The sequence below is a fragment of the Streptomyces sp. NPDC033180 genome (assembly GCF_055577645.1).
Genome location: NZ_JBVIPU010000001.1, coordinates 537,541 through 648,819, shown reverse-complemented (window position 1 = coordinate 648,819; position 111,279 = coordinate 537,541). Strand labels below are relative to the sequence as shown.

Below are 111,279 nucleotides of genomic sequence, written 5' to 3'. Positions count from 1 at the left end.
AGACCTCGGTGAACGCGCCGGACTCCAGGGCCCTGAGGTAGACGCGGTACGGGGCCTGGCCCGTCATGATGTCGGTGGGGTCGGGGAAGACGTCGTGGATCAGGAGCAGGCCGCCCTCCGCGATGTGCGGGGCCCAGCCCTCGTAGTCGCCCGTCGCGTGCTCGTCCGTGTGGCCGCCGTCGATGAAGACGAGACCGAGCGCACCGCCCCACGCCTTCGCCACCTGCGGGGAGCGCCCGACGATCGCGATCACGTGCTCTTCCAGGCCCGCGTGGTGGAGCGTGCGGCGGAAGGTGGGGAGGGTGTCCATCCGCCCGACCTCCGGGTCGACCGTCGCGGGATCGTGATACTCCCAGCCCGGCTGCTGCTCCTCGCTGCCGCGATGGTGGTCCACGGTGATGGCCGTGACGCCCGCCTGCCGGGCGGCGTCCGCGAGCAGGATCGTGGAGCGGCCGCAGTACGTCCCGACCTCCAGGAGCGGAAGCCCGAGCGCCGCGGCTTCCGTCGCCGCCGCGTACAGGGCGAGGCCCTCACCGGTGGGCATGAAGCCCTTGGCCGCTTCGAACGCGGCGAGAATCTCCGGCTTGGGCTGAGGGACGGCCATGGGGGGTCCTCCTGGGCTTCTGGGCTTCTGGGCTTTTGGGCTTCTGGGCTTCGGCAAAAGGGGTGGGCCCGCGTCGTGGGCCGACCTATGCTGCCGCATGGCCCGGCTGATCATGGAAGCGGGGCCGTACACAGCAATGGAGGGAACGGTCATGGAACTCGTACCGGCGGATCCGACGGTGCTGCATCCCTTTCCGGACCAGCCCCGTGTCGTGCTTCTGAAGCCGCTGGTGAAGTCTCCGTTGATCGAGGTGGGGGAGTACTCCTACTACGACGATCCGGACGACGCGACCGCCTTCGAAACGCGCAACGTCCTTTACCACTACGGGCCCGAGAAGCTCCGTATCGGAAAGTTCTGCGCGTTCGGGACGGGGGTGCGGTTCATCATGAACGGCGCGAACCACCGGATGGACGGGCCATCGACCTTCCCGTTCCCGATCATGGGGGGCTCGTGGAGCGAGCACTTCGACCTGATCAGTGGACTGCCGGGGCGGGGGGACACCGTGGTCGGCAACGATGTCTGGTTCGGGTACGGGGTGATGGTGATGCCCGGGGTGCGGATCGGGCACGGGGCCGTCATCGCTTCGGGGTCGGTTGTCGTCGATGACGTTCCCGACTACGGGGTTGTCGGGGGAAATCCCGCGAAGCTGATTCGTACGCGGTACAGCGAGGACGAGGTTGCGCGGCTCTTGGCTCTGGCGTGGTGGGACTGGCCTGCGGAGCATCTGACGGAGCATGTGCGGGTCGTTATGTCCGGGTCGATCGACGAGCTGGAGAGCGTCGCTCCGCGGGGGTAGATCACCGGCTCCGCCGAGTTCGTCCTCAAACGCCGGACGGGCTGGATATTCCAGCCCGTCCGGCGTTCAAGGACATCAGAGCCCCGCAGGGCCCGCCCTACGCCGGCACCTCACTCCCGCCCGGCAGCAGCAGGTCCATCTCCACCGCTCGGTCCGCCCCGCGGTACGCCGCCGCCGAAGCCAGCGGCGCATGCCCCGCCGCCGTCGCCGCCAGGACGTACGAGCCGTCGCCCGGCACCGCGAGGGCGTAGCGGCCGCCCTCGTCCGTGAGGGCCGAGCCGGCCTGCCGCCCCCGCCGGTCGATCAGCGTCACCTTCGCCCGCGCGACCGGCGCCCCGGAGGGACTCAGCACCCGGCCGTGGAAACCGGCAAGCGCCTCCTGCGCGGCCCGCAGGTTCGCGTCCTCCTCGCTGCTGGCCCGCAGTTGGGTCTTGACCGACCGGCGGGCCGACGGGAGGAAGAGGGCGAAGACCAGGCCGAGGGCGACCGCACCGGTGGCGATGAGGAACGAGGTCCGGAAGCCGGTCATGGTCGGTACGGCCACACCACCCACGTGGTCGGCGGTGTTGGCGAGGACCATGCCGATGACGGCGCTCGACACCGACGTACCGATCGATCGCATCAGGGTGTTCAAGCCGTTCGCCGCGCCCGTCTCCGACGGGTCCACCGCGCCGATGATCAGCGCCGGGAGCGAGGAGTAGGCGAGGCCGATGCCCGCGCCGACGACCACCGCGATGATGATCGTCTGCCAGGCGGCGCTCATCAGGCCGAGGCCCGCGCCGTAACCGATGGCGATGATCAGCATGCCGAGGATGAGGGTCACCTTCGGGCCGTACTTCGCCGAGAGGCGGGCGTAGATGGGGGCCGTGAACATCATCGTCAGGCCCAGCGGCGCCACGCACAGACCCGCGACGACCATGGACTGGCCGAGGCCGTAGCCGGTGGCGGTCGGCAGCTGGAGCAGCTGGGGAAGCACGAGCGAGATGGCGTAGAACGCCACGCCGACCATGATCGAGGCCAGGTTGGTGAACAGGACCGCGGGGCGGGCCGTGGTGCGCAGGTCCACCAGCGGCGCCTTGAGGCGCAGCTCCATCACGCCCCAGAGGACCAGGACGACCGCCGCCGCGCCGAACAGGCCGAGCGTCATGCCCGAGGTCCAGCCCCAGTCGCTGCCCTTGGTGATGGGGAGCAGGAAGAGGACCAGGCCCGCGGAGAGACCGAGTGCGCCGATCACGTCGAAGGTGCCCTGCGCCTTCACCTTGCTCTCGGGCACGAAGACGAGGGTCAGCAGCATCGATATGACGCCGAGGCCCGCGGCGCCGAAGAACAGTGCGTGCCAGTCGGCGTGCTGCGCGGTCAGTGCCGCGAGCGGCAGCGCGAGGCCGCCGCCGACGCCGATGGACGAGCTCATCAGGGCCATCGCGGAGCCGAGCTTCTCGCGGGGCAGCTCGTCACGCATCAGGCCGATGCCGAGCGGGATGGCGCCCATCGCGAAGCCCTGGAGGGCGCGGCCGACGATCATCACGACGAGGTCGTCGGTGAAACCGCAGATCAGCGAGCCCACGACCATCACGGCCAGGCTCGTCAGAAGCATGCGGCGCTTGCCGTAGAGGTCGCCGAGGCGGCCCATGATCGGGGTCGACACGGCGCCGGCGAGGAGGGTCGCCGTCATGACCCAGGTGGCGTTCGACGGCGAGGTGCTCAGCAGCGTCGGCAGGTCCTTGATGACCGGCACCAGGAGCGTCTGCATCACCGCGACGACGATGCCGGCGAAGGCGAGTACGGGGACGACTCCGCGGGTGCCGCGTTGGTGGGTCGTCGACTGCGTCATTACGTGGGGCCTCCGGGGGCGGCGGGTGGAGCTCTGGGGCAGGGGTACGTGCAGTGCGAACCTGTTTCCCCGGGCGACTATTCCGACGGATGTCGTACGAGGGGAATTCTTGACCTGTTGTTAACCGGGCGCTTACGGGAGCCCCGCGCCCGGCACGGGAGCGGCCCCGGATCTGACCTCCCGTCAGGCTTCCATCGAATTGGAACGTGTTCTAGTGTGTCGCCGTCCCGGAAGCTGCTACCGGCGAGGACGCGCATGGGCATCGGAATCACGCAGGAACAGCGGGAGTTGGCGGCGGCGGTGCGCGGCTGGAGTGCCCGTGCCGTACCGCCCGAGGAGATACGCAAGCTGCTCGACGCCCCGCCGGGCGCGGGAGCCAGGCCCGCCCACTGGGACGGGCTCGCCGAGCAGGGGCTGCTCGCGGTGCATCTGCCCGAGGAGTGCGGCGGCGGGGGCGGTGACCTCGTGGACCTGGCCGCCGCCCTGGAGGAGGCCGGGCGGGCCGCGCTCCCGGGGCCCTACCTGGCGAGCTCCCTGGCATCGGTCGTCCTGCACCGGGCGGGCGCCCGCGACCTCGCCGCCGAGCTGGCGTCCGGCGCACGCATCGGCGCCGTCGCTCTGGGCGCGGGCACGCTCACCGCGGTGTCCGTGACGGACGGCTACGTCCTCGACGGCACCGCGCCGCCCGTCCTCTCCGGGGCGGACGCCGACCTGCTGATCCTGGCCGCCGAGTCCGCGCGCGGGACCGAGTGGCTGGCCGTCGACGCGGCCGAGCTGACCGTACGTACGCAGGAGAGCGCCGATCCGACGCGGCCCACCGCCGAGGTGACGGCAGACGGTGTGGAGGTCCCGGCCGGGCGGGTGCTCGACGTCGACGCGGCGCTCGTACGGGATCTCGCGTGCGCCCTGTACGCGGCGGACGCGTGCGGGGTGGCGGCCCGGGCGCTGGAGACCGCCACCGACCACGCGAAGGTGCGGGAGCAGTTCGGGCGGCCGATCGGGCAGTTCCAGGCGGTCAAGCACCTCTGCGCGGACATGCTGGTGCGCCTCGAACAGGCGCGGGCGCTCACCTGGGACGCGGCACGGGCGACCGACGAGCCCCCGGGGACGCGGGGACTCGTGGCCGCGCTCGCCGCCGGGACCGCGCTCGACGCCGCGTACTCCTGCGCCAAGGACGCCATCCAGATCCTCGGCGGTATCGGCTTCACCTGGGAGCATGACGCGCATCTGTATCTGCGCAGGTCGCTGGTTGCCCGGCAGTTGCTCGGCGCCGGCGACGCACACCGGCTGCGGGCGGTGCGGCTCGCGCAGGGGGGCGCGCGCCGCGAGCTGCGGATGGAGCTGCCCCGGGAGGCGGAGGCGTACCGGGAGCGGGCACGCGAGGCCGTCGCGGCGGCCCGGGGGCTCGACCCGGCCGCCGCACGCAAGGCACTCGCACCCACCGGCTACGCCGCGCCGCACCTGCCCGAGCCGTACGGCCTGGGCGCGGGGCCCGTCCAACAGCTCGTAGTCCAGGAGGAGTTGGCGGCGGCCGGGGTGCGCGTCAGCGATCTCGGGATCGCCACCTGGGTGGTGCCCTCGCTCATCGCGTACGGGACGAGCGAGCAGCAGGAGCGGTTCCTGGCGCCGACGCTCAGGGGTGAGGTGCTGTGGTGCCAGCTGTTCAGCGAGCCAGGGGCGGGGTCGGATCTGGCCGCGCTACGGACGCGGGCGGAGCGGGTCGACGGCGGCTGGCTGATCAACGGGCAGAAAGTGTGGACGAGCGCGGCACAGTGGGCCGACCTCGGGATTCTGCTCGCCCGCACGGACCCCGACGCCCCCAAGCACAAGGGGCTGACGTACTTCCTCATCGACATGAAGCGCGCCTCGGGTATCGACATCCGCCCGTTGAAGGAGATCACCGGGGACTCCCTCTTCAACGAGGTCTACTTCGACGACGTCCTGCTGCCCGCCGACGCGGTCGTCGGCGAGGTGAACGACGGCTGGCGGGTCGCGCGCCACACCCTCGGCAACGAACGCGTCCACATGGCCGACCAGTTGACCTTCGACACCGGTCTGGAGGCGCTCATCGAGCGTGCCGGAGAGCTCGACGGCGCCTGCCGCGCGCGGATCGGCGCGCTCGCCGCCGAGGCCCACGCGCTCGCCTGCGTAGGCCTGCGCACGACGATGCGGCAGGTGGCCGGGGCGGAACCGGGGGCCGGGGCCTCCGTCCGCAAGCTCGTGCAGACGGTGCATCAGCAGAAGGTCGCCGAGCTCGCCCTCGAACTGCTCGGTCCCGATGGCGCGTTGTGTGAGGGCGCGGGGGAGCGGGCGCTGCACGGATTCCTGATGTCGCGCTGCCTGACCATCGCGGGCGGGACCACGCAGGTGCAGCTGAACGTCGTCGCGGAGCGGCTCCTCGGGCTGCCGAGGGACCCCGAGCCCCGCCCCACCACTCAGCCATCGTGAAGGAGCCGGACAGTGAAGGCGTACATAGTCGGCGTCGGCATGACGAAGTTCGAGAAGCCCGAGACGCGGGACTGGCAGTACTGGGACATGGCGAAGGAGGCGGGCACCAAGGCGCTCGACGACGCCGGCATCTCGTACGAGCAGGTGGAGCAGGTCCCGGTCGGTTACTGCTTCCAGGCCTCCACGGCGGGCCAGCGGGCCGTGTACGAACTGGGCCTGACCGGCGTCCCCGTCTACAACGTGAACAACAACTGCGCGACGGCGTCGACCGCGCTGATGATGGCGCGGCAGTTCGTCGAGGGCGGCATCAACGACTGCGTGCTCGCGCTCGGCTTCGAGAAGATGGCGCGCGGCGCGCTGGGGGGTGGGTCCGACGGAGGGGACTTCAAGACGTCCCCGGTCGCCCGGCACTACGGCATCATGGCGGCGCGGCACGGCTTCGAGATGACCCCGCCCACCGCCCAGATATTCGGCGACGCGGCACGCGAGCACATGGAGCGGTACGGCACGACCGAGGCGCAGCTGGCCGCGGTGGGCGCGAAGAACCACCGGCACTCGGTGAACAACCCGTACGCCCAGTTCCAGGACGAGTACACCGTCGACGAGATCCTCGCCGCCAAGACCATCCACCGCCCCCTCACCAAGCTGCAGTGCTCGCCCACGTCGGACGGGTCGGCCGCCGCGGTGGTGGTGTCGGAGAGGTTCGTGGAACGCCACGGCCTTCAGGAGCGTGCCGTGGAGATCGCCGCGCAGGCCATGACCACGGACACGGGGGAGTCCTTCGACTCGGGCTCGTGTGTCGACGTCGTGGGGCAGCCGATGTCGAGGGCGGCGGCGCGGCAGGTGTACGAGAGGTCGGGACTCGGCATCGAGGACGTCGACGTCGTCGAGCTGCACGACTGCTTCTCCATCAACGAGCTCCTCACCTACGAGGCGCTCGGCATGTGCCCGGCGGGGGAGTCCGGGAAGCTCGTCGAGAGCGGGGCGACGACGTACGGCGGGCGGTGGGTGGTGAACCCCTCGGGCGGCCTGATCTCCAAGGGGCACCCGCTCGGCGCCACGGGCATCGCCCAAGTGGCGGAGCTCACCTGGCAGTTGAGGGGCGAGGCGGAGGCCAGGCAGGTGGCGGGGGCCCGGGTGGGGCTCGCGCACAACATCGGCCTCGGGGGAGCGGCGGTGGTGACGCTGCTGCGCAAGGGCTGAACGGCGGGAAACGGAGAGGACCTCGGGTCCTAGGACCCGAGTCGGAGGTCCTCTGCGTCGAAACCCCGATGCATACCCAGCCAGAAGCCTGGCACCCTTTCTGTCATGGTCCAAACGTCCTCCGACACTTACATAGCCGCGCCGCCGCGGAAGTCCGCACCCGTGTGGGCGGTGCTGCTCGCCGCCTGCGCCGGGCAGTTCCTGGTCGTCCTCGACGTGTCGGTGGTGAACACCGCCCTGCCGTCGATGCGGTCCGACCTGGGCATGAGCGCCGTAGGACTGCAATGGGTGGTCAACGCGTACTCGATCGCCTTCGCGGGCTTCATGCTGCTCGGCGGGCGGGCCGGTGACCTCTTCGGCCGCAAGCGGATGTTCCTGGTGGGGCTCGGGCTCTTCACCGTGGCCTCGCTCGCGGGCGGGCTCGCGCAGGCCGAGTGGCAGCTGCTCGTGGCGCGCGCGGTGCAGGGGCTCGGCGCGGCGGTCCTCGCCCCTTCGACCCTGACGATCCTGACCTCGGCGGTGCCCGAGGGCCCCGCCCGGATACGGGCGATCGGGACCTGGGCGGCGGTGGGCGCCGGCGGCGGCGCCGCGGGCGGCCTCGTCGGCGGCGTCCTCACCGACCTGCTCTCCTGGCGCTGGGTGCTCCTGATCAACGTGCCGATCGGTGCGCTCGTCCTCGTCGCGGGGGTTGCCTGGCTCACCGAGAGCAGGGCCGGCCAGGCACGCCGCCTCGACGTGCCGGGCGCGGTGCTCGTGACCGCGGGGCTCGCCACGCTCGCGTACGGGATCGTGCAGACGGAGGAGAAGGGCTGGACGGCGGCGGCGACCCTGGTGCCGCTGGCCGCGGGGCTCCTGCTGCTCGGCCTCTTCCTCCTCGTCGAGGCGCGTACGAGGGTCCCGCTGATGCCGCTGAAGCTGTTCCGTGTGCGGTCGGTGTCGGCGGCGAACGCGGCGATGTTCGTGTGCGGCGGCGGCATGTTCGCCATGTGGTTCTTCATGACGCTGTACGCGCAGAACGTCCTTGGCTACTCGGCGCTGAAGGCGGGCCTCGCCCTGATCCCCTCTTCGCTGACGATCGTCATCGGCTCGAAGCTCGCGCCGCGGCTGATGCGGGTGCTCGGCGCGAAGAACGTGTCCGTGCTCGGGATCCTGGTGGCGGCGACGGGGTTCGGCTGGCAGTCCCTGATGACCGCGGACGGCGGCTACGTCACCTCGATCATGCTGCCCGGCATCGTGATGATGTTCGGCGCGGGTCTTGCCACGACCCCGCTGGCGTCCCTCGGCACCTCGGGGGCGGACCCGAGGGACGCGGGGCTTGTCTCCGGGCTCATCAACACCTCGCGCACGATGGGCGGGGCGCTGGGGCTCGCGGTGCTCTCGACGGTTTCGGCCTCGCGGATGGGGGGGTCCACGACTCCGGAGGCGCTGACCGCGGGGTACGCGATGGCGTTCCGGACCAGTGGGTGCATCCTGCTGGTGGGGGTGCTCGTGCTGCTGGTGTGGATGCCGCGGGAGGGGAAGGCCGGCCCGTCCGGCGTCTGAGGACGAACCCGGCGGAGCCGGTGATCGGCGGTGCCCAGGGGCAGGTCAGAGCCACCCCCGCTGCCGCGCCTCCCGCACCGCCTCCATCCGGTTCCGCGTCCCTGTCTTTCCGATCGCCGCCGAGAGGTAGTTCCGCACCGTCGACTCCGACAGATGCAGCTTCTCGGCGATGTCGGAGACCGTCGCCCCGTCCACCGAAGCCTTCAGTACGTCCGCCTCCCGGCCGGTCAGCGGACTGGGCCCCGCGCTCAGGGCTGCCGCCGCGAGCGCGGGGTCGATCACCGTCTCGCCCCGCAGCGCCTGCCTGATCGCCTCCGCCAGATCCTCCACCGGGCCGTCCTTGACCAGGAAGCCCACCGCGCCCGCCTCCATCGCCCGGCGCAGATAGCCGGGCCTGCCGAAGGTCGTGAGGATGAGGACCCGGCATTCGGGGCACTCGTCGCGCAGGTCCGCCGCCGCGTCGAGCCCGCTGCGGCCCGGCAGTTCGATGTCGAGGAGCGCCACGTCGGGGCGGGCGTTCAGCGCCGCGCCCACGATCTCGTCCCCCGCGCCGACCTGCGCGACGACCTCGATGTCCCGCTCCATGCCGAGCAGCAGCGCGAGCGCGCTCCGCATCATGCCCTGATCCTCGGCGAGCAGGACTCTGATCATGGGGTGCGCTCCTCCGCGACGGGGCCGGAACCGGAAGCGGGACCGGGTCCGGGGCTTGGCTCGGTGACCGGCAGCTCCGCTGTGACCCAGAATCCGCCGCGCGGAGCGGGTCCCGACTCCAGGGAGCCGCCCGCCGCCGCCAGGCGCTCGGCCAGGCCCTTCAGCCCGCTGCCGGGCTTTCCCGAGCCTACGCCGCGGCCGTCGTCGGTGATCAGCAGCCGAGTCCGTTCGGCGGTGCCCGCCACCTCGATCTCGCAGCGGGTCGCCCTTGAGTGGCGTACGACATTCGTGGCGGACTCCCGGACGACCCAACCGAGCAGTGCCGCTGTCTGCGGGGCGAGCGGCGGCCCCGACTGGCGTACGACCGCCTCGATGCCCGCCGCGTCCAGGAGGTCGCGGGCCCGGTCGAGCTCCGTGGCCAGGCTGCCCTCGCGGTAGCCGGTGACCGCCTCGCGGATCTCGGTCAGGGCCTGGCGGCCGACGGACTCGATGTCGGAGACCTGGCCGAGCGCGGCCTCCAGGTCGCGGGGGGCGAGACGGCGCGTAGCCTCCGCCTTCACGACGATCACCGAGAGCGTGTGGCCGAGCAGATCGTGCAGGTCCCGGGAGAAGCGCAGCCGTTCCTTCTCGACCGCGCCGCGGGCCAACTCCTCGCGCGTGGCGCGCAGTTCCTTCACCGTCTCGGAGAGGGCGAGAATCGCCGCCGTCACCATGACGGAGATGAACGTGCCGTACGCGATGCCCGCCGCGTCCCAGCCGTCCTTCAGCCCGCCGACCACCGCCGCGCAGATGCTCAGGGCGAACGCCGCGGGGACCAGCAGCCTGCCCCGCAGGACCGCGCCGGTCGCGAGCCCGAGGAGCGGGAAGAACATCAGCCAGCTGCCGCCGTAGCCGATGGCGAGGGCGAAGGTGACCGCGGTCAGCGCAAGGAGAAGGTTCTTGGTGACGCGCGCCTCCCGTGCCTCCTTGTGGAAGGCCCGGAACACCACGCTGATGTAGAGGGAGTTGAAGACCAGCAGGCCGAGGCCGCCGAGCCAGGGATTGCCCGTCTTGCCCTGGAGGAGGTTGGAGAAGGAGCCCATGCCCATCAGGAGCCAGGGCAGCATCGCGAAGCCGTTGGGCGGGCCCAGGTCCTCGGGCCTGCTGCGGCCGGACTTCTCCTGCTCCCGCATCTCGGAGAGCTGCGCCCTGCTGCTGCGTTTCCAGGCCGCGAGACGTGTGTGCATGACGACGAGATTACGGATCTGGGGCGGGACGGCGGCAGAGGCATCTGTAGGGACTCGGCCGGTACAAATGTCCCAGGCCTCACCGGTGGCGCATCCAGCGAATCTGACGTGACGTCAGGAGCCTTCACAACTGCCGGACGCTCGGCTATACATGGGATCGCCGGACTGGAACGCGTTCTAGAACGGGCTCCTTCCGGCCCTGTTGCGACCTCGGTGCGACCGACGGTGCGGACGGCCGCACCGAGGTCTTCAGACCGGCCAAGGAGCTGCCACCACATGCCCATCGATGCCGCGAAAGCACTGGCCGCGGAGCCCAGGTCGGCCGAGATCGCCTGGGATCACAAGGACATCCAGCTCTACCACCTGGGCCTCGGCGCGGGCGTCCCCGCCACCGACCCGGACGAACTGCGCTACACCCTGGAGTCCAAGCTGCACGTCCTGCCCAGCTTCGCGACCGTCGCGGGCGCCGGCATGGGCGTCGTCGGCGGGCTCTCGTCCCCCGGCATCGAGGTGAACCTGGCGGCGGTCCTGCACGGCGGCCAGAGCATCACGCTGCACCGCCCGATCCCGGTCAAGGGCGAGGCCGTCACCACCTCCGAGGTGGCCGCCGTGTACGACAAGACCAAGGCCGCGATCCTCGTCCTGCGCACCGAAGTGGCCGATGCCGAGGGCCCGTTGTGGACGAGCGACGCCCAGATCTTCGTACGCGGCGAAGGCGGGTTCGGCGGCGAACGCGGCCCCTCCACCCGCCTCCCGGCCCCCGAGGGCGAGCCGTACACGACCGTCGAACGTCCCGTCCGCGAGGAGCAGGCGCTGCTCTACCGCCTCTCCGGGGACTGGAACCCGCTGCACGCCGACCCCGAGTTCGCCAAGCTCGCCGGCTTCGACCGCCCGATCCTGCACGGCCTGTGCACCTACGGGATGACGCTCAAGGCGGTCGTCGACACGGTGCTCGGCGGCGACGTGTCGCGGGTGCGGAGCTACAGCACGCGCTTCACCGGGACCGTCTTCCCCGGCGAGACCCTGCGGATCCGGATGTGGCGCTCCGAGGGCCGGGTCCAGGTGGCGGTGACGGCGGTCGAGCGGGATGACGCGCCGGTTCTCGCCGACACGATCGTCGAGCACGCCTGAACCGCCGTACACGCCTGAATCTTCGTATGAGGGGAGCCGCACCATGCGCGCAGCCGTACTGCACGAGATAGGCCAGGACAAACTCGAGGTCCTCGACGACGTCGAGGCGGTGGGCTTCGGCCCGGGCAAGGTGAAGATCCGGGTCCGGGCCACCGGCCTGTGCCACTCCGACGTCTCCGCGATGAACGGCGTACTGCCCCAGCCGGCGCCGTTCATCCCCGGCCACGAGGGTGCGGGCGAGATCGTCGACGTCGGCGACGGGGTGAGCGGGATCAGCCAGGGAGACAGGGTCCTGGTGTGCTGGCTGCCCGCCTGCGGCCAGTGTCCGGCCTGCAAGCGCGGCCAGAGTCAGCTGTGCCTCGCCGGTTTCATGAACGCGGGCACCCCCAACTTCAAGCGCCCCGGCGGCGATGTCTTCGGCTTCGCGGGCACGGGGACCTTCACCGAGGAGGTCGTGGTCGACGCGGGCTGCGCCGTGCCGATCCCGGACGACGTGCCCTTCGACATCGCGGCCCTGATCGGCTGCGGGGTGACGACGGGGCTCGGCGCGGCCATCAACACCGCTGATGTGGCCGCCGGTTCGTCGGTCGCCGTCATCGGCTGCGGCGGCGTCGGCATCTCCGCGATCCAGGGCGCCCGGCTCAAGGGCGCGGCGCAGATCATCGCCGTCGACCCGGTGGCATCGCGGCGCGAGGCCGCGCTGAGGTTCGGCGCGACGGCGGCGGTCTCCCCGGACGAACTCGCCGACGCCAAGCAGCGGGTGACCGCGGGCGAGGGCTTCGACTACGTCTTCGAGGTCGTGGGCAAGTCCGCCACGGCCCGCACCGCGTACGAGACGACGCGGCGCGGCGGCACACTCGTCGTCGTCGGCGCGGGCGCCATGGACGACAACCTCCAGCTGAACATGTTCGAGCTGTTCTTCGACGAGAAGAAGATCCTGCCGTCCATGTACGGGGGTGGCGACGTCCTGCAGTCCTACGAGCGTGCCATCGCGCTGTGGCGCGCGGGCCGGATCGACCTGGAGAGCATGATCACCCACCGGGTGCCGCTCGCCGAGATCAACGAAGCGCTTGACCAGATGCGTACGGGCGTCGCGCTGCGTACGTGCATCGAGATCTGAGAGGACGTCGATCCCTGATGGCACAGCCATTGCCGCAGCCACGGCCACTCGACGGGTTGGCCGCGATCGTGACAGGAGCGGGCCGGGGCCTCGGCCGGGCGGAAGCCCTCGAACTCGCCCGGCTCGGCGCGAGCGTCGTCGTCAACGACTTCGGAAAGACGGGCCGTGACGGCTCGGGCGAGGCGTCGGCGACGCCCGCCGAGGAGGTCGCGGCTCAGATCCGGGCGGCGGGCGGGCAGGCGGTCGCGCACCTGGGCGATGTCGCGGACCACGAACAGGCGCGCGGGCTCGTCCAGTTGGCGATCGACACGTACGGCAAGCTCGACATCCTGGTGAACAACGCGGGGATCCTGCGGGACCGGATGATCTTCTCGATGAGCGAGAGCGAGTGGGACTCGGTCATCCACGTCCACCTCAAGGGCCACTTCAACACGACGCACTTCGCGTCCGTGCACTGGCGTGAGCGGTCCAAGGCGGCGGGCGAGCCGGTGTACGGCCGGATCGTCAACACGTCGTCGGAGGCGTTCCTCGCGGGATCGGCGGGCCAGCCGAACTACGCGGCGGCCAAGGGCGGCATCGTCGGCCTGACGACGTCGAGCGCGCTGGCGCTCGGCAAGTACGGCGTGACGTCGAACGTCATCTGCCCCCGGGCGCGGACCCGGATGACGGAGGACGTCTTCGCGGGGTTCCAGGAGCCGGGCGCGGGCGAGCTCGACGCGCTCGCTCCCGAGCATGTGGCGCCGCTGGTCGGCTATCTCGCGTCCCCTGCGGCTTCCGGGGTCAACGGACAACTGCTCGTGGTGCACGGCGGCATGGTCGCGGTGGTCGAACGCCCCAAGGTGGCGGCGAAGTTCGACACGGCGAAGGACGTGTTCACGTACGAGGAGCTGGACGAGGCCCTGTCGCCCTACTACGCGGGCAGGCCCTCCGGGGAGACGTTCGCGGCGTCGGAGGTGCTGGGGCTGAAGCGGGGGTAGTTTTCCCCAACCCGCCCCTTCCCGGCTGAGGCATTCGCGGCTCCGCCGCAGGCCGCTGCGCGGGGGCGTCCTCAAACGCCGGACGGCTGAGAGTTCAGCCCGTCCGGCGTTTGAGGACGAACTCGGCGAAGCCGGTGATGACGGTACGCAAGGCCCCCGCGCCGAGCGGGTTTTCGGGAAGGGGTGGGGTTGGGGACAGGTCAGTGCTTGTCGCCTTGGCGGCGGTGCCGGCCCTGCGGCACCCCCGCTTCGTCACGCTCGGCCACTGGCCCCCGGTGCCTACCGCCCCCGGAAATACCCGCCGCCTCCCGCGGCTCGGGATTCCGCTCGGTCTCCGTGCTCATCTCGGTTCTCATCAACACTCTCACCCCGTAAAGCCGTAACTCTGAAAAGAAGATCGTTCGGTGCAGCCGGGCGAGTCTAACCAACGCCCCCACGCCCGGTGAGAGGCGCCTGCTGCAACGGAACGGGCCGCGCTGCGACCGGCGCGGGCGCCGCCGCCGGAGCGGGCGGTTCCACCTCCGCGACCCCGCACGGAACCGCCCCCGTCACGTACGGCAGACGCAGCGTCCCCTCCCGTGTCCACCACCCCGATCCCGCCAACCATCCGTCCGGAGCGGCCAGTTGATGCAGCCGGCGCTCGGCGGGACGCCATACGCCGAGCCAGCTCCCCGCCGCCCCGTCGATCCGCAACGCCACCGCGCAGCCCTCCGGCATCAGCGTCTGACCGGGCTGTATGGCGAAGGGCGTCACCGCGAGGTCGGGCAGGCGCAGGCACTCGGGGAAGCGCACCGGGCGCGTACCGCCGAGGACCCCCCAGCCGAGCCTGTCGTGGCCCGGTGCGTCCGAGCGGATCAGAAGCAGCCCGCTGTCCGGGTCCGCGAGCAGCAGCCGGTCGTCGCTCTCGTCGGCGATCTGGAGGAAGGGCGACACCTCGCCTCCCCGCTCCAGGTCCACCGCCACCGCTTTGACCCGGCCGTCCAACTCCCGGTCCAGGGCCAGCATCCGGCCCTGCCCGTCCAGCCAGACCCCGCCCGAGCAGTGCCCGGGGATCTCCGCGACGTGCTCGGGCCCGAAGGCTCCGCCCGCCACCAGCCACAGGGCGGTCGACCCCGCGCCCACCGCGAGCGCGTACGCGTGGCTGCCGATCGGCGACGGCGGCAGCAGCGTAAGACGGGACTCGCCGCACTCCACGGCGCCGAGCGGCACTTCTCCGGTCTCCGGGCCCGTCGGGTACAGGAGCGCGAACGCGTGCCGACCATCGACGACGCGGTGGATCAGGACACGTCCGTCGGCCATAGGGAGCACCTCGGTGCCGGGCCCCTCGGGCCGGCTGCCGGGCAGCGGCACCGCGTACGGCTCGGGGGAGTCGAGGGTCCAGCGCTCGGGGAACCAGGAACCGCCGTCGAGGGCGAGCCGGGCGGCGTACGCGCCGTCGGCGGTTGTCACTGGGGGTGTCGCGGGCGCCGGGGGAGACGTCGGCGCGGTCATGGGCTCGGGCTCAAGCGTGGGCGCTGTCATGGGGGAACCTCCGGGCCCCGAAGCTAGTTTTCGCACGCACTGCCGTGGCACCTGTGGCCGCCCGTTTCACACAGAAGGGTGGCGATGTGCTGATTCGCCTGAGGAAGCGGGGGTGGTTGTGCTGGGTGAGCAGCGCGCGCTTGGGGCGAGGCGCCCGAGTCCGGGTCTCGGTGATCGGGAGGGCGCGGTACCGGGGCTGGGCGTGACGGCGGCGAACCCGGTTACGGACGGCCTCGGGGACCGCTCCGCGGGGACGACTCCGGCCGCTCGGTAGCGGCTCGGTAGCGGTCCGTGACGCACGACCTGCGGGGCACGCGGGGAAGGTAGCCTTTCTCCGTGCCCCGTCTGTCTGAAGTCATCGCCGCCCTCGACGTCCTGTGGCCCGCCGAACTGGCCGAGAGCTGGGATGCGGTCGGCACGGTCTGCGGCGACCCCGACGCGGAGGTCTCCCGGGTCCTGTTCGCCGTCGACCCCGTCCAGGAGATCGTCGACGAAGCGGTGAAGCTGGGCGCCCAGCTCCTGGTCACGCACCACCCGCTCTATCTGCGCGGTACGACGACGGTCTCGGCCGGCACCTTCAAGGGCCGCGTCGTCCACGACCTCATCAAGAACGACGTGGCGCTGCACGTCGCGCACACGAACGCGGACCGCGCCGACCCGGGTGTCTCCGACGCCCTCGCCGGCGCGCTCGACCTCAGGATCGTCCGTCCCCTCGTGCCGGACCCGGCCGACGCGCACGGCCGCCGGGGCCTCGGCCGGATCTGCGAACTCGAACACCCCCTGACGCTCCGCGAACTCGCCGCCCGTGCGGCCGAGCGGCTGCCCGCCACCGCGCAGGGCATCCGCGTCGCGGGCGACCCCGAGCAGATCGTCCGCGCCCTCGCGGTCAGCGGCGGCTCCGGCGACAGCCTCTTCGACGACGTACGCGCGTCGGGCGTGGACGCCTTCCTCACCGCGGACCTGCGCCACCACCCGGTGTCCGAGGCCCGCGCACAGACTCCGCTGGCGCTTCTCGACGCCGCGCACTGGGCCACCGAGTGGCCGTGGTGCGAGCTGGCCGCGGCGCAGCTCGATCAGATCTCCGACCGTCACGGATGGGGACTTCGCGTCCACGTCTCCAAGACGGTCACCGACCCCTGGACCGCCCACGCGGCCTCGAATACCGACACAACAGGAGCCCCCAATTAACGCCGCGCCCGCCGACCAGATCCGACTCCTCGACGTCCAGGCACTCGACGTACGCCTCCAGCAGCTGGCGCACCGGAAGAAGTCCCTGCCCGAGCACGCCGAGATCGAGTCGCTGAACAAGGACATCGCGCAGCTGCGCGATCTGCACGTCGCCTCGACGACCGAGGAGAGCGACTGCGCCCGCGAGCAGACCAAGGCGGAGCAGGACGTCGACCAGGTGCGCCAGCGCGCCAACCGCGACCAGCAGCGCCTGGACTCGGGCGCCGTGACGTCCCCCAAGGACCTGGAGAACCTCCAGCGCGAGATCGCTTCCCTCGCCAAGCGCCAGGGTGATCTGGAGGACGTCGTCCTCGAGGTCATGGAGCGCCGTGAGTCCGCCCAGGAGCGCGTCTCCGAGCTGGCGGAACGTGTCTCCTCGGTCCAGGCGAAGATCGACGACGCGACGGCCCGGCGTGACACCGCCTTCGAGGAGATCGACGGCGAGGCCGCCACGGTCACCAAGGAGCGCGAGGTCGTGGCGGGTTCGGTCCCTGCCGACCTGCTCAAGCTCTACGACAAGCTGCGCGACCAGCAGGGCGGCGTCGGCGCGGCCAAGCTCTACCAGCGCCGCTGCGAGGGCTGCCGCCTGGAGCTGAACATCACCGAGGTGAACGAGGTGAAGGCGGCGTCCCCGGAGACGGTCCTGCGGTGCGAGAACTGCCGCCGCATCCTGGTCCGCACGTCCGAGTCCGGCCTCTAGGGTCCAGGGAGCCTTGCCCGTGCGGGAGTTCATCGTCGAGGCGGACGGCGGGTCGCGGGGCAACCCGGGGCCCGCGGGCTACGGCTCGGTCGTCATCGACGCGGCGACGGGGGAGACCCTGCGGGAGGCCGCTCAGTACATCGGCGTCGCGACGAACAACGTCGCCGAGTACAAGGGGCTCGTGGCCGGCCTGAAGGCGGCCCACGAACTCGACCCGGCCGCATCGGTCCACGTCCGCATGGACTCCAAGCTCGTCGTCGAGCAGATGTCGGGCCGCTGGAAGATCAAGCACCCGGGCATGAAGCCGCTGGCCGCCGAGGCGGCTCGGGTCTTCCCGCCTGCCCAGGTCACGTACGAGTGGATCCCGCGCGAGAAGAACAAGCACGCGGACCGGCTCGCCAACGAGGCGATGGACGCGGGCAAGCGGGGCGAGCGGTGGTCGGCGGCGGACTCGACGGCGGAGCTGGACGCGCGTGCGGCGCGGTCGGCTCTTGAGCCTGTGGGCCCTGCGGGTGACGCGGCGGCCGGGGCGGCGAAGGCGCGGGCCGCGCTCGCGGATGTGCGCGCCGCGGGGAACGCGGCCCAGCCCCAGGCCCAGGCAGTGCAGGTGCCGCCCGTCGGCTGGGCGGCGCCCGCTGACCTGGGCACGCCCGCGACCTTCGTACTGCTGCGGCACGGCGAGACCGCGCTGACGCCCCAGAAGCGGTTCTCCGGCAGCGGCGGGTCCGATCCGTCCCTCTCCGACGTGGGGCGGGAGCAGGCCGAGCGTGCGGCGGCGGCGTTCGCCGCGCGTGGCACGATCCAGGCGATCGTCTCCTCGCCGCTGAAACGCTGCCAGGAGACCGCGCAGGCCGTCGCCGCCCGCCTCGGCCTCGACGTGCGCACCGACGAGGGGCTGCGCGAGACGGACTTCGGGGCCTGGGAGGGCCTCACCTTCGGCGAGGTGCGCTCGCGGCAGCCCGAGGAGCTGAACGCCTGGCTCGCGTCGCCGGACGCGGCGCCCCCCGGCGGGGAGTCCTTCGCCGCGGTGGCCCAGCGGGTCTCGGCGGCACGGGACCGCCTGGCCGCGGAGTACGCGGGCCGCACGGTCCTCCTGGTCACGCACGTCACGCCGATCAAGACGCTGGTCCGCCTCGCCCTCGGCGCCCCACCGGAGTCCCTGTTCCGCATGGAACTCTCGGCGGCGTCGGTGTCGGCGGTGGCGTACTACGGGGACGGCAACGCGTCGGTACGCCTACTGAACGACACATCGCACCTGCGGTAGGGCTTCGGCGCGGAGTTCCCTGCGGGTGGGTGGGGGCTGGCCGCGCAGTTCCCCGCCCCTGGGGGCATGCCGTCGTGTTCCCTCTGCGGGTGAGTGGGGGCTGAGCGCGCAGTTCCCCGCGCCCCTTCGGGCGCGGTGCGACGGGGCCCCGCCAGGGGCGCCAGGAACGGCGCGCGCAACCAGGAGATACCCGCAGGTGTCAGCGCAGGGACGCGATCGGCCACGAAGCACCCGCAGGGATCCTCAGGGGCGCGGGGAACTGCGCGATCGGCCCCCACCGGCCCGCGGGCGTGTACGCGCACAAGGTCCCCCGGGCGGTTCAGCGAAGGGACGCCGCCTCGCGGGCCAAGGCCTCGATCCGGGGCCAGTCCTTCGCCGAGACCGCGTCGGCGGGAAGCATCCAACTGCCGCCCACGCAGCCGACGTTCTTCAGCGCGAGGTACGACGGCGCGGAGGCGAGGCCGATGCCGCCCGTCGGGCAGAAGCGGGCCTGCGGCAGCGGCCCGCCGAGCGACGTGAGGTAAGCCGTACCGCCGGCGGCCTCCGCCGGGAAGAACTTCATCTCGTGCACCCCGCGTTCCAGGAGCGCAACCACCTCGGACGTCGTCGAGACTCCCGGCAGGAACGGCACCCCGGACGCCTTCATCGCGGCCAGCAGTGTGTCGGTCCACCCCGGGCTGACCAGGAAGCGGGCCCCGGCGTCGACGGACTCCGCGACGCCCTGGGGCGAGATGACGGTGCCCGCGCCGACCACCGCGTCCGGTACCTCCGCCGCGATGGCCCGGATCGCGTCGAGCGCGGCGGGCGTCCGCAGCGTCACCTCGATCGCGGGCAGCCCGCCCGCGACCAGCGCGCGCGCCAGCGGCACGGCGTCGGCGAGGTCCTCCACGACGACTACGGGAACGACGGGGGCGAGATCGAGCACGGAGGCGGAGGCCGCGGCGGAGGGGGAAGTCATGGGAGTATCCTGCCCCGGCCGACGCAGCATGCGCAAAGGGTGTTGCACATGCTGCAATCCGTGCGTGGGGTGGCGATAACTGCGGAGTGCGAGATACGAGATACGAGATAACTGTGGGGGTGCGCGATCAGCGCGATCAGTGGATCTCCCGCACCACGACATCCAGCGCCCACGCCTTGCCCGCCTTCGAGGGAGCCTGTGCCTCGACCACGTGCCCGAGGTCCCGCAGCGCCTCGACGAGTTCGGCGGGGTTCTTCGGCCGGGCACCGGTCTCGAGCAGAGACCGCACGATCCGGCCCTTGGTCGCCTTGTTGAAGTGCGACACGACGGAACGCTTCTCGACTCCGTCGACCATCTGCGCGTGCAGCACGCGCACCGTCGCCGTCCGGTCCGCGACCTCGCCCTTCGGCTTCCACGCGGCCGTGTACGCCGACGAGCGCAGGTCGAGCACAAGCCCGTCGCCCGCGGCTTCGGGCATCGCGGAGGCCATCGGCGTACGCCAGTAGGCGCCGAGTGCGCCGAGGCCCGGCAGCTTCACGCCCATCGAGCAGCGGTAGGAGGGGATGCGGTCGGTGATGCCGACGGCGCCCCACAGTCCGGAGAACACCAGGAGCGAGCGGGCCGCGCGGCGCTTGGCCGCGGCGTCCAGCGTGGCGAGGTCCAGCGCGTCGTACAGAACGCCCGTGTAGATCTCGCCCGCGGGGCGCGCGCCCGCCGTGCGGAGCTCGGTGTTCTTCGCTACCTCGCCGCGCAGGCCCTCGCTCAGACCGAGTACGTCACGGGCCTTCTCCTCGTCCGCCACGCAGAGGTCGACCAGCTCGTCGAGCACGGCCTGCCGCGCGTCCGCGAGCGCCGGCAGGGAGAGCGACTCCGGCTTCAGAGGGGTGCCACGACCGGAGGGCGCCTTGCCTTCGGAGGGCGGCAGCAGGACGAGCATGGGTCTCCTTCGGAGGGTTACGGGAGGGGATGCGGCCCCGCGCCAGGGTAATCGCCTCCGGGGGCTGCGGGGCGCCTGCGGCGGGCGAGGCGGGCGAGGTGGGCGCGGTGCCACCTGCGCACCCGGCGGCGATGCTCACCTCCGCCGCTCCTGGGCGGGTCTCCCACCCGCCCACCCGATTACCCCGCGGCGAGAGCCCCGCCCCTCCACCATGCCGCCCCCTCCACCATGCCGCCCCCGCTCTCCCCGCCTACGCTCGTCCCATGCCCCGTCGCCATCTCCGCGTGACCGGCGCAGCCGAGGCTCCGTTGCGGGGCGTGCTGCGTGAGCTGCGTATGAAGTTGGAGGTTCCCGCGGGCTTCCCCGGGGACGTGCTCGCCGATGCGGAGCGGGCCGTCGCCGCTCCACGGCTGCCCGCGTACGACGCCACTGACATCCCCCTCTTCACCATCGATCCGCCCACCTCCGTCGACCTCGACCAGGCGATGCACCTGTCCCGGCGTGACGGCGGCGGATTCCGGGTGCGGTACGCCATCGCCGACGTCGCCGCGTACGTCACGCCGGGCGGGCCACTCGACACGGAAGCTCATCGGCGTGTCACCACCCTCTACTTCCCCGACGAGAAGGTGCCCCTGCACCCCACCTCGCTGAGCGAGGGCGCGGCCAGTCTGCTGCCGGGCCAGGACTGCCCGGCGGTGCTCTGGACGATCGACCTCGACGAGGACGGCGGCACTGTCTCCACCGACGTGCGCCGTGCCCTCGTACGCAGCCGCGCGAAGCTCGACTACGACGGCGTGCAGCGGGCCATCGACGGCGGCACCGCCGAGGAGGCCCTCGCGCTGCTCGGCGACATCGGGCGGCTGCGCGAGCGCCTTGAGGTCGAGCGGGGAGGCATCTCCCTCAACGTGCCCGAGCAGGAGATCGTCGAGCGGGGCGGTGCGTACGAACTCGCCTATCGCGCGCCGCTTCCCGCCGACGGATGGAACGCCCAGATCTCCCTCCTCACCGGCATGGCCGCCGCCGAGCTCATGATCCAGTCGGGGGCGGGGATCCTGCGGACGCTCCCCACCGCCCCGGACGGCGCCGTCGGGCGGCTCCGGCGCACCGCGAAAGCCCTGCGGGTCGACTGGCCGCACCACGTTCCGTACGCCGAGCTCGTCCGTTCCCTCGACCCGCGCCTTCCCCACCACGCCGCGTTCCTGCAGGAGTGCACGACGCTCCTGCGGGGCGCGGGCTACACCGCGTTCAGCGGCGGCGAGGTCCCCGACCTCACCACGCACGCGGCCGTCGCCGCCCCCTACGCCCACTGCACCGCCCCGCTCCGCCGCCTCGTGGACCGCTACGCCTCCGAGCTCTGCCTCGCGGCGGTCGCCGGGGACGAACCGCCGCAGTGGGTGCTCGCCGCGCTGCCCGAGCTGCCCAAGGAGATGGCGGACGGGACGCGGCGCGGCAACACCGTGGAGCGCGAGTGCGTGGACCTCGTCGAAGCCGCGCTGCTCAAGGACCGGGTCGGCGAGCTGTTCGACGGGGTGGTGGTGGATGTCCAGGAGCGCGAACCTGCCGTCGGCACCGTCCAGTTGACCGACCCCGCGATCGTCGCCCGGATCGAGGGCGGCACGGGCGGTCTTCCGCTGGGGGAGCGGCTGCGGGTGCGGCTCACGCGGGCCGACCCCGGTGCGGCGAAGGTGCAGTTCACGCCTGCGTGAGGGGCGGCGTGAGGGGTTGCGTGAGGGGCTGTGTCCGCGCGTGCGCTTCCGGGAGGGCCTTCCGGACGGCGTCGAGCAGCTTCTTCGGCTCGTCCGCGTGCAGCCGCACCGTGGTCACCGGCCGGCGCCCGCCGAGGAAGGCCACCGCCGTGACGGGCTCCGTCAGCTCCAGGGTGAGGGAGGTCTGCGCGGCCACGGGGATGTTGAGCACCCCGTCCTCGGCCTCATGCGTGAAGCGTGACCCGGCACGCACGGCGGCGATCCGGTCCAGCGGTATCCGCAGGTCGCAGTGGGCGCCGTGGCGCACGCGGAGCGCGTCGCCGGACAGCACGTGCGGGCGACTCACGGAGGCGGCGTGCACGCCCAGCATCATGACCACGGTGTAGACGTCCACGACGAGCACCACCGCATGGACCACGGGCCAGCTCCGCAGCAGCACGGCGAGACCCACGGTCTCCACCACGCACACGAAGACGAGGCCGTACAGCAGAGCCGCCTGGTCGCGGGCGTGCCCGAACGCCAGATCCCCCTCTCGCACGCCGTGCCGCCGCCGGACCATCCACAGCGCGAGACTGCCGAGCACCCGCAGCTCGTGCCCGACGATCCGGCGCACCGGCACCGGCACGACCTCCCTGACCGCCGCGCGCCCGCCCCGCCGATAGACGACAGCGAGCGCCACGCCCTCGACGACGAGCAGCGTCAGAGCGACGGCCTCCACACCGATCAGTACATTCAGGGGGAGCGAGGCCCCCGCCAACAGGCAGACGACAAGGGCGAGTTCGACGGGCACCACCACCCAGGCGAGCCCCCGCGCCAGCCGCCTCAACGCGCACCCCGCTCCATGAGCAGCCGCATCGCGCGGCGCACGGCCTCCGCCTGGGCGGGGGAGAATTCGGAGAAGAAGGCTTCGAGGAACCGGTCGTTGTTTCTGCCGCTGCCGCTGCCGCTGCCGCTGCCGCTGCCGCTGCTGCCCCCAGCGGCCACAGCCCGCACGCCCTCGGTGCCCAGCTCCTCCAGGAGGGAGTCGGGCAGCGCTCCGGCGAGCGCCCCGGCGGCCTCGTCCACGGCGGCGTCCGTACGCGGATCGGCGAGGTCGGCGTCCGCGAGCGCGTCGAGCAGTGCGTACACCTCGTGCGCGCGCTCCACCGCCCCCGGGGTGGCCAGCGCGGGGCGCATCGCGGCCAGGAGCTTGCCCCGGTCCTCCGGGGGTGCTGTCGTGTCGATCAGGGCGAGCAGCTCCCGGTCCTTCGCGGCCATCGCGGACTCCGGCCCCTCGCGGTCGGCGGTGGAGCGCGCCAACTCGGCGAAGAATTCGCCCAGTTCGGGTGAGACGGGCCCTTCGGCGGACAGCGCCCCGCGCTCCGCGTCGTCCAGCAGGACCCGCAGCCGCGCCCGCCGCTCGCGGATCGCGTCCTCCTGACGCGCGAGGTCCGCGTCGAGCTCGGCGAGCACCTCGGCGAGCTCGCGCCCCGCGTCGTCCGCGAGCACGTCCCGCACCTCGGCGAGGCCGAGTCCCAGCTCGGTGAGCCGCCGGATCCGCGCGAGCACGACGGCGTGCCGCAGCCCGTACTCCCGATAGCCGTTGGCCCGCCGCTCGGGCTCGGGCAGCAGCCCGAGGTGGTGATAGTGCCTGATCGCCCGCGTGGTGACGCCGACGATGCCGGCGAGCTCGCCGATCCGCATCCCGTTCATGAGGCTGTTCGCATCCCGTTCATGGGGCCAGTAGAAACGTTGACGCTGCGGCAAGGTCAAGCGGGCGCTGGGCCTTCCGGGGGCCACCGAACGCCCCCTGCCGCGCCACGCTCTCCCGCCCGGCCCGGAGGACCGCGCCGCCGCCCCCCTCATGCGGGCCTGCGACAACGACGCCGACCTGGCGACGGCGTGGAAGAGGGGAGCGCGGGCGCTGGCCCCCGCACACGCCGGGTAGCATGGTCGCTACGGCAGACGAGCCGGGCGGACGGCCGCGTGAAGCTCCCCTCACCAGGGGCTCTTCCCGAGGAACGTCCGGGCTCCACAGGGCAAGGTGGTGGCTAACGGCCACCCGGGGTGACCCGCGGGACAGTGCCACAGAAAACAGACCGCCGGAGGCTTCGGCTTCCGGTAAGGGTGAAACGGTGGTGTAAGAGACCACCAGCGCCTGAGGTGACTCAGGCGGCTAGGTAAACCCCACCTGGAGCAAGGTCAAGAGGGGCCCTGGAGACAGGACCCTGCGCGGATGATCGAGGGCTGCCCGCCCGAGTCCGCGGGTAGACCGCACGAGGCCCGCAGCAATGCGGGCCCTAGATGGATGGCCGTCTCCCCGGCCGCCGCGAGGCGACCGGGCGACAGAACCCGGCGTACAGCCCGACTCGTCTGCCGCTTTTCCATTGAGGGCTCCCTCCGGCCGTGAATTTTGCGGTTAAACGTCACCAGACGTGCGTATTTTGCGACCCATGTGCGTGGTGTCCGTTACATCCCCTATGGGGTTCTTTGATGTGAGATCCGTAACTTCGTAGATGTCACCGCGACCGAGCGGACGACACACATCCTGGAACCGACCCGAGAGGGCCCCCTTCATGCGTACCGCCCGCACCCTGCGCACCACCGCCATCGCCGTCGTCGCCACCGCAGGCATCAGCCTCGGTGCCGCGTCCGGAGCCATTGCCGCCACCGGCCCCCAGGCGCCGGCCGGCGTGAGCGTCAGTGCCGGGTCCGTCGCGCACTGCAAGGCAAACAAGGCGAAGAAGGCCAACAAGTCGAAGAAGGCCAAGACGGTCAAGCTGCGCGACGGCTCCACCGCCAAGGTCTACAAGCTCGGCAAGAACAAGGCCAAGGCCGTCATCTCCGGGCCCAAGGGCGCCACCCTCGTCGCCAACGGCAAGAACGCCCACGCCAACCACAACGGTCTGCACATCAAGCTCACCCCGGGCGGCTCGCTCACCTCCTGGATGGACAAGGCCAAGCCGAAGCCGAACCCGAAGCCGAACCCGAACCCGAACAAGCGCGTTCTGGTCGCCTCGCCCAAGCTCGCCGACGGCTCCACCGCGAAGATCTACAAGCTGTCCACCAACCACTACCAGGCCGACTTCTTCGGCTCCGGCGCCAAGCTCGGCTCCCTCGACGCGAACGGGCGCGCTGCCTACGGCCAGAACAACGGCCTGCACGTCGCGCTCCAGCCCGACGGCCAGCTCAAGTCCTGGCTCGAGAAGGGCGGACAGGACGCACAGGACCCGCAGCCCGCCCCGGACGACGACGTGCAGCCCGACCCGCAGCCCACCCCGGACCCCGATGACGTGCAGCCGGACCCGCAGCCCAAGCCCGACTCGGACACCTCCGCCGACACGGTGAAGCCCGACGAGCAGAAGCCCAAGCCGGACACCGGCACCGACCAGGTCAAGCCCGGCGGCGACACTGTCCCGGCGCCTGTCCCGGCTCCCGTCCCGGCTCCCGTCCCGGCGGCCTGACCCAGGGTCGGGCTCTCCACGAGGAAAAGATCATGCCCACCCGCGTCCGCCCGCGAGCCGTCGCGATCGTGGTCGCAGCGCTTGCCGCCGTCGCTCTGCCGACGGCGGCAGCGTTCGCCGACACGACCGAACTCCCGCAGCGTCCCCCCGACGCCCCGCACATCACGCCGCGCGAGTCGATCCAGCCCGCAGCGCACATCGTCGGCGAGATCGCCCTGAAGGGTGCCGAGCGTTCATCGGGTCAGCCGCTCGGCATGCTGCCCGAGCAACCCGCGCCCGGGTCTCAGAACACCGAGAGGCCCGTCAGGGTCGTGAAGCGGTCCAGCGCCGCCACTCCCGAGACCGAGTTGCCCCGCTCGTCGAGCCCCGGGCTCCAGACGCAGAGTGTGCAGTGGCCCGGGACGACGGCGATGATGCCGCCGCCGACGCCGCTCTTGCCGGGCAGCCCCACGCGGTAGGCGAAGTCGCCCGCCGCGTCGTACGTCCCGCAGGTCAGCATGATCGCGTTGACCTGCTTGGCCTGGCTGCGGCTGAGCAGGCGGGTGCCGTCCGCGCGGATGCCGTAGCGGGCGAGGAAGCCGGTGGCCAGGGCGAGGTCGGCGCAGGACGCCTCGACGGAGCACTGGCGGAAGTACTGGTCAAGCAGGACAGGGACCGGGTTGTCGATGTTCCCGTACGACGCCATGAAATGGCCGAGCGCGGCGTTGCGGTTGCCGTGCGTGGACTCGGAGGCGGCGATGTTCTCGTTGATGGTAAGCCGGTCGTTTCCGCTCTCCGCGCGCAGCAGGTCGAGGAGGGCGCCCGCCGCGTCCCCGGTCTGGGTCTGGAGCCGGTCGGTGACGACGAGTGCGCCCGCGTTGATGAAGGGATTGCGCGGGATGCCGTTCTCGTACTCCAGCTGCACGAGCGAGTTGAAGGGGTTGCCGGAAGGCTCGCGGCCCACGTGCTCCCACAGGGCGTCGCCCTCGCGTGCCAGGTCGAGCGCGAGGGTGAACACCTTGGTGATGGACTGTGCGGAGAACGGCTGCCGCCAGTCACCCACCCCGTACACCGTGCCGTCCGGCTCCGCGACGGCCATGCCGAACCGGCGCGGGTCGCACGCGGCGAGCGCCGGAATGTAGTCGGCGGGCCTGCCGCGCCCCGGCGTCTCCCGGATCTCGGCCGCGATGCGGTCGAGGACCGGCTGAAAGGTCTGGGGCGAGGTCGGCGAGGTCATGATCGCCATTTTTGCACCCGGTTGTCCGGGGTGGCGGTCAGCGGCTGAAATTGGCCGTAGCATGTCAACAATCATGGGAGTGGCCCTTGTTGTCTCCAGGGGCCCGTGCCTCAATGCGGTACGGGACGCTGACTGGTCGTCAGTTTTCCCGAATCCCCCCGCATCCCCCCCACTTGAAGGCAGGCACCCCATGAGGCATGGCATTCGTGCAACAGGCAGGCAGCAGCGCAGATTCGGTGCCGGGTCGGCGCTGGGTGTCGGACTGGTCGCCGTGGGCGCCATGGTGATGGCACCCGCCGCCACCGCGGTCACCCCGGACACCGCGACCATCTCGTTCGACTGCGGGTCGTACGGCTCGGGTACGGCGACGCTCAAGGCCACCCAGGACGGCACCGCCGCGACGATCAGCGTCTCCACGTCGGCGATCACCGCACCCATCGACATCGCCGCCAACTCCGTCGACTCGACGCTCACGCTCACCAAGAACGGATCGGACACCGCGACCTTCACCGGCAGCTCCAACCCGGCCATTCCCGCCGGCGGCGAGGTGTCCACCGGACCGCTCGACGGGACCGTCGCCATCGGCGACAGCCTGGAGGGCAAGTCGCTGCAGGTCGTGGTCCTCGGGATCAGCGTCACCTGCAACGCCACATCGGCGCAGGCACCCGGCCCGTTCGTCTTCTGACGGTCGGTTACTGGCGCCCGTCGGCCTCCCCGGTCGACGGGCGCCAGTACTGGTCCCTGCCCTCGTCCCGTACGACGTACCCCAGACCCTGCATCGTCTCGGCGAGGTCCCGGGCGTCCTGGGTCGCCTTGCTCTTCAGTGCGACCTTCCGCGCCGCGAGGACCGCGTGCGCCTCGGCGGGCAGACCGGGAGCTCCGGGAATCCAGCGGTGGAACAGGGCCGCGTGCGGGTCGGCATCACGCCACGGGTAGCCGTGCGAGCCAAAGGCCTTGGCCAGGGCCGGTGCCGACGCCTTGTGGATGCCGCGCGTGAACTCGCGGGACGACTCGTCAAGGACCACCAGTTCCTTGCCGTCCAGGAACACCGCCGAGACGCGGGCGCGTTCGATGCTCTGCTCCCGTTCGTGGTGATCGGCCACCAACTCCTGGTCGGTCAGCGTCAGCTTGAGGGTCTCGTCGAATTCCGTGCCGGCGATGAGAAGCCCGGCGACCAGGCCCAGGCCCGCCGCGATCGCCGTCTGCCACGGCCTGTCCAGCGAGCCGACGAACGTGATGCCGTCCCGCCAGGGCAGCACCGGCAGGTCGCTCAGCCACCGGGCCAGGGGCGGCAGGCCGATGCCGAGCAGGAGACCGAGGATCGGCATGCCGATGAGTACGGTCAGCAGGTCACCGCGCGGGTAACCGAGTACCGTCGTCCGGCCCTTGCTGAGCGGGACGGGGCCGAGGCTCTTTTCGCTGGTCATGTCCTCGACGCTAGGCGAGCGGGTACGCGCGCGGGAGCGGCCGAAAGTCGATGGGCGGCAGACTTCGGTCGGTATCGCGCACGCGCGGGCAGCCGTCGGGCCGGCTAAATGCGTTGCCGTCGCCCTCGCCGCCTCCTACCGTTCCGATCATGCTGCCTCCCGTGGACACCGACGAGCAATGGGACGTCGTCGTCCCCGATGAGGCCGTCATGCGGCCCGCAGTTGAGGATCTCTGCGACAGGCTCGGGCTCGCCGGGGCGCCGCTCCACCGGTTCCCGGAGGGGTCGCAGCCCGTCTACGCCGTCGGGGACGACCTCGTGCTCAAGCTCTTTCCCGGCGCCGCGGCCGAGGACGCCCTGGCCGAGGCGCGGGTGTTGAGCCATCTTCAGGGGCGGCTGCCGGTCCCCACACCACGGGTGCACGCGTCCGGAGCGTACGAGAACGGCTGGCGGTACGTCCTGATGTCCCGGCTGCCCGGCGAAGACCTCGCCGCGGTCTGGCCGCGTCTCTCGCGCGCCGACCGGGAGCGCCTGGTCACCGAGGCCGGTGAGACGCTCGCCGCGCTGCACGCCCTGGACCCCGGGCCGCTCACCGACGTGCTCGGGCCCGGTGACTGGGGGGCCTTCCTCGGCAGGCAGCGCTCCGGGGCCGTCGCGCGGCAGCGGAAACGCGGGCTGCCGGAGAGCTGGCTGGAGCAGATCCCGGCCTTCCTTGACGCGGTACCGCTGCGTGCGGATGCGCCGCCCGTCCTCCTGCACACCGAGTTCATGCGTCAGCATCTGCTGGTCGGCGCCGTCGACGGGGCGGGGCGGCCCCGGCTCACCGGGCTCTTCGACTTCGAGCCCGCCATGATCGGGGGCAGGGCGTACGACTTCGTGGGCGTCGGCCTCTTCGTCACGCGCGCGGAGCCGGGCCTCCTCGGCCGCTTCATGCGCGCCTACGGCCACACGTTCGAGCCGCGTGAACTCCTCGCCCACACCCTGCTGCACGTCTACAGCAACCTGCCCTGGTATCTACGGGAACTGCCCGCCCCGCCGGAGCCGACGCTGGACGCGCTGGCCCAGGCGTGGTTCGACACCACGAGCGGCCGCCCTCAGCCCACCGGCATCAAGGTCAGGTAGGCCAGACCGAGCACCTGGCGGTAGCCCCGCAGCCAGGTGTCGCGTTGGCGGTCCGCCTTGGCGCGGGTCTCGGCGGCCAGCGGGTGACCGGGGTGCGCGGCCAGCCATTCCTCCACGTCCGTGCGGTAGCCGGACTCGAACTCCTCCCACTCCTCCGCGCCCGCCGTCTCCACCCACAGGGGGCGGAAGCCGGCGGCGATCGCCGCGTCCACGAGGTCGCCCAGGTAGAGGTGTTCGCCGGCGTGGGCGCCCGGCCACATCCCGGCGAGCTCGTCGGGGGTGGGCGTGCGCTGCCAGAAGCCCTCGCCGAGCACGACGCGGCCGCCGGGGCTGACGAGGCGGCGCAGCTCCCGCAGGGCGGCTTCGGTGTGGCCGGGCGGTTCGGCGGAGCTGAGCGCGTGACTCGCGCCCAGGCACAGGACGAGGTCGGCGGGGCCGCGGGCGGTGTCCGTCGCCGACTCCTCGACGAACAGGACGCGCTCGGCCAGACCGCGCTCCTTGGCGGTGGCCCGACCCCTGGCCAGGTCATCGGCCGACAGATCGACGCCCACGCCGGTGGCGTCCGGGGCGGCGTCGAGGACGCGCAGCAGCAACTCGCCCCAGCCGCAGCCGAGATCGAGGACGGAGCCGACGCCGGGCGCGACGCGCTCGACGAGCCGCGCGGCCCTCGCTTCCGACAGCGGGCCGTGGAAGGTGAGCCGGGTGAGCCGGGGCGGCAGGCTCTGGATGGTGGTCTCGGTCATGAGCGAGGACGCTATCCGGTCAACTCTCCTCCCCACCAGCGACTTTCACCGCGATACGCCGCGCGACCCCGTCCGGCGGTGTGTCCGTCGTGTCGACCACCTCGCCCGCGCGCCGCGGCCATGGCAGCGCCTGCTGGCAGGGGACGACGTGGTCGAGACGCCAGGGGACGAGCGCCGGAACGTCGGACTCGATGCGCCGGATCAACGTCTCGGCGTCGGTGTGCGGCACGAAATGGTGTACGGGCACGCCGAGTTGGCCGGCCCTCACACAGCTCCGTCCAGTACTCCTCCACGAGCACCGTCTGCGGGATGACCAACGTCCCACCCTTGTACGCGAGCAGCTGGCGTGCCGTCTCGATGACGAGGGCGCAGCTCCTCGGACGTGGTGGTCTTGCCCACGCCGAAGCTTCCGTTGATCCACACGATCTTGGGGGTCAGGCAACCACGTACGCAGTGCAGCGGCCGTCAGTCCTGAAGCGCGGCCGTCAGGACTCGTCAGGCCCCGACCCGTTCTCCTGCTCCCGTACGTTCTTCGCCCGTGAGCCCACCGAGACGAGCACCCCGAGCGCGGTGCCCGCCAGGGCCGCGGGCACCATCCAGTTGCGGTTGAAGGAGTGGCCGAGCGCGTCGTCGACGGAGTAGGCGCCGGGGCCCGTGACGGCGAGGGTGGCCGCGACCATGCCGAGGAACGCCGGGTACTCGTAGCCGCCGCCCTGGCTGAAGAAGCCGTTGGGGGCGTGCACCGCCGTCGCCCCGGCCATGGCGCCGGCCGCCGCGGAACCGGCGGCTGGGGTCGCGAGGCCGAGGGCGAGCAGCGTGCCGCCGCCGGCCTCGGCGAGCCCGGCGATGACGGCGTTCGCCTTGCCGGGCGCGAAGCCGATGGACTCCATGAAGGCGCCGGTGCCTTCGATGCCGTGGCCGCCGAACCAGCCGAAGAGCTTCTGGGTGCCGTGGGCGACGAGGACGCCGCCGGTGGTGACGCGGAGCAGCAGAAGGCCCAGGTCGCGTCGGTCGAAGCAGGAACGGGTCATGGCGCTGTCTCCTGGGGTGAGAGCGGTGGGGGAGGGGGGCTCGTCCTCCCTCGTCCCCCACCGTCCGTCAGCGCCCGGCCGCACACCCTGCTCAACCGGCCGTACGAGTGACCCCGTCCGGTGGCGAGGCGGGGCGGCCGATGTGACCGTGGGGGCATGAGCATTCAGGTAAACCGGCTGTCCGACCCGACGGTCCGGGCCTTCGTCACCGCCGTGAACGCCCACGACCAGTCCGCCTTCCAGGCCGCCGTCACGCCCGACGTGACCATGTCCGACGACGGTTCCGACCGGGACGTCGCCGAGTGGACGGAGCGCGAGATCTTCTCCTCGAACGGCCACATGGACGTGGAGAACGAGTCGGACGGCGGGCGCGTGCTGATCGTCGCGTACCGCAACGACACGTGGGGGGAGATGCGGACGAAGTGGCGGTTCACCGTCGACGGCGCGAAGGTCTCCCGGTTCGAGACGGGGCAGGCCTGAGCGGGACCTGCCCGTGCCGGTTGCCTAGCCCCCGATCCGCACGGCGGCCCCGCTCACCCGGACCCTCGCGTCCCCTTCGCGCAGGCTGACCGTGAGCACCCCGGGGCGTCCCATGTCCGCGCCCTGGTGAAGAGTGAGTTCCGACTCCGCAGGGACAAGGGACAGTTCCCGTGCGTACGCACCGAACGCGGCCGCCGCCGCGCCCGTGGCGGGGTCCTCCACCACGCCGCCCACCGGGAACGGGTCGCGCGCGTGGAAGGTCAAGGCCGACTCCCTCCACACCAGTTGGACCGTGGTCAGATCCAGGCGGCGCATCAGAGCAGCGAGACGTTCGAAGTCGTACGACAGGTCGGCGAGGCGTTCGCGGGTCGCGGCGGCCAGAATCAGATGGCGGGCGCCCGCGTAGGCGATGCGGGGCGGCAGGGCCGGGTCGAGGTCGTCCGCGGGCCAGTCGAGCGCAGCAAGGGCCTCGGCCAGATCGGCCGCCGCGACCTCATCGACGTGCGGTTCCACGCTGGTGAGCGTGGCTCGCAGGGTGCCGTCCACGTCGGTCACGGTCACCGGCACCGTGCCCGCCTGCGTGGAGAAGACGAAGTCGCCCGCGCCGTCGCCCCGTTCGGCCAGTGCGACCGCCGCCGCCACCGTCGCGTGTCCGCAGAAGGAGACCTCGGCCCGCGGGCTGAAGTAGCGCACGTCGAAGGAGCGGGCCGCGTCGCCGGAGCCGGAGCCGGACCCGAGGGCCGCCGGAGTCGCCGGGGTCAGGAACGCCGATTCGCTGTAGCCCACCTCCGCCGCGATCTCCAGCATCGCCGCGTCGTCGAGGCCGGCGGCGTCGAGCACGATCCCGGCGGGGTTGCCGCCCGCCGGGTCGGTCGCGAACGCGGTGTAGCGCAGTACGTCTGCGGGGGTGTTGGCTGATCTCGTCGTCATGTCGCAGGGCAACCGTTCCGCGGCCCCGGTCATTCCCGCGGCCCCCCGGCGCGGGTTCCCACCGGCCGCCACGGAGCGGCTGCCCTGCCTTCCCCTCCCCTTCACAGTGGCATGTGAGCCGTCAGTGGCAGCTCTTGTAACCGGGGTTGCTGTTCGTCCAGGAGCAGGAGTCCTTGAGCGAACCGCTCGGCTTGATGAGGCGGGCCTTGTCGCTGGTGTTGTTCCAGACGTACGAGCCGCGGCCCCAGTAGCGGACGCCGGACGCGTTGGTGCCCTTGCCCGTGCGGACCTTGACCGTCTTGCCGGCGCCGATCTTGTAACTGCCGAAGGTGTACGTGTAGCCGGTGTTGTCCTTCAGCTTGTAGCCCTTGAGCTGGACCGCCGAGCCGGAGTTGTTGTGGATGTTCACCCACTCCGCGTTCAGCGAGGAGTTGGAACGGGTGTCCCGGCCCGGGCTGTCGAACTGGATGTACCCGAGGTGCAGTCCGCCCTGGTGGCCCGCCGCGTTCGCGGGGGAAGCGGCGAGCAGAGGGGCCGCGAGTGCGGCCGCGGCGAGGACGGCCGGGGCCGCGGAACGTATGCGCAAGGTGTGCTCCGAGTGTGCTCTGAATGTGGAGTTCTCGTGGAGGGCACGCTGAGCATACGGGGTGCGATGCGGGTAATTAACGTGGAATTTTCTATTCCGATTGTGAAGATGTGGGCCGACCGTGAGTGCGCGGTCACGGTCGGCCACCAGGGGTCCTAGCGGCTAACCCCGCCCGACGAAGGGCATGTTCGTCGCGAGCACCGTCGCGAACTGCACGTTCGCCTCCAGCGGCAGTTCCGCCATGTGGCGCACCGTCCGCGCCACGTCCGACACGTCCATCACCGGCTCGGATGCCAACTCCCCGTTGGCCTGGAGGATGCCGGCCTGTATCCGCTCGGTCATGTCCGTCGCCGCGTTGCCGATGTCGATCTGGCCGCAGGCGATCCGATAGGGGCGGCCGTCCAGGGAGAGGGACTTCGTCAGGCCGGTCAGCGCGTGCTTCGTCGCCGTGTACGCGATGGAGTGCGGGCGCGGGACGTGCGCGGAGATGGAGCCGTTGTTGATGATCCGGCCGCCCTGCGGGTCCTGCTCCTTCATCTGCCGGAAGGCCGCCTGCGCGCACAGGAACGCGCCGTTGAGGTTCGTGTCGACGACGTGCCGCCACGCGTCGTACTCCAGTTCGTGGACGGGCACGCCGCCGGGGCCGAACGTGCCCGCGTTGTTGAAGAGGAGGTCGAGACGGCCGAAGCGGTCGCGCACGGCGGCGAAGAGAGCGGCCACGTCCTCGGGCCGCGAGACGTCGGTGCGCACGCACAGGGCGTCGGTCTCGGCAGGGGCGCTGGCCTCGGTGGATCCCTCGGCGTGCGGGACGGGCCGCACCGCGGCGCCCTCCGACACCCCCGCGGCGATCGCCGCCGTCTCCTCCAGGGTCTCCTTCCGGCGCCCCGCGAGCGCCACGGACCATCCGGCCCGCAGCAGTTCCACTGCCACGGACCTGCCGATCCCGGAGCCCGCTCCGGTCACCACGGCGGTCCTTGCTTGTCCGGTTGGGTGCCCAATTGGCTCAGCGTTCATGGCCCCGCAGCGTACGGGAGGTGTGTCCATAGGGTCATCATCCGCCCGCCATTTGGGTGTTGTGTACGCGACAGTCGCGCGTCTTCCCCCGCCACTTGCATGCCCGGGACACCAATCGTCAGGGGAGGGCCATATGACACCCAAAGGCCAGCAGGACACAGCCGAGCTTCGAGCCGCCGCGCGCCACCTGGGCCGCCGGCGTTTCCTGACCGTCACCGGCGCCGCGGCCGCGCTCGCGTTCGCCACCAATCTGCCGACCGCGGGCGCGGCGGGCGTCGCCGAGATGGACGCGCGCAAGATCGCCGACGATCCGTTCACGCTCGGCGTCGCGTCCGGCGACCCGCAGCCCGACTCGGTCCTGCTCTGGACCCGCCTCGCCCCGGCGCCGTACGAACCGGGCAACGGTCTGCCGAACCAGCGCGTCATCGTCGAGTGGGAGCTGGCCCACGACGCCCGTTTCCAGCGAGTCGCCAGAAGCGGGATCGAGATCGCCCATCCTGAGTACAACCACACGTTGCACGTCGAGGTGGGCTTCCTGGACGCGGGGCGGACCTACTACTTCCGGTTCAAGACCGGGAAGTGGATCAGCGAGACGGGCCGGACCCGCACCGCGCCCGCGGCCGGCAGCACGGTGAGCTCCCTGAAGCTCGCCGCGGTGTCCTGCCAGGCGTACCACGACGGCTACTTCACCGCGCACAAGCACCTGGCGAAGGACGACGTCGATGTCGTCTTCCACGTCGGCGACTATCTCTACGAGTACGCGGTCAACTCGGTCGGCGGCGCCCGCAACTACACCGACCGCACCCTGCCCGCCATCTTCAACCGCGAGACGCAGACGCTGGAGGACTACCGCCTGCGGTACGCCCTCTACAAGACCGACCCCGATCTGCGGGCCTCGCACGCGGCGCACCCCTTCGTCGTCACCTGGGACGACCACGAGACCGAGAACAACTACGCGGACGACCTCGACGAGAACGGCAACCCGCCCGCCGAGTTCCTGGTGCGCCGCGCCGCCGCCTACCGCGCGTACTGGGAGAACCTGCCGCTGCGCAGCCCCCAGCAGCCCATCGGCCCCGACCTGCAGCTCTACCGCCGCGTGCAGTGGGGCCTGCTCGCGCAGTTCGACATCCTGGACACGCGGCAGTACCGCTCCAACCAGGCCTACGGCGACGGCGCCGACATCCCCGGGCCGGAGTCCAAGGACCCCAAGCGCACCATCACCGGAGCCACCCAGGAGCGCTGGCTCATCGACGGCTGGCGCAACTCGAAGGCGGTGTGGAACGTCGTGCCGCAGCAGGTCAACTTCTCGCAGCGGAAGTTGGACCTCAACGCGGTGGCGAAGCTCAGCATGGACGCCTGGGACGGCTATCCGGCCTCCCGCGACCGCGTCCTCGCGGGCGCGGCGTCGGCCGGGATCGAGAACCTGATGGTGCTCACGGGCGACGTGCACGTCGGGTACGCCTACGACATCAAGGCCGACTTCGACGACCAGGCGTCCAAGACGGTCGGCACCGAGATCGTCGCCACGTCGGTCGCCAGTGGCAAGGACGGCGCCGACAAGCCCGCGACCTGGGAGACGTACACCAAGGCCAACCCGCACATGAAGTTCTACAACGGGCGGCGCGGCTACGTCACCGTGGACCTCGGCCAGAAGTCCGCGCGCGCCGACTTCAAGACGGTGTCGGCGGTGACCACGCCGGGGGCGCCGATCATGACGGCGGCGTCGTTCGTGACGGAGGCGGGGAACCCGGGGCTGAAGCCCGCGTAACCCGGCAGTTCAACGGGCCGTACGGCTTGCGGGGTGCGCGCTCACTCGCCCGGGTAGCGCACCCCGATCCGTTCCCGCACCGCGTCCAGGGTCCGCATCACCGCGAGGGTGCCGTCCAGCGGGACGAGGGGGGACTCGGTGTCGCCCGCGCGCAGGCGGTGCATGACCTCGGCCGCCTCGTGCCTGAGGCTGTCGCGGGGGCCGTACTCGGGGGAGGCGGCGAACTCCTCGGGGTCGCGGCCGTCGCGGTGCAGCACGAAGCGGTCCGGGAAGAAGAAGCCGTTCGGGATGTCGATGCGGCCCTGCGAACCGGTGACGGAGGCGGTGACGGGGGTGCCCGCGTTGATGGAGCAGTGCAACACAGCGTGAGCACCGCTCTCGTACGAGAGCAGCATTCCCGTCTGGAGATCAACGCCCTCGTCCGAGAGCGTTGCTCTCGCACTCACCCCCGAAGGCTCCCCGAGCAGCAGCTGCGCGAACGACACCGGGTACACCCCGAGATCGAGCAGCGAGCCGCCGCCCTGCGCCGGGTCACGCAGGCGGTGCGCCGGAGGGAAGGGTCCGGCGAGGCCGAAGTCGGCCTGCACGGTCCGCACCTCACCGATCGCCCCCTCGTCGACCAGCGCCTTCATCCGCCGGATCAGCGGATGGCAGTACATCCACATGGCCTCCATCAGGAAGAGGCCGCGTCGCCGGGCGAGCGTCACCAGCTCCCGCGCCTCGCGCGCGTTCAGCGCGAACGCCTTCTCGCACAGCACCGCGCGGCCGGACTCCAGGCAGAGCCCCGCCGCCGCCCGGTGCGAGGCGTGCGGCGTCGCCACGTACACGACGTCGACGTCCGTGTCCTCGGCGAGCGCGCCCCACTGCCCGTACGCGCGCGGTATCCCGAACCGCTCGGCGAACGCCTTCGCCGACGCGTCGGTCCGCGAGGCCACCGCGACCACCTCCGCGTCCGGCATGTCGAGGAGGTTCGCCGTGAACGACGCGGCGATCCCACCCGTCGCGAGGATGCCCCAGCGCACGGGCTCACGGTTGTCTTCCACCACTGGGGCCCCTGTTCGTACGGCCGGAGTACCGCGGAGTCCCGCGGAAATGGTCTCAACCAGCACAGCTGAGCTGAGAGCATAGGTAATCGCACGCCTAATCGGGAGGGAATCCGCATGCCGGAGCACGGCAGCCGCACCACGAGTGGGTCCGAAAGCCCCCTCATACGGCAGTCCCCGCCGGTGGCGAAGGGCACACCCCCGGCGGCCCCGACGGCCGCCTCCCTCACCGCACGGCGCCGTACCGGCCTCCTCGTCACCCTCGTGCTCGGCGGCCTCACCGCGGTGCCACCGCTCTCCATGGACATGTACCTGCCGGCGCTCCCGGAGGTCACCCGCTCGCTGCACACGTCCGCCGCGACCGCGCAGCTGACCCTCACCGCCTGCCTCACCGGCATGGCGCTCGGGCAGCTCGTCGTCGGGCCGATGAGCGACAAGTGGGGGCGGCGCAGGCCGCTGCTCATCGGGCTCCTCGTCTACATCCTCGCCACCGCGATCTGCGCGTTCGCGCCCACCGTCGAACTGCTCATCGGGTTCCGCCTGTTGCAGGGCCTCGCGGGCGCCGCGGGCATCGTCATCGCCCGCGCCGTCGTGCGTGATCTCTACGACGGCGTGGAGATGGCCCGCTTCTTCTCCACCCTCATGCTGATCTCCGGCGTCGCCCCGGTCATCGCGCCCGTCATCGGCGGCCAGGTCCTGCGCTTCACCGACTGGCGCGGCATCTTCGCCGTGCTCACGGTGGTCGGCATCGCCCTGACGGCGGTGGTCTGGCGGCGCCTGCCCGAGACGCTCGCCTCCGAGAACCGGCACAGCGGCGGCACCGTCGAGGCGCTGCGCACCATGAAGTCGCTCCTCGCCGACCGCGTCTTCACCGGCTACATGATCGCGGGCGGCTTCGCGTTCGCCGCGCTGTTCGCGTACGTCTCCGCATCGCCGTTCGTCATCCAGGAGATCTACGGGGCGTCCCCGCAGACCTTCAGCCTGCTCTTCGGCGTGAACTCCGTCGGCCTGATCGCCGTCGGCCAGATCAACGGCAAGATCCTCGTCGGCCGGGTCAGCCTCGACAAGGTGCTCACCTTCGGTCTGAGCGTCATCGTCCTCGCCGCCACCGCGCTGCTCCTCATGACGTCGGGCGTCTTCGGAGACGTCGGCCTCTTCCCCGTCGCGGCCGGGCTCTTCGTCCTGATGTCGGCGATGGGCCTCGGGATGCCCAACACCAACGCCCTCGCCCTGATGCGCACCCCGCACGCCGCGGGCTCCGCGTCGGCGCTGCTCGGCACGTCCTCGTTCCTCATCGGCGCGATCGCGTCCCCGCTGGTGGGCATCGCGGGCGAGGCCACGGCCGTGCCGATGGCCGTGGTGCAGCTCGTCTGCGGTCTCGCGGCCATCGGCTGCTTCTTGGGACTGTGCCGCCCCTGGCAGCACTCGCACTCGCACGCGTTCTCGGCGAGACCGACTCGGGAGGGGAACGACCACTGACCGCGCCACGCCTGCTGCGCGCCGGGACGCCGGACCGTGCGGGGCTCGACACGGAGGAGATGGCCCGCCTCGTACGCGAGGTGCGGGCGCTGACGCGCGGCGAGCGGCCCTGGTGCGCGGGCGCCGTCGTGCTCGCCGGGCGCGGGCCGGTGATCGCCGTCGAGGAGGCGGTGGGCCGCGCGGTGCGCTATGCCGCCTACGACCCGGAGAGGGACGCGGGCGTCGAACTGCCGCCCGCGCAGCAGGTGTTGACCCGCACCGGCACCCCCTTCGATCTGGCGTCGCTCACCAAGCTGTTCACGACGGTCGCCGCGATGCAGCAGCTGGAGCGCGGCACGCTCGGCATCGACGCGCTGGTCTCCGCGTACGTCCCCGAGTTCATCGCGGCCGCCGAGCACGGCATCACGGTGCGGCAACTGCTCACGCACACCTCTGGTCTGCGGCCCGAGCTCCCGCTGTACGACTGCCCGGACGACGCCGCGCGCCTGGCCGCGCTGCGTGCGGAGGCCCCGTCGGGTCCGCCGGGGGACCACCTCTACTCCGACCTGAACATGCTGCTCCTCCAGCACGTCCTGGAGCGCCTCACGCGCCGCCCGCTCGACGTCCTCATCCGTGAGGGCATCACCCGGCCGCTCGGCATGGCGGCCACCGGCTTCGGGCCGCGTCCCGACGCCGCCGCCACGGAGGACCAGCGCAGGCCCTGGGCCAAGGCCGGCCGCGGGATGCTGCGGGGCGAGGTGCACGACGAGAACGCCTGGGCGCTGGGCGGCGTCGCGGGCCACGCCGGGCTCTTCTCCACCGCACGCGACCTCGCGGTGTTCTGCCGCGCGCTGCTCTGCGGTGGCTCGTACGGCACTGCGCGCATCCTCGGCCCGGACTTCGTGGAGTTGATGCTGACGCCGCCGGGGCTCGGCTTCGGGCTCGACCAGGCGTGGTTCATGGGGGAGCTCGCGGGGCGCGGTGCGGCGGGGCACACGGGGTTCACGGGGACGTCGCTGGTCATCGACCCGGCCACGGACACGTATCTGATCCTTCTGGCGAACACGGTCCACCCGCGCCGGGCGCGCGCCGACAGCGGGCCCCGGGCGCGGGCGGCGACCCGGCTGGCCCGCGCGGCCCGCTAGCGCGGGGCTCGGCGGGGCGGTCACCTGCGGCCCCGGTGGGGGCTTGTCGCGCAGTTCCCCGCGCCCCTTACGGGGCCCGGTCGCGCCCCCCCCGCGGCGGAGCCGCATGTGTCTCAGTCCCGTGCCCCTTACGGGGCCCGGTCGCGCCCCCCGCGGCGGAGCCGCATGTGGCACAGCCCCGCGCCCCTGACCGGGCCCTTCCCGCCGCCCCCTAGAATCACCGGGTGAACGCCCCGATTTCCCCCGCCTCTCCGGCCGAAGCCCTGCGTACCGCCCTCGCGGGGCTGCTCGACGGGCTTCCGGCCAAGCAGGCCACGCAAGCTGTCGAGCGGCTGATCGCCAGCTACCGGGGGCACACTCCCACCGACGCCCCGATTCTGCGGGACCGCGCCGATGTCGCCGCGTACGCCGCCTACCGCATGCCCGCGACCTTCGAGGCGGTGTGTTCCGCGCTCGGGGCGCTCGCGGACGCGGCGCCCGCGGGCTGGGCGCCCGGCAGTCATGTGGACGTCGGCGGCGGTACCGGCGCCGCGACCTGGGCGGTGAGCGCGACCTGGGAGGCCGAGCGGCCCGTCACGGTTCTCGACTGGGCCGAGCCCGCCCTCGCCCTGGGGCGTGAACTGGCCGCCGCGAACCCGTGGTTGAAGGCGGTGCAGTGGCAGCGCTCTCGTATCGGATCGACGCTCAGCATCGAGAGCACTGATCTCGTCACCGTGTCGTATGTCCTCAAGGAGCTGACGGAGGACGACCGGCGGTCTCTCGTCGACGCGGCGGCGGCAGCGGCGCAGCAGGCCGTCGTCATCATCGAGCCCGGCACCCCCGACGGCTACACCCGCGTCATCGAGGCCCGCGACCGCCTGATCGCCGCCGGCTTCCGCGTCGCCGCACCCTGCCCGCACAGCTCCGCCTGCCCGATCGTGCCCGGCGAGGACTGGTGCCACTTCTCCGCCCGCGTCAGCCGCTCCTCCCTGCACCGGCAGGTCAAGGGCGGCTCACTGGCGTACGAGGACGAGAAGTTCAGCTACGTGGCCGCCGTCCGCTTCGACGCCGAACCGGCGGCACAGCGTGTCGTGCGCAAGCCGCAGATCCGCAAGGGCCAGGTGCTGCTCGACCTGTGCGCGGCGGACGAGACGCTGCACCGCGAGACGGTGACCAAGCGCCATGGCCCGCTGTACCGCGCGGCCCGCGACGCGGAGTGGGGCGACGCCTGGCCGCCCCACGGTGGCGACGCGCTAGACGCGTAGCTCCTGCGTGCAGCACTTCACGCTGCCGCCGCCCTTGAGCAGCTCGCTCAGATCCATCGCGACGGGTTCGTAGCCGCGCTCCCGCAGCGGTGCGAAGAGGCCGACCGCGCCCTGCGGGAGCAGCACGTGCAGGCCGTCCGAGACCGCGTTGAGCCCGAGCGCCACCGCGTCCGGCTCCTCGGCGATCAGCGCGTCGGGGAAGAGACGCCGCAGGACCGCCCGGCTGCCCGGTGAGAACGCGGGCGGGTAGTACATGATGTCGTCCGCCGCGTCGTCGAGCACCGCGAGCGCCGTGTCCAGGTGGTAGTAGCGGGGATCGACGAGATCGAGCCCGATGACCGGGCGGCCGAAGAACTCCTGTGCCTCCCCGTGCGACAGCGGGCTGGCGCGGAAGCCGCGCCCGGCCAGGACGTACGAGGACGTGACGGCGAAGTCGCCCTCGCCCTCGTTGATGTGGGTGGGTTCGTGGAGGTCCGTGAAGCCGTGTTCCCGGAACCACTCCAGGTGGGCGACCGCCTCGTCGCCGCGCTCGGGATGGGCGAACCGCGCGCCGAGCACGCGGCCTTCGATGACGGTCGCGCCGTTCGCGGCGAAGACCATGTCCGGCAGGCCGGGACGCGGGGTGAGCTCCTCGACGGTGTGGCCGAGCGAGCGGTAGCGGTCGCGCAGGTCCTCCCACTGGGCGATGGCCAGCGGGACGTCGACCGGTTTCGAGGGGTCCATCCAGGGGTTGATGGAGTACGTGACCTTGAAGTGTGCGGGTGAGCACATCAGATAGCGCCGGGGTGTGGCGCGACGAGGAAAACGACTCAACGAGGGCTCCTCACGTACCGCGGTGGTCAGTTACTGCCCATAGTGGGGCAGTTGCTGCCCATGGTGCGGTCTGAGGAGCCCTCGCGCAGTGATCTGAACGGGTGGTTCAGCGAGTGGTCCACCCGGGTCGGTGGGTGGTCGGGACGCCGGCCACGTCCCGTTCTCCTCACTGGCTGCGCGCCGAGCGGCCTTCCTGGAGCTTGCGCAGCAGCTCACGCTTCTGCGCCTGCGGGCTGAGCCCGCCGCCGATCTGGCCACCGCGGCCCCCGCCGCGCAGCGCCTTGCGGGAGAGGTTGGTGCGCGTACCGCCCACACCCAGCATGTTTCCTGCTCCGCCTCGCGACATGTGCGTACCTCCGGTTTGATGACGTTCGGCGAGCTCTGACGAGCTGCCGACGAGACGTCGCGTCTCGCTTCTTCGTCCACTTTGAGCGAGACGGAGCGTCTTGTCAAGCATTTACGAGACGGGACGTCTCGGCTTGTTCGCTGCTACATTCGACGGCATGGCCACGAAATCCGCCCCTGACTCCAAGCGCCGCAGCGAACGCTCGCGCCGCGCGATCTATGACGCCGCCCTCGAACTGGTCTCCGAGGTCGGGTACGGCAAGCTCACGATCGAGGCGATCGCCTCCCGCGCGGGCGTGGGCAAGCAGACGATCTACCGCTGGTGGCCGTCGAAGGGTGCCGTCCTGCTCGACGCTTTCCTGGACCTCGGTGAGCAGGCCCACCAGGAGGCGAGCGACCATGCGGGCCAGGACCTGACCCCGACCGAGATCCCGGACTCCGGAGACCTGGAGGCGGACCTCAAACTCGTCATGCGGGCCACCATCGACGAGTTCAGGAACCCCAAGTACGACGCCCCTTGGCGGGCGCTGGCCGCCGAGGGCATGCTCAACTCGGAGCTCGGCGCCGAGTACGTGGAGAAGCTCCTGGAGCCCGGACTCCAGATGTATGTGAAGCGCATCGAGATCGCCCAGGAAGCCGGTCAGGTCGCGGCCGACGTGGACCCCCGTATCGCCCTGGAACTGTGGACGGGCCCGCTCGCCCAGCGCTGGATGCAGCGAACGGGACCGCTCACGCACGAGTACGCCGACAAGCTCGTCGAGTACGCCCTCTACGGCATCGCCCCGCGCTGACCGCACCCGCGGGACGCGTTATGCCCTCTCACGGGGAGTTGACCGGCCACCGCCGGCGCAGGTCCGCGGCGCGCACGCCCTTCGCGCCCTTCACCGGTGTCCGCGCGAGGAGACCCGGCGTATCCGTGATCACGCCGTTGCAGCCGAGCCGCAGCGCGCGGTCGCGCTGACGCGGTGTGGTCACCGTGTGCGCCCACACCCGGGGGACCCCGGAGTGGACCGCGCGCAGGAGATCCACGTCCCGCGCCTTGTGGTCCACGTCCAGGACGTCCACGACCCCGGCCCACCGCTCGGGCCGGTCCGAGCGCATCTGCGCCTTGGAGCGCCACAGCTGCGCGAGCAGGCCCAGCCGGTGGGCGCGCGCGGCCACGCCGGGGTCGTTGGAGTTCACGAACACCGAGCGCGTCAGGCCGCGGGCGCGGATCAGCGAGCCGAGCGTCCGCAGACTGCGCGGGTCCTTCGCCTCCAGCATCAGCACGATCCGCCCGCCGAAGCGGTCCAGGACCTCGGCGACCGTGGGCGGCCGCTCGGAGCGCCAGCTGCCGGGCAGACCGGGGCCGGGTCGCAGCCGCACCTTGCGCCACTCGCGCAACGTCAGCGAGCGCACCGGGCCCTTCGACGTCGTCGTACGGTCCAGGGTCTCGTCGTGCATGGCCACGAGGGTGCCGTCCCGCAGTATCCGCGTATCGACGTCGATGACCTGGGACGTGCCGCGTTTGTACGCTGCCACCAGGCCGGACATGCTGTTCTCCGGCACCTCCAGGGCGCCCCCGCGGTGCGCGGTGTACGTGATGCGGGGGAGGGCCTCCACCGTCAGGGGGCCGCCGCGGCCCCATTCGAGCGGGGTGAGCGGCCCGGTGGGCGCCGCGAGAGCCAGTGTGGTGAGGCTCATGAAGCCCGAGAGCCCCGTGAGCACAGTCCTGGTGACCATGGCGAACACGGTAGGGGGGTAAATCGCCAGTTAGTACGCAATGACGCGCGATGTCACCCTGCGCCTTGCATCACCCCAGCTACCCCGGATGTGGGCTCTGGCCCCCCGAGGAGCAGGATGGTGCGACCATGGGAGATGCTTCTCGGCACACATGCGAGGTGAGGGGATAGATGGGCGCGGAGTTCGGCCGCCGGTCCGGCGGGCAGAGCAGGATTTCCCAGTGGCTTCGCCGACGTCCCCGACCGGAGGACACGGCAGGTGAAGAGGCAGGCCGCGAGGCCCTCCTCGTCGCCGCGGCGGCGGCGGGTCTGCCGCTCTCACCGGCCGCGCACCCCTCCGCGTACCGATGTTCCTGCGACCGCATCGGCTGTCCCACCCCCGCCAGGCACCCCATCTCCTTCGCCTGGCAGACGCAGTCCACCACCGACCGCGGGCAGATCGAGCGCTGGGCGAGGCACCAGCCGCAGGCCAACTTCATCACCGCGACCGGCATGGTCCACGACGTCCTCGACGTGCCGCTTGCCGCCGGCCGCGAGGCCCTCGCCAGGCTGCTCGCCGACGGCATCGACGTGGGCCCTGTCGCCGAGTCCGAGGGCACCATGGACGAGGGGCGGATGCTCTTCTTCACGCTCACCCGCGGCACCCCCGAGGACGAGGACGAGTGGTGGCCCTGCGAGCTGGACTGCCACCCCGAGACGACGAACGAACACCCCGGTCTGCGCTGGCACTGCCGCGGTTCCTACGTCCTCGTACCGCCCGCGCGGCTGCCCGGTGACCTGACGGTCCACTGGATCCGCGGCCCCGAGCACGCGCTCCCGGACCCGCTGACGCTGCTCGAGACGCTCACCGACGAATGCGCCCGCGTCGCGGGCGAGCCACAGCACGACGTCGCCGCCTGGCCGATGAGAGGCTGACGCCCGCGCGCGAAGGCCGTTGCCGACCGGCCCGACCGGTTACTCGCCCTGCGCGCCCGTCAGGCCCTGGATGCGGCTCAGGAACGTCACCTTGCCCGACCCCGCGGGGTCGACGACGACCTGGTTGGAGACGCGCTCCAGCATCACCGACTGCCTGACCTCGCCCTTCAGGAGAGGCTTCACCTCGGGTTCCACCGTGAGGTTCACGCCCTTCGCGGCGGTCTGCTTCTCGTAGTGGTGCGTCGAGAAGAAGACCATCGCCCCGCCGTCCCGGGTGCGCAGACCCACCGGCGCGAACGTCCCCTCGTTCTGCGGCTCGTCGATGTACTGGACGGCGATGCCGCGGCGCTTGGTGTTCTTGTCGCGGAACGCCTTCCATGTCGACGTGTGGTCGCCCGGCGCGAACGTGTCGCCGCCCGACCTCAGATACGTCGTGTACTCCTCGCCGAGGTTCTTCGGCGCCACCGCGAGGGCCTTGGAGTTCACCTCGACCGGCTCCGCGAAGCCGTCCTTGTCCTTCTTCAGCTCGGGCATCTTCGAGGGCGTCACCAGGTTCAGGTAGGACGCCTCCCACAGCTGGTCCTTGCTGCCCTTGGTGAAGACGAGCAGCCAGCGCAGGTCACCCCTGCGGTTGGACTTCGTGTCGGCCACGAACCACCGGGGCCAGCCGGCCTTCTTGGGGATCGAGAACTTCGCGTCCGTCAGCTCCAGCGGCACCTGGTTGGGGTTGCCGCCCGGATTCCGCGCGCCCTTCGACTTCAGGCCCGCCTGGTTGATGGCGCTCAGCGGGCCCGTGACCCGGGCCGCGTCCAGGGCCGGGTCGTAGGCCTTCTCGGCCTTGTTGTACGCGGTGAGGAAGTCCTTGAGCGCGCGGTCGGCCTCAGCCTTCGTCGCCGACGGGACGACTTCCCGCTCCCCGTGCACCGTCACGCAGCCGCTCGCCGTCACCGTCAGTACGGTCACCGTCGACGCCACCATCGCGTACCGGACCGGCCGTCGCGACCGGACCTGCCGCATCGGAGTGCGCTGCCTTGGAAGCCTGCTCATGCGTTGCGTTCACCTTCCCCTTCCCGGGCCCGAACCCTACCGGGGCGAAGAAGAGCGCGAGCGTCGGGATCAGGTACAGCAGCCACACCGTGACCTGGACAACCGTCGGGTCGGGCTGGAAGTTGAGGACACCCTTCAAAAGCGTGCCGTACCAGCTGTCCGGAGGGATCGTCGCGCTGATGTCGAACGCCTTGTTCCGCAGCCCGCCGAGGAACTCCGCCTCCTGCAGGTCATGGACGCCGTACGCGAGCACGCCCGCCGCCACGACCACCAGCATGGCGCCGGTCCAGGTGAAGAACTTCGCCAGGTTGATGCGGACCGTGCCCTTGTAGAACAGCCAGCCGAGAGCGATCGCGGTCAGCAGCCCCAGGAGAACACCGATCAGCGGACCGGGCGTCCCGTCGTTCGATGCCCGCACCGATGCCCACACGAACAGCGCGGTCTCCAGGCCCTCCCGGCCCACGGCCAGGAACGCGGTCGCGACCAGCGCGCCCGTGCCCATCTGCAGCGCCGCGTCCAGCCTGCCGTGCAGCTCCGCCTTGAGGTGGCGGGCCGTGCGCCGCATCCAGAAGACCATCCACGTCACCAGGGAGACGGCCACGATCGACAGCGAACCGCCCAGCGCCTCCTGCGCCTTGAACGTCAGCTCCTGCGAACCGAAGGTGAGCGCGCAGCCGAAGCCGAGCGCGAGAGCGCACGCGACCCCGATGCCGATCCAGATGGGCCTGAGGGCGTCGCGCCGCTCCGTCTTCACCAGGTAGGCGATGAGGATGCAGACGACCAGGCTGGCTTCGAGGCCCTCGCGCAGGCCGATCAGGTAGTTGCCGAACATGTCTGTCAGATCCCCTCAGCTGAACAGCGCCCGGCCCCACCAGTCGTCCTTGTCGCGGACGCCCGGCGGGATCGCGAAGACCGCGGAACCCACGTGCTGGATGTACTCGTTGAGAACGTCGGCGCGCGCCAGGCTGCGCTGCACCGGGATGAAGCCCGTGCGGACGTCGCGCTGGTAGGCGAGGAAGAAGAGCCCCGCGTCCAGCCGGCCCAGACCGTCGGTGCCGTCCGTGAAGGAGTAGCCGCGGCGCAGGATCGTCGCACCGCCGTTGCTGTCAGGGTGCGCGAGGCGGACGTGGGAGTCGGGCTTCATCGCCTTCAGGAACGGCTCGTCGTGCTCCTTGGCCTTGCCGACCGGCGCACCCTCGCCCTTGTCGCGCCCGAAGATGTCCTCCTGCTCACCGAGCGGAGTCCGGTCCCAGGTCTCGACGTTCATACGGATGCGACGCGCGACGAGATACGAGCCACCGGCCATCCAGCCGGGCCCGTCCTTCTCGCCGACCCACACATGCTTGGCGAGCGCGGACCTGTCCTCGCCCGAGACATTGCGGGTCCCATCCTTGAACCCGAAGAGGTTACGAGGCGTCTGCGCGCCCGGTGTCGTGGAGGACGTCTTGCCGAAGCCGAGCTGCGACCAGCGCACCGCGACCTTGCCGAAGCCGATGCGGGCGAGGTTGCGGATGGCGTGCACGGCGACCTGAGGGTCGTCCGCGCAGGCCTGCACGCAGAGGTCGCCGCCGCCGCGGGACGCGTCGAGGTTGTCGCCGGGAAACTTGGGCAGATCGACGAGGGCTGCGGGCCGGTCACCCTTGAGCCCGAACTTCTCGAAGAGGCCGGGCCCGAAGCCGATCGTGAGGGTGAGCCGGGACGGCTTGAGGCCGAGCGCCTCGCCGGTGTCGTCCGGTGGCGACTCCGCGAGCCCCCCGACGGCACCCTCACCGACCTCGTGCCCCGCGGTCATCCGCGCGGCAGCCCTCGTCCAGTCCTTCAGGAGCCGCACGAACTGCTCGCGGTCATCCGTCTTCACGTCGAACGCGGCGAAGTGCAGCCGGTCCTGGACGGGGGTCGCGATGCCCGCCTGGTGCTTGCCGATGAAGGCGACCGCGCCACCCGCCGACGCGGCGGGTACGGTCTCGTCCCCGGACCGGGCCACCGCCACCGCGCCCCCGGTGACGGCGGCGCCGAGCGCGAGCCCTGCACCACCCCAGCCGAGGAGCGAACGCCGGGACGGGGAGGCGGAGTCACCGACATTCTCGTCGTCGGACTCGGTCTCGGACTCGGTCTCGGTCTCGGTCTCGTGCGTGATCTCAGCCATCGTGCGGCCCCCTGCTGCTACTTGCTGTTCACGACGGCGGCGGCCAGCTTGGACAGCGGCTCCGCGAGCGCGTTGACGCCGTCCGACAGCTCCTTGGTGTCCGCCTTGTCGAGTTTGTCGTACGACGTGAACGTGTACGAGTCCTTGCCGCCGCCCTTGCGGTACTTGCCGAGCAGTTTGTCCAGCGCCGCGAACTGCTTGTCGAGCTCCTTGGTGAGCTCCGGGTCGTTCTCCGAGGCGACGGCCTTGAGCAGGCCGTACGCCTCCTCCGCGCCCTCGACGTTCGCCTTGAAGTCGACGAGGTCGGTGTGCGAGTAGCGCTCCTCCTCGCCGGTGACCTTGCCGGTGGCGACCTCGTCGAGGAGCTCCTTGGCGCCGTTGGCCATGGAGGTCGGGGTGATCTCGGCCTTGCCGACGCGGTTCTGCCAGTCCTTGAGGTCCTTGTCCAGCAGGGTGGCGAGCTCCTTGTCACGCTCACCGAGCTTCTTGTCCTGCCACAGGGAGCGCTCCAGGCGGTGCCAGCCCGTCCAGTCCTTCTCCAGGTCCTGGCCCTCTTCCAGGCCGTCCTCGCGCAGGTCGACCTTCGGGTCGATGTCGCCGAAGGACTCGGCGACGGGCTCGGTGCGCTCCCAGCCGATGCGGGAGTCGGAGTACGCCTTCTTGGCGGCCTCGATGTCGCCCTCGCGGACGGCGTCGGTGAAGAGCTTCACCTTGGGCAGCGTCGCGTCGGCCTGCTCCTGCGCGTAGGCGCGGTAGTCGGCGACGGCCTTGTCCAGGCGCGGGTCGCGCTTGACGGCCTTGCCTCCGCTGACGGTGACCTTCTGGCGGATGCCGTCGCCCTTCATGCCGGGCTTGCAGGCGATCTGGTACGAACCGGACTTCACCTCGGCGGTGAGCTTCTGCTTCGTGCCGGGGCCGATGTTCTCGCGCTCGCTGACGATGCGGTCGTCGGGGAAGAGGAGGTAAACCTCGGTGACCTTGGAGCCCTTGTTCTCGATGGCGAGCTCGACATGCCCCGAGCTGAGCTTCGTCTTCGAGACCTCGCACTTGTCGTCGGTGGCGGTCACCTCGACGGTGTTGCCGCCGCCCTTGGCGTCGCTCTTCTCGGTGCAGCCCGTGACGGCGGTGAGTGCTGCCACTGCGGCTACGGCGGTGGCGACGGGGAGTCGGGCGGGGCGCATAGGGGCTCCAAGGCGGGGCACGGACTTACTCCGGCGTGCTGGTGAGGGGAACCTAACTTAACTGTGCCTTACCTGTCCGGAGGGCAAAGCGCAGGTCAAGGGTTTGGCGTCGGGGCTTCGGTTGCGGTTACCACCGGCTTCGCCGGGTTCGTCCTCAAACGCCGGACGGGCTGTATCCAGCCCGTCCGGCGTTCGAGGACATGTCGGGCCCGCAGGGTCCGCCCTGACCTCGCACCGGGGCCACCAGCGGAGCCCCCGTCCGCGGGTGCGGGAAGACCTCGACCGGTTGCCGGTAGACCTCGGTGAGCAGGTCGCCGGTGAAGACCCCGGCCGGAGGCCCCTGTGCGGCGATGCCCCCGCCCCGCAACACCGCCACCCGATCCGCATACGCCGCCGCAAGACCCAGGTCATGCAGAACCACCACCACCGCGTCTCCCGCGGCGGCCCGCTCCCGGCAGACCCGCAGGACCAGCTCCTGGTGGCGGAGGTCGAGCGCCGCGGTCGGCTCGTCAAGGAGCAACAAGGGCGCCCGCTGGGCAAGGACCCGCGCCAGCGCGACCCGCGCCCGCTCACCCCCGCTCAGCGCCGAGAAGGAACGGGCGGCGAACTCGCCCACCTCCGTCGAGGCCATCGCCTCCCGCACGATGCGGTCGTCCTCGTCCTCCAGCACCGTCCCCGCCCACGGCACACGCCCCATCCGTACGACATCCTCGACCGCGAAGGGGAAGGAGAGAGCGGCGGACTGCGGCAACACCGCGCGCCGCAGGGCCAGTTCACGGGCCGCCCACTCCGCGACGGGCCGGCCGCAGACGCGTACGACCCCTCCGTCCACCGGAACATCCGCGGCCAGCGCGGCCAACAGGGTGGACTTCCCTGCCCCGTTGGGCCCGACAAGGGCAAGCACCTCACCCGCCCGCGCGGTGAGGGACACCCCGGACAGGACCTCGCGGCCGCCGAGCCGCACCACCAGCTCCGACGCCTCCGCGAGCACGTCGCCGGGAGAGGCGGGGCCCGGCAGTACGCGCCCACCCCCGGCAGAGAACAGCCGCTTGGCAATCCGCCCGATCATGCCCAACCCCCTTGCCTACGACGGGTCCTGCGCAGCAGCCAGAAGAAGAACGGGCTCCCGAAGAGCGCCGTGAGCACCCCCAGCGGCAACTCCGCGGGAGCCGCCACCGTCCGCGCCGCGAGATCCGCGCCGACCAGGACGACCGCCCCGCCCAGCGCGCTGCCCGGCACGAGGAAGCGGTGCCCAGGGCCTGCCGCCATCCGCAGCAGATGCGGGACGAGGAGGCCGACGAAGGTGATGATCCCGGCGACGGCCACGGCGGCGGCGGTCAGCAGCGCCACCACCAGGACAAGCACGAGCCGCAGCCGCTCGACGTCCACCCCGAGATGCCGAGCGGGCCGCTCGCCGAGCGCGAGCAGGTCCAACTTCCGTGCGTACAGCGGCGCCACGACCAGACCGGCCACCGCACACGGCAGCACGGCGAGCACCTTCGGCCACGTCGCCCCCGCGAGCGAGCCGAGCTGCCAGAACGTGATCTGGGTGATCTGCGCGTTGTCCGCGAAGAAGATGCAGAGCCCGATCAGCGCCCCCGCGAACGCGTTCACGGCGATCCCGGTGAGGATGAGCGTGACGACCTCCGTACGCCCGCCGTTGCGGGAAAGGGCGTACACGAGGAGGACGGTGGCGAGACCGGCGACGAACGCGCAGACCGTCACGGTCCAGTTGCCGAAGAAGCTGAGGCCGAGCGCGATCGACGCCACCGCTCCGACGGCCGCGCCCGCGGAGATCCCGATGACGCCGGGCTCGGCGAGCGGATTGCCGAACACGCCCTGCATGAGCGCTCCCGCGCAGCCGAGGGACCCGCCGACGAGCAGCGCGAGCGCCACGCGCGGCAGCCGCACGTTCCACAGGACGCTCTCGCCGACCCGGTCGAGCGCGCTCCCGCCGAACCCGATCCGGTGCTGTACGGAACTGAGGACGTCCCCGAGCGGGATGTCGTACGCGCCGATGCCCGCGGAGAGGAGGCAGAGGAGGACGAGGGCGACGGTGAGCCCGATGGTCAGGGTGGCGGCCGTGCCCCGTCGGCGACTCCCGGGGGCCGGGGACTCGGGGGCGGTTGGTGCCGCGTCCGCCGCTTTGGTCAGGACGGTCACTTCCGAGCGCCCCCGTACAACTGCCCCACCAGGGACTTCAGGACCTGGTCCGTACGCGGCCCGTAGTTCAAGAGCACTCCGTCGTCGATCGAGACGATGCGGCGGTCGAGCCCGGCCGGGGTCTCGGCGACCCCCGGGATCTTGAGAAGACCGTCCACGCCGTCGACCGATTCGAGCCCCTTCGACATGACCAGAATCGCGTCCGGCGCCGCCTTGGCCAGCGCCTCGCTGGTGATCGCGGTGAAGTCCTTCTCCAGGCCCGACGCCTTGCCCGCGTCGACCGCGCCGGCCGCCTCCAGGAGCGAACTCGCGCCGGACTCGCGACCGCCGAGCAGATAGACGGACGCGGAGCCGCGCAGGTAGAGGAAGGCGACACGGGGCTTCTCGGTGCGGGCGGACGCGGGGATGGCCTTCCGCACCTTCGCGATGCGCTCCTGCGTACGGGACTTGAGCTCCTCGCCCGACTTCCCGACCCCCAGCGCCTTGGCCACCGCCTCGATCCGGGGGCTCACGTCGTCGAGGCCCTTCGCCGGGTCGAACACGACCAGCGGGATGCCCGCGTCACGTATCTGGCCGATGGCCTCCGCCGGCCCCGTCGTGGTGTCCGCGAGGACGACCGTCGGCTTCAGGGAGAGGACACTCTCCGCCGAGACATCGTGCGCACGGGTCACCACCGGCAGCTTCTTGGCCTGCTCGAAGGTGGCGGTGATGTCGCGGGCCACGACGTTCTTGCCGAGCCCGAGCGTGAAGACGATCTCGTTCAGGCTGCCGGTGAGCGGCACGATCCGGCTCGTGTCCTCGACGGTGACCTTCTTGCCGTCGGCCGATGTGACGGTGGCCGGGAGCGCGGGGTCGGGGCGTGACTTCAGCGGTTCGACCCGGTCGGGCGCCGATGCGGCGGCCTTCGCCTTGGGGGACACCCCGCCGCCCTCGTCCGACGATGATCCACAGCCCGTGAGGGCCAGGGCGAGAACGGCGGTCCACGCGCCGGCGATACGGAGTGAGCGCGGCATACGCACCGAAGTCCACCGTCCTGTCGTGCTGTTGAGGGCCCCGCCGAGGCTCCGCAGTGCGACGCCCGGGTCCGGGTGGCCGGGATGGGGGTTCCAGCCGGAGTGATCGTAGTTTAGGTTAGCCTTACCTCATTAGCCACACCCGGAGGGGTCCCATGTCGTCGTCAAGACAGGCGCGAGCCATCGCCCGCGCCGGAGCCGTGGCCGTGCTCACCGCACTCGTCGGAGCACTGCTTCCCGCGGCCGCCGCGCACGCCGAAGGCCGCACGGTCCAGGGCGGACGGCTCGACTGGGGCATCAAATCCTCCTTCCAGAGCTACGTCACCGGGCCCATCGCCCAAGGGAGTTCGACCCTCCAGGGTGGCGCCGCCACGGTCGGCGGCAGCCAGTTCCGCTTCCACTCGGCCAAGGGCTCGTACGACCCGGACAGCGGGGCCTTCAGCGCCGGGTTCTCGGGCGGGGTGCACTTCCTCGGGCACAAGAAGGGCGGCTCGTACGAGCTCGACCTCACCATCAGCCGCCCCACCGTCAAGATCTCCGGCGGCTCCGGCACGCTCTACGCCGACATGGTCAGCAAGGAGAAGGGCACGGGCAAGGTCACGACCAACGCCCAGGTGCCGCTCGCGACCCTCGGCATGTCCGGCATCAACATGAAGGGCGGATCAGGGCCGATCGCCCTCAACAACCTCCCCGCGACGCTCACTTCGCAGGGGGCGAAGGCCTTCGCCGGGTACTACACGGCGGGCACCGAGCTCGACCGGGTGAGCCTGTCCACGGACCTCGCGGCGAAGTCCGGCTCCGGCAAGTCGTCCAAGTCGTCGAAGTCGTCCAAGTCGTCGAAGAAGCCGGAGCCGAAGGCCTCGAAGTCCTCCGGCGAGAAAGCGAAGGCGGGCCGGATCGAGGACGCCGCCGTCGACTGGGGTGTGCGCCGCACCTTCCGGGAGTACGTCACCGGGTCCATCGCCAAGGGTGACTGGAAACTGTCCGCCGGTGCCCAGGACGGCGGCGCGCTCTTCCGCTTCCCGCAGGGTGAGGGGGCGTACGACAAGAAGGAGCAGACCCTCGACGCGGACTTCGCGGGTGCGGTCCGTTTCACCGGCGAACACGGCCTCGATCTCACGCTGAGCAAGGTCGCCGTCGAGGTCGAGGACGGCAAGGGCACGCTCTTCGCATCCGTCCGGAGCAAGGGCGATAAGGGCGACAAGGGCGACAGGGGCGTCACGCTGAAGAAGGCCCCGCTGATCACCTTCGCGGCCGATGAGCTGAAGCCGAAGGACGGGCTCGTCTCCCTCACCGAAGTGCCGTCGAAGCTCACCGCCGACGGCGCCAAGGCGTTCGGCGGCATGTACAAGGCGGGCTCCGAGATGGACCCGCTCTCGCTCGCCGTCGCCCTCGACGCCGACGCGAAGCTGCCCGCGCTGCCGGACCTCGGCTCCTCCGCGAGCCCGACACCGCAGGCGAAGAAGGCCGCGGAGCCGAAGACCGAGAACGCCGCCGACGCCTCCGACACCTCGCCCGCCCTGCCGATCGGCATCGGCGCGGGCGTGGCGGTGCTGCTCGCCGCGGCGGTCACGTTCGGAGTCGTACGCAAACGGCGCGGCGCCGACCGGGCCTGACGTCGCCGCACGCCCTGCCCTGCCTAGTCCCGCACCCGCACGCCCCCCCGGCACCTGCACCTGCACGCGCCCCTGCACCCGCACCCCACCTCACTTCGCCTCACTCCAAGGAGACCACTGACCATGGCAGCCATTCGCCGCCCGATAGCCCTCGCAGCAGCCGCCGCCACCGCTGTGGCGCTCGGCGCCACCGTCCTGGCGGCCGCCCCCGTGTCCGCGGCCGAAGTGCCGCTGAAGGACTACCGGCTGACGTGGGGCGTCAAGGAGAGCTACCGCAGCTACGTGACCGGCATGGCGGCGGGGAGGATCACCGTTGCCGGTGGCGCCGAACAGGCAGCCGGGAACGGCCCGTTGAGCTTCGTCGACGGGGCGGGGACCTACGATTCCGAGCAGCACACCGTCGACCTGGCCTTCAAGGGCAGCGTGAACTTCACCTCCGAGCTGCACGGCTTCGACGTCAAGCTCTCGGACGTCCGCTTCGACAGCGCGAAGGCGAAGATCACGGCCGACGTCACCAGAGAAGGCGGTACGCCCAAGGACGACGTGCCGCTCGCCGACGTCACCGTCACGCGCACCATGACCGACATGAAGACCAAGCTGACGAAGGAGGCGGACGAGGCGCTCGGCGGCGGTGGCCGGTACACGGGCGCGGACGGCGACCCGCTGACCGTCGCACAGAAGACGCCTCCGACAGGCACCCCGACCCCGACGCCCACGCCGACGTCCACGGGCAAGCCGACCTCGACGCCGAAGCCGACGGCCACCCCCACACCGTCCGGCTCGACGCCAGCCTCGCCCACCCCCACCCCCACCCCCACTCCCACGTCGTCCACGTCGAAGCCCGCGCCTTCTCAGGAGGCGGGGAAGGTCCACGACGGTTCGCTCGCCTGGGGCGTGAAGGAGAGCTTCCGCCGCTACATCGAGTCCGGCGGCGGCGCCACGCTCTCCGGCGGCGCCGAGAAGAACGACAACGGCTACGACTTCCCGTACGCCAAGGGTGACGTCGACAGCGACGCCAAGAAGCTGGACGCGTCCTTCGGCGGCGCCGTGCGCTTCCAGTACAAGGCGCACGGCATCGACATGAAGTTCAGTGACGTCAAGGTGGCGGCGGACGGCGCCAAGGGCACGCTGACGGTGGACGTCACCACGCCCAAGGGCACCAACAACGACGTGAAGTTCGCGACGCTCGACCTCTCCAGGGCTTCGTACGTGGCGAAGGACGACGTCGTCGTGCTCGACAAGGTGCCCGCGGCGTTCACCGCGGCGGGCGCGAAGCAGTTCGAGAGCGAGGACGCGCCGTCCGGCTACAAGGAGGGTGACGCGATCGACCCCGTGACGGTGGCGCTCTCGGTCGCCGATGGGGCGGAACTGCCGGGCGGCAGCGGCGGCTCGACGGGCGGGTCGGCCGACTCCGGTTCCACCGGAGGGGGTTCGTCCGACCTCGGTGGCGGCACGGTCGGCGGCGGTACGGGGGGCTCGCTGGCGTCCACCGGTGCGTCGGTGCCGACGGGGGCGCTGCTCGGGGCCGCGGGAGCGATTGCCGCCGCGGGCGCCGGCGCGGTCTACGTGGCTCGCCGCCGGGCTTCCTGAAATTTCGGGGAGGCTTGAATCCCGGGATGTTTGAATGCCGGGATGACGCAACTGCCTGACGGTCTCGATGTACTCCGGGTGTTCTGCGGGCCCGATGGTCGGCACGGCAATGAGCTGGGTGTCGTGCGTGACGGGGCCCGCGTTCCTGGGCGCGGTGAACGGCAGGAGGTCGCGGCGAAGCTCGGCTTCAGCGAGACGGTGTTCGTCGATGACCCCGAGCGCGGGGTCATCGACATCTACACCCCCACCCTGCGGCTGCCCTTCGCCGGGCACCCCTGCGTAGGTACGTCCTGGCTCCTCGACGTCCCTGAACTGGTCACACCCGCGGGGGTCGTGGAGGCCCGCCAGGACGGGGAGTTCAGCTGGATCGCGGCGCGGGCGGAGTGGGCGCCGGGTCGAACGCTGCGCGCGTACGCGACCCCGGCCGAGGTCGACGCCCTCGCGGTGCCTCCGCCGGGGGAGTGGATCTACGCGTGGGCGTGGGAGGACGAGGCGGCGGGGAGGGTGCGGGCGCGGGCCTTCCCCGGGCGGGACGACGGCATCCGGGAGGACGAGGCCACGGGGGCGGCGGCGCTGCTCCTGACGGGGCGTCTTGGCCGGGCGCTCAACATCACGCAGGGGCGGGGCTCACAGATCCTTACGGCGCCGGCGCCGGGGGGATTGATCGAGGTGGGGGGACGGGTGCGGCTGGGTGGGGACTGAGGACTATCCCTGCGGGGCCTTCCCCAATCCCACCCCTTCCCGAAACTGGGGCTCCGCCCCAGACCCCGCTCCTCAAGCGCCGGCGGGGCTGAAAGATTCAGCCCCGCCGGCGCTTGAGGAGGCCCCGCGCAGCGGGTTTCGGGAAGGGGTGGGATTGGGGGAAAGCCCCGCAGGGACCGCCCCTGCCCCGCCCTCACGCCGACAGCGGGAACTCATCCCCCAGCTCACGGAAAACCCCCGTGTTCAAAGCGAAAGCGCGCTTGCACTCGTCCACGATCCGCTGCCGCTCGAGCTCGTCCGGGACCACTTCCCCCAACCCGTCCAGCAGCTCCCGATAGCCCCGCTTGAACGCGGCCGGGTTGGCGATGTCCTCGAAGACGTAGAAACGGACGCCGTCGCCCTTCCGGGCGAAGCCCCACGTCTGCTCCGCCTTGCCGCGGATGATCTGGCCGCCGGAGAGATCGCCGAGGTAGCGGGTGTAGTGGTGGGCGACGTAACCGCCGGGCCACTCCCGGGCGCACTCCGCGACCCGCGCCGCGTACGCCGCCGTGGCCGGCAGAGGGGCGGCCGAGGACTTCCAGCCCGCGCCCCGCAGGTGGGTGAGGTCCCGCTCCAGCTCCGCCACGCGCAGCAGCTCGGGCTGTATGAACGGCCCCGCGACCGGATCGTCCTTCAGTGCGGCCGCGCCGTCCTCCAGGGCGCGGTACACGAACCACAGCTGTTCCGTGTAGCGCGCGTACGCGTCCACTCCGAGCCTGCCGCCGAGCAGGTCGCTCATGAAGGTCGAGGTCTCCGCCTCCGTGTGCTGCTCGTGCGACGCGGTGCGGATGACCGTGGAGAACGGATCCATGAGGGACCTCCGAAGCGGGAGAGAGCCGAAGCCGAAGAAAGGCGGGAACCAGTCGACCGCTACCGATCATCCAAGTTAGGGTTACCTAAGTCAACTGGTTCCCGACGTCCTGTCGGTAAAAAGCTACCCGCTCAGAGCTCAGGGAAGCGTAAGGATCTCCGCCCCGCTGTCCGTCACCACGAGCGTGTGCTCGAACTGCGCGGTCCGCTTGCGGTCCTTCGTCACCACGGTCCAGCCGTCCTCCCACATGTCGTACTCATGCGTGCCGAGGGTCAGCATCGGCTCGATGGTGAACGTCATGCCGGGCTGGATCATCGTCGTCGCGTGCGGGCTGTCGTAGTGCGGGACGATCAGGCCGGAGTGGAAGGACGTGTTGATGCCGTGGCCGGTGAAGTCGCGGACGACGCCGTAGCCGAAGCGCTTGGCGTACGACTCGATGACGCGGCCGATGATGTTGATCTGGCGGCCGGGCTTGACCGCCTTGATGGCCCGGGCGAGGGACTCGCGGGTCCGCTCCACGAGGAGCGTGGACTCCTCGTCGACGTCACCGACCAGGTACGTGGCGTTGTTGTCGCCGTGCACCCCGCCGATGTACGCGGTCACGTCGAGGTTGATGATGTCGCCGTCGTTCAGGACGGTGGAGTCCGGGATGCCGTGGCAGATGACCTCGTTGACGGAGGTGCACAGGGACTTCTTGAAGCCGCGGTAGCCGAGCGTGGAGGGGTAGGCGCCGTGGTCGCACATGTACTCGTGGGCGACGCGGTCCAGCTCATCGGTGGTCACCCCGGGCGCGATGTGCTTGGCCGCCTCGGCCATCGCGCGGGCGGCGATGCGACCCGCGGTGCGCATCAGCTCGATGGTCTCGGGGGTCTGCACCTCGGGCCCCGTGTACGGGGTGGGTGCGGGTTTCCCCACGTACTCCGGGCGCCTGATGTTTCCCGGAACGGGGCGGATGGGAGAGAGCTCCCCTGGTACGAGCAGTGACTGGCCAGACATGCAAGCGAGTCTAACCAGCGGTGGTGGGGCAGCATGGCGGGAGAGAGAGGAGCAGACCATGCCACTGTTCAAGAAGAGGACCGTCGGTAAACCGGGTGAGTGGTTCTACTGCCTGGAGCACAAGAAGGTCGAGGAGGGCCCCGACTGTCCGGGCAAGGACCGCTTCGGGCCGTACGCCTCCCGCGAGGAGGCCCAGCGGGCGATGGAGACCGCCGCCGAGCGGAACCTGGAGTGGGAGACCGACCCGAAGTGGCATGACAAGGAGGCCCGGGGCGAGGGGGACAACGCCTGACCCCGCCGCCGGGACGGCCCGTCACCCCGCTGCGGACACCTCCCGGCGCCGGACCGCGTCCTCGTCCGTGCTCGCGTCGTAGGTGAGCAGCTTCGGCAGCACCGCCGTCAGGGCGGCGACCGAGGCCACGCAGGCGAGGCCGCCCGACCAGATGGCGCTGCGGGTGCCCGTCCAGCCTGCGGCCGCCCCCGCGCGGACCTGGCCGAGCTGCGGGCCGACGCTGTAGGAGAGCACTTCGATGCCGGCGAGCCTGCCCCGCAGCTCGTCCGGGATCGTCTGGTTCCAGATGGTGGAGCGGCCGAGCCCGCTGACCATGTCGCCCGCGCCCGCGAGCGCCAGGCACACAAGGACCAGCCAGACGTTGCCGAACCACCCGGCCGCCGTGATCGCGAGACCCCACCCCGCCGCCCCGAACACGACGAGCAGCCCGTGCCGCCGCACCCGTGACGTCCACCCGCTGGTCAGGCTGAGCAGCAGCGAGCCGACCGCCCCGGCCGCGTACATCAGGCCGAGTGACCACTCCGCGTCGAGATCCTCCGCGAGGAACGGGAAGATCGTGTTCGGGAAGGCGAAGAACATCGCCGCCATGTCGATCGCGTACGTGCCGAGCAGCACAGGCCGCGACCACGCGAAGCGTGCGCCCTCCGCGAGGCCCCGCAGGGACGGCTTCTGCGCGTCGTGCGCGGGCGGCGCGGGCGCGAGGCGGACGCACAGGGCCACGGAGGCGGCGAAGGAGACCACCGTCACCGCGTACGCGGGTGCGTGCCCGGCGTAGGCGACGACCAGGCCCGCGAGCGCGGGGGCCGCGATCGCGCCGACGTTCCAGCGCAGCGAGTTGAGCGCGGCGGCCGCGGTGAGCTGGTCGTGCGGCACGATGCGGGCCATCAGGGAGTCGAGCGCCGGGCGTTGCAGCCCCGCGAGCGCGGAGACGCCCGCCGCCACCACGTACAGCGGCCACAGCAGCGGCTCCGGAAGCAGCGCGTTCACCAGGAGCACCGCCGCGAGCAGGCCGAGCCCGGCCTCCGTCAGGAGAATCACCCGGCGCCGGTCGACCGCGTCGGCCAGCGCACCCCCGTACAGCCCGAAGACGATCAGCGGCACCAGCTCGACCGCGCCCATCGCGCCGACGGCGAGCGGCGAGTCGGTCAGGTCCTTGATCTGCAACGGCAGCGCGACCAGGGCCATGAAGCTGCCGAAGGTCGTGACGAGCCCCTGGACCCACAGCAGCCGGAAGTCGCGCGTGGAGCGCCAGGGGGAGAGGTCGGGCAATATCGAGGAGATGGACACGAAAAGCCATGGTCAGTGCTGCCCATGAGCCGAGGCAACCGAATTCCCCGGGGCAATCGGTGGGTGGGCGGGAAGGACCCGCCGCGCAGCGGCGGTTCAGTCCCCCGCACAAGGCGCCCCAGCCAGAAACCTCACCACCGCGCCGGTGGCGGTGACGTGAGCTGGTCGGCCAGGCGGGAAAGGCGGTCGCGCAGGCGGCGTCGGCCCCGCGCCGCGGGGAGCGAGTTCTCGCCTGCCGCCGCGCTCACCAGGTGCTGGACCATGTCCAGGTCGAGGTCGGGCGACTCCGGCACGGGCAGGGCCTCGTGAGCCATGGCCCGCAGATCACCGTGCCCCGAGCCCAGGGACAGCACCGTCGCACCCGCGGCCCGCGCGTCGTGCACCCGCTCAAGGAGATCCGCGCCCGGCGGGGCCGTGGGCGTGTCCGGAGCCACCACAAGGAGCGTCTCCCCGCGCCGCGCCGCCTCGATCCGGCCGAGCCCGGTCGACAGATGCGCGGGATCACCCTCCCGCACCCGATGGCGTACCAGCGTCGGCGTCAGTTCCGGCGTCCCGGACCACGCCGCCTCGTCCACGAGATGCGCCGCCAGATGCCACGGCTCGTACTCCTGCGTGCCCACCAGGAGGAGGCCTCCGCCGTGCGGCACGACGGAGGAACGCAGTGTCCCCGCGAAGCGGCGCGTCGCGCCCACCCACTCGGTTCCCGCGAGCACCTCGCGCAGCAGCGCGACCCGTACGGCGTCCATGGGGTCGCATCCTGCCTCAACGAACGAGTTGTCAGGCGGAGTTCACCGGGAATTCGTCCGGGGTGGGGACTGACCGGAGATGGCTGATGAGACAACTGTTCCCTTCCGCGCCGGACGCGAGGGCTACGCGAGCTTCCGCATCCCCGCCGTCGTACGCACCAACTCCGGCTCCCTGCTGGCCTTCTGCGAGGGGAGGGTCGGCTCGCAGGAGGACTTCGGCAACATCGACGTCGTGCTGAAGCGCTCCACCGACGGCGGTCGCACCTGGGGCCCGCTCCAGGTCGTCGTCCAGAACGGCGCCGACCTCGCGGGCAACCCCGCCCCCGTCGTCCTCACCACCGGCCGGATCCTCCTCGTCCACGTCCGCAACGCCGCCGCCGCGACCGAGGACGCCATCCGCCGCGGCAAGGTGTCCGCCGCGAACGGGCGGCGGATCTGGGTGCGGCACAGCGACGACGACGGGCTGACCTGGTCCACCGCAAGGGAGATCACCTCGCAGGTGAAGAAGGCGAGTTGGCGGTGGTACGCCACCACCCCCGGGCACGCCGTGCAGACCAGCACCGGCCGGGTCGTCGTGCCCGCCAATCACTCCCTGCCGCCCACCGGAACGGACAACGGCACCGAGGGCGAGTACAACGGCGGCCACTGCCTGCTCAGCGACGACCTCGGCCAGACCTGGCGCATCGGTTACGTCGACGACAACACCGACGGCTACGTGAACGTGAACGAGACCACCGCCGCCGAACTCCCCGACGGGCGCCTCTACTTCAACACCCGCAACGACTCCCCGTCCCCCGGCACCCGCGCCGACGCCCACTCCCTCGACGGCGGCCAGAGCCTCGTCAAGCCCTTCCGGCCGCAGGCGGGGCTCGTCGGCCCGGTCGTCGAATGCAGCGTGCTGCAGCTGCGTACGCCCGACGTGCTCCTGTTCTCCGGGCCCGCCGACCCCGGCTTCCGTGCCCTGATGACCGTGCGTCGCAGCCGTGACGGAGGCACCACGTGGCAGGACGCGTACACCGTGGACGGGCTGCCCGCCGCGTACTCCGATCTCGTCCGCGTCGACGACGAGACCGTCGGACTCCTCTACGAGACGGGAGACTTCAGCGCGTACGAGACCATCACGTTCCGGCGGCTACCGGTGGACGCGCTGGCCTGACGGGGGTGCTGACCTGACGGAGGCGGCGGCCGGGCGGTGAGTAAGGTCGGCCGCATGACCTCTAACGACAGTGTGCAGAAGGCTCCGGCCAAGGACCCCTGGGAGCTGCCCGACGTCTCCGGGCTCGTCGTCGGCGTGCTCGGCGGCACCGGCGACCAGGGCCGCGGCCTCGCCTACCGCCTGGCCCGCGCGGGCCAGAAGGTGATCATCGGCTCCCGTGCCGCCGAGCGTGCGCAGGCCGCCGCCGACGAGCTCGGCCTCGGCGTCGAGGGCGCCGAGAACGCGGAGTGCGCGCGGCGCAGCGACATCGTGATCGTCGCCGTGCCGTGGGACGGGCACGGCAAGACGCTCGAGGCGCTGCGCGAGGAGCTGAGCGGCAAGCTCGTCATCGACTGCGTGAACCCGCTCGGCTTCGACAAGAAGGGCGCCTACGCCCTGAAGCCCGAGGAGGGCAGCGCCGCCGAGCAGGCCGCCGCCCTCCTTCCGGACTCCCGGGTCACGGCCGCCTTCCACCACCTGTCGGCGGTCCTGCTCCAGGACGCGGCCGTCGAGGAGATCGACACCGACGTGATGGTCCTCGGCGAGGTCCGCGCCGACACGGACCTCGTCCAGGCGCTCGCCGCGCGGATTCCCGGCATGCGGGGCGTCTTCGCGGGGCGGCTGCGCAATGCCCACCAGGTCGAGTCGCTCGTGGCCAACCTGATCTCCGTGAACCGGCGCTACAAGGCGCACGCGGGACTGCGCGTGACCGACGTCTAGGGCGTGGCGGGCATGGGGGACACTGGTTCCGGACGCCGTTTCGCCGCGCCGTCCCGCACCCCACGGACCGACCCCCGACAGGAGCCGACCCCCATGCCCCGCCTCGCTCTCTACGCCCTCACGGTCTGCGCCCTCGCCGTCGTGGCGGCCGTGGTCTCCTTCGTCCAGGGCTACTGGATCGGCGTCATCTGGGTGCTGCTCGCCGGGCTCTCGTCGAACATGGCGTGGTACTACCTGCGCCGCGCGAAGGCCGAGCGGGACGCCGCGCCCACGGCTACGGGCTGAGCGTGCAGTACTGGCTCGGGTCGCCGTCCCAGAAGCGGTAGAAGTCCTGGCCGCAGTACGTCTCCAGGTCGTGGACGCCGAGGCCGCGCAAAATCGCGTCGATCGCGTCGAAGAAGGCGCCGTTGACCTCGGGGATCCACAGGATGCCGAAGACGGCGATCAGACCGAACGGCGCGAACGGCTCCACCTGGCGGCGGATCTTGTGCGAGAGCCAGGGCTCGACGACGCCGTACCCGTCCAGGCCCGGGATGGGCAGCGAGTTCAGGATCGCGGCCGTCACCTGGAGCAGGGCGAGGAAGGCGAGCGCGAAGCGGAACGTGTCCGGGACGCCGGAGAGCGCGTCGAGCCAGAAGGGCGCGGTGCAGACGACCGCGAAGGCCACGTTCGTGAGCGGCCCCGCGGCCGAGATCAGACTGTGCTTCCACTTGCCCTTGATACGGCCGCGCTCGATGAAGACGGCGCCGCCGGGCAGACCGATGCCGCCCATGATCACGAAGAGCACCGGAAGCACGATGCTCAGGAGCGCGTGCGTGTACTTCAGCGGATTGAGGGTCAGATAGCCCTTCGCGCCGATGGAGATGTCGCCGCTGTGCAGGGCGGTGCGGGCGTGCGCGTACTCGTGCAGACAGAGCGAGACGATCCAGGCCGCCGTCACGAAGAGGAAGACCGCGAGCCCGGCATTGTCCGCGAAGCCCGTCCACGCGGCCCAGCCGGAGACCGCGGTGACGGCGGCGATCCCGAGGAAGACGGGGCTGATCCGCCGGTCGCTGCGTCGGGTGGGAGCGGTGGTCATGGGGCGGGGCTCCTGGAGGTGGCGGACCGGTGTCGTACGGGACCGTACCCCGGCGTACCGCGAAAACGTCTCGCACTGGGTGGGGAGTTCCGGGGAGGGTGGGACCCAGTAAGTCCAGCCTGTCCGGCGTTTGAGGACAAATCCCGCGAAGGCAGTGTCAAGCAGTGCGTAAAGCCCAGCGCAGCGTCCTGCGCCGCTCCTCACCTCCACCAGAGACAATGGACCCCGTGCGCTACCGCATTCTCGGCACCACCCAGGCCTTCCGCGCCGACGGCACCCCCATCGCCGTCGGCGGCACACGGCTGCGCGCTCTTCTGACGATCCTCGCCCTGCGCGCCCCCCGGCCCGTGCCGGCGCCCGTGCTCGTCGACGAGGTGTGGCACGGCGATCCGCCCGCCGACGCGACCGGCGCGCTGCAGGCCCTGGTGGGCCGCCTGCGCCGGGCCGTCGGCGCCGGGGCGATCACCTCCACCGACGGCGGCTACCAGCTGTGTGCCGCGCCGGACGACATCGACCTGTACCGCTTCGACCGCCTCGCGACCGAGGGGACGAACGCCCTCGCCGACGGCGACGCGGCCAAGGCGACAGCGATCCTGGACGACGCGCTGGCCCTCTGGCAGGGCCCCGCGCTCGCCGACCTGCCGGACCGCACGGCGGAGGCGGCCCGGTGGGAGTCCCGCCGCATCGAGGCCCGTCGCGCCGGCCTTGCCGCGGCGCTCGCCCTCGGCCGTGCCGAGCAGGTGCTGCCCGAGCTCGCGGCCCTGTGCGACAGCCACCCCCTCGACGAGCCGCTCCAGGCGCTGCGGCTGCGGGCGCTGCGCGACGCGGGCCGCCCGGCGCAGGCGCTCGACGAGTACGAGGGGGTACGCCGTCTCATCGCGGACCGTATCGGCGCCGACCCGGGGCCCGAACTGCGCGCGCTCCACGAGGAGTTGCTGCACGCCGACGCACCGCACCCGCCGCCGGCCGGGTCCCGCGCGCCGCGGAGACCGCAGGGAAACCTGCGGGCCAGGCTCACCTCCTTCGTCGGCCGCGAGGGCGACATCGAGGCCATCCGGGGCGACCTGGCGCGGGCCCGCCTCGTCACGCTGCTCGGGCCCGGCGGCGCCGGCAAGACGCGGCTCTCGCAGGAGGCCGCAGAGGCCTACGCGGGCGGGGTGCCCGACGGCGTATGGCTGGCCGAGCTCGCACCGGTCGAGGACCCGGACGCGGTGCCGGAGGCGGTCCTCACCGCGCTCGGCGCCCGCGAGACGGTGCTGCGCGGAGCGGGCGCCGAAGAGCTGCGGGCGGTGTCCGAGCGGCACGGCGACGACCCCGTCGTCCGCCTCACCGAGCACTGCGCGCCACGTCGCATGCTCCTGATCCTCGACAACTGCGAGCACGTCATCGACGCCGCGGCCCGCCTCGCGGACCGGCTGCTCGCGCACTGCCCCGGCCTCACGGTCCTCGCCACCAGTCGTGAACCCCTCGGCGTACCGGGGGAGTTGCTGCGCCCCGTGGAGCCGCTGCCGGAGCCGATCGCGCTGCGCCTGCTCGCGGACCGCGGCGCGGCGGCGCGGCCGGACTTCCGCATCGAGGACGACCGGTCGGCGGCAGCGGAGATCTGCCGGCGCCTCGACGGCCTGCCCCTGGCCATCGAGCTGGCCGCGGCCCGGCTGCGCATGCTCACGCCCCGGCAGATCGCCGACCGCCTGGACGACCGCTTCCGCCTCCTGACGAACGGCGCCCGCACGGTCCTGCCCCGCCAGCAGACCCTGCGCGCCGTCGTCGACTGGTCCTGGGACCTTCTGGACACCTGTGAACGCACCGTCCTGCGCCGCCTGGCCGTCTTCGCGGGCGGCTGCGACCTGGCCGCCGCCGAAGCGGTGTGCGGGGCGCCCGCCGAGTCGCCCGACGTCGCCGACGTGCTCGGCTCCCTCGTCGACAAGTCCCTTGTCGTCGCCGCCCCTTCGCCGCAGGGCGTCATGCGCTACCGACTCCTCGAAACCGTCGGTGAGTACGCGGGCGAGCGGCTCGACGAGGCCGGCGACCGCGCCGCCGCCGAACGGGCCCACCTGGTGTACTTCCGTGAGCTGGCCCGGCTGACCGAACCGCGGCTGCGGGGCGGCGGCCAGCGCGAGGCCGTCGAACGGCTCGAAGTCGAGTACGAGAACCTGCGCACCGCCCTGCGGCACGCCGTCGCCGCCGAGCAGGAGCACGAGGCGCTCTGCCTGGTCCTCTCGCTCTCCTGGTTCTGGACGATCCGCGACCTGCGCATCGAGATCCGCAACTGGTCCCGCGACGTCGTCGCCCTCGGCCCCGACCCCTTCGTGCGTCCTGTCACCCCGGTGGAGCCCCTCTACGAACGCTGCACGGACCATCCACCGCCCATGCGCCCGGAGGTGCTCGAAGAGGCGCGGCGCGGTGTCCACCTCATCCAGCTCTCCTGCATGGACATGAACCTGGAGGCCTGGCAGACACCCGAGGCCGCCGAGAAACTCGCGGGCATCAGGGAGGCGTACCGGCCGGGTCTGCCGCAGACCTGCTGGTCCCCGGGGAGCCTGTGGTTCTTCGCGGTGCTGCTCCAGGGGGACATCGACCGTCTGCACGACATCATCGACGCGACCATCGCCACCTGCCGCGAGCGGGGGTACGACTGGGAGCTCGCCGCGTCCTTGCAGCAGCGCGCCAACATCCTCGCCAACCGCGCCGACCGGGCGGGCGACGCCCGCCGCGACGCCGACGAGTCCCTGGAGATCTTCACCCGGCTCGGCGACGTGTGGGGCATGGCCGAGGCGCTCTCCTCGCGCGGCGAGGCCCATGAGCGGCGCGGCCGGTTCACCCTGGCCGCCGACGACTTCGGCGCCGCCATCGAGCACGCGGAGCGGCTCGGCGCCCCCGCGCAGGTGAGCGTGCTCACGGCGCGGCTCGGCGCGGTGCTCGCGGAGGCGGGCGAACTGGCTCGGGGCGAGGAGCTGCTCCGGTCGGTCATGGAGCGCGACGGCATGGCCGCCGCGAACTCCAGCGAGTCCCTGCCCGCCGCCCGCTTCTTCCTCGTCGACCTGCTCGCCCGCACCGGCCGCACCACCGAGGCACGCGAACAACTCCGGCTGCTCCAGCAGGAGTTCAAGGCCGTCGACTTCGTCATCTTCGAGGGCTTCATGCTGGGCGCGGAGGCCTGGATCAGCGCCGTGGAGGGCCGTCACGCCGAGGCTCTGGCCACGTCGCGCGCCGCGCTCGACAAGTCCCTCGACCCGCTGAGCAAGATGATGGCCCCGCAGATGACCTCCGTGCACCTCACCACCGCCGCCCGCGCCCTGGCCGCCCTCGACGGCGGCCGGTACGCCCACGACGCGGCGCGGCTGATCGCGGTCGGCGACCGTGAGCTGCCGCCCGGTCACTTCGCGCCCGCCGCCGAGCGCGAAATCCACACGGCCGCCGTCGAGTTGGCGCGCGGGGCACTGGGTGACACGGCGTACGAGGCCGCGTACGCGGAAGGCGGCAGCCTCTCCGTGGGGGAAGCCGCCGCCCTGTGCGACATGTACATCGGCTAGCGGATCCGCGCTCAGCTCTCCGTGCGGGGTCAGCTGCTCCTCGTACGCATCAGCTCTTCGTGCGGAACTTGTGGATCGCGATCGGCGCCATCACCACCGTGAGCACCACCGACCAGCCGACCGTCACCCAGATGTCGTGGGCGACCGGGCCGCCCACCATCAGGCCGCGCGCGGAGTCCGCGAGCGAGGACAGCGGGTTGTAGTCGGTGAAGGCCTGCAGCCAGCCCGGCATCGACTGCGTCGGCGCGAAGATCGACGAACCGAACTGCAACGGCATCAGGACCAGGAAGCCCATCGCCTGCACGGACTGGGCGCTCTTCAGCGATACGCCGAGGACCAGGAAGATCCACATGATGGCCGAGCCGAAGAGAGCGGACAGGCCCACGGCGGCGAACAGACCGCCCCAGTTGGTGATGTCGAAGCCCACCAGGACACCGACGATCATCATGACCGCCGTCGCGACGAGCATCCGCATCAGCTCCACCACGATCTTGGCGAAGAGCACCGAGCCCTGGCCGATCGGCAGGGTGCGGAAACGGTCCATGATGCCGTTCTGGAAGTCCTGGTTGAAGCCGGTGCCGACGGCCATGGCGATGTTCATGCTCATCATCGCCATCATGCCCGGCACCACGTACTGCACGTAGGCGTCCTGGCCGCCGCCGAGCGCCTGCCCGATGGAGCCGCCGAAGACGTACACGAACAGGAGCGTGAAGATGATCGGCATCAGGATCGCGTCGAGCATCGACTCCGGGTCCTGGCGGATCCAGAGCAGATTGCGGCGGACCAGGGCGCTGGTGTGGCGCACGTGGTCGCGAAGACCGATGCGGGCGTCCGCCTCGCCCTGGTGGAGGGGCGGCGTGAGAGTGGTGCTGCTCATACGGCAACCTCCTCGAGTTCGGGGCGGGCGTCCTGCGGGGCGCTGGCCTTCTGGCCGGTGATGGAGAGGAACACCTCGTCCAGACTGGGCAGTTCGGTGGCTATCGAGCCGATCGTGATGCCGCGCGCGGTGACCGCGCCGACCACGGCGGTGAGCTGCTCGTCGCTGAGGATCGGGACAAGGACCGTGCCGGACTCGGCGTCCACGGTGGAGGTGGCGAGCCCGGTCAGGCCCATGTCGTCGAGCGCCCCGGCCAGCGGGCTCAGTTCCAGCGGGTCGGCCGGGCGGATGCGGAGCGTACGGCCGCCGACCTTCGCCTTCAGCTCGTCGATGCCGCCGTTGGCGATGACCTTGCCGCGGTCGATGACGGTCAGCTCGGAGGCGAGCTGCTCGGCCTCCTCCATGTACTGCGTGGTGAGCAGCACGGTGACGCCGTCGGTGACCATGCGCTTGACCTCGGCCCACACCTCGTTGCGGGTGCGGGGGTCGAGGCCGGTGGTCGGCTCGTCCAGGTACAGGACGGAGGGGCTGCCGATCATCGACGCCGCGAGGTCGAGGCGGCGGCGCATGCCGCCGGAGTAGGTCTTGGCGGGCCGGTTGGCGGCCTCGGTGAGGGAGAACCTCTCCAGGAGCGCGTCGGCCCTTGACCTGGCTTCCTTGCGGGAGAGGTCGAGGAGCCGCCCGATCATGTAGAGGTTCTCGCGTCCGGAGAGCTTCTCGTCCACGGAGGCGTACTGGCCGGTGAGGCCTATGACCCGGCGGAGCTGGCGGGGCTGCTTCACGACGTCGTATCCGGCCACGAAGGCCGAGCCCGAGTCCGGGACGACGAGGGTGGAGAGGCAGCGTACGAGGGTGGTCTTGCCGGCGCCGTTCGGGCCGAGCACGCCGAGGACGGTGCCCTCGCGTACGTCGAGGTCCACGCCGTCCAGTGCTTTGGTCTCGCCGTAGTGCTTGACCAGTCCCCTCACGGTGACGGCGCTTCCGGCGCCGCCGGGGGTGTTGTTGATTCGCGTCATGCCGGAAGAATGTCACCCCCCACCGACAAACCACCGACAGAGCGCCTACAGCTGGCCGGGGGGCCTGCTGCGGACCATCTGTTGCCCCGGGTTGGGCCGCTTCGGGTGGTCTGCCCGCTGCCCCCACCCTGCGGGCCGGCTCTTCCCCACCCACTCACCCGATCACCCCGGGGTGATCGGGTGAGTGGGAGGGAAACATCGCCGCGAAGCGGCGGAAGAAAGGACCCGCACCCGACCGAAGAGCGAAGCGAACACCCCCCCGGCGAGGAAAAGCAACCCCCACCCCCACCCCCACCCCGCCCCCCGGCGAGAAAAAAGCGGACAGCCCGTCGACGGGGGAAATCGACGGGCTGCCGGTGGTGCCGCTATGGCTCAGGGGGGGGGGCGGGCGCGGCTGCGGCGCCCGGGAGGGGGGCTAGTGGACCGCGTGTTCCGGGGCGGGGAACGCGCCGCCCACCACATCCTCCGCGAACGCCTTGGCCGCGCCACTCATCACGCCCCGCAGATCCGCGTACTGCTTCACGAAGCGCGGCATCTTCCCGCCGGTCAGGCCCAGCATGTCCGTCCAGACCAGGACCTGCGCGTCGCACGCCGCACCTGCGCCGATCCCGACCGTCGGGATGTGCAGGGAGCGGGTGACCTCGGCCGCCAGCTCCTCGGGGACCAGTTCGAGGACGACCGCGAACGCGCCCGCGTCCTGCGCGGCCTTGGCGTCGCTCAGAAGCCGGTGCGCCGCCTCGTCGCCGCGGCCCTGGACGCGGTAGCCCATCGTGTTCACGGACTGCGGCGTCAGGCCGAGGTGCGACATGACGGGGATCCCGGAGGAGACGATGAGCTCGGTCTGGGGGAGCGAGCGCTCGCCGCCCTCCAGCTTCACCGCGCCGACCCCGGCCTCCTTCACCAGGCGCGTCGCCGAGCGAAGGGCCTGGACCGGGCCTTCCTGGTACGACCCGAAGGGCAGGTCGCCGACGATCAGGGCGCGCGACGTGCCCCGTACGACGGCCCCGGACAGCATGGTCATCTCGTCGAGGGTGACGGGCACGGTCGTCTCGTACCCGAGGTGGCAGTTGCCCGCCGAGTCGCCGACCAGCATCACGGGGATGCCGGCCTCGTCGAAGACGGACGCGGTCATCGCGTCGTACGCGGTGAGCATGGGCCACTTCTCGCCCCGCTCCTTGGCGGCGGCGATGTCCCGCACGGTGATGCGGCGGGTGCTCTTGCCTCCGTACAGCGCCTTGCTGCTGTCGGTGGACCGGCTCACGGCGGATGCGGCGGATGCGGCGGGTGCGGTGGGCCCCGCGGGCTGGTTCTGGGCAGCCGAAAGTTGCGTCATCGCAACGGCTCCTTCTCTTATCTCGAGGCGCCCTGACGGCGTCCCCGGATCCCCTCCATGGTGGCATCGCGTGCCGCCCGTCGGCTAGTGGACCCTTCGGTAAAGTCTTTACAATACGAGACGGTCTCGTATCGGAACTGGCCTAGGCTGGATGCCATGACTACTCCCGCCGTCACCACGCCACGCATACCGGAAGCCGTCCACCGGCGCCGGTGGGCGATCCTCGGCGTCCTGATGCTGAGCCTGCTGATCGTGGTGCTCGACAACTCGATCCTGAACGTCGCCATCAAGACGATCTCGACCCCGGCGCCCACGGGCCTGGGGGCCACCCAGGGCGACCTGGAGTGGGCCATCAACTCCTACACCCTGGTCTTCGCGGGGCTGCTCTTCACGGCGGGCCTGCTCGGCGACCGGCTCGGCCGCAAGAAGGTGCTGATCGCGGGCCTCGCCGTCTTCGGCATCGGCTCCGCGCTCGCCGCCGAGTCCGGATCGCCCGTCCAACTCATCCTGTTCCGCGCGGTGATGGGCCTCGGCGCCGCCTTCGTGATGCCCGCCACCCTCGCCGTCCTGATGAACGTCTTCGAGCGCGACGAGCAGCCCAAGGCCATCGGCATCTGGGCGGGCGGCGTCGGCCTCGCCATCGCCATCGGGCCCATCACCGGCGGCGTACTCCTCGACCACTTCTGGTGGGGCTCGGTCTTCCTGGTGAACGTGCCGATCGTGATCGTCGCGATCGGCCTGATGATCTGGCTCGTGCCCGAGTCGCGCGACCCGAAGCCGGGCCGGATCGACCTGGTGGGCGTGGGCCTGTCCGTTGTCGGCCTCGTCCTGCTCGTCTACGGCATCATCAAGGGCGGCCAGCTCGCCGACTTCACCGACCCCGCCGTCCTCGGCACCGTCGTCGCGGGCATCGCCGTACTCGTCGGATTCGTGCTGTACGAGAAGCGCAGCGACCACCCCTCCATCGACATCTCGTATTTCAAGAACCGCGTCTTCTCGGCGGCGATCAGCTCCCTCGCGCTCGTCTTCTTCGCGCTGATGGGCGTGACGTTCTTCGCGGTCTTCTACACGCAGAGTGTGCGTGGCTACTCACCGCTGCAGACCGGCCTGTTGATGCTGCCGCTCGCCGCGGCGCAGCTCATCTTCGCGCCGCGCGCCCGCCTCGTCGTGGACCGCTTCGGCGTCCGCGCCGTGTGCACGGGCGGGCTGCTGCTCCTTGCGGCGATGCTCGCGGCCTTCACGACCCTGGAGGCCGATACGCCGATCTGGATCCTGGAGGTCATCTTCTTCCTGATGGGCACCGGCATGGCGCACATCATGACGCCCGCCAGCGTCGTCATCATGCAGGCGCTGCCCCGCGAGAAGGCCGGCTCCGCCTCCGCCCTGAGCAACACCTTCCGGCAGGTCGGCGGCGCCCTGGGCATCGCGGTGCTCGGCTCCGTACTCTCCGCGGCCTACCGCAGCGGCGTCGAGGACAAGCTCACCGTGCTGCCCGCCGACGCACGGCATGCCGCGGGCGAGTCCATCGAGGCCACCCTCGGCGTCGCGGCCAAGCTCGGCCCGCGCGGCGAGCCGCTGGTGACCGCGGCCCACGACTCCTTCCTGCACGCCATGCACATCACGGCGCTCTGCGGAGCGGGTGTCGCCCTGATCGGCGTCGTGGTCGTCGCCCTGTTCCTGCCGGGCCGCACACCCCAGGAGCCGGAGGCCGAGCAGTCAAAGGCCGACCCGGTGGGCGCGGGGCGCTGAGCGGGACAGGGGAGAATCGGCGCGGCAGAGCGCCGGACGACGAGAGACGGAGTTGACGTGGGCCACAGCGCCAAAGGCGTCCGGGGACGCCCCCGCAGTGAGGCCGTGGAGCGGTCGATCGTCGAGGGTGTCCTGAAGATGATCGAGGACGGCGTGCCGCTCGCCGACATCTCCATCGAACGGATCGCCCGCACGGCGGGCGTCGGCAAGGCCACCATCTACCGCCGCTGGAGCGGCAAGGAGGAGCTCTTCGTCGAGATCCTGCGGACCATGGACGACCCCCCGCCCGAGCTGGCGGGGGACTCCATGCGCGGCGATCTCGTCACCCTCCTCGACCACCTGCGCAGGCGCGGCGTGAACCTGCGGTCCTCCGCCCTCCTGCACAACGTGTTCGCGCAGATGAAGAGCCTGCCGAAGCTGTGGGACGCGTACCACGCGACGGTCATCGAACCCCAGCGCCGCGTCATGCTCGGGGTGCTGAGCCGCGGCGTGGAGAACGGCGAACTGCGCGCCGACGTGGACATCGTCCTCGCCAACGACCTCTTCGTCGGCCCCATGCTCGTACGCACCGTTCTCCGCTCCGACGCCCCGCTCGACGAGGACCTCGCCGAGCGGATGGTGGACACCGTGCTCGCGGGGCTGCGGCCCACGGGGTGAATGTGCGCGTTTCGTCACAGCGGCCCGTTGTGCGGGGAGATGCGGAACCCGCCGCGCCGCCCCGCTCGTCCTCGTCCCGTACGGCCGTCACGGACGGCGGGGAGGACACCCGATCATCGCCTAGGGTTTCAGGGGCGAGGACGGTTGCACGGCACCAGTGAGGCGACGAGCGTATGGCGCAGGCGTATGTGACGGAGACAGGCAGTGGCGGTTCGGAACCCGACCGCCAGGGGTCTCGGTTCCGGCGCCTGGCCGACGGCTGGCGGGGCGACCGGGGCATCTGGCGGCGCGGGCTCGTCACGGCCGGGGTCGCGGTGCTGCTCGCCCTGGTGATGCTCTTCCACGCGCAGATCCCGAACGGCGTCGGCAACCTCGGCAGCCTCATCGAGACGTTCCTGCCCTGGCTCGGCGTACTGATCCCGGTGCTGCTTGTCGTCGGCTTCGTCCGCAAGTCCGCCACCGCGCTGATCGCGGTGCTGCTGCCCTCGGTCATCTGGGTCAGCTCCTTCGGCGGCCTGATCAGCGACAAGTCCGGCGCCGGCGGCGATCTGACGGTCGCCACCCACAACGTGAACGCGGAGAACGCCGACCCGTCGGGCACCGCCCGTGACGTCGCCGCTTCCGGCGCCGACGTCGTGGCCCTCGAGGAGCTCACGGCCGACGCCGTCCCGACGTACGAGAAGGCCCTGGCCGGCACGTACAAGTACCACTCGGTGCAGGGCACGGTCGGCCTGTGGAGCAAGTACCCCCTGACCGGCACCGAGCCCGTCGACATCAAGCTGGGCTGGACGCGCGCGATGCGCACGACGGTCAACAGCCCCAAGGGCGAGGTCGCCGTCTACGTCGCCCACCTGCCGTCGGTGCGGGTCAAGCTGGACGCGGGTTTCACCGCCAACCAGCGTGACGACAGCGCTGATGCGCTGGGTGAGGCGATCGCCGACGAGCAGGTCTCCAAGGTCGTGCTGCTCGGCGACCTGAACGGCACGATGAACGACCGCGCCCTGAACGCGGTCACCTCGCAGATGCGGTCCACGCAGGGCGCGGCGGGCGACGGCTTCGGCTTCAGCTGGCCCGCGTCGTTCCCGATGGCGCGGATCGACCAGATCATGGTGAAGGGCGTCGAGCCGCTGTCGTCGTGGACGCTGCCGGAGACGGGCAGCGATCACCTGCCGATCGCGGCGCGCGTGGAACTGTAGCCCCCGGGCGGCGTCCCGGACATCTGCTCTCCACCTTGCGGAATACTGAGCCCGAGAGACTTTGTTCCGTACGTAAACTTACGGAACACCACTCCCTCATGCGCTCCCCCGGAAGGTTTCTTCATGCCCCTGGCCCTGCTCGCCCTCGCCGTGGGCGCCTTCGGCATCGGCACGACCGAGTTCGTGATGATGGGCCTGCTGCCCAACGTCGCGGACGACCTGCACATATCCATCCCCACCGCGGGACACCTGGTCTCGGCGTACGCCCTGGGCGTCGTCATCGGCGCCCCGCTGCTCGCCGCGGTCACCGCGCGCATGCCGCGCCGGCGGGTCCTCATCGGCCTGATGGTGCTCTTCGTCGCGGGCAACGCCCTGTCGGCGGCGGCCCCCGACTACCACTGGCTGATGGCCGCCCGCTTCCTGAGCGGCCTCCCGCACGGCGCGTTCTTCGGCGTCGGCGCGGTCGTCGCCACAGGGCTGGTCGCTCCCGAGCGCAAGGCGCGCTCGGTCTCGCTCATGTTCCTCGGCCTGACCGTCGCCAACATCGTGGGCGTGCCCGTCGCCACGGCGATGGGACAGCAGCTCGGCTGGCGCGCGACGTTCCTCGCGGTCAGCGCGATCGGCCTCGCGGCGATCGCCGCGCTCGCCCTCCTCGTCCCCGCCGACCACGGCCACGGCGAGAGCGGCGGCCTGCGCGGGGAACTCCGGGCCCTGCGCAGCGTTCCGGTGTGGCTCGCACTCGGCACGACCGTGGCCGGCTTCGGGGCACTGTTCTCCGCGTACAGCTATGTGACGCCGATGCTGACCGACGCCGCGGGCTACGCCGAGTCCAGCGTCACGTTGCTTCTGGCGCTGTTCGGCGTCGGCGCCACGGCGGGCAACCTGCTCGGCGGCCGGCTCGCCGACCACTCCCTGCGGGGCACGCTCTTCGGCGGACTCACGGCGCTCGTCGTGGTCCTCGCCCTGTTCCCGGTCCTGATGGGGACGGCGTGGAGCGCGGCCCTCGCGGTGACGCTGCTCGGCATGGCGGCGTTCACGACGGGCTCGCCCCTGCAGCTGATGGTCATGGAGAAGGCGTCGGCGGCCCCGTCCCTCGCCTCCTCCGCCAACCAGGCCGCGTTCAACCTCGCCAACGCGGGAGGCGCGTGGGTCGGCGGCCTCGCCCTCGCCGCGGGCCTCGGCGTCACCTCTCCGGCGGTGACGGGCGCGGCCCTTGCCGTGCTCGGCCTCGGGGTGGCAGGCGTGGCGTACCTGGTGGACCTGCGGTCGCCCGTGTCCGGCGGTGGGCGCTTGGTGGCGGAGCACTCGGTGCACGACCGTGAGACGTCCCACGCCGGGTGAAATCCGGTGGGTGGGAACGATCCGCCGCGCAGCGGCGGTACAGGACGGTTCCCACCCATCCCCGGGTCAGACGGACTTCTCCCGCCACCGATTGGTGATCGGCAGCCGGCGGTCCTTGCCGAACCCCTTCGCGGAGATCTTCGTGCCCGGCGGGTACTGCCGCCGCTTGTACTCGGCGGTGTCGACCATCCGCAGCGTCTTCACGACCAGCTCCCGGTCGTACCCCGCGGCGACGATCGTGTCCGCGCCCTGGTCCCGGTCGACGTACATCTCCAGGATCGCGTCGAGGACCGGGTAGTCCGGCAGCGAGTCCGTGTCCACCTGGTCGGGCCGCAGCTCCGCGCTCGGCGGCTTGCTGATGGAGTTCTCGGGGATCGGCGGCGTCTGGCCACGGTCGCCGGCCGCGCGGTTGCGCCACTCGGCGAGCCGGAAGATCAAGGACTTGTAGACGTCCTTGATCGGCCCGTACGCACCGACCGAGTCGCCATAGAGCGTCGAGTACCCCACCGCCAGCTCGGACTTGTTGCCCGGCGCGAGGACGATGTGGCCCTCCTGGTTGGAGAGGGCCATCAGCATCGTGCCGCGCAGCCGCGACTGGAGGTTCTCCTCGGCGAGCCCGGTGAGACCGAGCGACCCCATGTACGCGTCGAACATCGGGGCGATCGGCACGGTACGGAAGTTCAGCCCCGTACGCCGTGCGAGATCCTCCGCGTCGCTGATGGAGTGGTCCGAGGAGTAGCGCGACGGCATGGCGACGCCGTACACGTTCTGCGCGCCGAGCGCGTCGCAGGCGATCGCGGCGGTGAGGGCGGAGTCGATGCCTCCGGAGAGGCCGATCAGAACGCTGCTGAATCCGTTCTTCGCGGCGTACGCACGCAGCCCGACGACCAGCGCCGAGTACACCTCTTCGTCGTCATCGAGCCGCTCGGCGTACCCACCGGTGAGTTCCGGCTCGTACGCGGCGAGGGGTTCCTGCGAGACGGTGACGTGCTCGATGCGCAGTCCGTCGTCGACGATGCCCGACGGCGCCTCGGGAGCGGCGGCCGGGAGATCCAGATCGAGGACGACACACCCCTCGGCGAACTGCGGGGCCCGCGCGATGACTTCGCCGTCCCGGTCCACGACGACCGAGTCCCCGTCGAAGACGATCTCGTCCTGGCCGCCGATCATGGCGAGGTAGGCGGTGGTGCAGCCCGCCTCCTGCGCGCGCTTGCGCACGAGCTCCAGGCGGACGTCGTCCTTGTTCTGCTCGTACGGCGACGCGTTGATGGAGAGCAGCAGCCCCGCGCCCGCGGTGCGCGTCGCGGGGACGCGGCCGCCGTCCTGCCAGAGGTCCTCGCAGATGGCGAGCGCGACGTCGACGCCGTGCACGCGCAGGATCGGCAGGGTCTCGCCCGGCACGAAGTAACGGAACTCGTCGAAGACGCCGTAGTTCGGCAGGTGGTGCTTGGAGTACGTCAGGATGGCCTCGCCGCGGTGCAGGACGGCGGCGGCGTCACGCGGGGCGCCCGCCGGCTGGCCGTACTTCGGCTTGGCCTCCTCGGTGCGGTCGAGATAGCCGACGACGACCGGTAGCTCGCCGTACCCCTCGTCGTTCAGCCGCACGGCGAGCGCGCGCAGCGCCTCCCGGGAGGCGTCGACGAAGGACGACCGCAGGGCGAGGTCCTCGACGGGATAGCCGGTCAGCGCCATTTCGGGAAACGCGACGAGGTGCGCTCCCTGCTCGGCGGAGTGCCGGGTCCAATGGACGATCGCCTCGACGTTCCCGGCGAGATCGCCGACGGTCGAGTCGATCTGATTCAGGGCGAGGCGTAGTTGAGGCACGAGGCCCAGTGTAATCGTCAAAGCGACGCGATGCCCTGCGGGGCGGGTGTGTGGCGCCCCACGCGGAGCGCCCCGCCAGGGGCGCTCCACGGGGTGGCGGCCGGTCAGTGCGGCAGCCGAGGACGGTCAGCTGCGGTGGCCCAGGACGGGCAGCTGCGGTAGCTCAGGACCGTCAGCTGCGGTAGCCCAGTACCGTCATCATTCCTGCCTCCGAGTGATAGACGTTATGGCAGTGGATCATCCACAGGCCCGGGTTGTCGGCTTCGAAGTCCACCGTCAGGGTGCCGTTCGGCAAGATGATCGCGGTGTCCTTGCGGGGGCCGTTTTCTGTGTTCGCCAGGGTGAAGGTGTGGCCGTGCAGGTGGACCGGGTGCCACATCGTCGTCGAGTTTGCGAAGACCAGGCGGACCCGTTCGCCCGCGCGGACCGGGTGGCGGCGGGCGGGGGAGTAGGGCTTCTTGTCGAAGGCCCAGTCGTACTTCGCCATTCCGCCGGTCAGTTGAAGCCTGATCGTGCGGTCCGGCTTGCGGGACGGGAGGGCCACCGAGCGTGCCGCCCGCAGCTTGTCCGCCGTCAGGAGACGGCCCTTCAGCTCCCTGGGGCGGGTCGAGGGGGCGGGTGTCGCGCCGCCGCCCGTGCGGAGGACTGCCAGGGCTGCCGCCTTCTTGCCCTCGGCCGCCGCGGTCAGCGGGAACGCGCCGTCCTTGGCGGTGACCAGGACGTCATAGCGCTCGCCCATGCCGAGCAGCAGCGCGTCCGTCTTGGCGTGCTCCACCGGGAAGCCGTCCGTGTGCGTCACCGTCATCTCGTGGCCGCCGAGCGCCACCCGGAAGGCCGTGTCGCCGCCCGCGTTGATGATGCGCAGGCGAATGCGGTCGCCGGGGCGGGCCTTGAAGGAGGAGGGGGCGTCCGGCGTACGGCCGTTGACCAAATAGTGGGGGTAGGCCACGTCGCCCGCGTCGCCGCCCAGCAGGTCGCTCTTGGCGCCCATCATCATGCGGGAGGGGCGGGAGGGGCGGGGGGAGGACGGGGTGGATTTCGGGGACGCGGCGGTCTTCCGCGACGCCTTCGACGCGCTCGACATGTCGTGCCCGCCGTGGTCCATGCCGCCCGTGTCGCCCATGCCGCCCGTCTCGCCCGTGCCGTCTCCCTCGCCCCTCTCGTCACCGGCGCCGCCCATGTCGTGGCCGCCCATGCCCTTGCTGAGTTCCGCGAGCACGGCGTCCGGGGTGGAGCCGTCCACCCCGTCGAGCCAGTCGTCCAGGACGACGACCCACTCCTTGTCGTACTGCAAGGGCTCCTTGGGGTCCTCGACGATCAGTGGTGCGTACAGACCGCGGTCCTGCTGGGTGCCCGAGTGGGGATGGAACCAGTACGTCCCCGGGTGCGGCACCGCGAAGCGGTACGTGAAGTCGGCGCCCGGCTTGATGCTCCGCTGGGTGAGGCCGGGGACGCCGTCCATGTCGTTGCGCAGGGCAAGGCCGTGCCAGTGCAGGGACGTGGCCCGGGGGAGGTGGTTGGCGAGCGTGAGGGCGAGGGTGTCGCCCGCGGTGACGCGGACTTCCTTGCCGGGCAGTCGGTCGCCGTACGCCCAGGTCTTGACCGTGCGGCCACCGAGGTCGAGCTCGGCCGTCATGGCCGTGAGCTTCACCTCGCGGACCGAGCCGCCGCCGGGCCGCTTCTTCTCCGCTGCGGCGACTTCCCTGCCGGACGGGTCGACATAGCCCTCGGGGTTGCCCTTGGGGTTGCCCGTAGGTTCGGAGCCGCCGCCGTGTCCGGCGTGGCCGGAGCCCGGCTCCGAGCCGGAACAGGCCGTCAGGATTCCCGAACCGGCGACGGCGGCCGCGGCGCCGAGCAGCGCGCGGCGCGAAGGGGTGCGCGGGGGTTGAGTGCGCATGGCTGAGTACACCTCGTCGTAGTGGTGCGTGCAGATGGGCGCATCTGCTGCTTCTGATACACCGCTCGACGCCCGGAGGTTCCCATCGAGGACCCACCAGGACGCGGGCAGCGCGGAGCAGCCGGTGCGTCGGCCTAAATGCGCAGCACCGAGAGGTGGGAGAGGAGTATGCGGGGCGGCGGCGGATTGGGCCGCAGTCCGTCGGGCAGCCGGGCGGGCGCACGGGAGGGGACGGTGAAGCCGCCGGGCCGCAGCAGGCCCGCCTTCAGCAGCAGTACGAGGGTGAGCGCGGCGAGGACGGCCAGGCAGACGGACAGCGGGTCCATCCCGGCCATGCCTGCGCCTTCGTCCACGGCTGTCGCCACGCGAGCGTGGCCGGTGACGTGGGGCGGACCCGGCGGCGCCGAGCCGCCCGCGCTCATCTCAAGCGGGGCGGTGGCCTGTTCGGGCCCGCTCCCGTGACTCGACGAGTGCCCCGTCGTGGGGCTCGACGCGTGGTGGCCTGCTGCGGGGCTCGACGAGTGGCCTGCCGCCTGACCCGACGAGTGTCCCGTCGGATGGCCGAGCGTATGCATCGTCACGATGCCGAAGAGCAGCGCTGCGAGCAGCAGGAGCTGCCTGCCGCCGTGCGCTGATCTCTTCATGGCCGCCATGGGCGGAACCTTACCCCCGGCGGGTATCCCGCGACGTGCGGGCCCCCGGTACTCCACTGATCATGAGCCCATGACGACTACGGACAAACCGGTGCGGACCGCATCACCCGTTCGGGACGCGCCTCCCTCCCCGGGGGACACGCGTGCTGCCGCCGACTAGCGCCGTCCTCCCCGCCGTGCCGCCCACCGCACCGTCGGAGCCCCGCCCCGCCCCAGCTCGTACCGGCGCCATCTCGGCCCTCCTGGCACTCGGTGCGCTCGCCTACAGCACGTGGCTCATCGAACCCCTCCTCGGCACGGGGCTCTCGCCGCTGAGCTCGTACGTCAGTGAACTCGCCGCCCAGGACCAGCCGTACGGCACGCTGTTCCGCACGGCCGACCTGACCGCCGGGCTGCTGGTCCTCGCGGGCGCGGTGGGTGCGCTGCTGTGGCTGCCGCGCCGGTGGAGCACGGTCGCGGGGTGGGCGGGGCTGGCCCTGTTCGGGGTGGCCACCGCGGTCGACTCCCGGCTGCCGCTGAGCTGCGCGCCGACCGCCGACGCGGCCTGCGTGGCAAGCGAGCGGGCGGGGCTCGTGCCCGCGACGCACACGGCGCACGCGGTGAGCAGCAGTGTCGCGGTGACGGGGGCGCTGGTGGGGATGGTGGCGCTGACGCTCGCGGCGCGGAGGCACGGGTACCTGCCCTCCCTGGCGCGCTCCCCGGGCCTCCACCTCGTCCTCCTCGCCCTCCTCGTCCTCCTCGAACTGGCCGCCACCGCCTGGACCTTGGGCGCCGTCGCCGCCTTCGACGCGGGGCACGGTACGTGGGGTCTTGGGGTGGGGCAGCGGCTACAGGTGCTGTTGATCGCGGTGTGGCTGGGGCTGCTCGCGCGTGCGCTGGTGCGGCGCGGATGAGTTTCGTACGCATCGGGGGAGTGCCGCACCACGTGCGCGTGACGGGGAGCGGGCCGGTGTGCGTGCTGAGCGCGGGTCTCGGCCTCGCGTGGTTCGACTGGGACGCGGTGGTGGAGCGCCTCGCTCCGTGGCGGACCGTCGTCCGCTTCGACCGGCCGGGGTCGGGGTTGAGCGGGCACGCGCGCGTGGCGCCCACGCTTGCGGGCGAGGCCGAGCGGATCGCGCGAATCCTGGACGCGCTGGGCCTGTCCGGTCCGGCCACCGTGGCCGGACACTCCCTCGCGGGCTTCCACTGCGAGGCGTTCGCCCGCCTCTTCCCGGAGCGGACGTCGGGCCTGGTCCTGGTCGACTCCAGCATCGAGGAGCGTCCGAGGGTGAGGGTCCCGCGCGGGGTGCGGGTGGCGGTGGCTCGGGCGGGCGGGGTGGTACTGGGTGGGGTGGGGCTGCCGCGGGCGGTGGGGCCTGTGTTGCGGAGGGTGGCGGTTCGGGGTGACGGGGCGTCGGCGGGGGTGGTGAGGCAGGTCTATGGGGCGAGTCGGGTGCTGCGGGGTGCGCTGCTGGAGTACGCGACGTACACCGACGCCGCGGTCGAACTCGCCGCGCTCCGGGAGGAGTTCCCCCTGCCGGGGCGGCTTCCGGTGACGGTCCTCGCCGCGTATGCCGGGGGCACGGTGGGGTGGCTCGCCCGGCAGCGATCCCTTGCCGTCGCGCTGGACGCGGCCTTCCGCGTGGCGGAGCCGTCGGGCCACTTGGTGATGCGGGACGCCCCGGGGGGCGTGGCGGGGGCGGTGCTGGCCACGTGCCCCGGCGGCGCCCCCTGACCGCGGCTCCGCGCCACCTTGTTCCCGCCTAGCTGCGGGGGCGCGGGCTAGGCGGTGCGGGCGGTTCGCCGCCCACGAATCTCTCCCACTCACCCACCCGATCACCCGGCGGCATCTCGGCCACGCCGTGCGGGCCGTTCACCTAGGCCGACGGCCGCCCCGCTCCCCCCCCGATCGCCCGGCGGTATCTGGGCTGCGCCGCGTGGACCCTTCGTCGTGGCCCGCCGCTGCGGGGCGGATTTTTCCCGCCCGCCCATCCGGTTGCCCGGTGGTATGTGGGCTGCGTCGTGTGGGCCGTCGTTCGTCCAGGCCGGCCGCTGCGCGGAAGTCTTTCCCGCCCACCCACCCGATTGCCCCGCGTAGCGGCGGTCTGCGGTGCCTGCGCAATGCTGCGACACCCCCCCGGCTCGACGCAGGGCAATCGGGTGGGCGGGCGGGAGACATCCGCCGCGCAGCGGCGGTTCCGCGTGTACCGCTGGGCTGTCAGGGGGTGGCTGTTTCCGTTCCGTGGGGCCATCGCGGGGGGTGTTCGGGTGGGTGGGTGGTTCCGCTGCGGAGCGGTTGGCTCAGGGTGTACCCCCGGGCTGTCATGAGGTGGGCGTTCCCGGGGCCGCTGCGGGGTGATCGGGTGGGTGGGTGGGGGACACCCGCCGTGGAGCGGCGGTTCAGGGTGTACCCCCGGGCTGGCATGAGGCGGTCGTTCCCGGGGTCGCCGCCGGGTAATCGGGTGGGTGGGTGGGGGACACCCGCCGCGCAGCGGCGGTAAAGGGGATACCGCAGGGCCACTACGAAGTGGCGCCCCGGCTCCCCCGGAGCCCCCGCACACTCTCCCGGATCACAATGTGCGTCCCCAGCAGATGCCTCTCCTGGCCCGCCCGAGGCGCCCCCGCCAGAGCAAGCCGCACCGCCGTCCGGCCCATTTCCTCCGCGGGGATGTGCACCGTCGTCAGGCCGGGAGTGATGTCCGCCGCCACCGGGTCGTCGTTGTAGCCGACCACCGAGATGTCCTCCGGGACCCGCAGCCCGTACTCCCGCAGTGCGATCACCGTGGCCGCCGCCACCCTGTCGTCACCAGCGAACACCGCCGTGAAGTCCGGCTTTCCGTCCGCCTTCTTCAGGAGGTCCATGATCGCCTCGTAACCGTGGTTCTGTCCGAAGCCGATGCCGTGCAGGATCGCCTCCTCGCGCGGCACCCCGTGGTCGGCCAGCGCGCGCAGATAGCCGGCGACACGGTCCTCGCCCGTGGTGTGTCCTGGCTGGTAGCCGATCAGGGCTATCCTGCGGTGGCCCGCGCCCAGCAGGTGGCTCGTGATCGCGTACGCGCCCGCCTCGTTGTCGTACTCGACGACCAGCGCGGGGACATCCGGCGCCGGCGCCGGGCGCCCGCACAGCACCAGCCGGGAGCCCGCCGCGGCAAGCGCCTGCGCGTACCGCGCCATCCGCTCGCGGTACTCGTCGTCCTCGATGACGCCGCCCACCAACACCACCGCCTCGGCGGCCTGTTCGCGCATCATCTGCACCAGGGCGAGCTCGCGTGCCGGGTCGCTGTTCGTCGACGCGACCAGCGTGAGCCTGCCCCGCTGGGCGGCCTCCATCTCCACGCCCTGCGCGACGTTCGCGTAGAAGGAGCTGACCACGTCGAACATGAGCACCGCGATCGTCTTGCGGCCCGCGCCCGCCAACGCGCGCGCGTGCGCGTTGGCGACGTAGTCGAGGTCCTTGACCGCGCGCAGCACCTTCGCCCGCGACGCCGTCGACGTCGGGTAGTTGCCCGCGAGGACCCGCGAGACGGTCGCGACCGAGACGCCCGCCCGCGCCGCCACATCGCGGATGGTGGCCCGCTCGCCCACTGTGTCTCCTCATCTAGCAGTATCCGCTGGCAGTATCCGCGTCACGCAGCACGCTCCGCGGCAATCAGCAGTCTCCGCGTCACAGCAGTCTCCGCGTCAAGTAGCAGCGTCCGGGGCGGTGTTGCCCCCACGGCAGCACCACCGCCGGGCGGCGTTGCCCACGGCAGCACCCACCGCCGGGGCAGCGTTGCCCCCACGGCAGCACCACCCCGGACCATCGTCCCCGGACCATCATCCCCGGACCATCATCCCGCGCCCGCCCCCGGATCAGTGCGCGGCTTCGTACTCCTTCGCGAACTCCTCGCGTGACTTCTCGCCGCCCTGCGTCTGCCACTTCTTGTAGACGGCGTCCCAGTCGGACAGCTTCCTGCGGCCCGAGACGATCGCCGTCACTCCGTCCTCGACCACCTGCTGCATGGACGCGCCCTGCCGGTTGTACGTGTCCGACATCAGGCCCCAGTGATCGTCACGGACAAGGTTCGGCACGACCGCCTTCTCCCACGTGTGCAGCCGCTTGGTGAGATCGGGGTAGCCGGGGAAGTACAGCGGCTGCGGCGCGTCCATGAGGTAGGCGAAGGGGAGGTTCGTCTTGTTCTCCACCAGGCCGAGGGAGTTGGCGATCGGGTCGCCGCTCTTGTCGTACTCGAAGTGCGTGCCCTCGACCCCCGAGTGCATCAGCTCGTACTCCTTGGAGCCGAACGGCGACGCCAGCCAGTCGAGCACCCGCAGCATCAGCTTGACGCGGTCCTTGGAGGCCTTCTTGATGACGGTGTATCCGAAACAGCCGCGGTTCTGCTGGTAGACGGGCGTCGCGCCCTCGACCACGTACGGCACGGCGGCATCCAGTGTGAACTCGTCCTTGATGCCCTGCGCGTTGGAGATGACCGCGCCCCAGCCGTCCGTCATCGAGCGGACCGTGCCGTTGTAGAACTGCGTCTTGAGGTCGACCTGGGAGATCGAGGTGGCATCGGAGTTGTACGAGCCCGCCTTGCGTATCTTGGACATGTACTCGAGGGCTGCCCTGAACTCGTCGGTCCCGTACATGTCGGTGACCTTGCCGTTCTTGATCTGCCACTGGTTCGGGGCGCCGTGCCACATCGCGTGGTAGAGGTAGCCGAAGAAGCCGACCGACGATGCGCCGAGCGCGGACTTCTTGTTGCGCGAGGCCTCCCTGGCCATCGTCTGGAAGTCGGCCGCGGCCATCCCCGGCTTGTAACCGGCCTCGTGGAAGGCCTCGCGGTTGATGAACATCGCGCCCTGCACCTTGGCGCGCTCGACCGGCAGGCCGTAGATCCGACCGGATACGCGGCCCATGCCCTCCCACGCGTACGTCGGGATGTTGGCGAGGTTCGGGTAGTCCTTGACCGCGTCTCCGGAGAGGTACTCCGACAGGTCCGCGCACCGCGACTTCACGAACTGCGACTCGCGCGGAAGCACGTACCCGCCACCGAAGTTGATCATGTCGGGCAGGTCGTCGCCGGACATCAGGGTGGACATCTTGGAGCGGAAGTCGGCGTCCGGCACCACCGAGAACTCGACCTCGACACCGAGGGCCTCGTTCATCGCCTGCCAGTACTTGTTCGATCCGACCGGCTTCGGCGGTGTGCCGTAGGTGATGGTCATGACCTTGATCTTCTGCTTGCCGGTGCCCGGCTTCTCGGCCGTCGCGGCGACCAGCTTCTCCGGGTACTTGGTGAACCCGGGTTGTACACCCTCTGTGCTGGGTGCGAGGTCGGGCTTCGGGCCCTTGGCGGGCGTGTACGTCGGCCAGGGCGCCGCCTTCTTGTTGGCGTTGCTGACCGAACCGCCGCCGCTCGAATCGGTGGAGCAGGCGGTGAGCAGGGAGGGGGCGGCGACCGCGGCCCCGCCGACGGCTATGGAGCGCAGCAGCGTACGACGCGACATCGAGGAACCGGACACAGTGTCAACCTTTCGGAAGTGCGGGGAAGTTGGCTCAGCTCTTGATGGCGCCCGTGAGCACGCCCTTGGTGAAGTACTTCTGCAGGAAGGGGTAGACGAGCAGGATCGGCACGGTGGCGATCACCAGGACGGCCATCTGCATCGTCTGCGGGGCGGACACGTTCGCGGCATCGCTCAGCCCGGTGTCCGCGATCTGCGAGCCGCCCATGACGTACGTACGCAGGACCTGCTGGAGCGGCCAGTGATCGGACTCCAGGTAGATCGAGGCATGGAACCAGGCGTTCCAGTAGCTCACCGCGTAGAAGAGGCCGACCACCGCGAGGGCCGCCTTGGAGAGCGGCAGCACGACCCGCCACAGGATCTGCCAGTCGTTCGCGCCGTCCAGCCGCGCCGCCTCGTACAGCTCCTCGGGAACGCCCTGGAAGAAGCCGCGCAGGACGACCAGATTGAAGACGTTGATGAGGACGGGGACGATCAGCGCGCTGTAACTCTCCAGCATTCCCGTGCCCTTGACCAGCAGGAACGCGGGGATCATGCCGGGCGGGAAGAGGAACGTGAACAGGACGATCAGCAGGATCGGCTTCCCGCCGTACACCTTGGGGCGGCTCAGCGCGTACGCGAGGAACGTGGTGCACGCGAGCGAGGCGAGGGTGCCGATGATGGTGATGCCGGCGCTGACCCCGAGCGCCTTGGTGACGATGCCGCCCGCGAAGACCTGCTCGTAGGCGCGCAGGGTCGGGTGCGTGGGCCACAGGACCCAGCCGCCGTTGGCGATGACCTCGCGGTTGGAGGCGAACGACGTCGAGACGATCACCAGGAACGGCACGAAGACCATGACCAGGATGGTGACGATCGCCAGCGCCTTGGCCACCTGGGTGACCGGCTTCGGCTTCTCCATCCAGGAGGGGCGAGGGGGGCGTGCGGGGCGTGCGCGACGCACAGGCCGCCCGGGCCGTATCTCGGCGGCGGCGGTTTTCGTGCTCACTTGTAGACCCCCTGCTCGCCGAGGCGATGAGCGACCTTGTTGGCCGCGAAGACGAGAATCGCGCCGACCACGCCCTTGAACAGGCCCGCCGCCGCGGCGTATCCGGTGTCGCCGCCGACGATGCCCTGCCAGAAGACGAAGGTGTCGAGCACCTCACCGGCCTCAGGCCCCACCGACTGCCGTTGCAGCAGCATCTGTTCGAAGCCGACGGAGAGGATGTCGCCGAGCCGCATGATCAGCAGCAGGATGACGACCGGCCGGATGGACGGCAGCGTCACGTGCCAGAAGCGGCGCCAGGGGCCCGCCCCGTCGATGGCGGCGGCCTCGTACTGCTGCTCGTCCACCTGCATCAGCGCGGCGAGGAAGATGATCGTGCCCCAGCCGGCGTCCTTCCAGACGACCTGCGCGACGACGAGCGCCGGGTAGGCGTCCGGGTTGCCGATGATGTCGACGGAGTGCAGACCCGCCTGCCCGAGCACGGAGTTGAGGAGACCGGTGTCGGCGAGCACCTGCTGGAACAGGGCGACGACGATGACCCACGACAGGAAGTGCGGCAGATAGACCACCGACTGCACGAAGCGCCGCGTCAGGTCCGAGGTCAGGCTGTGCAGGAGCAGGGCCAGGCCGAGCGGGACCGGGAAGAAGAAGACCAGCTGGAGCACCGCGAGGAAGAGCGTGTTCCAGGTCGCGTGCCAGAAGTCCGGGTCGCCGAACATCCGGTCGAAGTTCTCGAAGCCGACCCAGGGGCTGGCCCAGAGGCCGTCGAAGGGGACGTACTCCTTGAAGGCGACGGCGTTCCCGATGAACGCGCCGTAGTGGAACACCAGGAAGTACGCGACTCCCGGGGCCATGAGCAGCAGCAGGACTCGCGAGGAGCGAAACCGTTTCCATCGCTCATCACGCTTGAGTTTGTTGCCATTTGGCCGGTTACTGCGCTCGCCGGGCGGCTTCACCGCCTCGGTTTCCGTCCGGTCCTTCGTCACCGCTGACACGGCAGCCCCTCCGTTGTCGGAACAAGGTGACCGGAATCTAAAGCGGTTACTAACGCCGGTCAACCCCCTTGGCCCCGCGATCTCTTGACCGCTGTCCCGACTTCGGCCTAGCCTCCAGGCGCTGTTGGGTAACCGGTTACTACGAGGGATGGTCACGCGTGGCAGACCAGGCAGAGTTGAAAGGCCGACCGAACGCGGTGCTCGCCATGAGCGCGGACGTGGCGGACCGGGTGTTCGCCCCCGACATCCGTGAACGGCTCGCCCGGACCGTGGAGTTGGCGCCGGCCCTGCTGGCCGGTCCGCTCACCGGGGCCGACGCGCTCGCGGTGCTCGCCGACACGGAGATCCTGGTCACCGGCTGGAACTGCCCGCCCGTCACGGCGGAGGTCCTCGCCCACGCCCCTCGGCTGCGGGTCCTCGTACATGCCGCCGGATCGGTGAAGCCCGTGGTGACGGACGCGCTGTGGGACCGGGGTGTGGCGGTCACATCGGCGGCCGACGCCAACGCGGGGCCCGTCGTGGCCTACACGCTCGCCGCGATCACGTTCGCGGCGAAGGGCGCGCTGTCGACCGCGGCGAGATACGCCGCCGGGTGGCCGCCCTTCACCGAGCGGACGGGCGCCGACGCCCGCACCATCGGCATCATCGGCGCGTCCCGCATCGGCCGTGGGGTCATCGCCGGGCTGCGCGCGTCCGACGCCCGGCTGCGCGTGCTGCTCACCGATCCGTACGTCACGAGGGAGGGGGCGGCCGGGCTCGGCGTGGAGCTCGTCGACCTCTCGGAACTGTGCCGGAGCAGCTCGATCGTCAGCGTCCACGCGCCCCAACTCCCCGAGACGCGGGGCATGGTGAGCGAGGAGATGCTGAAGCTGGTCCCCGACGGAGGCACCGTCATCAACACGGCGCGCGGCTCACTGGTCGACACGGAGGCGCTGGCCAGGGAGTGCGGGGCGGGCCGCCTCGACGCGTTCCTGGACGTGACGGACCCCGAGCCACTGCCGGCCGGGCACCCCCTGCTCACGCTCCCGAACGTCCTTGTCACCCCGCATGTCGCGGGGGCGCAGGGGAGCGAGGTGCGCAGGCTCGGGGAGTTCGCGGTGGGGGAGGTGGAGAGGTTCGTGCGGGGGGAGGAGCTGCGGGGGCGGTTGCTGCGGGAGGAGTTGCTGCGGGTGGCGTGAGGGGGTTTACATTTCCCAACCCCGCCCCTTCCCGAAAACCCGCTGCGCGGGGGCGTCCTCAATCGCCGGACGGCTGAAAATTCAGCCGTCCGGCGATTGAGGACGCGGGGCCGGGGCGGAGCCCCAGGCAGGTCCGGGGCGCAGGCACGGTTTTCGGGAAGGGGCGGGGTTGGGGAAAATCACGGCCTCGCCCCCCGCGCCTTCAGCAGATCCGTCATCAGCTCGATCTCCGACTCCTGCGACTCCACCATCCCCCGCGCGAGCCGCACCTCAGCTCCCACCTGGCACCGGTCCACACACCCCTCGGCCATATGGACCCCGCCCTTGTGGTGCTTGATCATCAGCTGCAGATAGCGCACCTCGGCGGCCCGCCCGTCCAGCTTGCCGAGCTTCTTCAGCTCGGTGTTCGTCGCCATCCCGGGCATCAGGGCGCCGTCCTCGCCCGGCGGCATGCCCCCCATCTCCATCCACTCCATCGGCGCCTTCTCGGGCACCTTCGGCAGCTCCCACAGGTCGAGCCAGCCGAGCAGCATGCCCCGCTGGTTCGCCTGGGTCTGGGCGATGTCGTACGCGAGGCGGCGGATCTCCTCGTCCTTCGTGCGGTCGCGCACGATGTACGACATCTCCACGGCCTGCTGGTGATGCGTCGCCATGTCCCGGGCGAAGCCCGCGTCGGCCGACTCCGTGGAGGGGGAGGACGCGGAGGACGAGCCGTCCGACGAGGCGACCGCGACGGTGATCCCGCCGCCGGCCACCACAGCCGTCGCGAGAGCCCCGACCACCCAACAGGTGCGCCGCCTCACTGGGACTTGCCACCCGTGCATGCGGCCCCCGGCTCGGGGGTCTGCTTGCCCTGTACGTAGGTGGAGAAGAAGGAGGCGACCTTCGGGTCGGAAGCGCCGGTCACCGTGCGCTGGTGGCCCCAGGCCGTCAGCATGACCGGGTCCTTCTGGTCCTTGACGGGACTCATCAGCGAGTACGGCGTCTGCTTGACCTTCTGCTCGAGCTTCTTCAGGTCCGCGGCCTTCGCCTTGTCGTTGTACGTCACCCAGACAGCGCCGTGCTCCAGGGAGTGCACGGCGTGGCGCTCCGGGAGCTCGTCCTTGTAGACGTCGCCGTTGCAGTTCATCCACACCTGGTCGTGGTCGCCGCCCACCGGCGGGGTCATCGCGTAACTGACGTCCTTGGTGACGTGTGTACGGCCGAGCTTCTTCGCGTCCCAGACCTTCTCGCCGTCCGCGGTCGTCCTGAACTTCGGCGCGGCGTTCCCGTCGGCGACCGTGCCGGAGTCGTCATCGGCCTGCTGGAAGAGGATGACACCGCCCACGGCGAGCGCGGCGACCACCACCGCGCTCAGAGTGATCGTGATGACGCGGCCGCGGCGGTCGCGTGCGCGCTCTGCCCGGCGCATCTCATCTATCCGGGCCTTGCGGGACGAGCTGCTCGTGTTCTTGGCGGAACCCATGATGTGTCCTTCGGCGATGCGGCGATACGACGGAAAGGGCGGGGCGCGCGGTGCGGAACATGATGGAGCGGTGCGCTGATCGTAATGGGCGAGCGCGGCGGGCTGTAGGGGCAGTCCGAGCCGCCCGCTGTTACGGGCACGCCGATCAGCAGGCACTATGGGCACAGGGCGGCACATGGCCCGCAACGCGCTCGTAACGGTGTGGTGGGATGCTCATGTGCCCCGATGTGTCCCCGACGACAAGCACAGCGCGAACACGGCGCGAGGACAGTGCGGACGCAGGCGGCCTGACCAGCAAGGATGGGTGGAAGCGGAAGATGGACAAGCAGCAGGAATTCGTGCTCCGGACACTGGAGGAGCGCGACATCCGGTTCGTACGCCTGTGGTTCACGGATGTCCTCGGCTTCCTGAAATCGGTCGCGGTGGCTCCCGCTGAGCTGGAGCAGGCCTTCGACGAAGGCATCGGCTTCGACGGCTCGGCGATCGAGGGATTCGCCCGGGTGTACGAGTCGGACATGATCGCCAAGCCGGACCCGTCGACGTTCCAGGTCCTGCCCTGGCGCGCGGAGGCCCCCGGTACCGCCCGGATGTTCTGCGACATCCTCATGCCGGACGGCTCACCGTCCTTCGCGGACCCGCGTTACGTCCTGAAGCGTGCCCTGGCGAAGACCTCCGACCTCGGGTTCACCTTCTACACCCATCCCGAGATCGAGTTCTTCCTCCTGAAGGACAAGCCGCTGGACGGCTCGCGGCCCACCCCCGCCGACAACTCCGGCTACTTCGACCACACCCCGCAGAACGTCGGGATGGACTTCCGCCGGCAGGCCATCACGATGCTCGAATCCATGGGCATCTCGGTCGAGTTCAGCCACCACGAGGGCGCCCCCGGCCAGCAGGAGATCGACCTCCGTTACGCGGACGCGCTCTCCACGGCCGACAACATCATGACGTTCCGTCTGGTCATGAAGCAGGTCGCGCTGGAGCAGGGGGTCAACGCGACCTTCATGCCCAAGCCCTTCTCCGAGCACCCGGGCTCGGGCATGCACACGCACCTCTCCCTCTTCGAGGGCGACCGCAACGCCTTCTACGAGTCCGGCTCCGAGTACCAGCTCTCCAAGGTGGGCCGCTCCTTCATCGCGGGCCTCCTCAAGCACGCCGCCGAGATCTCCGCGGTCACCAACCAGTGGGTGAACTCCTACAAGCGCATCTGGGGCGGCTCGGAGCGCACGGCGGGCGCGGGCGGCGAGGCACCCTCGTACATCTGCTGGGGCCACAACAACCGCTCGGCACTGATCCGCGTCCCGATGTACAAGCCCGGCAAGACCGGCTCGGCGCGGGTGGAGGTCCGCTCGATCGACTCGGGCGCGAACCCGTACCTGACGTACGCGGTGCTGCTCGCCGCGGGCCTCAAGGGCATCGAGGAGGGCTACGAGCTCCCGCCGGGCGCCGACGACGACGTCTGGGCCCTCTCGGACGCCGAACGCCGCGCGATGGGCATCGAGCCGCTGCCGCAGAACCTGGGCGAGGCGATTGCGCTGATGGAGCGGTCGGAACTGGTCGCCGAGACGCTCGGCGAGCACGTCTACGACTTCTTCCTGCGCAACAAGAAGCAGGAATGGGAGGAGTACCGCAGCGAGGTCACGGCCTTCGAGCTGCGGAAGAACCTGCCGGTGCTGTAGCGCTGCCGCTAGGCGCGCGGGGAACTGCGTGCTCAGTCCACGAAAGGCCGCAGACGCATCTGCCGGAATACCAGGCAGATGCGTCTGCGGCCTTTCTGCGGTTGCTCGCGCAGTTCCCCGCGCCCCTTACGGGGCGCCCACGATCGCCTCCCGCAGAGGCGTGGACGCCCGCACCCGGTACTCCTGGATCGCCCAGCCGTTGCCGTCCGGGTCCTTGAAGTACATGAACGTCCCGCCGTCCTGTGGCGCATGCGCCACCGGCTCCGAGACCTCCAGGCCGCGTGCCGTCAGCTCGGCGTGCGCCGCCTTCGCGTCGGCGACGCACAGTTGGAGGCCCTGGTAGGAACCGGGGGCCGGCGTCGGTCCGTCCATCGTGTCCCAGAGGGTGTCGGCGAGGGCGATGGAACAGCCGGACCCCGGCGGGGTCAGCTGGACGATGCGCAGGCCCGGCATGACCTCCTGGTCGATGTCCACGTGGAAGCCGAGCTTGTCGCGGTAGAACTCCATGGCCCGGTCGACGTCACTGACGGGGAGCGGGATCACCTCGAGTGTGTATTCCATGGGCCGAGTACATCAGGGCGCGGGGGCCCTGTCAGCGCGACGCCGCACCCCGTGTCACCGCTCCGAAAGCGGACTCGGAGCCTCCTGAACCGTCCAGCCGTTGCCGTCCGGATCCTTGAAGAAGCAGAAGCCGTTCCAGGTGTCCCCCGTTCCCTCGGCCCAGCCGTCGGGGCCCACGTGCAGTACGGGCGTCACGTCCACGCCGCGCTCCGCGAGCTCGGCCCGCGCGGCCACGATGTCCGTGACGCACAGCTGCAGTCCGTGCAGCGAGCCCGGCGTCATCGCCGAGGCGCCGGGAGCGGGCGGCAATCCGGTCTCCATGGCGAACGAGCAGCGCGAACCGGGCGGGGTGAACTGCATGACGCGCACACCCGGGGCGACCGTGGTGTCCAGGTCCGCCTTGAAGCCGCACCGGTTCTCGTAGAAGTCCTTGGCGCGCTCCATGTCGGTGACAGGGACCATCACCACTTCGAGTGTCCAGTCCATCAGATGTCTCCTCGTGTCAGATGAGGTGTCCCTCTGTCCTCACGTGAAGCGCCAGCGCGTCTGGCTGAACGGCTCGCCCTTGCCGAAACCGAAGGCGGTGCGGGGCGCCACCTCGAAGACGTACGCGTGGCCCGCCCCGTGGTGGAAGCAGCCGTCCCGTACCTCGTAGTGCCAGAACCTGCCGTACTTCTCCTCCCACGCCGCCGCGAGGCGCCGCAGCCTGTCCTCGTCGGTGATCCGGACCGCGGCGCCCTCCACGACCAGGTCGTGGCCCTTGTCCCAGAGGTTGATGCCGGTGGTCAGCACGACCTCGGGGTTGGCCGCCACGTTCCGTGCCTTGCGCTCATCGGGGCCCGTGCAGAAGTGCAGCGCACCGTCCAGCCAGACCGCGGGCAGCGGTGTGACGTGCGGGCGCCCGTCGGGGCGTACGGACGAGATCCAGAAGAGCTCGGCCGACTTGAGCTGCCGCACGGCGTCGGCCCACGGGGTCGCGGTCGCCCCGGCACTGCTGTACCGGGAATCCAGTTCCGTACGCGGTTCCTTGCTCGGCATGGTCCGCCTCCTGACGCCGACACCAATGTTCCCGTCCAAGGACGGACTCCGCACGCGGGCAGAACTCATCGGTCAGGCCGTAGGCTCGGGCCAGGAGATCGAACGGAGGCGCGAGGATGACGGTGCCGCAAGGGCGCAGAAGCAGTACGTTTACGCGACTGCTGCGGCATGGCTTCACCGATCCGTCCGCGGCCGAGCGGCTCCTCGGCGCTCCCGAGCTGTCCGCGGTGCGGACCGACCCGGTGCTCCTCGACGCCCTCGGCGTGGCCGCCGACCCGGACCTGGCGCTCCTCGGCCTCGTACGCCTGGTCGAGGGGCAGTCCGACGACACCGGCCGCAGGGAGCTCCTCGACACCCTGGTCAGCGCCAAGCCGCTGCGCGACCGGCTGCTCGGCGTGCTCGGCGCCTCCGAGGCCCTCGCCGACCACCTGGCCAGGCACCCCCGCGACTGGCGGGCCCTGGTCACGTACGAGCTGGCCGACCTGCACCCCGGCGTCGAGGAGTTCGAGCGCGGCCTCGCCGACGCCACCGACCCGGTCTCGCTGCGCGTCTCCTACCGCCGCTGCCTGCTCGCCATAGCGGCCCGCGACGTCTGCGGTACGACGGACCTGGCCGAGGCGGCCGCCGAGCTCGCGGACCTGGCGACGGCGACCCTGCGCGCCGCGCTCACCATGGCCGAGCAGGCGGCCCCCGCGGACGCCGCGCAGTGCAGACTCGCCGTCATCGCGATGGGCAAGTGCGGTGGCCACGAGCTGAATTACGTGTCGGACGTCGACGTCATCTTCGTCGGCGAGCCCGCAGAGGGCCCAGGCGGCATGGACGCCGCCGACGAGGGCAAGGCGATCCAGGCCGCCACCCGGCTCGCCTCGCACATGATGCGGATCTGCTCGGAGACGACGGTCGAGGGCACGATCTGGCCGGTCGACGCCAACCTCCGCCCGGAGGGCCGCAACGGCCCCCTCGTGCGCACCCTCAGCAGCCATCTCGCCTACTACCAGCGCTGGGCCAAGACCTGGGAGTTCCAGGCGCTGCTCAAGGCACGTCCGGTGGCCGGGGACCTGGACCTCGGCAAGGAGTACGTCGCCACCCTCGCACCCCTCGTCTGGCACGCGGCCGAGCGCGACAACTTCGTGCCCGACGTGCAGAAGATGCGCCGCCGGGTCGTGGAGAACATCCCCGCGGGCGAGGTCGACCGCGAGCTGAAGCTGGGCCCCGGCGGCCTGCGGGACGTCGAATTCGCCGTACAGCTCCTGCAGTTGGTGCACGGCCGCGGTGACACCTCGATCCGCAGCGGCTCCACCCTGGTGGCCCTGGAGGCGCTCGCGGCCGGCGGCTATGTGGGGCGCGTGGACGCGGTCCAGCTCGACGACGCCTACCGCTTCCTGCGCTCCCTGGAGCACCGCATCCAGCTGTTCAAGATGCGGCGCACCCACCTCATCCCCGAGGACGACGCCGACCTGCGGCGCATCGGCCGCTCCCTGGGCATGCGCACGGAGCCGATCACCGAGCTGAACCGCGCGTTGAAGCGGCACACCTCGGTCGTGCGCCGCCTGCACGAGAAGCTCTTCTACCGCCCGCTCCTGGACGCCGTGGCCCAACTCGCCCCCGTAGAGACCCGGTTGAGCACCGAGGCGGCCCGCGAACGCCTGGTGGCCCTCGGCTACCACGACCCCGCCGCCGCCCTGCGCCACCTGGAGGCCCTCGCCTCCGGCGTCACCCGCAAGGCGGCGATCCAGCGCACCCTGCTCCCCGTGCTCCTCGGCTGGTTCGCGGACTCGGCGGACCCCGACGCGGGCCTCTTGAACTTCCGCAAGGTGTCGGACGCCCTGGGCAAGACCCCCTGGTACCTGCGGCTCCTGCGTGACGAGGGTGCGGCGGCCGAAAACCTCGCCCGCGTCCTGTCCGCCGGGCGACTGGCCCCCGACCTCCTCCTGCGGGCCCCGGAAGCGGTGGCCCTGCTCGGCGACCAGCGCGGCCTCGAACCGCGCGACCACGCCCACCTGGAGCAGGAAGCCCTGGCCGCGGTGGGTCGCGCGGACGGCGCCGAACAGGCCGTGACGGCGGCGCGAGGCGTCCGCCGCCGCGAGCTGTTCCGCACGACGGCGGCGGACATCATCGGCTCGTACGGCACCGAGGAGAGCCCCGTGGCGGCCGACCCCGGCGCGCTGCTCGACCGGGTGGGCGACGCGGTCTCCGACCTCACGGCGGTCACGATCGCGGGGACCCTGCGGGCGGTGGTCCGCGAAGGCTGGGGCGACACGCTGCCGGTGCGGTTCGCGGTGATCGGCATGGGCCGCTTCGGCGGCCACGAACTGGGCTACGGCTCGGACGCGGACGTCCTCTTCGTCCACGAGCCCCGTGAGGGCGTCGGCGACCACGAGGCGGCGAAGGCGGCATCCCAGGTGGTCTCGGAGATGCGCAGACTCCTCCAACTCCCCAGCTCCGACCCGCCGTTGCTGATCGACGCGGACCTCCGCCCGGAGGGCAAGAGCGGCCCGCTGGTGCGGACCCTCGCCTCGTACGAGGCCTACTACCGCCGCTGGTCACTTGTCTGGGAGTCCCAGGCGCTGCTGCGGGCCGAACCGGTGGCGGGTGACGCCGAGTTGGGCCGCGCCTTCATCGACCTCGTCGACCCGCTGCGTTACCCGGCGGAGGGCCTGGGCGAGGACGCCGTCCGCGAGATCCGCCGTCTGAAGGCCCGCATGGAGGCGGAACGCATGCCGCGCGGCGCCGACCCCACCCTGCACACCAAGCTGGGCCGCGGCGGGCTCTCGGACGTCGAATGGACCGTCCAGCTCATGCAGTTGACCCACGGATGGGTCGAGCCGGGCCTGCGCACGACCCGCACCCGGGAGGCACTCGCCGCGGCCTGCGCGGCCGAGCTGATCCCGACCGAGGACGCGGCGATCCTGGACGAGGCGTGGGTCCTTGCCGCGCGGGTGCGCAACGCGGTGATGCTGGTACGCGGCAGGGCGGGTGACACGTTCCCCTCGGACGGCCGTGAACTGGCGGCGGTGGGGCGGTACTTGGGCTACGACCCCGGGCACGTGGGAGACATGCTGGACGACTACCGCCGGACCACGCGCAGGGCGCGGGCCGTGATGGAGGAGAGGTTCTACGGGGCGTAGTGGGCCCGGGGCCCGAGCAGGGTCCGCGCGTGCGCGAGGAACCCCGCGAGCGCCAGCTCGAACGCCCGGTCGGCGCGGCCTTCCGGCACGGCGTCGAGCGCCCGCGCGAGCCGTGGCGTCGACGTCTCGTCCGGCAGCTCCCACATGGCCTCCGGTGCCGCCAGGTCGAGGGCCGAGCCGAGCACCAGGTTCTCCAGGGCGATGATCACCGGCATGACGTCGGCGAGGGCGAACCCGGCGTCCATCAGCAGCGTCACCGCGCCCTCGTACTGATCGAGTACGCGAGGCGCGCGCACCGGTGAGGTCATGAGGAGCGGGATGACCCGGGGGTGGGCCGCGAAGGCGGCGCGGTAGGAGTGGGCCCAGGCGGACAGGGACGCGTCCCAGGGGCGTCGTGGGTCGAGGGTGGCGCCGTCGATCGCGTCGCACACCCGCTCGCGCAGCAGCTCCACGATGCCGTCGCGGCCGTCCACGTGGTGGTAGACGGAGCCGGTCTGCGCGCCGAGGCGCTTGGCGATCTGCGGGACGCTGAAGTCGCCCTTCTCGTCGACGAGGGCGAGCGCGGTGGTGGTGATGCGCTCCCTGTCGAGCAGGGGTGTGCGCGGCCGTCCCATGAATCCGATCTCCTCGCCAGGTCTTCCAGGGGCCAGGGGCTCCCCGGCGCCAGGGTCTTCCCGTACGCCCATGCCGGAGGCTACATTGCGCAAACCGAAAGCCTTTAGGTTTGGGGATCCGGCGGTTACCCCCACCGCCGCGGTCCCTGCCCTCGCCTGCCCCGCCTGCCGCAGAAGGGCTTGCCTCCGTATGTCCGTGACCACCCCGACCCCACCCGCCGAGACCGGCCCCACGCTCCGCGGCGGCTCCCTCGGCACCGCCGACATCGCCTTCTTCGTCATCTCCGCCGCCGCCCCGCTCACCGTCATGGCGGGCGTCGCCCCCATCGCCATCTCCCTGGGTGGCATCGGCGCACCCGTCGGCTATCTGCTCGCCGGGATCACGCTCGCCGTGTTCGCCGTCGGGTTCACCGCGATGAGCCGCCACGTCCGCAGCGGCGGCGCCTTCTACGCGTACATCACGCGGGGCCTCGGCCGTCCCGCAGGCATCGCCGCGGCGCTGCTCGCCATGCTGGGCTACAACGGCATGGAGATAGGGGTCTACGGACTCCTGGGCACCGCCACGCAGGACACCGCCCTCGCCCTGTTCGGCACGGACATTCCCTGGTTGCCGGTGTCCCTCGCAGGGCTGCTCCTGATCTGGTACGCGGGATACCGCTCGATCGACTTCGGCGCGAAGCTGCTCGGCGTGCTGCTCGTCGCCGAGACCGGAATCCTGGTGCTGCTGGCGGGAGGTGTCCTCATCAAGGGCGGCGGCGCGGAGGGCCTGAGCCTGGCCGGCTTCGCCCCGGGGAACGTCCTCGTCCCCGGCACGGCCGCCGTACTCGCCTTCGCCTTCGCGGCGTTCACCGGATTCGAGTCGACCGTCATCTACCGCCGTGAGGCGCGCGATCCCGACCGTACGGTGCCGCGCGCCACGTACATCGCGGTGGCGTTCCTCGGGCTGTTCTACGCCTTCGTCGTCTGGACGGTGATCCAGGCCTTCGGCGACGAAGCGGTGGTGAAGGCGGCCGGATCGGACCCGGCGGGCCTCTTCTTCTCGGCCATCACGACCTATGTGGGCGGCTGGGCCGCCGACTTGATGCACGTGCTGATCGTGACGAGCGTGCTGGCGTCGCTGCTGGCCTTCCACAACGCGATCAACCGGTACGGGCTCGGGCTCGCGGAGGAGGGGGTGCTGCCGAAGGCGCTCGGCCGGGTGCACGGGCGGCACCGGTCGCCGTATGTGGCGGGTGCGGCGCAGACGGTCCTTGGGGCGGTGGTGGTCATCGCCTTCGCGGCGGCAGGCGCGGATCCCTACGCTCAGCTTCTGCTGTGGGTCAACACCCCCGGGATGATCGGCCTGTTGGCGCTCCAGCTGATCGCTGCGGTCGCCGTCCCCCTCTACTTCCGGCGGATAAGCCACGGCGAGGGCGTGCTGCGGACGGTGGTCGCGCCGGTGGCGGCTTCGGTGCTGCTGAGCGCGGCGCTGGTCCTGGTCGCCACGCACATAGACGTATTCACCGGGGCGAGCCCCTTCGTGAACACCATCCTGGTGGGGGTGGCTCCTGCGGTGTTCGTCCTGGGACTGCTCCTGGCGCTGTGGCTTCGCCGCCGCCGGCCTGAGGTGTACGAGGGCTTCGCGGCGGAGCCGAACTGAATCGTCCCCAACCCCGCCCCTCCCCGGCTGCATCTGTTGGCGGCTCCGCCGCGCAGGGGGCTCCGCCCCCAGACCCGCTCCTCAAACGCCGGAGGGGCTGAACCAATCAGCCCGTCCGGCGTTTGAGGACGAACTCGGCGAAGCCGGTGACGAGGGCAGCCAAAGCTCCCGCGCAGCAGGTCCGTACCCACCCCACCTGAACGGAGTTCCCCCGTGCCCCCGGCCGACCTCATCCTCACCGGCGCCCACATCCGCACCCTCGACCCCGCCCACCCCCACGCCACCGCCCTCGCCGTCCACGAAGGACACATCGCGGCGGTCGGCGACGAAGCAGACGTACGCGACTGGCGCGGCCCCCGCACCGAGACCGTCCACCTCGGCGGAGCCTCCCTCACCCCCGGCCTCGTCGACTCCCACAGCCACCCCGTCTGGGGCCTGGAGATGGCCACCGGCCGGGACCTCAGCGGCGTACACAACATCGACCAGCTCCGCGCCGCCCTGCGCACAGCAGACCGCGTCGAGGGATGGGTCATCGCCTGGGGGCTCGACCACAACGCCTTCGGCGGGCGGCCGGTCCACCGCGGCCTCATCGAGGACGCCCTCGACGGCGCACCCGCCTTCATCCGCCTCTACGACGGCCACTCCGCCCTGGCCAGCGGCGCCGCCCTCCGCGCGGCGGGTGTCGAAGGGCCCCGCACCTTCGCCCAGCGCGCCACCGTCGTCTGCGACGACGAGGGTCGTCCCACCGGCCACCTCGTCGAGCACGCCGCCATGGACCTCCTCGCTCCCGTCCTGCCCAGCCCCTCCCGGGCCCAGCGCCGCACCCGCCTGGTCGAGCTGCTCTCCGCGATGGCGGCCACCGGCCTGACCGGCGCCCATGTCATGGACCTCGGCGGCGATGACGTACCCGGACTGCTCGCCTCGGTCGAGCGCGAAACGCAGCTCCCCCTCCGCCTGCGGCTCGCCCCCTGGTGCATGCCGGGCGTCGACGACGAAGGCCTGGCCGAGCTGATCGCCCTGCAGTCGCGCGCGGGCAGGCTCTGGCGGGTCGGCGGCGCCAAGTTCTTCATGGACGGCACCGTCGAGGGCGGCACCGCCTGGCTGGAGCACGCGGACTGCCACGGGCAGGGGACCGAGGCCTTCTGGCCGGACCCGCGGGCCTACGCGCACGCCGTACGGCACCTGCACGCGGCCGGCGTGCGCACGGCAACCCACGCCATCGGGGACGCCGCCGTACGGCACGTGCTCGACACCGTGGCCTCACTGGGGCCCGGCGGCCGCCTCGCGCACCGGATCGAGCACATCGAGACCGTGCCGGACGACACGGTCCCGCGCTTCGCGGAGCTGGGGGTGATCGCCTCGATGCAGCCGCCGCACACCGCGTACACGCGCGCCGACCACACCGACGAGTGGTCCAAGCGCCTTGGGGACGAGCGGGCCGCACGGGCCTGGCGGACCCGGGATCTGCGGGACGCGGGTGCGGTCGTCGCCCTGGGCTCCGACTGGCCCATCGCGCACTACGACGCTCGTGAGGTCCTGGCCACCGCGCGAGCGCCCCGTGGAGCGGCGGGGCAGGCACAGGGGCTCACCGGGCTCCAAGCCCTGGAGGGCTGCACCTCGCACGCCGCGATCGCCGCCGGAGAAGCCGGCGTCGCGGGGCGTATCGCGCCCGGTTTCCGGGCTGACCTCACGGCCTTGGGACTCGACCCCGTGGAAGCGCCCGCCGACGAAGTGGCGCAGGCGCCGGTCCGGCTCACCGTGTCCGGCGGACACATCACCCACCGTCACCCGTGACAGCGGGGACGGGGCTCCGCTCAGGCCCTGAACCTGCCTGCTCAGGCCTTGAACCTGGCCCTGACCTTGGCCGGCAGGAGCGGAGCCCGGTCCTCACGCAGCGCCACCTCACGCGGCAGCCGGTGCGGCATCGCTCCGTACCAGGCCCAGGCCACCGCGAAGCCGAACGCCAGGCAGATCATGCCGCCCACGGCGTCGAGCCAGAAGTGGTTGGCGGTGGCCACGATCACGATCAGGGTCGCCGTGGGGTAGAGCAGGCCGAGCACCTTCGCCCACGGCACCGAGGCCAGGGCGAAGATCGTCAGGCCGCACCACAGGGACCAGCCGATGTGCATCGAGGGCATCGCCGCGTACTGGTTCGACATGTGCTTGAGGTCGCCCGAGGCCATGGAGCCCCAGGTCTGGTGGACCAGGACCGTGTCGATGAAGTCGTGGCCGTTCATCAGGCGCGGGGGTGCCAGCGGATACAGGTAGTAGCCGAGGAGGGCCACCGCCGTCGTCGCGAAGAGCACCATGCGCGTGGCCGCGTAACGTCCCGGGTGCCACCGGAACAGCCAGACCAGGACTCCGAGCGTCACCACGAAGTGCAGTGTCGCGTAGTAGTAGTTCATGCCGACGATGAGCCATGTCACCGAGTTCACCGCGTGGTTGACGCTCTCCTCCACGGCGATCCCGAGGTGCTGCTCCACCCGCCAGATCCAGTCGGCGTTGCGAAGGGCCTGCGACTTCTGTTCCGGCACCGCGTTGCGGATCAGGGAGTAGGTCCAGTAACTCACCGCGATCAGCAGGATCTCGAACCAGAGCCGGGGGCGTCGGGGCGTACGCAGACGACGCAGGAAAGTCCGCCCATTGCGGTCTTCTCGCTCGCCCGCGATGGGTGCTGTGGTGGGCCGCTGCTGGCCTTCCAGTGTCGTCACAGTCATCTCACCCATAGGCACAGAGTCTGCCAGATACCGACCCTCCGACCGATCATCCCAAGGTCTGGTTCAGGTCGCATTCTCTACGCCCTACGGACGAGTGCGCCCCCGAGGGGCAGAAGCGGTTGAACCCCGAACGACCAGCTCCGGCATGAAGACGAACTCGCTGTGCGGGGCGGGAGTGCCGCCGATCTCCTCGAGGAGTGTACGCACCGCCGCCTGCCCCATCGCCGGGACGGGTTTACGCACCGTGGTCAGGGGCGGATCGGTGAACGCGATCAGCGGGGAGTCGTCGAATCCCACCACCGAGATGTCGTCGGGGACCTCGAATCCGCGCTGCCGTGCCGTCCGTATCGCCCCCAGGGCCATCATGTCGCTCGCGCACACGACAGCCGTACAGCCGCGGTCCAGGAGCGCGGACGCCGCGGCCTGCCCGCCCTCCAGCGTGTACAGCGAATGCTGGACCAGCTCCGACTCGATCTCCTGCGGGGTCAGTGCCAGCTGGTCCCGCACCGTGCGTACGAAGCCCTCGATCTTCCGCTGGACGGGCACGAACCGCTTGGGGCCCAGGGCGAGTCCGATCCGTGTATGGCCCAGGGAGACGAGGTGGGTGACCGCGAGGCGCATCGCGGCCCGGTCGTCCGGTGAGATGAAGGGTGCCTGCACCTTGGGGGAGAAGCCGTCGACGAGGACGAACGGCACGCCCTGCGCGCGCAGCTGTTCGTAGCGCTGCATGTCGGCCGAGGTGTCCGCGTGCAGGCCCGAGACGAAGATGATGCCGGAGACGCCGCGGTCCACGAGCATCTCCGTCAGCTCGTCCTCCGTGGAGCCGCCGGGCGTCTGGGTGGCGAGAACCGGCGTGTAACCCTGCCGGGTCAGGGCTTGGCCGATGACCTGGGCGAGCGCGGGGAATATCGGGTTCTCCAGCTCCGGCGTGATCAGACCGATCAGGCCCGCGCTGCGTTGGCGCAGCCGCACCGGGCGTTCGTAGCCGAGCACGTCGAGTGCGGCAAGCACTGACTGGCGGGTGGCCCCGGCGACGCCGGGCCTGCCGTTGAGCACCCGGCTGACCGTCGCCTCGCTGACCCCCGCCTGCGCTGCGATGTCGGCCAGTCGCGCGGTCACAGGATTGGACTGTACCGGTCACATCTCAGGCTGCCCACCAGACCGTTGAATCCGCGGGGACGATCGTCCCGTCGGCGTCGGGCGTCTCGTCGCTGCTCGACAGCTCGTCGCTGCTCGACAGGAGGAGAGTGCCGGGGGCCGGGACCGTGACAGGGCGGGCGGTGAGGTTCACCGTGCAGACCACCGAACCGCGCGGCGTCGTGCGGCGGAAGGACAGGACACCCTCGGGGGCGTCGAGCCACTCCACGTCGCGGCCCGCGCCGAGGGCGGGGTGCTCGCGGCGCACGGCGAGCGCCCTGCGGTAGAACTCCAGGGTCGATGCGGGGTCGCCCTCCTGGGCCTCGACCGTGAGGTCCTTCCAGTCGGCGGGCTGCGGCAGCCAGCTCGGGCCGCCCTCGACCGGCCCGAAGCCGAACGGCGCCCGCTCCCCGGACCACGGCAGCGGCACCCGGCACCCGTCCCGCGTCCCGTCCTGCCCCGTGCTGCGGAAGAACGCCGGGTCCTGGCGCACCTCGTCCGGCAGCTCCGTCACCTCGGGCAGGCCGAGCTCCTCGCCCTGGTAGATGTACGCCGAGCCGGGCAGCGCCAGCATCAGCAGCGTGGCGGCCTTCGCCCGGCGGAGGCCGCGCGCCGCGTCGCCGTCGGCGAGGCGGGTGCAGTGGCGTACGACGTCGTGGTTGGAGAGCACCCAGGTGGCGGGCGCCCCCACGGCGTTCATCGCGTCGAGGGAGCGGTCGATGACGGCACGCAGCGCGGACGCGTCCCAACCGGTCGTCAGATACTCGAAGTTGAAGGCCTGGTGCAGCTCACCGGGGCGCAGATACCGCGCGCTGCGTTCCACCGTCGGCGTCCACGCCTCGGCCACGGCGATGCGGTCGCCCGCGAACCCGTCGAGGATCCGCCGCCAGTCGCGATAGATCTCGTGCACGCCGTCCTGGTCGAAGTAGGGGACGGACTGCTTGCCGAGCAGCTTCACCTGCTCCTCGTGGCCGATGTCGGGCAGCCCCGCCGCCTTGACCAGGCCGTGGGCCACGTCGATGCGGAAACCGTCGATGCCGAGGTCGAGCCAGTAGCGCAGGATCGAGCGGAACTCCTCGTGCACCGCCGGGTGGTCCCAGTTGAAGTCGGGCTGCTCGGGCGCGAAGAGGTGGAGGTACCACTCGCCGTCCGCGACCCGCGTCCAGGCGGGACCGCCGAAGACGGACTCCCAGTCGTTGGGCGGGAGTTGGCCGCCGGTGCCCTTGCCGGGCCGGAAGTGGAAGCGTTCGCGCGCCGAGGAGCCCTCGCCCTCGCGCAGCGCCTGCTTGAACCACTCGTGCTGGTCCGAGCAGTGGTTGGGCACCAGGTCGACGATCACCCGCAGTCCGAGCGCGTGCGCTTCCCGTACGAGCTCGTCGGCGTCCGGAAGGGTGCCGAACATGGGGTCGATCGCGCGGTAGTCGGCCACGTCGTAACCGGCGTCGGCCTGCGGGGACGCGTAGAAGGGGGAGAGCCAGACGGCGTCCACGCCGAGCCGCTTCAGATGGGGGATGCGGGCCGTGACGCCCGGCAGATCGCCCATGCCGTCGCCGTTGCCGTCGGCGAAGCTGCGCGGATACACCTGGTAGATGACGGCGTCGCGCCACCACGCACGGGGCGCGGAGCCGTCGGCCGATGCGTCTGCGGGAAGGGCGGCGGTGACGTGCTGGGTCATGAGGTCCTCAGGAGCAGGAGTACAGGGAGTGGGCGGCACTCCGTTGAACGCCCCGCGGAAGGCGAAGGTCACGAGGGTGTACTCCTCACCTGTTCCCCCGAACAGGCCGAAGTCGGCAATTCTACTGTCGGGCCGAGTCCGTGCGAGGCGGGTTCGATGACCTCCACCGTTCCGGGTCGTACTGCCGCCGACTTCCCCCGGGAGGTGTCCCGGCGCGCTAACTTGATGGGGCAGGCACGAGTCGGCCTGCCCCGTTCCGCGCCGAGGGGCTGTCCCGCGTGAGCGTCAAGGGCAAGGCAGTGAGCACAGTCAGCACGGTCCTGGTGGTCGACGACGTGCCTGCGAGCAGGTACGCGCTGAGCGCCGTCCTGCGCAGGGACGGCCATCGGGTCCTGCTCGCCGCGAGCGCCAGCGAGGCGCTGATCGAACTCGACGTGCGGATGCGGGCCGGGGACCTGCCGGACGTGGCCCTGGTCGACGTCGGCCTGCCCGACATGAGCGGCTACGAACTCTGCCGCCGCATCAAGCAGTTGCCGCCCATCGCCAGCCTGCCCGTCGTCCACTTCTCGGCGGCGGCCCGCCCGCCCGCCGACCGGTGCCGAGGGCTCGACGCGGGCGGCGAGTCCTACCTGACGGTGCCCGCCGAACCCGAGGAGATCCAGGCGGTCGTACGGGCCGCGGCGCGCGGGGCGCGCTCCCGCAGTGACGCCCAGCTCCGGGCCGGGCGGCTCGCGTTGCTCGCCGGGACGATCCTGTCCGTGCAGTCGGCGCGCTGCCTCGGCGAGCTCGCGGACGCGGCGGCCACCGGCACGGAGCGGCTGACCGAGACCCCCGCGACGGTGTTCGTGCTCGGCGCGGACGGGGAGATCCACCGGGGGCTCTCCCGGCGCCGAGCCGCCGCTTCGCTGCCCGACCCCGGGGCGCACGAGGCGGTGGCCCGGTTGATGCGGCGCATCATGTCGGGGCGTACGGGTGTGCGGCATACGGTCGTGCCGGCCCCGCTGTGGCCGGCCGGGTTCTTCCGCTCGGTGGGGGGAGTCGGGCAGTGGTGCGACGGGACGCCGGAGGAGGCCGACCTCGTCCTGGCCCGGCTGAACGAAGGGCGCACACTGGTGTGCCTCGCGACGCCCGCGTACCGCGAGGGCCTCTCCGACGAGACGGGGCACCTCGTCGAGCGGCTCGCCCACGCCACCGCACTGGCCGCGGAACCGCTCCTGATGTACGAGGAGGAGCGCCATGTCGCGCTGACCCTGCAACGCAGCTTCCTGCCGTCGAAGTTGCCGGAACTGCCCGGCACGGATGTCGTCGTCCGCTACGAACCGGCGTCGCGCCAGACCGAGATCGGCGGGGACTTCTACGCGGCGCTTCCGGTGCCCGGCGGCGTCCTGACCGGCATCGGTGACGTCGTCGGGCACTCGCTGGAGGCGGCCACCGTGATGGTCGAGATCCGGCACGCGCTGCGCGCGTACTGCGTCGAGGACCCCGACCCCGGCGCGCTCGCCGGGCGCCTTGACCGGATGCTGCAGCACTACCATCCGGGCGTGACGGCCACGATGTGCCTGAGCCTGGTCGATCCGGCCACCGGGCACACCCGGATCGCCAACGCGGGCCACATCCCACCGCTCGTGGTGCGGGACGAGGGCACGGCCGCGTACGTCGACGTGCGGGGGCCGCTCCTCGGCCTCGGCCTCGCCCGGCCGCAGCCGAGCGAGGTGACCCTGGAACGGACCGAGCGCCTGCTGATGGTCACGGACGGGCTCATCGAGACGCGGGGCATGGACCTCGCGGTGTCGATGGAGCAGCTGCGGATCGCGGCGGCGGGTGCGCCGCGGGGCGTCGCCGAGCTGTGCGACACGCTCCTCGCGTGCTTCGGGCACGAACGCGATGACGACATCGCGCTCCTCGCGCTGCGCCGGACGAACTGACCCGCACGCGCGTACCGCTTGAAACGCACTGCCCAATTAACCGACGCACGGACCTGTACCCACACGCCTACCCGTCAGTACATTGACGCCATGTCTAATACGCAGAGCCGGGAGCCGAAGCCTGTCGCGTCCGAGCACATACCGCTCAAGGCGCGCAAAGTCTCCTTCTCCTGGGAGGACACCCCGCTGCACTGGGTGCCGGGCGACCCCTTCGCCACGCACACGATCAACGTGCTGCATCTGCTTCTCCCGGCGGGCGAACGCTGGTTCGTCCACGTGTACAAGCAGGTCCTGCCGTACATCCGTGACGACAGGCTCCGCGAGGACGTGATCGGCTTCATCGGCCAGGAGGCGATGCACGCGCAGGCCCACGACGAGGTCCTGCCGCACCTCAAGGAGCAGGGCCTCGACCCCACGCCCTACACCGCCCAGGTCGACTGGCTCTTCGAGAAGATGCTCGGCGACAGGACGCTGCCGCCCGGCAAGGCCCGCAAGTGGTGGCTGATGGAGCGCGTCGCGATGATCGCGGCCATCGAGCACTACACCGCCTTCCTCGGCAACTGGGTCCTGAACGCGGAGGAGCTGGACCGCAGGGGCGCCGACCCGACGATGCTGGACCTGCTGCGCTGGCACGGCGCCGAAGAGGTCGAGCACCGCTCCGTCGCCTTCGAGCTCTTCATGCACGTCGACGGGAGCTACCGCCGCCGCGCACGCACCTGGGCCACGGCCTTCACCGCACTGGTCTTCCTGTGGCAGCGCGGCGCGCGCTTCTTCATGGAGAACGACCCGACGCTCATCGGCGGCAAGGCGTCGTTCAAGGACTTCTACCAAGGCGGCAAACAGGGCACGCTGCCCACGACGCAGGACATGGTCCGCTCCATCCCCCGCTATCTGAGCCGCGCCTACCACCCCTCCCACGAGGGCAGCACCGCACAGGCCGTCGCCTATCTCGCCTCCTCCCCGGCGGCCACCGCCGCCGAGACCGCGACGGAATCGCTGCCGAAGGGAGCGCGCTGACATGCCCCGCATCCGCACCGTCCTGCTCGTCACGGGCGCCGCCCTGCTCGCCAAGCGGGCCATGCGGCGCCGTATCGACGCCTCCCCGCTCTGGCCGCTGCCCGCCCTGCAGGAGCCGGTCTCGGGCCGCCCGCGCTCCCGCGCGCTGCGCCTGGTCGTCACCCGGCACGAGGCGGTCGCCGAAGGAGTCGTACAACTGCGCCTGGAAGGCGACCACTTGCCCGCCTGGGAGCCGGGCGCCCACCTCGACCTGGTCCTTCCCTCCGGACTCGTCCGCCAGTACTCGCTGTGCGGGGACCCCGAGGACACCTCCTCGTACACCGTCGCCACCCGCCTCATCGGTGCCGAGCAGGGCGGCCGGGGCGGCTCGCGCGAGGTGCACGAACAGCTCCAGGAGGGGACGGAGGTCGAGGTGCGCGGCCCGCGCAACCGCTTCCCGCTGGCCGACGCCGACGCGTACGTCTTCGTGGCGGGCGGCATCGGCATCACCCCGATCCTCCCCATGCTGCGGGAGGTCGAGGCCGCGGGCCGTGCGTGGCGGCTGCTGTACGGGGGCCGCTCCCGGGCCTCGATGCCGTTCCTGGAGGACGTGGAGAAGCTGGCGGGGACCCACGCCGGGCGGCTCACGGTGGTCGCTGAGGACGAGGGCGGACGCCCGGATCTCGACGCCTTCCTCACGGACCTGGCGCCCCGCACCGCGGTGCACGTCTGCGGCCCCGAGGGCCTGATGGAGGCGGTGGCGGCGGCGCTCCCGGAAGGGGCCGAGCTGCACCTGGAGCGCTTCACGCCCCACACCTCCACGGAGGGCAACGGCACCTTCGAGGTGGAGCTGCGCCGCAGCGGCCGGACCCTGTCCGTGGCCGCGGACACCACGGTCCTCTCGGCGGTGCGCGCGGCGCTGCCCAACACCGCGTACTCCTGCGAGCAGGGCTTCTGCGGAACGTGCCAACAGCGGGTCCTGGAAGGGGATATCGACCACAGGGACGAACTGCTCACTGACGCCGAGCGCGCCGACTCGATGCTGATCTGTGTGTCGAGGGCGGGCGGTGACCGAATCGTCCTGGACATGTGAGGCAGGGGCGAGAGATGTGAACGGTTGGGGTGGACCGGCCCCTTGGGCGGCCGGTTCTGCTCGGTAAGGTGTTCGCATGACTACCGGGGTGCGCCGCAGAATGGGTGTCGAGGAGCGGCGGCAGCAGTTGATCGGGGTCGCGCTCGACCTGTTCAGCCACCGCTCGCCCGACGATGTGTCCATCGACGAGATAGCGGCGGCCGCGGGCATCTCGCGACCGCTGGTATACCACTACTTCCCGGGCAAACTCAGCCTGTACGAAGCGGCGTTGCAACGCGCGGCGGACGATCTCGCCGAGCGCTTCGTGGAGCCGAGGGAAGGACCGCTGGGCGCGCGCCTGCTGCGCGTGATGGGCCGCTTCCTGGACTTCGTGGACGGCCACGGCCCCGGCTTCTCCGCGCTGATGCGTGGCGGCCCCGCCGTCGGCTCGTCCACCACCAACGCGCTGATCGATTCGGTGCGGCAGGCGGCGTACGTCCAGATCCTCACGCACCTGGGCATCACGGGCCCGCCCGCCAGGCTCGAACTGGTGGTCCGCTCCTGGATCTCGCTCGCCGAGTCCACGGCACTCATCTGGCTCGACGGACGCCGCATCCCGCGCGCCGAGCTCGAGCTGCAGTTGGTGCACGACTTCGCGGCGCTCGCCGCGGTGAGCGCCGCGTACGACGACGAGATGGCCGCGATCCTGCGCCGCATCCTCGCCGAGGAGCCCCCGGACGGGCCGTTCGCCGAGCTCATCACCCGCCTGATAGCACTCGCACCGCAGGAGCAGAGCAGTTGACCCACCGCCTGGCCGGCGAAGAGGACATCCCGACCCTCGTCGCCCTCTACGACGGTGCCGCGCACTGGATGCGAGGCCGGGGGATCGACCAGTGGAAGCCGGGCGAGAAGGGCGCGGAGCACTTCCGCGGGCGGATCGCGTCGGACGAGGTCTGGCTCGCCCATGACGGCGAGATGGTCACCGGCGCGTACGAGGTGTGGTGGGCGGACGAGCCCGCCTGGGGCGAACAGCCGCCCGTAGCGGGCTACGTGCACCGCCTGATGACACGACGCGGCGCCCCGGCCGGAACGGGCCGCGCGATGCTGGCGCGCGCGGAGCAGCGGATCGCGGATGCGGGCCGGGACCGCTGCCGCCTGGACTGCGTGTCGACCAACCCGCGGTTGCGGGAGTACTACGAGGCGGCGGGTTACACGGTCGTGGGGGAGCTGCCGGGGAAGGTGGCGGCGGACGGGAGCACGTACGGCGTGATGCTCCTGGAGAAGGATCTGCGGGAGCTGCGCCCGTCCGACGCCTGAGGGATCAACGCAGCGTCGACACCTTCGAGCCGTCCGCCAGCCGCCCGGTGAGCCCGGCGCGAGCGCCACGTTCCAGGGGCGCGGCCACGGTGTTGCCGGGGGTCCGGGACCCGCCGGACGCCCTGAGCGAGACGACGTCCCTGCTGCCGCCTCCCAGCAGGTACCAGTTGCCGCCCCGGGACTTCCACCGCACTCCCGCGAGCACCGAAGGCTCCCGCGCCCCGCACGCCGCGGAGTCCTCGGCCTTCGCCGCGACCGCGGCCGCGCCCGCCGCCTGGAACTGCGCGAGGGCCCGGCCCCCGTCGCCCCGCCACGTGTCGGCCCGGGTGCAGAGCCAGACCGCTGAGCCGTTCGCCTCGGGCAGCGCCTGGCGTGCGTACTGCCAGGAGTTCACCGACCGCACGCCGTTCGAGCGCGCGTCGGCGAGCGAGCAGGCGGCCGATGACCAGTTCGCGGCCGTGGCCTCGCGCGGGGCCTGCGGGCGGCCGGTGGTGAGATGGGCGGGGACGAGTTCGCCGAGGTCGGTGGAGAGACGGTTCATCCCGCTGTCGTCCCGCAGCTGCAGGGCGTTCCACGAGGTGCACGCGCGGGCCTGCGCCGGACTGGCGAACGGCGCCGTGACACCCTCGCCGTCCCGCTTCAGGGCAGCGGCGCTCCCCTCCGGCTTCAGGAGGTCGCGTACGGCGACACCGCCCACCCAAGGCGCGGTCAGATACCGGACGTTGCCGTCGACGCGGTTCACCACCAGGGCTCCCGCCTCGGCGCTGGTGGCGCCGTCCACGCGCGCGAAGTCGAGTGCGGCTCCGCTGGTGCCGTCCTTGGGCTCGGCGTACCGCACGATGCGCAGTCCGTCGTACAGCAGCACGACCCGCGCCGCGTCGACCTCGCCGGCGAAGAGCAGTTGCGCGGGTCCGGGGGGTGCGCCCGCCGCCGTGCCGGGGGTGGCCGAGACCTGTACCGATTCACCGGGGCGTGCCCAGACGGCCAGGGCCCGCCGCAGCAGGGCGTCGTCGTCGACGAGCGCGCCCCTGGCCGGCCAGACGGAGAAGTCGGCGCGGGCGGACTTCTTCCACACACCGGCCGCGACCTTCGTCACCTGCTCGGGATCGAGAGCGGCCTGACCCGCGGGGTTCCTCGCGTACGCGGGCGCCGCGGCCCCGTCGGGCCCCCACCCGTCGCCCGGCAGGCCGAGCAGCGCCCCGCAGACCAGGGCGGCCGCGAGCGCGACGCCCGCGGCCTTCATGTGCTGCCTGCGGCGCATCAGATCGGTGGGCCGCGCCTGCAGCGAGCAGGGGTCGAACTCGGGGGACCTGAGCAGGTCGTACGCCGCGACCACGCCGTCGGCCTCGACGAGTGCTTCCGCCGGCTCTTCGACTCCGGCGGCGGCGAGCACCTTGCACACGTCGCCGTCGGGGAGGCGCTCGAGGCCGCGCAGCACGTACGCGGCCCGGGCGGGGCCCGAGAGGGCCGAGAGGCGCTGGTCCAGGGCGAGTTCGTCGGCGCCTCCCGACCGCGGGAAGAGCCTCAGCCCCCAGACCTGCGGCAGCAGGGGCGGCAACTGCGCTCGCTTGGGCCAGGCCTTCCGCCTCAGCGGCAGCCCCGCGTCGAGCGCGGTGCCGACGACACGCAGCCGTACGTACGCGTACCCGGGGTCGCCGCCTCGCCCGTCTCCCGAGCGCTGCTCCGGGATGACCTCCGCGTCGCCCGACCTGCGGCTGCGGGGCAGCGCGCGCTGAGTCAGGGCGTGGGCGGTCAGGACCCGCCGGTTGCGCCCGAGGCTGGGCGGAAGGACCAGGTAGGCGAGCCGGACCAGGCGTGGGTAGTGCTCGACGAGGGCGGCTTCGGCCTGCTCGACATCGACGACGCCGGAGAGATCACGGGGCGGGGAGGGGGACTTCACATTCGACGACACGTTCAGCAAAACGAGCGAATCGTCGGATGGTCACCTCTCTGTGAGCTCTCGAGCATAATTGCCCATCGACCGCTGGTAGCGCGGGAGGTGGGGCGCGAGGGCGCCGAGCACCAGGGCCAGGCCTTCGCGTTCGCGGCCGAGGGTGGCGAGGCAGAGGGCGAGGGCGGCGCGAACGGCGTCGTCCAACTCGTCACTCGGCTCGCCGAGTTCGGCTTCGAGCAGCGCGACGCCTTCCTCCGCATGCCCGATGTTCCTCAGCGAGCTGCTGAGTTGAATGGCGGTGCGCCGCCGCCGATACCCGTCGAGCCCCTTCTCCAACGCCTCCCGGTACAAGGGCACGGCGCGGTCCGAGTGGCCGGTGGAGTCGAAGGCGCAGGCCCTTTCGAAGGGGCCGAGGGGACTGCCGTCGGGCAACTCCTCGACGAGGGCGTCGATGATCTTCCGGAACTCGGCGCCCCGGTCGTCGTACTCCTCGACCGAGGCCCACGCCTCGGCCACGCGCTGCTCCCACGCAATATCCATGGCCACACTTTCGCATGGCGTCACCGTGCCCGGCGCTGAAGCCCCCAAGCGGGCCTCCCCCGCCCACTCACCCGTTCACCCCGCATCCACCCCTGCCCGAACAAGCTTTCCCGCCCACTCGCCCGATTGCCCCGCGATGATGGGGGCGGGTGGGAGCAAGAGTGCGGCGGGGCGAGGGGGAGGTGGCAGGTGGGGTGGGGGTGGGACAGTGCCACGCGCCCGCAGTCGGCATCGAGACGCGAGGGGACGTGCCGGTATGT

Annotated in this window: 98 protein-coding genes, 1 other RNA gene and 1 pseudogene (1 of these 100 only partly in view); 46 read left to right on the top strand and 54 right to left on the bottom strand. The window is 71.4% G+C overall.

Features of this window, described 5'->3' with window-relative positions:
* Positions 1-604, bottom strand: the 5' portion of a protein-coding gene (locus ACZ5WE_RS03005) for a class I SAM-dependent methyltransferase (protein ID WP_467690727.1). 50 nt of this gene lie to the left of the window's left edge; only the first 604 of its 654 coding nucleotides appear in the window; it begins with the start codon at positions 602-604; the stop codon falls past the left edge of the window.
* Positions 605-755: 151 nt separating this feature from the next.
* Here ACZ5WE_RS03005 and ACZ5WE_RS03000 point away from each other — a divergent pair, with 151 nt between their 5' ends.
* Entirely contained in the window at positions 756-1,400 is a 645-nt protein-coding gene (locus ACZ5WE_RS03000; RefSeq protein WP_467690726.1) for a CatB-related O-acetyltransferase, read from the top strand.
* A 97-nt stretch (positions 1,401-1,497) separates the two neighbouring features.
* Here the strand turns inward: ACZ5WE_RS03000 and ACZ5WE_RS02995 are convergent, their stop codons facing one another.
* A complete protein-coding gene (locus ACZ5WE_RS02995; protein ID WP_467690725.1) occupies positions 1,498-3,231 on the bottom strand; it encodes an MFS transporter in 1,734 nt (577 codons plus the stop codon).
* A gap of 255 nt (positions 3,232-3,486) precedes the next feature.
* Here ACZ5WE_RS02995 and ACZ5WE_RS02990 point away from each other — a divergent pair, with 255 nt between their 5' ends.
* The 3 genes from ACZ5WE_RS02990 (at position 3,487) to ACZ5WE_RS02980 (ending at position 8,424) form a co-directional block, all read left to right on the top strand.
* Positions 3,487-5,679 (top strand): acyl-CoA dehydrogenase, encoded by a 2,193-nt coding sequence (locus tag ACZ5WE_RS02990; protein WP_467690723.1) that lies wholly within the window; start codon positions 3,487-3,489, stop codon positions 5,677-5,679.
* Between the two features lie 12 nt (positions 5,680-5,691).
* Positions 5,692-6,882 (top strand): lipid-transfer protein, encoded by a 1,191-nt coding sequence (locus tag ACZ5WE_RS02985; protein WP_467690722.1) that lies wholly within the window; start codon positions 5,692-5,694, stop codon positions 6,880-6,882.
* A gap of 105 nt (positions 6,883-6,987) precedes the next feature.
* Positions 6,988-8,424 (top strand): MFS transporter, encoded by a 1,437-nt coding sequence (locus tag ACZ5WE_RS02980; RefSeq protein ID WP_467690721.1) that lies wholly within the window; start codon positions 6,988-6,990, stop codon positions 8,422-8,424.
* Between the two features lie 45 nt (positions 8,425-8,469).
* On the opposite strand, the gene ACZ5WE_RS02975 is transcribed toward ACZ5WE_RS02980, so the two are convergent.
* Positions 8,470-9,075, bottom strand: a complete 606-nt coding sequence (locus ACZ5WE_RS02975; RefSeq protein WP_467690719.1) for a response regulator — start codon at positions 9,073-9,075, stop codon at positions 8,470-8,472.
* Positions 9,072-10,301 carry a sensor histidine kinase gene (locus ACZ5WE_RS02970; protein ID WP_467690717.1) on the bottom strand — a complete coding sequence of 410 codons (1,230 nt, stop codon included), beginning with the start codon at positions 10,299-10,301 and terminating at the stop codon, positions 9,072-9,074. The genes ACZ5WE_RS02975 and ACZ5WE_RS02970 overlap by 4 nt, the downstream gene beginning before the upstream one ends.
* A gap of 276 nt (positions 10,302-10,577) precedes the next feature.
* On the opposite strand from ACZ5WE_RS02970, the gene ACZ5WE_RS02965 reads away from it, so the two are divergent.
* Genes ACZ5WE_RS02965 through ACZ5WE_RS02955 form a run of 3 tightly spaced genes read left to right on the top strand, consistent with a single transcriptional unit; the run spans position 10,578 to position 13,529 of the window.
* Positions 10,578-11,432, top strand: coding sequence for a MaoC/PaaZ C-terminal domain-containing protein (locus tag ACZ5WE_RS02965; protein WP_467690715.1), 855 nt, complete (start codon positions 10,578-10,580; stop codon positions 11,430-11,432).
* 43 nt (positions 11,433-11,475) lie between these two features.
* Positions 11,476-12,552 (top strand): Zn-dependent alcohol dehydrogenase, encoded by a 1,077-nt coding sequence (locus ACZ5WE_RS02960; protein ID WP_467690713.1) that lies wholly within the window; start codon positions 11,476-11,478, stop codon positions 12,550-12,552.
* A gap of 17 nt (positions 12,553-12,569) precedes the next feature.
* Positions 12,570-13,529 carry a 3-oxoacyl-ACP reductase gene (locus ACZ5WE_RS02955; protein WP_467690712.1) on the top strand — a complete coding sequence of 320 codons (960 nt, stop codon included), beginning with the start codon at positions 12,570-12,572 and terminating at the stop codon, positions 13,527-13,529.
* A gap of 420 nt (positions 13,530-13,949) precedes the next feature.
* On the opposite strand, the gene ACZ5WE_RS02950 is transcribed toward ACZ5WE_RS02955, so the two are convergent.
* Positions 13,950-15,050, bottom strand: coding sequence for a hypothetical protein (locus ACZ5WE_RS02950; RefSeq protein WP_467690710.1), 1,101 nt, complete (start codon positions 15,048-15,050; stop codon positions 13,950-13,952).
* 336 nt (positions 15,051-15,386) lie between these two features.
* Between ACZ5WE_RS02950 and ACZ5WE_RS02945 the strand changes: the two genes are divergently transcribed.
* Genes ACZ5WE_RS02945 through ACZ5WE_RS02935 form a run of 3 tightly spaced genes read left to right on the top strand, consistent with a single transcriptional unit; the run spans position 15,387 to position 18,241 of the window.
* The gene (locus ACZ5WE_RS02945; protein ID WP_467690708.1) at positions 15,387-16,238 is read left to right on the top strand and encodes a Nif3-like dinuclear metal center hexameric protein; all 852 of its coding nucleotides are present in this window, start codon (positions 15,387-15,389) and stop codon (positions 16,236-16,238) included.
* The gene (locus tag ACZ5WE_RS02940; RefSeq protein WP_467690928.1) at positions 16,234-16,977 is read left to right on the top strand and encodes a zinc ribbon domain-containing protein; all 744 of its coding nucleotides are present in this window, start codon (positions 16,234-16,236) and stop codon (positions 16,975-16,977) included. The genes ACZ5WE_RS02945 and ACZ5WE_RS02940 overlap by 5 nt, the downstream gene beginning before the upstream one ends.
* 19 nt (positions 16,978-16,996) lie before the next feature.
* On the top strand, positions 16,997-18,241 hold the full coding sequence (locus ACZ5WE_RS02935; protein ID WP_467690706.1) for a bifunctional RNase H/acid phosphatase: 1,245 nt from the start codon (positions 16,997-16,999) through the stop codon (positions 18,239-18,241).
* A gap of 319 nt (positions 18,242-18,560) precedes the next feature.
* On the opposite strand, the gene eda is transcribed toward ACZ5WE_RS02935, so the two are convergent.
* A complete protein-coding gene (gene eda, locus ACZ5WE_RS02930; RefSeq protein ID WP_467690704.1) occupies positions 18,561-19,199 on the bottom strand; it encodes a bifunctional 4-hydroxy-2-oxoglutarate aldolase/2-dehydro-3-deoxy-phosphogluconate aldolase in 639 nt (212 codons plus the stop codon).
* Positions 19,200-19,335: 136 nt separating this feature from the next.
* Positions 19,336-20,136: a peroxide stress protein YaaA gene (gene yaaA, locus ACZ5WE_RS02925; RefSeq protein ID WP_467690702.1), complete on the bottom strand. Its 801-nt coding sequence runs from the start codon at positions 20,134-20,136 to the stop codon at positions 19,336-19,338.
* 263 nt (positions 20,137-20,399) lie between these two features.
* Between yaaA and ACZ5WE_RS02920 the strand changes: the two genes are divergently transcribed.
* Positions 20,400-21,842: an RNB domain-containing ribonuclease gene (locus ACZ5WE_RS02920; protein WP_467690700.1), complete on the top strand. Its 1,443-nt coding sequence runs from the start codon at positions 20,400-20,402 to the stop codon at positions 21,840-21,842.
* On the opposite strand, the gene ACZ5WE_RS02915 is transcribed toward ACZ5WE_RS02920, so the two are convergent.
* Both ACZ5WE_RS02915 and ACZ5WE_RS02910 read right to left on the bottom strand, forming a co-directional pair.
* Complete coding sequence (locus ACZ5WE_RS02915) at positions 21,829-22,668, bottom strand: hypothetical protein (protein WP_467690698.1); 840 nt, start codon at positions 22,666-22,668, stop codon at positions 21,829-21,831. The genes ACZ5WE_RS02920 and ACZ5WE_RS02915 overlap by 14 nt on opposite strands.
* Positions 22,665-23,525, bottom strand: a complete 861-nt coding sequence (locus ACZ5WE_RS02910) for a MerR family transcriptional regulator (RefSeq protein ID WP_467690927.1) — start codon at positions 23,523-23,525, stop codon at positions 22,665-22,667. The genes ACZ5WE_RS02915 and ACZ5WE_RS02910 overlap by 4 nt, the downstream gene beginning before the upstream one ends.
* Positions 23,526-23,787: 262 nt before the next feature.
* Between ACZ5WE_RS02910 and rnpB the strand changes: the two genes are divergently transcribed.
* Positions 23,788-24,197, top strand: an RNA gene (gene rnpB / locus ACZ5WE_RS02905) — RNase P RNA component class A.
* Between the two features lie 200 nt (positions 24,198-24,397).
* The gene (locus ACZ5WE_RS02900) at positions 24,398-25,285 is read left to right on the top strand and encodes a hypothetical protein (protein ID WP_467690696.1); all 888 of its coding nucleotides are present in this window, start codon (positions 24,398-24,400) and stop codon (positions 25,283-25,285) included.
* Between the two features lie 283 nt (positions 25,286-25,568).
* Here ACZ5WE_RS02900 and ACZ5WE_RS02895 read toward each other — a convergent pair whose 3' ends face one another.
* The gene (locus ACZ5WE_RS02895; RefSeq protein WP_467690694.1) at positions 25,569-26,510 is read right to left on the bottom strand and encodes a glutaminase; all 942 of its coding nucleotides are present in this window, start codon (positions 26,508-26,510) and stop codon (positions 25,569-25,571) included.
* A 181-nt stretch (positions 26,511-26,691) separates the two neighbouring features.
* On the opposite strand from ACZ5WE_RS02895, the gene ACZ5WE_RS02890 reads away from it, so the two are divergent.
* Entirely contained in the window at positions 26,692-27,186 is a 495-nt protein-coding gene (locus tag ACZ5WE_RS02890) for a hypothetical protein (RefSeq protein ID WP_467690692.1), read from the top strand.
* Between the two features lie 7 nt (positions 27,187-27,193).
* On the opposite strand, the gene ACZ5WE_RS02885 is transcribed toward ACZ5WE_RS02890, so the two are convergent.
* A complete protein-coding gene (locus ACZ5WE_RS02885; RefSeq protein ID WP_467690690.1) occupies positions 27,194-27,928 on the bottom strand; it encodes a DUF883 C-terminal domain-containing protein in 735 nt (244 codons plus the stop codon).
* Positions 27,929-28,077: 149 nt separating this feature from the next.
* Here ACZ5WE_RS02885 and ACZ5WE_RS02880 point away from each other — a divergent pair, with 149 nt between their 5' ends.
* A complete protein-coding gene (locus ACZ5WE_RS02880; protein ID WP_467690688.1) occupies positions 28,078-29,049 on the top strand; it encodes a phosphotransferase family protein in 972 nt (323 codons plus the stop codon).
* On the opposite strand, the gene ACZ5WE_RS02875 is transcribed toward ACZ5WE_RS02880, so the two are convergent.
* The 3 genes and pseudogenes from ACZ5WE_RS02875 to ACZ5WE_RS02865 form a co-directional block, all read right to left on the bottom strand.
* On the bottom strand, positions 29,022-29,792 hold the full coding sequence (locus ACZ5WE_RS02875; RefSeq protein WP_467690686.1) for an SAM-dependent methyltransferase: 771 nt from the start codon (positions 29,790-29,792) through the stop codon (positions 29,022-29,024). The genes ACZ5WE_RS02880 and ACZ5WE_RS02875 overlap by 28 nt on opposite strands.
* A 19-nt stretch (positions 29,793-29,811) precedes the next feature.
* Positions 29,812-30,218 (bottom strand): annotated as a pseudogene (locus ACZ5WE_RS02870) (ATP-binding protein).
* A 59-nt stretch (positions 30,219-30,277) separates the two neighbouring features.
* Positions 30,278-30,823 carry a DoxX family protein gene (locus tag ACZ5WE_RS02865; protein WP_467690684.1) on the bottom strand — a complete coding sequence of 182 codons (546 nt, stop codon included), beginning with the start codon at positions 30,821-30,823 and terminating at the stop codon, positions 30,278-30,280.
* A gap of 156 nt (positions 30,824-30,979) precedes the next feature.
* On the opposite strand from ACZ5WE_RS02865, the gene ACZ5WE_RS02860 reads away from it, so the two are divergent.
* A complete protein-coding gene (locus tag ACZ5WE_RS02860; protein WP_467690682.1) occupies positions 30,980-31,303 on the top strand; it encodes a nuclear transport factor 2 family protein in 324 nt (107 codons plus the stop codon).
* A gap of 24 nt (positions 31,304-31,327) precedes the next feature.
* Here the strand turns inward: ACZ5WE_RS02860 and ACZ5WE_RS02855 are convergent, their stop codons facing one another.
* From ACZ5WE_RS02855 to ACZ5WE_RS02845, 3 genes are all read right to left on the bottom strand, one after another.
* Positions 31,328-32,233 (bottom strand): PhzF family phenazine biosynthesis protein, encoded by a 906-nt coding sequence (locus tag ACZ5WE_RS02855; RefSeq protein WP_467690680.1) that lies wholly within the window; start codon positions 32,231-32,233, stop codon positions 31,328-31,330.
* 121 nt (positions 32,234-32,354) lie between these two features.
* Positions 32,355-32,819 (bottom strand): lamin tail domain-containing protein, encoded by a 465-nt coding sequence (locus ACZ5WE_RS02850; protein ID WP_467690678.1) that lies wholly within the window; start codon positions 32,817-32,819, stop codon positions 32,355-32,357.
* 162 nt (positions 32,820-32,981) lie between these two features.
* Positions 32,982-33,833 carry an SDR family oxidoreductase gene (locus ACZ5WE_RS02845; RefSeq protein ID WP_467690676.1) on the bottom strand — a complete coding sequence of 284 codons (852 nt, stop codon included), beginning with the start codon at positions 33,831-33,833 and terminating at the stop codon, positions 32,982-32,984.
* A 133-nt stretch (positions 33,834-33,966) separates the two neighbouring features.
* On the opposite strand from ACZ5WE_RS02845, the gene ACZ5WE_RS02840 reads away from it, so the two are divergent.
* A complete protein-coding gene (locus tag ACZ5WE_RS02840; protein ID WP_467690674.1) occupies positions 33,967-35,601 on the top strand; it encodes an alkaline phosphatase D family protein in 1,635 nt (544 codons plus the stop codon).
* Positions 35,602-35,642: 41 nt separating this feature from the next.
* Here ACZ5WE_RS02840 and ACZ5WE_RS02835 read toward each other — a convergent pair whose 3' ends face one another.
* Complete coding sequence (locus ACZ5WE_RS02835; protein ID WP_467690673.1) at positions 35,643-36,644, bottom strand: Gfo/Idh/MocA family protein; 1,002 nt, start codon at positions 36,642-36,644, stop codon at positions 35,643-35,645.
* Positions 36,645-36,761: 117 nt separating this feature from the next.
* On the opposite strand from ACZ5WE_RS02835, the gene ACZ5WE_RS02830 reads away from it, so the two are divergent.
* The 3 genes from ACZ5WE_RS02830 (at position 36,762) to ACZ5WE_RS02820 (ending at position 40,491) form a co-directional block, all read left to right on the top strand.
* Entirely contained in the window at positions 36,762-38,123 is a 1,362-nt protein-coding gene (locus ACZ5WE_RS02830) for a Bcr/CflA family multidrug efflux MFS transporter (RefSeq protein ID WP_467690671.1), read from the top strand.
* Positions 38,124-38,182: 59 nt separating this feature from the next.
* Entirely contained in the window at positions 38,183-39,247 is a 1,065-nt protein-coding gene (locus ACZ5WE_RS02825) for a serine hydrolase domain-containing protein (protein ID WP_467690925.1), read from the top strand.
* Positions 39,248-39,471: 224 nt separating this feature from the next.
* Entirely contained in the window at positions 39,472-40,491 is a 1,020-nt protein-coding gene (locus ACZ5WE_RS02820; RefSeq protein ID WP_467690669.1) for a small ribosomal subunit Rsm22 family protein, read from the top strand.
* Here the strand turns inward: ACZ5WE_RS02820 and ddaH are convergent.
* Positions 40,480-41,304: a dimethylargininase gene (gene ddaH, locus ACZ5WE_RS02815; protein WP_467690667.1), complete on the bottom strand. Its 825-nt coding sequence runs from the start codon at positions 41,302-41,304 to the stop codon at positions 40,480-40,482. The two genes, ACZ5WE_RS02820 and ddaH, sit on opposite strands and share 12 nt — an antisense overlap.
* Positions 41,305-41,470: 166 nt before the next feature.
* The gene (locus ACZ5WE_RS02810; protein WP_467690665.1) at positions 41,471-41,650 is read right to left on the bottom strand and encodes a DUF6243 family protein; all 180 of its coding nucleotides are present in this window, start codon (positions 41,648-41,650) and stop codon (positions 41,471-41,473) included.
* Positions 41,651-41,807: 157 nt separating this feature from the next.
* Between ACZ5WE_RS02810 and ACZ5WE_RS02805 the strand changes: the two genes are divergently transcribed.
* Positions 41,808-42,440 carry a TetR/AcrR family transcriptional regulator gene (locus tag ACZ5WE_RS02805; protein WP_467690663.1) on the top strand — a complete coding sequence of 211 codons (633 nt, stop codon included), beginning with the start codon at positions 41,808-41,810 and terminating at the stop codon, positions 42,438-42,440.
* 28 nt (positions 42,441-42,468) lie between these two features.
* On the opposite strand, the gene ACZ5WE_RS02800 is transcribed toward ACZ5WE_RS02805, so the two are convergent.
* Positions 42,469-43,371 (bottom strand): glycerophosphodiester phosphodiesterase, encoded by a 903-nt coding sequence (locus ACZ5WE_RS02800; RefSeq protein ID WP_467690662.1) that lies wholly within the window; start codon positions 43,369-43,371, stop codon positions 42,469-42,471.
* 170 nt (positions 43,372-43,541) lie between these two features.
* On the opposite strand from ACZ5WE_RS02800, the gene ACZ5WE_RS02795 reads away from it, so the two are divergent.
* Positions 43,542-44,285: a bifunctional DNA primase/polymerase gene (locus ACZ5WE_RS02795; RefSeq protein WP_467690660.1), complete on the top strand. Its 744-nt coding sequence runs from the start codon at positions 43,542-43,544 to the stop codon at positions 44,283-44,285.
* A 39-nt stretch (positions 44,286-44,324) separates the two neighbouring features.
* Here ACZ5WE_RS02795 and ACZ5WE_RS02790 read toward each other — a convergent pair whose 3' ends face one another.
* The 7 genes from ACZ5WE_RS02790 to ACZ5WE_RS02760 form a co-directional block, all read right to left on the bottom strand.
* Entirely contained in the window at positions 44,325-45,263 is a 939-nt protein-coding gene (locus tag ACZ5WE_RS02790) for an SCO2278 family lipoprotein (protein ID WP_467690923.1), read from the bottom strand.
* Positions 45,166-46,164: an iron uptake transporter permease EfeU gene (gene efeU / locus ACZ5WE_RS02785; protein ID WP_467690659.1), complete on the bottom strand. Its 999-nt coding sequence runs from the start codon at positions 46,162-46,164 to the stop codon at positions 45,166-45,168. Before efeU ends, ACZ5WE_RS02790 begins: the two co-directional genes overlap by 98 nt.
* Before the next feature lie 15 nt (positions 46,165-46,179).
* Positions 46,180-47,478 carry an iron uptake transporter deferrochelatase/peroxidase subunit gene (gene efeB, locus ACZ5WE_RS02780; RefSeq protein WP_467690657.1) on the bottom strand — a complete coding sequence of 433 codons (1,299 nt, stop codon included), beginning with the start codon at positions 47,476-47,478 and terminating at the stop codon, positions 46,180-46,182.
* Between the two features lie 17 nt (positions 47,479-47,495).
* Positions 47,496-48,659 (bottom strand): iron uptake system protein EfeO, encoded by a 1,164-nt coding sequence (gene efeO, locus ACZ5WE_RS02775; RefSeq protein ID WP_467690655.1) that lies wholly within the window; start codon positions 48,657-48,659, stop codon positions 47,496-47,498.
* A 154-nt stretch (positions 48,660-48,813) separates the two neighbouring features.
* Positions 48,814-49,728: a heme ABC transporter ATP-binding protein gene (locus tag ACZ5WE_RS02770; protein ID WP_467690653.1), complete on the bottom strand. Its 915-nt coding sequence runs from the start codon at positions 49,726-49,728 to the stop codon at positions 48,814-48,816.
* Positions 49,725-50,822 carry a FecCD family ABC transporter permease gene (locus tag ACZ5WE_RS02765; RefSeq protein ID WP_467690652.1) on the bottom strand — a complete coding sequence of 366 codons (1,098 nt, stop codon included), beginning with the start codon at positions 50,820-50,822 and terminating at the stop codon, positions 49,725-49,727. The genes ACZ5WE_RS02770 and ACZ5WE_RS02765 overlap by 4 nt, the downstream gene beginning before the upstream one ends.
* Positions 50,819-51,835: a heme/hemin ABC transporter substrate-binding protein gene (locus tag ACZ5WE_RS02760; RefSeq protein WP_467690651.1), complete on the bottom strand. Its 1,017-nt coding sequence runs from the start codon at positions 51,833-51,835 to the stop codon at positions 50,819-50,821. The genes ACZ5WE_RS02765 and ACZ5WE_RS02760 overlap by 4 nt, the downstream gene beginning before the upstream one ends.
* Positions 51,836-51,990: 155 nt before the next feature.
* On the opposite strand from ACZ5WE_RS02760, the gene ACZ5WE_RS02755 reads away from it, so the two are divergent.
* The 3 genes from ACZ5WE_RS02755 (at position 51,991) to ACZ5WE_RS02745 (ending at position 55,743) form a co-directional block, all read left to right on the top strand.
* Entirely contained in the window at positions 51,991-53,451 is a 1,461-nt protein-coding gene (locus tag ACZ5WE_RS02755; protein ID WP_467690649.1) for an HtaA domain-containing protein, read from the top strand.
* 123 nt (positions 53,452-53,574) lie between these two features.
* Entirely contained in the window at positions 53,575-55,041 is a 1,467-nt protein-coding gene (locus ACZ5WE_RS02750; protein ID WP_467690648.1) for an HtaA domain-containing protein, read from the top strand.
* 42 nt (positions 55,042-55,083) lie between these two features.
* On the top strand, positions 55,084-55,743 hold the full coding sequence (locus tag ACZ5WE_RS02745; RefSeq protein ID WP_467690647.1) for a PhzF family phenazine biosynthesis protein: 660 nt from the start codon (positions 55,084-55,086) through the stop codon (positions 55,741-55,743).
* 193 nt (positions 55,744-55,936) lie between these two features.
* Here the strand turns inward: ACZ5WE_RS02745 and ACZ5WE_RS02740 are convergent, their stop codons facing one another.
* Positions 55,937-56,593 carry a biliverdin-producing heme oxygenase gene (locus ACZ5WE_RS02740; protein WP_467690646.1) on the bottom strand — a complete coding sequence of 219 codons (657 nt, stop codon included), beginning with the start codon at positions 56,591-56,593 and terminating at the stop codon, positions 55,937-55,939.
* A gap of 138 nt (positions 56,594-56,731) precedes the next feature.
* On the bottom strand, positions 56,732-57,589 hold the full coding sequence (map, locus tag ACZ5WE_RS02735; RefSeq protein WP_467690644.1) for a type I methionyl aminopeptidase: 858 nt from the start codon (positions 57,587-57,589) through the stop codon (positions 56,732-56,734).
* A gap of 58 nt (positions 57,590-57,647) precedes the next feature.
* Here map and ACZ5WE_RS02730 point away from each other — a divergent pair, with 58 nt between their 5' ends.
* Complete coding sequence (locus ACZ5WE_RS02730; protein ID WP_467690642.1) at positions 57,648-57,881, top strand: hypothetical protein; 234 nt, start codon at positions 57,648-57,650, stop codon at positions 57,879-57,881.
* Between the two features lie 21 nt (positions 57,882-57,902).
* Here ACZ5WE_RS02730 and ACZ5WE_RS02725 read toward each other — a convergent pair whose 3' ends face one another.
* Both ACZ5WE_RS02725 and ACZ5WE_RS02720 read right to left on the bottom strand, forming a co-directional pair.
* Positions 57,903-59,162, bottom strand: coding sequence for an MFS transporter (locus ACZ5WE_RS02725; RefSeq protein ID WP_467690922.1), 1,260 nt, complete (start codon positions 59,160-59,162; stop codon positions 57,903-57,905).
* A gap of 137 nt (positions 59,163-59,299) precedes the next feature.
* Complete coding sequence (locus ACZ5WE_RS02720; RefSeq protein WP_467690641.1) at positions 59,300-59,914, bottom strand: hypothetical protein; 615 nt, start codon at positions 59,912-59,914, stop codon at positions 59,300-59,302.
* Positions 59,915-59,993: 79 nt separating this feature from the next.
* On the opposite strand from ACZ5WE_RS02720, the gene ACZ5WE_RS02715 reads away from it, so the two are divergent.
* From ACZ5WE_RS02715 to ACZ5WE_RS02705, 3 genes are read left to right on the top strand one after another with little or no spacing between them, the layout of a single operon-like run.
* Positions 59,994-61,070, top strand: a complete 1,077-nt coding sequence (locus ACZ5WE_RS02715) for a sialidase family protein (RefSeq protein ID WP_467690639.1) — start codon at positions 59,994-59,996, stop codon at positions 61,068-61,070.
* A 54-nt stretch (positions 61,071-61,124) separates the two neighbouring features.
* Positions 61,125-61,829: an NADPH-dependent F420 reductase gene (gene npdG, locus ACZ5WE_RS02710; protein ID WP_467690637.1), complete on the top strand. Its 705-nt coding sequence runs from the start codon at positions 61,125-61,127 to the stop codon at positions 61,827-61,829.
* 12 nt (positions 61,830-61,841) lie between these two features.
* Positions 61,842-62,114, top strand: coding sequence for a hypothetical protein (locus tag ACZ5WE_RS02705; protein ID WP_467690635.1), 273 nt, complete (start codon positions 61,842-61,844; stop codon positions 62,112-62,114).
* On the opposite strand, the gene ACZ5WE_RS02700 is transcribed toward ACZ5WE_RS02705, so the two are convergent.
* Complete coding sequence (locus tag ACZ5WE_RS02700; protein WP_467690633.1) at positions 62,104-62,907, bottom strand: site-2 protease family protein; 804 nt, start codon at positions 62,905-62,907, stop codon at positions 62,104-62,106. The genes ACZ5WE_RS02705 and ACZ5WE_RS02700 overlap by 11 nt on opposite strands.
* A gap of 218 nt (positions 62,908-63,125) precedes the next feature.
* Here ACZ5WE_RS02700 and ACZ5WE_RS02695 point away from each other — a divergent pair, with 218 nt between their 5' ends.
* Entirely contained in the window at positions 63,126-66,440 is a 3,315-nt protein-coding gene (locus tag ACZ5WE_RS02695) for an AfsR/SARP family transcriptional regulator (protein ID WP_467690631.1), read from the top strand.
* Between the two features lie 49 nt (positions 66,441-66,489).
* Here the strand turns inward: ACZ5WE_RS02695 and ACZ5WE_RS02690 are convergent, their stop codons facing one another.
* From ACZ5WE_RS02690 to panB, 3 genes are all read right to left on the bottom strand, one after another.
* On the bottom strand, positions 66,490-67,317 hold the full coding sequence (locus ACZ5WE_RS02690; protein WP_467690630.1) for an ABC transporter permease: 828 nt from the start codon (positions 67,315-67,317) through the stop codon (positions 66,490-66,492).
* On the bottom strand, positions 67,314-68,333 hold the full coding sequence (locus ACZ5WE_RS02685; RefSeq protein ID WP_467690628.1) for an ATP-binding cassette domain-containing protein: 1,020 nt from the start codon (positions 68,331-68,333) through the stop codon (positions 67,314-67,316). The genes ACZ5WE_RS02690 and ACZ5WE_RS02685 overlap by 4 nt, the downstream gene beginning before the upstream one ends.
* Positions 68,334-68,748: 415 nt before the next feature.
* Entirely contained in the window at positions 68,749-69,666 is a 918-nt protein-coding gene (gene panB / locus ACZ5WE_RS02680; RefSeq protein ID WP_467690626.1) for a 3-methyl-2-oxobutanoate hydroxymethyltransferase, read from the bottom strand.
* Between the two features lie 156 nt (positions 69,667-69,822).
* On the opposite strand from panB, the gene ACZ5WE_RS02675 reads away from it, so the two are divergent.
* The 4 genes from ACZ5WE_RS02675 (at position 69,823) to ACZ5WE_RS02660 (ending at position 74,609) form a co-directional block, all read left to right on the top strand.
* Complete coding sequence (locus ACZ5WE_RS02675; protein ID WP_467690624.1) at positions 69,823-71,415, top strand: MFS transporter; 1,593 nt, start codon at positions 69,823-69,825, stop codon at positions 71,413-71,415.
* A 138-nt stretch (positions 71,416-71,553) separates the two neighbouring features.
* On the top strand, positions 71,554-72,072 hold the full coding sequence (locus ACZ5WE_RS02670) for a TetR/AcrR family transcriptional regulator (protein ID WP_467690920.1): 519 nt from the start codon (positions 71,554-71,556) through the stop codon (positions 72,070-72,072).
* Between the two features lie 173 nt (positions 72,073-72,245).
* The gene (locus ACZ5WE_RS02665) at positions 72,246-73,268 is read left to right on the top strand and encodes an endonuclease/exonuclease/phosphatase family protein (protein ID WP_467690622.1); all 1,023 of its coding nucleotides are present in this window, start codon (positions 72,246-72,248) and stop codon (positions 73,266-73,268) included.
* Positions 73,269-73,391: 123 nt separating this feature from the next.
* Positions 73,392-74,609, top strand: a complete 1,218-nt coding sequence (locus ACZ5WE_RS02660) for an MFS transporter (RefSeq protein WP_467690620.1) — start codon at positions 73,392-73,394, stop codon at positions 74,607-74,609.
* A gap of 66 nt (positions 74,610-74,675) precedes the next feature.
* Here the strand turns inward: ACZ5WE_RS02660 and ACZ5WE_RS02655 are convergent, their stop codons facing one another.
* The 3 genes from ACZ5WE_RS02655 to ACZ5WE_RS02645 all read right to left on the bottom strand — a co-directional run bounded on the left by ACZ5WE_RS02655 (position 74,676) and on the right by ACZ5WE_RS02645 (position 78,983).
* Entirely contained in the window at positions 74,676-76,433 is a 1,758-nt protein-coding gene (locus ACZ5WE_RS02655; protein WP_467690618.1) for an NAD+ synthase, read from the bottom strand.
* 172 nt (positions 76,434-76,605) lie between these two features.
* Positions 76,606-78,330 (bottom strand): multicopper oxidase family protein, encoded by a 1,725-nt coding sequence (locus ACZ5WE_RS02650; RefSeq protein ID WP_467690616.1) that lies wholly within the window; start codon positions 78,328-78,330, stop codon positions 76,606-76,608.
* A gap of 134 nt (positions 78,331-78,464) precedes the next feature.
* Positions 78,465-78,983 (bottom strand): hypothetical protein, encoded by a 519-nt coding sequence (locus ACZ5WE_RS02645; protein ID WP_467690614.1) that lies wholly within the window; start codon positions 78,981-78,983, stop codon positions 78,465-78,467.
* Between the two features lie 230 nt (positions 78,984-79,213).
* On the opposite strand from ACZ5WE_RS02645, the gene ACZ5WE_RS02640 reads away from it, so the two are divergent.
* Entirely contained in the window at positions 79,214-79,876 is a 663-nt protein-coding gene (locus ACZ5WE_RS02640; RefSeq protein ID WP_467690918.1) for a DUF998 domain-containing protein, read from the top strand.
* Positions 79,873-80,697 carry an alpha/beta fold hydrolase gene (locus tag ACZ5WE_RS02635; protein WP_467690612.1) on the top strand — a complete coding sequence of 275 codons (825 nt, stop codon included), beginning with the start codon at positions 79,873-79,875 and terminating at the stop codon, positions 80,695-80,697. Before ACZ5WE_RS02640 ends, ACZ5WE_RS02635 begins: the two co-directional genes overlap by 4 nt.
* Before the next feature lie 785 nt (positions 80,698-81,482).
* Here the strand turns inward: ACZ5WE_RS02635 and ACZ5WE_RS02630 are convergent.
* From ACZ5WE_RS02630 to ACZ5WE_RS02615, 4 genes are all read right to left on the bottom strand, one after another.
* Positions 81,483-82,547: a LacI family DNA-binding transcriptional regulator gene (locus tag ACZ5WE_RS02630; RefSeq protein WP_467690610.1), complete on the bottom strand. Its 1,065-nt coding sequence runs from the start codon at positions 82,545-82,547 to the stop codon at positions 81,483-81,485.
* 267 nt (positions 82,548-82,814) lie between these two features.
* The gene (locus ACZ5WE_RS02625) at positions 82,815-84,452 is read right to left on the bottom strand and encodes an extracellular solute-binding protein (protein ID WP_467690608.1); all 1,638 of its coding nucleotides are present in this window, start codon (positions 84,450-84,452) and stop codon (positions 82,815-82,817) included.
* Between the two features lie 49 nt (positions 84,453-84,501).
* Positions 84,502-85,365: a carbohydrate ABC transporter permease gene (locus ACZ5WE_RS02620; RefSeq protein WP_467690606.1), complete on the bottom strand. Its 864-nt coding sequence runs from the start codon at positions 85,363-85,365 to the stop codon at positions 84,502-84,504.
* A gap of 83 nt (positions 85,366-85,448) precedes the next feature.
* Positions 85,449-86,303 (bottom strand): ABC transporter permease, encoded by an 855-nt coding sequence (locus tag ACZ5WE_RS02615; RefSeq protein WP_383329639.1) that lies wholly within the window; start codon positions 86,301-86,303, stop codon positions 85,449-85,451.
* 347 nt (positions 86,304-86,650) lie between these two features.
* Here ACZ5WE_RS02615 and ACZ5WE_RS02610 point away from each other — a divergent pair, with 347 nt between their 5' ends.
* On the top strand, positions 86,651-87,622 hold the full coding sequence (locus ACZ5WE_RS02610; protein WP_467690916.1) for a hydroxyacid dehydrogenase: 972 nt from the start codon (positions 86,651-86,653) through the stop codon (positions 87,620-87,622).
* Positions 87,623-87,801: 179 nt separating this feature from the next.
* On the opposite strand, the gene ACZ5WE_RS02605 is transcribed toward ACZ5WE_RS02610, so the two are convergent.
* Positions 87,802-88,446, bottom strand: coding sequence for a DUF305 domain-containing protein (locus ACZ5WE_RS02605; protein ID WP_467690604.1), 645 nt, complete (start codon positions 88,444-88,446; stop codon positions 87,802-87,804).
* Complete coding sequence (locus ACZ5WE_RS02600) at positions 88,422-89,087, bottom strand: DUF3105 domain-containing protein (RefSeq protein WP_467690602.1); 666 nt, start codon at positions 89,085-89,087, stop codon at positions 88,422-88,424. Before ACZ5WE_RS02600 ends, ACZ5WE_RS02605 begins: the two co-directional genes overlap by 25 nt.
* A 317-nt stretch (positions 89,088-89,404) precedes the next feature.
* Between ACZ5WE_RS02600 and ACZ5WE_RS02595 the strand changes: the two genes are divergently transcribed.
* Complete coding sequence (locus tag ACZ5WE_RS02595; RefSeq protein WP_160504710.1) at positions 89,405-90,766, top strand: glutamine synthetase family protein; 1,362 nt, start codon at positions 89,405-89,407, stop codon at positions 90,764-90,766.
* Positions 90,767-90,892: 126 nt separating this feature from the next.
* Here ACZ5WE_RS02595 and ACZ5WE_RS02590 read toward each other — a convergent pair whose 3' ends face one another.
* Genes ACZ5WE_RS02590 through ACZ5WE_RS02580 form a run of 3 tightly spaced genes read right to left on the bottom strand, consistent with a single transcriptional unit; the run spans position 90,893 to position 92,365 of the window.
* Positions 90,893-91,327, bottom strand: coding sequence for a VOC family protein (locus tag ACZ5WE_RS02590; protein ID WP_467690601.1), 435 nt, complete (start codon positions 91,325-91,327; stop codon positions 90,893-90,895).
* A 54-nt stretch (positions 91,328-91,381) separates the two neighbouring features.
* Entirely contained in the window at positions 91,382-91,813 is a 432-nt protein-coding gene (locus ACZ5WE_RS02585; protein WP_467690599.1) for a VOC family protein, read from the bottom strand.
* A 39-nt stretch (positions 91,814-91,852) separates the two neighbouring features.
* Entirely contained in the window at positions 91,853-92,365 is a 513-nt protein-coding gene (locus tag ACZ5WE_RS02580) for a pyridoxamine 5'-phosphate oxidase family protein (protein ID WP_467690598.1), read from the bottom strand.
* Between the two features lie 116 nt (positions 92,366-92,481).
* Between ACZ5WE_RS02580 and ACZ5WE_RS02575 the strand changes: the two genes are divergently transcribed.
* The gene (locus ACZ5WE_RS02575; protein WP_467690597.1) at positions 92,482-95,493 is read left to right on the top strand and encodes a bifunctional [glutamine synthetase] adenylyltransferase/[glutamine synthetase]-adenylyl-L-tyrosine phosphorylase; all 3,012 of its coding nucleotides are present in this window, start codon (positions 92,482-92,484) and stop codon (positions 95,491-95,493) included.
* Here the strand turns inward: ACZ5WE_RS02575 and ACZ5WE_RS02570 are convergent.
* Positions 95,481-96,107, bottom strand: a complete 627-nt coding sequence (locus tag ACZ5WE_RS02570) for a TetR/AcrR family transcriptional regulator C-terminal domain-containing protein (protein ID WP_467690595.1) — start codon at positions 96,105-96,107, stop codon at positions 95,481-95,483. The two genes, ACZ5WE_RS02575 and ACZ5WE_RS02570, sit on opposite strands and share 13 nt — an antisense overlap.
* Positions 96,108-96,297: 190 nt before the next feature.
* Between ACZ5WE_RS02570 and ACZ5WE_RS02565 the strand changes: the two genes are divergently transcribed.
* Positions 96,298-97,746 carry an APC family permease gene (locus ACZ5WE_RS02565; RefSeq protein WP_467690594.1) on the top strand — a complete coding sequence of 483 codons (1,449 nt, stop codon included), beginning with the start codon at positions 96,298-96,300 and terminating at the stop codon, positions 97,744-97,746.
* Between the two features lie 213 nt (positions 97,747-97,959).
* The gene (locus tag ACZ5WE_RS02560; protein ID WP_467690592.1) at positions 97,960-99,540 is read left to right on the top strand and encodes an amidohydrolase; all 1,581 of its coding nucleotides are present in this window, start codon (positions 97,960-97,962) and stop codon (positions 99,538-99,540) included.
* A gap of 41 nt (positions 99,541-99,581) precedes the next feature.
* Here the strand turns inward: ACZ5WE_RS02560 and ACZ5WE_RS02555 are convergent, their stop codons facing one another.
* The 3 genes from ACZ5WE_RS02555 to ACZ5WE_RS02545 form a co-directional block, all read right to left on the bottom strand.
* The gene (locus ACZ5WE_RS02555) at positions 99,582-100,472 is read right to left on the bottom strand and encodes a phosphatase PAP2 family protein (protein ID WP_467690590.1); all 891 of its coding nucleotides are present in this window, start codon (positions 100,470-100,472) and stop codon (positions 99,582-99,584) included.
* Between the two features lie 75 nt (positions 100,473-100,547).
* Positions 100,548-101,582, bottom strand: a complete 1,035-nt coding sequence (locus ACZ5WE_RS02550; protein ID WP_467690589.1) for a LacI family DNA-binding transcriptional regulator — start codon at positions 101,580-101,582, stop codon at positions 100,548-100,550.
* A 25-nt stretch (positions 101,583-101,607) separates the two neighbouring features.
* Positions 101,608-103,275 (bottom strand): glycoside hydrolase family 13 protein, encoded by a 1,668-nt coding sequence (locus ACZ5WE_RS02545; protein ID WP_467690914.1) that lies wholly within the window; start codon positions 103,273-103,275, stop codon positions 101,608-101,610.
* A gap of 299 nt (positions 103,276-103,574) precedes the next feature.
* On the opposite strand from ACZ5WE_RS02545, the gene ACZ5WE_RS02540 reads away from it, so the two are divergent.
* From ACZ5WE_RS02540 to ACZ5WE_RS02520, 5 genes are all read left to right on the top strand, one after another.
* The gene (locus ACZ5WE_RS02540; RefSeq protein ID WP_467690587.1) at positions 103,575-105,200 is read left to right on the top strand and encodes a SpoIIE family protein phosphatase; all 1,626 of its coding nucleotides are present in this window, start codon (positions 103,575-103,577) and stop codon (positions 105,198-105,200) included.
* Positions 105,201-105,290: 90 nt separating this feature from the next.
* Positions 105,291-106,217 carry a metal-dependent hydrolase gene (locus ACZ5WE_RS02535; protein ID WP_467690586.1) on the top strand — a complete coding sequence of 309 codons (927 nt, stop codon included), beginning with the start codon at positions 105,291-105,293 and terminating at the stop codon, positions 106,215-106,217.
* Between the two features lies 1 nt (position 106,218).
* Complete coding sequence (locus tag ACZ5WE_RS02530) at positions 106,219-107,289, top strand: PDR/VanB family oxidoreductase (RefSeq protein WP_467690585.1); 1,071 nt, start codon at positions 106,219-106,221, stop codon at positions 107,287-107,289.
* 76 nt (positions 107,290-107,365) lie between these two features.
* Positions 107,366-108,070: a TetR/AcrR family transcriptional regulator gene (locus ACZ5WE_RS02525; RefSeq protein WP_467690584.1), complete on the top strand. Its 705-nt coding sequence runs from the start codon at positions 107,366-107,368 to the stop codon at positions 108,068-108,070.
* Positions 108,067-108,585 carry a GNAT family N-acetyltransferase gene (locus ACZ5WE_RS02520; RefSeq protein WP_467690582.1) on the top strand — a complete coding sequence of 173 codons (519 nt, stop codon included), beginning with the start codon at positions 108,067-108,069 and terminating at the stop codon, positions 108,583-108,585. The genes ACZ5WE_RS02525 and ACZ5WE_RS02520 overlap by 4 nt, the downstream gene beginning before the upstream one ends.
* Positions 108,586-108,589: 4 nt before the next feature.
* On the opposite strand, the gene ACZ5WE_RS02515 is transcribed toward ACZ5WE_RS02520, so the two are convergent.
* Both ACZ5WE_RS02515 and ACZ5WE_RS02510 read right to left on the bottom strand, forming a co-directional pair.
* Positions 108,590-110,497: a hypothetical protein gene (locus ACZ5WE_RS02515; protein ID WP_469157274.1), complete on the bottom strand. Its 1,908-nt coding sequence runs from the start codon at positions 110,495-110,497 to the stop codon at positions 108,590-108,592.
* Positions 110,498-110,527: 30 nt separating this feature from the next.
* Positions 110,528-111,019: a tetratricopeptide repeat protein gene (locus ACZ5WE_RS02510; protein WP_467690578.1), complete on the bottom strand. Its 492-nt coding sequence runs from the start codon at positions 111,017-111,019 to the stop codon at positions 110,528-110,530.
* Positions 111,020-111,279 lie beyond the last annotated feature (260 nt).

What these genes read in the sequence shown, in the direction of transcription:
- ACZ5WE_RS03000 (WP_467690726.1), top strand. Translation starts at nt 756, where the DNA reads ATGGAACTCGTACCGGCGGATCCGACGGTGCTGCATCCCTTTCCGGAC.
- ACZ5WE_RS02995 (WP_467690725.1), bottom strand. Translation starts at nt 3,231, where the DNA reads ATGACGCAGTCGACGACCCACCAACGCGGCACCCGCGGAGTCGTCCCC.
- ACZ5WE_RS02990 (WP_467690723.1), top strand. Translation starts at nt 3,487, where the DNA reads ATGGGCATCGGAATCACGCAGGAACAGCGGGAGTTGGCGGCGGCGGTG.
- ACZ5WE_RS02980 (WP_467690721.1), top strand. Translation starts at nt 6,988, where the DNA reads ATGGTCCAAACGTCCTCCGACACTTACATAGCCGCGCCGCCGCGGAAG.
- ACZ5WE_RS02975 (WP_467690719.1), bottom strand. Translation starts at nt 9,075, where the DNA reads ATGATCAGAGTCCTGCTCGCCGAGGATCAGGGCATGATGCGGAGCGCG.
- ACZ5WE_RS02970 (WP_467690717.1), bottom strand. Translation starts at nt 10,301, where the DNA reads ATGCACACACGTCTCGCGGCCTGGAAACGCAGCAGCAGGGCGCAGCTC.
- ACZ5WE_RS02965 (WP_467690715.1), top strand. Translation starts at nt 10,578, where the DNA reads ATGCCCATCGATGCCGCGAAAGCACTGGCCGCGGAGCCCAGGTCGGCC.
- ACZ5WE_RS02960 (WP_467690713.1), top strand. Translation starts at nt 11,476, where the DNA reads ATGCGCGCAGCCGTACTGCACGAGATAGGCCAGGACAAACTCGAGGTC.
- ACZ5WE_RS02955 (WP_467690712.1), top strand. Translation starts at nt 12,570, where the DNA reads ATGGCACAGCCATTGCCGCAGCCACGGCCACTCGACGGGTTGGCCGCG.
- ACZ5WE_RS02950 (WP_467690710.1), bottom strand. Translation starts at nt 15,050, where the DNA reads ATGACAGCGCCCACGCTTGAGCCCGAGCCCATGACCGCGCCGACGTCT.
- eda (WP_467690704.1), bottom strand. Translation starts at nt 19,199, where the DNA reads ATGACTTCCCCCTCCGCCGCGGCCTCCGCCTCCGTGCTCGATCTCGCC.
- yaaA (WP_467690702.1), bottom strand. Translation starts at nt 20,136, where the DNA reads ATGCTCGTCCTGCTGCCGCCCTCCGAAGGCAAGGCGCCCTCCGGTCGT.
- ACZ5WE_RS02920 (WP_467690700.1), top strand. Translation starts at nt 20,400, where the DNA reads ATGCCCCGTCGCCATCTCCGCGTGACCGGCGCAGCCGAGGCTCCGTTG.
- ACZ5WE_RS02910 (WP_467690927.1), bottom strand. Translation starts at nt 23,525, where the DNA reads ATGCGGATCGGCGAGCTCGCCGGCATCGTCGGCGTCACCACGCGGGCG.
- ACZ5WE_RS02900 (WP_467690696.1), top strand. Translation starts at nt 24,398, where the DNA reads ATGCGTACCGCCCGCACCCTGCGCACCACCGCCATCGCCGTCGTCGCC.
- ACZ5WE_RS02895 (WP_467690694.1), bottom strand. Translation starts at nt 26,510, where the DNA reads ATGGCGATCATGACCTCGCCGACCTCGCCCCAGACCTTTCAGCCGGTC.
- ACZ5WE_RS02890 (WP_467690692.1), top strand. Translation starts at nt 26,692, where the DNA reads ATGAGGCATGGCATTCGTGCAACAGGCAGGCAGCAGCGCAGATTCGGT.
- ACZ5WE_RS02885 (WP_467690690.1), bottom strand. Translation starts at nt 27,928, where the DNA reads ATGACCAGCGAAAAGAGCCTCGGCCCCGTCCCGCTCAGCAAGGGCCGG.
- ACZ5WE_RS02880 (WP_467690688.1), top strand. Translation starts at nt 28,078, where the DNA reads ATGCTGCCTCCCGTGGACACCGACGAGCAATGGGACGTCGTCGTCCCC.
- ACZ5WE_RS02875 (WP_467690686.1), bottom strand. Translation starts at nt 29,792, where the DNA reads ATGACCGAGACCACCATCCAGAGCCTGCCGCCCCGGCTCACCCGGCTC.
- ACZ5WE_RS02865 (WP_467690684.1), bottom strand. Translation starts at nt 30,823, where the DNA reads ATGACCCGTTCCTGCTTCGACCGACGCGACCTGGGCCTTCTGCTGCTC.
- ACZ5WE_RS02860 (WP_467690682.1), top strand. Translation starts at nt 30,980, where the DNA reads ATGAGCATTCAGGTAAACCGGCTGTCCGACCCGACGGTCCGGGCCTTC.
- ACZ5WE_RS02855 (WP_467690680.1), bottom strand. Translation starts at nt 32,233, where the DNA reads ATGACGACGAGATCAGCCAACACCCCCGCAGACGTACTGCGCTACACC.
- ACZ5WE_RS02845 (WP_467690676.1), bottom strand. Translation starts at nt 33,833, where the DNA reads ATGAACGCTGAGCCAATTGGGCACCCAACCGGACAAGCAAGGACCGCC.
- ACZ5WE_RS02840 (WP_467690674.1), top strand. Translation starts at nt 33,967, where the DNA reads ATGACACCCAAAGGCCAGCAGGACACAGCCGAGCTTCGAGCCGCCGCG.
- ACZ5WE_RS02830 (WP_467690671.1), top strand. Translation starts at nt 36,762, where the DNA reads ATGCCGGAGCACGGCAGCCGCACCACGAGTGGGTCCGAAAGCCCCCTC.
- ACZ5WE_RS02825 (WP_467690925.1), top strand. Translation starts at nt 38,183, where the DNA reads ATGGCCCGCCTCGTACGCGAGGTGCGGGCGCTGACGCGCGGCGAGCGG.
- ACZ5WE_RS02810 (WP_467690665.1), bottom strand. Translation starts at nt 41,650, where the DNA reads ATGTCGCGAGGCGGAGCAGGAAACATGCTGGGTGTGGGCGGTACGCGC.
- ACZ5WE_RS02805 (WP_467690663.1), top strand. Translation starts at nt 41,808, where the DNA reads ATGGCCACGAAATCCGCCCCTGACTCCAAGCGCCGCAGCGAACGCTCG.
- ACZ5WE_RS02800 (WP_467690662.1), bottom strand. Translation starts at nt 43,371, where the DNA reads ATGGTCACCAGGACTGTGCTCACGGGGCTCTCGGGCTTCATGAGCCTC.
- ACZ5WE_RS02795 (WP_467690660.1), top strand. Translation starts at nt 43,542, where the DNA reads ATGGGCGCGGAGTTCGGCCGCCGGTCCGGCGGGCAGAGCAGGATTTCC.
- ACZ5WE_RS02790 (WP_467690923.1), bottom strand. Translation starts at nt 45,263, where the DNA reads ATGGTGGCGTCGACGGTGACCGTACTGACGGTGACGGCGAGCGGCTGC.
- efeU (WP_467690659.1), bottom strand. Translation starts at nt 46,164, where the DNA reads ATGTTCGGCAACTACCTGATCGGCCTGCGCGAGGGCCTCGAAGCCAGC.
- efeB (WP_467690657.1), bottom strand. Translation starts at nt 47,478, where the DNA reads ATGGCTGAGATCACGCACGAGACCGAGACCGAGACCGAGTCCGAGACC.
- efeO (WP_467690655.1), bottom strand. Translation starts at nt 48,659, where the DNA reads ATGCGCCCCGCCCGACTCCCCGTCGCCACCGCCGTAGCCGCAGTGGCA.
- ACZ5WE_RS02770 (WP_467690653.1), bottom strand. Translation starts at nt 49,728, where the DNA reads ATGATCGGGCGGATTGCCAAGCGGCTGTTCTCTGCCGGGGGTGGGCGC.
- ACZ5WE_RS02760 (WP_467690651.1), bottom strand. Translation starts at nt 51,835, where the DNA reads ATGCCGCGCTCACTCCGTATCGCCGGCGCGTGGACCGCCGTTCTCGCC.
- ACZ5WE_RS02755 (WP_467690649.1), top strand. Translation starts at nt 51,991, where the DNA reads ATGTCGTCGTCAAGACAGGCGCGAGCCATCGCCCGCGCCGGAGCCGTG.
- ACZ5WE_RS02750 (WP_467690648.1), top strand. Translation starts at nt 53,575, where the DNA reads ATGGCAGCCATTCGCCGCCCGATAGCCCTCGCAGCAGCCGCCGCCACC.
- ACZ5WE_RS02745 (WP_467690647.1), top strand. Translation starts at nt 55,084, where the DNA reads ATGACGCAACTGCCTGACGGTCTCGATGTACTCCGGGTGTTCTGCGGG.
- ACZ5WE_RS02740 (WP_467690646.1), bottom strand. Translation starts at nt 56,593, where the DNA reads ATGGATCCGTTCTCCACGGTCATCCGCACCGCGTCGCACGAGCAGCAC.
- map (WP_467690644.1), bottom strand. Translation starts at nt 57,589, where the DNA reads ATGTCTGGCCAGTCACTGCTCGTACCAGGGGAGCTCTCTCCCATCCGC.
- ACZ5WE_RS02730 (WP_467690642.1), top strand. Translation starts at nt 57,648, where the DNA reads ATGCCACTGTTCAAGAAGAGGACCGTCGGTAAACCGGGTGAGTGGTTC.
- ACZ5WE_RS02720 (WP_467690641.1), bottom strand. Translation starts at nt 59,914, where the DNA reads ATGGACGCCGTACGGGTCGCGCTGCTGCGCGAGGTGCTCGCGGGAACC.
- ACZ5WE_RS02715 (WP_467690639.1), top strand. Translation starts at nt 59,994, where the DNA reads ATGGCTGATGAGACAACTGTTCCCTTCCGCGCCGGACGCGAGGGCTAC.
- npdG (WP_467690637.1), top strand. Translation starts at nt 61,125, where the DNA reads ATGACCTCTAACGACAGTGTGCAGAAGGCTCCGGCCAAGGACCCCTGG.
- ACZ5WE_RS02705 (WP_467690635.1), top strand. Translation starts at nt 61,842, where the DNA reads ATGGGGGACACTGGTTCCGGACGCCGTTTCGCCGCGCCGTCCCGCACC.
- ACZ5WE_RS02700 (WP_467690633.1), bottom strand. Translation starts at nt 62,907, where the DNA reads ATGACCACCGCTCCCACCCGACGCAGCGACCGGCGGATCAGCCCCGTC.
- ACZ5WE_RS02695 (WP_467690631.1), top strand. Translation starts at nt 63,126, where the DNA reads ATGGACCCCGTGCGCTACCGCATTCTCGGCACCACCCAGGCCTTCCGC.
- ACZ5WE_RS02690 (WP_467690630.1), bottom strand. Translation starts at nt 67,317, where the DNA reads ATGAGCAGCACCACTCTCACGCCGCCCCTCCACCAGGGCGAGGCGGAC.
- ACZ5WE_RS02685 (WP_467690628.1), bottom strand. Translation starts at nt 68,333, where the DNA reads ATGACGCGAATCAACAACACCCCCGGCGGCGCCGGAAGCGCCGTCACC.
- panB (WP_467690626.1), bottom strand. Translation starts at nt 69,666, where the DNA reads ATGACGCAACTTTCGGCTGCCCAGAACCAGCCCGCGGGGCCCACCGCA.
- ACZ5WE_RS02675 (WP_467690624.1), top strand. Translation starts at nt 69,823, where the DNA reads ATGACTACTCCCGCCGTCACCACGCCACGCATACCGGAAGCCGTCCAC.
- ACZ5WE_RS02670 (WP_467690920.1), top strand. Translation starts at nt 71,554, where the DNA reads ATGATCGAGGACGGCGTGCCGCTCGCCGACATCTCCATCGAACGGATC.
- ACZ5WE_RS02665 (WP_467690622.1), top strand. Translation starts at nt 72,246, where the DNA reads ATGGCGCAGGCGTATGTGACGGAGACAGGCAGTGGCGGTTCGGAACCC.
- ACZ5WE_RS02660 (WP_467690620.1), top strand. Translation starts at nt 73,392, where the DNA reads ATGCCCCTGGCCCTGCTCGCCCTCGCCGTGGGCGCCTTCGGCATCGGC.
- ACZ5WE_RS02650 (WP_467690616.1), bottom strand. Translation starts at nt 78,330, where the DNA reads ATGCGCACTCAACCCCCGCGCACCCCTTCGCGCCGCGCGCTGCTCGGC.
- ACZ5WE_RS02645 (WP_467690614.1), bottom strand. Translation starts at nt 78,983, where the DNA reads ATGGCGGCCATGAAGAGATCAGCGCACGGCGGCAGGCAGCTCCTGCTG.
- ACZ5WE_RS02635 (WP_467690612.1), top strand. Translation starts at nt 79,873, where the DNA reads ATGAGTTTCGTACGCATCGGGGGAGTGCCGCACCACGTGCGCGTGACG.
- ACZ5WE_RS02625 (WP_467690608.1), bottom strand. Translation starts at nt 84,452, where the DNA reads ATGTCGCGTCGTACGCTGCTGCGCTCCATAGCCGTCGGCGGGGCCGCG.
- ACZ5WE_RS02620 (WP_467690606.1), bottom strand. Translation starts at nt 85,365, where the DNA reads ATGGAGAAGCCGAAGCCGGTCACCCAGGTGGCCAAGGCGCTGGCGATC.
- ACZ5WE_RS02615 (WP_383329639.1), bottom strand. Translation starts at nt 86,303, where the DNA reads ATGGCCCCGGGAGTCGCGTACTTCCTGGTGTTCCACTACGGCGCGTTC.
- ACZ5WE_RS02610 (WP_467690916.1), top strand. Translation starts at nt 86,651, where the DNA reads ATGAGCGCGGACGTGGCGGACCGGGTGTTCGCCCCCGACATCCGTGAA.
- ACZ5WE_RS02605 (WP_467690604.1), bottom strand. Translation starts at nt 88,446, where the DNA reads ATGCACGGGTGGCAAGTCCCAGTGAGGCGGCGCACCTGTTGGGTGGTC.
- ACZ5WE_RS02600 (WP_467690602.1), bottom strand. Translation starts at nt 89,087, where the DNA reads ATGGGTTCCGCCAAGAACACGAGCAGCTCGTCCCGCAAGGCCCGGATA.
- ACZ5WE_RS02595 (WP_160504710.1), top strand. Translation starts at nt 89,405, where the DNA reads ATGGACAAGCAGCAGGAATTCGTGCTCCGGACACTGGAGGAGCGCGAC.
- ACZ5WE_RS02590 (WP_467690601.1), bottom strand. Translation starts at nt 91,327, where the DNA reads ATGGAATACACACTCGAGGTGATCCCGCTCCCCGTCAGTGACGTCGAC.
- ACZ5WE_RS02585 (WP_467690599.1), bottom strand. Translation starts at nt 91,813, where the DNA reads ATGGACTGGACACTCGAAGTGGTGATGGTCCCTGTCACCGACATGGAG.
- ACZ5WE_RS02580 (WP_467690598.1), bottom strand. Translation starts at nt 92,365, where the DNA reads ATGCCGAGCAAGGAACCGCGTACGGAACTGGATTCCCGGTACAGCAGT.
- ACZ5WE_RS02575 (WP_467690597.1), top strand. Translation starts at nt 92,482, where the DNA reads ATGACGGTGCCGCAAGGGCGCAGAAGCAGTACGTTTACGCGACTGCTG.
- ACZ5WE_RS02570 (WP_467690595.1), bottom strand. Translation starts at nt 96,107, where the DNA reads ATGGGACGGCCGCGCACACCCCTGCTCGACAGGGAGCGCATCACCACC.
- ACZ5WE_RS02565 (WP_467690594.1), top strand. Translation starts at nt 96,298, where the DNA reads ATGTCCGTGACCACCCCGACCCCACCCGCCGAGACCGGCCCCACGCTC.
- ACZ5WE_RS02555 (WP_467690590.1), bottom strand. Translation starts at nt 100,472, where the DNA reads ATGGGTGAGATGACTGTGACGACACTGGAAGGCCAGCAGCGGCCCACC.
- ACZ5WE_RS02545 (WP_467690914.1), bottom strand. Translation starts at nt 103,275, where the DNA reads ATGACCCAGCACGTCACCGCCGCCCTTCCCGCAGACGCATCGGCCGAC.
- ACZ5WE_RS02535 (WP_467690586.1), top strand. Translation starts at nt 105,291, where the DNA reads ATGTCTAATACGCAGAGCCGGGAGCCGAAGCCTGTCGCGTCCGAGCAC.
- ACZ5WE_RS02530 (WP_467690585.1), top strand. Translation starts at nt 106,219, where the DNA reads ATGCCCCGCATCCGCACCGTCCTGCTCGTCACGGGCGCCGCCCTGCTC.
- ACZ5WE_RS02525 (WP_467690584.1), top strand. Translation starts at nt 107,366, where the DNA reads ATGACTACCGGGGTGCGCCGCAGAATGGGTGTCGAGGAGCGGCGGCAG.
- ACZ5WE_RS02510 (WP_467690578.1), bottom strand. Translation starts at nt 111,019, where the DNA reads ATGGATATTGCGTGGGAGCAGCGCGTGGCCGAGGCGTGGGCCTCGGTC.